Origin of the sequence: Pseudonocardia sp. NPDC046786, assembly GCF_040645415.1 — a bacterium.
Taxonomy (GTDB): domain Bacteria; phylum Actinomycetota; class Actinomycetes; order Mycobacteriales; family Pseudonocardiaceae; genus Pseudonocardia; species Pseudonocardia kongjuensis.
In genome coordinates this window covers 1-110,058 of sequence record NZ_JBEYYF010000008.1, presented here as the reverse complement: position 1 = coordinate 110,058, position 110,058 = coordinate 1, and the positions used below count along the sequence as shown (strand labels likewise).

Annotated in this window: 114 protein-coding genes and 2 pseudogenes (1 of these 116 only partly in view); 50 read left to right on the top strand and 66 right to left on the bottom strand. The window is 74.3% G+C overall.

Features of this window, described 5'->3' with window-relative positions; translation table 11 throughout:
* The 4 genes in view from ABZ881_RS12530 to ABZ881_RS12515 are tightly spaced (at most 13 nt apart) and all read left to right on the top strand, a layout consistent with a single transcriptional unit that may run on beyond the window.
* A protein-coding gene (locus tag ABZ881_RS12530) for a BMC domain-containing protein (RefSeq protein ID WP_358484142.1) crosses the window boundary here: on the top strand, positions 1 to 345 show its 3' portion. It extends 288 nt beyond the left edge of the window; the window shows 345 of its 633 coding nt (coding positions 289-633); its start codon lies beyond the left edge, outside the window; its stop codon occupies positions 343 to 345.
* Positions 342 to 1,694, top strand: coding sequence for a malate dehydrogenase (locus ABZ881_RS12525; protein WP_358484140.1), 1,353 nt, complete (start codon positions 342 to 344; stop codon positions 1,692 to 1,694). The genes ABZ881_RS12530 and ABZ881_RS12525 overlap by 4 nt, the downstream gene beginning before the upstream one ends.
* Positions 1,694 to 2,725, top strand: a complete 1,032-nt coding sequence (locus ABZ881_RS12520) for an alcohol dehydrogenase catalytic domain-containing protein (RefSeq protein WP_358484137.1) — start codon at positions 1,694 to 1,696, stop codon at positions 2,723 to 2,725. The genes ABZ881_RS12525 and ABZ881_RS12520 overlap by 1 nt, the downstream gene beginning before the upstream one ends.
* Positions 2,726 to 2,738: 13 nt before the next feature.
* Positions 2,739 to 4,910 carry a helix-turn-helix domain-containing protein gene (locus ABZ881_RS12515; protein WP_358484135.1) on the top strand — a complete coding sequence of 724 codons (2,172 nt, stop codon included), beginning with the start codon at positions 2,739 to 2,741 and terminating at the stop codon, positions 4,908 to 4,910.
* Positions 4,911 to 4,923: 13 nt separating this feature from the next.
* On the opposite strand, the gene ABZ881_RS12510 is transcribed toward ABZ881_RS12515, so the two are convergent.
* Together ABZ881_RS12510 and ABZ881_RS12505 are read right to left on the bottom strand one after the other, a co-directional pair.
* Positions 4,924 to 5,229, bottom strand: coding sequence for a BMC domain-containing protein (locus ABZ881_RS12510; protein ID WP_344020879.1), 306 nt, complete (start codon positions 5,227 to 5,229; stop codon positions 4,924 to 4,926).
* A 151-nt stretch (positions 5,230 to 5,380) separates the two neighbouring features.
* A complete protein-coding gene (locus tag ABZ881_RS12505; RefSeq protein WP_358484133.1) occupies positions 5,381 to 6,721 on the bottom strand; it encodes an amidohydrolase family protein in 1,341 nt (446 codons plus the stop codon).
* A 203-nt stretch (positions 6,722 to 6,924) separates the two neighbouring features.
* Between ABZ881_RS12505 and ABZ881_RS12500 the strand changes: the two genes are divergently transcribed.
* Positions 6,925 to 7,440 (top strand): MarR family winged helix-turn-helix transcriptional regulator, encoded by a 516-nt coding sequence (locus ABZ881_RS12500; protein ID WP_358484132.1) that lies wholly within the window; start codon positions 6,925 to 6,927, stop codon positions 7,438 to 7,440.
* Positions 7,441 to 7,531: 91 nt separating this feature from the next.
* Here ABZ881_RS12500 and ABZ881_RS12495 read toward each other — a convergent pair whose 3' ends face one another.
* The 3 genes from ABZ881_RS12495 to ABZ881_RS12485 form a co-directional block, all read right to left on the bottom strand.
* Positions 7,532 to 8,254, bottom strand: coding sequence for a helix-turn-helix transcriptional regulator (locus ABZ881_RS12495; protein ID WP_358484388.1), 723 nt, complete (start codon positions 8,252 to 8,254; stop codon positions 7,532 to 7,534).
* On the bottom strand, positions 8,254 to 8,664 hold the full coding sequence (locus tag ABZ881_RS12490; RefSeq protein WP_358484130.1) for a hypothetical protein: 411 nt from the start codon (positions 8,662 to 8,664) through the stop codon (positions 8,254 to 8,256). Before ABZ881_RS12490 ends, ABZ881_RS12495 begins: the two co-directional genes overlap by 1 nt.
* A 119-nt stretch (positions 8,665 to 8,783) precedes the next feature.
* Positions 8,784 to 10,154 carry an FAD-binding oxidoreductase gene (locus ABZ881_RS12485; protein WP_358484128.1) on the bottom strand — a complete coding sequence of 457 codons (1,371 nt, stop codon included), beginning with the start codon at positions 10,152 to 10,154 and terminating at the stop codon, positions 8,784 to 8,786.
* Between the two features lie 144 nt (positions 10,155 to 10,298).
* Here ABZ881_RS12485 and ABZ881_RS12480 point away from each other — a divergent pair, with 144 nt between their 5' ends.
* Positions 10,299 to 10,874 carry a DinB family protein gene (locus ABZ881_RS12480; RefSeq protein ID WP_358484126.1) on the top strand — a complete coding sequence of 192 codons (576 nt, stop codon included), beginning with the start codon at positions 10,299 to 10,301 and terminating at the stop codon, positions 10,872 to 10,874.
* Positions 10,875 to 10,883: 9 nt separating this feature from the next.
* Here the strand turns inward: ABZ881_RS12480 and ABZ881_RS12475 are convergent, their stop codons facing one another.
* Together ABZ881_RS12475 and solA are read right to left on the bottom strand one after the other, a co-directional pair.
* On the bottom strand, positions 10,884 to 12,203 hold the full coding sequence (locus ABZ881_RS12475) for an aromatic ring-hydroxylating dioxygenase subunit alpha (protein ID WP_358484124.1): 1,320 nt from the start codon (positions 12,201 to 12,203) through the stop codon (positions 10,884 to 10,886).
* A 23-nt stretch (positions 12,204 to 12,226) separates the two neighbouring features.
* Complete coding sequence (gene solA, locus ABZ881_RS12470) at positions 12,227 to 13,411, bottom strand: N-methyl-L-tryptophan oxidase (protein WP_358484122.1); 1,185 nt, start codon at positions 13,409 to 13,411, stop codon at positions 12,227 to 12,229.
* Positions 13,412 to 13,484: 73 nt separating this feature from the next.
* Here solA and ABZ881_RS12465 point away from each other — a divergent pair, with 73 nt between their 5' ends.
* Positions 13,485 to 14,417: a LysR substrate-binding domain-containing protein gene (locus tag ABZ881_RS12465; RefSeq protein ID WP_358484120.1), complete on the top strand. Its 933-nt coding sequence runs from the start codon at positions 13,485 to 13,487 to the stop codon at positions 14,415 to 14,417.
* Between the two features lie 39 nt (positions 14,418 to 14,456).
* Here the strand turns inward: ABZ881_RS12465 and ABZ881_RS12460 are convergent, their stop codons facing one another.
* From ABZ881_RS12460 to ABZ881_RS12450, 3 genes are all read right to left on the bottom strand, one after another.
* Positions 14,457 to 14,864 carry a hypothetical protein gene (locus ABZ881_RS12460; RefSeq protein ID WP_344020861.1) on the bottom strand — a complete coding sequence of 136 codons (408 nt, stop codon included), beginning with the start codon at positions 14,862 to 14,864 and terminating at the stop codon, positions 14,457 to 14,459.
* Between the two features lie 69 nt (positions 14,865 to 14,933).
* Entirely contained in the window at positions 14,934 to 16,244 is a 1,311-nt protein-coding gene (locus tag ABZ881_RS12455) for an FAD-dependent oxidoreductase (protein ID WP_358484118.1), read from the bottom strand.
* Positions 16,245 to 16,319: 75 nt separating this feature from the next.
* Positions 16,320 to 16,952 carry a TetR/AcrR family transcriptional regulator gene (locus ABZ881_RS12450; protein WP_358484116.1) on the bottom strand — a complete coding sequence of 211 codons (633 nt, stop codon included), beginning with the start codon at positions 16,950 to 16,952 and terminating at the stop codon, positions 16,320 to 16,322.
* Between the two features lie 174 nt (positions 16,953 to 17,126).
* Here ABZ881_RS12450 and ABZ881_RS12445 point away from each other — a divergent pair, with 174 nt between their 5' ends.
* The 3 genes from ABZ881_RS12445 to ABZ881_RS12435 all read left to right on the top strand — a co-directional run bounded on the left by ABZ881_RS12445 (position 17,127) and on the right by ABZ881_RS12435 (position 20,758).
* Entirely contained in the window at positions 17,127 to 19,388 is a 2,262-nt protein-coding gene (locus tag ABZ881_RS12445; protein WP_358484115.1) for a DPP IV N-terminal domain-containing protein, read from the top strand.
* Positions 19,385 to 19,987: a hypothetical protein gene (locus ABZ881_RS12440; RefSeq protein ID WP_358484113.1), complete on the top strand. Its 603-nt coding sequence runs from the start codon at positions 19,385 to 19,387 to the stop codon at positions 19,985 to 19,987. The genes ABZ881_RS12445 and ABZ881_RS12440 overlap by 4 nt, the downstream gene beginning before the upstream one ends.
* Positions 19,988 to 20,080: 93 nt before the next feature.
* Positions 20,081 to 20,758 (top strand): GPP34 family phosphoprotein, encoded by a 678-nt coding sequence (locus ABZ881_RS12435; RefSeq protein ID WP_358484112.1) that lies wholly within the window; start codon positions 20,081 to 20,083, stop codon positions 20,756 to 20,758.
* Here ABZ881_RS12435 and ABZ881_RS12430 read toward each other — a convergent pair.
* The 6 genes and pseudogenes from ABZ881_RS12430 to ABZ881_RS12405 all read right to left on the bottom strand — a co-directional run bounded on the left by ABZ881_RS12430 (position 20,755) and on the right by ABZ881_RS12405 (position 23,738).
* On the bottom strand, positions 20,755 to 21,756 hold the full coding sequence (locus ABZ881_RS12430; protein WP_358484110.1) for a Dyp-type peroxidase: 1,002 nt from the start codon (positions 21,754 to 21,756) through the stop codon (positions 20,755 to 20,757). The genes ABZ881_RS12435 and ABZ881_RS12430 overlap by 4 nt on opposite strands.
* A gap of 59 nt (positions 21,757 to 21,815) precedes the next feature.
* Positions 21,816 to 22,007 (bottom strand): hypothetical protein, encoded by a 192-nt coding sequence (locus ABZ881_RS12425; RefSeq protein WP_358484109.1) that lies wholly within the window; start codon positions 22,005 to 22,007, stop codon positions 21,816 to 21,818.
* Positions 22,004 to 22,240, bottom strand: coding sequence for a hypothetical protein (locus tag ABZ881_RS12420; RefSeq protein WP_358484108.1), 237 nt, complete (start codon positions 22,238 to 22,240; stop codon positions 22,004 to 22,006). Before ABZ881_RS12420 ends, ABZ881_RS12425 begins: the two co-directional genes overlap by 4 nt.
* Positions 22,189 to 22,413: pseudogene (locus ABZ881_RS12415) on the bottom strand (hypothetical protein); the annotation flags it as partial. The pseudogene ABZ881_RS12415 and the gene ABZ881_RS12420, both read right to left, overlap by 52 nt.
* Positions 22,414 to 22,505: 92 nt before the next feature.
* Entirely contained in the window at positions 22,506 to 22,820 is a 315-nt protein-coding gene (locus tag ABZ881_RS12410) for a Tm-1-like ATP-binding domain-containing protein (RefSeq protein WP_358484107.1), read from the bottom strand.
* 126 nt (positions 22,821 to 22,946) lie between these two features.
* The gene (locus ABZ881_RS12405; protein WP_358484106.1) at positions 22,947 to 23,738 is read right to left on the bottom strand and encodes an IclR family transcriptional regulator; all 792 of its coding nucleotides are present in this window, start codon (positions 23,736 to 23,738) and stop codon (positions 22,947 to 22,949) included.
* Between the two features lie 39 nt (positions 23,739 to 23,777).
* On the opposite strand from ABZ881_RS12405, the gene ABZ881_RS12400 reads away from it, so the two are divergent.
* The 5 genes from ABZ881_RS12400 to ABZ881_RS12380 all read left to right on the top strand — a co-directional run bounded on the left by ABZ881_RS12400 (position 23,778) and on the right by ABZ881_RS12380 (position 28,609).
* Positions 23,778 to 24,587: a fumarylacetoacetate hydrolase family protein gene (locus tag ABZ881_RS12400; protein WP_358484104.1), complete on the top strand. Its 810-nt coding sequence runs from the start codon at positions 23,778 to 23,780 to the stop codon at positions 24,585 to 24,587.
* Complete coding sequence (locus tag ABZ881_RS12395; protein WP_358484102.1) at positions 24,584 to 25,546, top strand: acetaldehyde dehydrogenase (acetylating); 963 nt, start codon at positions 24,584 to 24,586, stop codon at positions 25,544 to 25,546. Before ABZ881_RS12400 ends, ABZ881_RS12395 begins: the two co-directional genes overlap by 4 nt.
* On the top strand, positions 25,543 to 26,553 hold the full coding sequence (gene dmpG, locus ABZ881_RS12390) for a 4-hydroxy-2-oxovalerate aldolase (RefSeq protein ID WP_358484101.1): 1,011 nt from the start codon (positions 25,543 to 25,545) through the stop codon (positions 26,551 to 26,553). The genes ABZ881_RS12395 and dmpG overlap by 4 nt, the downstream gene beginning before the upstream one ends.
* A gap of 878 nt (positions 26,554 to 27,431) precedes the next feature.
* Positions 27,432 to 28,178 carry a GntR family transcriptional regulator gene (locus tag ABZ881_RS12385; protein WP_358484099.1) on the top strand — a complete coding sequence of 249 codons (747 nt, stop codon included), beginning with the start codon at positions 27,432 to 27,434 and terminating at the stop codon, positions 28,176 to 28,178.
* 74 nt (positions 28,179 to 28,252) lie between these two features.
* Positions 28,253 to 28,609 carry a hypothetical protein gene (locus tag ABZ881_RS12380; protein WP_358484096.1) on the top strand — a complete coding sequence of 119 codons (357 nt, stop codon included), beginning with the start codon at positions 28,253 to 28,255 and terminating at the stop codon, positions 28,607 to 28,609.
* A gap of 35 nt (positions 28,610 to 28,644) precedes the next feature.
* Here the strand turns inward: ABZ881_RS12380 and ABZ881_RS12375 are convergent, their stop codons facing one another.
* The gene (locus ABZ881_RS12375) at positions 28,645 to 28,917 is read right to left on the bottom strand and encodes a hypothetical protein (protein WP_358484094.1); all 273 of its coding nucleotides are present in this window, start codon (positions 28,915 to 28,917) and stop codon (positions 28,645 to 28,647) included.
* Positions 28,918 to 28,926: 9 nt separating this feature from the next.
* On the opposite strand from ABZ881_RS12375, the gene ABZ881_RS12370 reads away from it, so the two are divergent.
* Both ABZ881_RS12370 and ABZ881_RS12365 read left to right on the top strand, forming a co-directional pair.
* Positions 28,927 to 29,214, top strand: coding sequence for an acyl-CoA dehydrogenase family protein (locus tag ABZ881_RS12370; protein ID WP_358484092.1), 288 nt, complete (start codon positions 28,927 to 28,929; stop codon positions 29,212 to 29,214).
* On the top strand, positions 29,214 to 29,777 hold the full coding sequence (locus tag ABZ881_RS12365) for an acyl-CoA dehydrogenase family protein (protein WP_358484090.1): 564 nt from the start codon (positions 29,214 to 29,216) through the stop codon (positions 29,775 to 29,777). The genes ABZ881_RS12370 and ABZ881_RS12365 overlap by 1 nt, the downstream gene beginning before the upstream one ends.
* A gap of 11 nt (positions 29,778 to 29,788) precedes the next feature.
* On the opposite strand, the pseudogene ABZ881_RS12360 reads toward ABZ881_RS12365, so the two are convergent.
* Positions 29,789 to 29,929: pseudogene (locus ABZ881_RS12360) on the bottom strand (thiamine pyrophosphate-dependent enzyme); the annotation flags it as partial.
* Positions 29,930 to 30,267: 338 nt separating this feature from the next.
* Here ABZ881_RS12360 and ABZ881_RS12355 point away from each other — a divergent pair.
* Positions 30,268 to 30,414, top strand: coding sequence for a hypothetical protein (locus ABZ881_RS12355; RefSeq protein WP_358484088.1), 147 nt, complete (start codon positions 30,268 to 30,270; stop codon positions 30,412 to 30,414).
* A 112-nt stretch (positions 30,415 to 30,526) separates the two neighbouring features.
* On the opposite strand, the gene ABZ881_RS12350 is transcribed toward ABZ881_RS12355, so the two are convergent.
* The 5 genes from ABZ881_RS12350 to ABZ881_RS12330 form a co-directional block, all read right to left on the bottom strand.
* Positions 30,527 to 31,105: a TetR/AcrR family transcriptional regulator gene (locus ABZ881_RS12350; RefSeq protein ID WP_358484087.1), complete on the bottom strand. Its 579-nt coding sequence runs from the start codon at positions 31,103 to 31,105 to the stop codon at positions 30,527 to 30,529.
* 62 nt (positions 31,106 to 31,167) lie between these two features.
* On the bottom strand, positions 31,168 to 32,334 hold the full coding sequence (locus tag ABZ881_RS12345) for an acyl-CoA dehydrogenase family protein (RefSeq protein WP_358484086.1): 1,167 nt from the start codon (positions 32,332 to 32,334) through the stop codon (positions 31,168 to 31,170).
* A 23-nt stretch (positions 32,335 to 32,357) separates the two neighbouring features.
* Entirely contained in the window at positions 32,358 to 33,077 is a 720-nt protein-coding gene (locus tag ABZ881_RS12340) for an SDR family oxidoreductase (protein ID WP_358484083.1), read from the bottom strand.
* Positions 33,070 to 34,683, bottom strand: a complete 1,614-nt coding sequence (locus tag ABZ881_RS12335; RefSeq protein ID WP_358484082.1) for an AMP-binding protein — start codon at positions 34,681 to 34,683, stop codon at positions 33,070 to 33,072. The genes ABZ881_RS12340 and ABZ881_RS12335 overlap by 8 nt, the downstream gene beginning before the upstream one ends.
* Positions 34,680 to 35,807 (bottom strand): NDMA-dependent alcohol dehydrogenase, encoded by a 1,128-nt coding sequence (locus ABZ881_RS12330; protein ID WP_358484080.1) that lies wholly within the window; start codon positions 35,805 to 35,807, stop codon positions 34,680 to 34,682. Before ABZ881_RS12330 ends, ABZ881_RS12335 begins: the two co-directional genes overlap by 4 nt.
* Before the next feature lie 234 nt (positions 35,808 to 36,041).
* Between ABZ881_RS12330 and ABZ881_RS12325 the strand changes: the two genes are divergently transcribed.
* On the top strand, positions 36,042 to 36,491 hold the full coding sequence (locus tag ABZ881_RS12325) for an SRPBCC family protein (RefSeq protein ID WP_358484078.1): 450 nt from the start codon (positions 36,042 to 36,044) through the stop codon (positions 36,489 to 36,491).
* 13 nt (positions 36,492 to 36,504) lie between these two features.
* Here ABZ881_RS12325 and ABZ881_RS12320 read toward each other — a convergent pair whose 3' ends face one another.
* From ABZ881_RS12320 to ABZ881_RS12295, 6 genes are all read right to left on the bottom strand, one after another.
* Positions 36,505 to 38,868, bottom strand: a complete 2,364-nt coding sequence (locus ABZ881_RS12320; RefSeq protein ID WP_358484077.1) for a heavy metal translocating P-type ATPase — start codon at positions 38,866 to 38,868, stop codon at positions 36,505 to 36,507.
* 20 nt (positions 38,869 to 38,888) lie between these two features.
* Positions 38,889 to 39,794, bottom strand: a complete 906-nt coding sequence (locus ABZ881_RS12315) for a hypothetical protein (protein ID WP_358484074.1) — start codon at positions 39,792 to 39,794, stop codon at positions 38,889 to 38,891.
* An 80-nt stretch (positions 39,795 to 39,874) separates the two neighbouring features.
* Positions 39,875 to 40,087, bottom strand: coding sequence for a heavy-metal-associated domain-containing protein (locus ABZ881_RS12310; RefSeq protein ID WP_344020734.1), 213 nt, complete (start codon positions 40,085 to 40,087; stop codon positions 39,875 to 39,877).
* 41 nt (positions 40,088 to 40,128) lie between these two features.
* Complete coding sequence (locus ABZ881_RS12305; protein WP_344020732.1) at positions 40,129 to 40,410, bottom strand: metal-sensitive transcriptional regulator; 282 nt, start codon at positions 40,408 to 40,410, stop codon at positions 40,129 to 40,131.
* Between the two features lie 180 nt (positions 40,411 to 40,590).
* Complete coding sequence (locus tag ABZ881_RS12300; RefSeq protein WP_358484072.1) at positions 40,591 to 41,742, bottom strand: CaiB/BaiF CoA-transferase family protein; 1,152 nt, start codon at positions 41,740 to 41,742, stop codon at positions 40,591 to 40,593.
* Between the two features lie 76 nt (positions 41,743 to 41,818).
* Entirely contained in the window at positions 41,819 to 42,427 is a 609-nt protein-coding gene (locus ABZ881_RS12295; RefSeq protein ID WP_358484071.1) for a phosphoribosylanthranilate isomerase, read from the bottom strand.
* Between the two features lie 119 nt (positions 42,428 to 42,546).
* Between ABZ881_RS12295 and ABZ881_RS12290 the strand changes: the two genes are divergently transcribed.
* The 3 genes from ABZ881_RS12290 (at position 42,547) to ABZ881_RS12280 (ending at position 46,988) form a co-directional block, all read left to right on the top strand.
* Positions 42,547 to 43,488 carry an alpha/beta hydrolase gene (locus ABZ881_RS12290; RefSeq protein ID WP_358484069.1) on the top strand — a complete coding sequence of 314 codons (942 nt, stop codon included), beginning with the start codon at positions 42,547 to 42,549 and terminating at the stop codon, positions 43,486 to 43,488.
* Positions 43,485 to 45,080: an NAD(P)/FAD-dependent oxidoreductase gene (locus ABZ881_RS12285; protein ID WP_358484067.1), complete on the top strand. Its 1,596-nt coding sequence runs from the start codon at positions 43,485 to 43,487 to the stop codon at positions 45,078 to 45,080. Before ABZ881_RS12290 ends, ABZ881_RS12285 begins: the two co-directional genes overlap by 4 nt.
* 198 nt (positions 45,081 to 45,278) lie before the next feature.
* The gene (locus tag ABZ881_RS12280) at positions 45,279 to 46,988 is read left to right on the top strand and encodes a helix-turn-helix domain-containing protein (RefSeq protein ID WP_358484065.1); all 1,710 of its coding nucleotides are present in this window, start codon (positions 45,279 to 45,281) and stop codon (positions 46,986 to 46,988) included.
* A 16-nt stretch (positions 46,989 to 47,004) separates the two neighbouring features.
* Here the strand turns inward: ABZ881_RS12280 and ABZ881_RS12275 are convergent, their stop codons facing one another.
* The 5 genes from ABZ881_RS12275 to ABZ881_RS12255 form a co-directional block, all read right to left on the bottom strand.
* Positions 47,005 to 47,940, bottom strand: coding sequence for a PDR/VanB family oxidoreductase (locus ABZ881_RS12275; protein WP_358484063.1), 936 nt, complete (start codon positions 47,938 to 47,940; stop codon positions 47,005 to 47,007).
* The gene (locus ABZ881_RS12270) at positions 47,937 to 48,155 is read right to left on the bottom strand and encodes a hypothetical protein (RefSeq protein WP_358484061.1); all 219 of its coding nucleotides are present in this window, start codon (positions 48,153 to 48,155) and stop codon (positions 47,937 to 47,939) included. The genes ABZ881_RS12275 and ABZ881_RS12270 overlap by 4 nt, the downstream gene beginning before the upstream one ends.
* The gene (locus ABZ881_RS12265; RefSeq protein ID WP_358484060.1) at positions 48,152 to 49,213 is read right to left on the bottom strand and encodes an aromatic ring-hydroxylating dioxygenase subunit alpha; all 1,062 of its coding nucleotides are present in this window, start codon (positions 49,211 to 49,213) and stop codon (positions 48,152 to 48,154) included. The genes ABZ881_RS12270 and ABZ881_RS12265 overlap by 4 nt, the downstream gene beginning before the upstream one ends.
* Positions 49,214 to 49,313: 100 nt before the next feature.
* On the bottom strand, positions 49,314 to 50,099 hold the full coding sequence (locus ABZ881_RS12260; protein ID WP_358484059.1) for an IclR family transcriptional regulator: 786 nt from the start codon (positions 50,097 to 50,099) through the stop codon (positions 49,314 to 49,316).
* Positions 50,096 to 50,368, bottom strand: a complete 273-nt coding sequence (locus ABZ881_RS12255; protein WP_358484058.1) for a hypothetical protein — start codon at positions 50,366 to 50,368, stop codon at positions 50,096 to 50,098. Before ABZ881_RS12255 ends, ABZ881_RS12260 begins: the two co-directional genes overlap by 4 nt.
* 615 nt (positions 50,369 to 50,983) lie before the next feature.
* Here ABZ881_RS12255 and ABZ881_RS12250 point away from each other — a divergent pair.
* Positions 50,984 to 51,457: a DUF559 domain-containing protein gene (locus tag ABZ881_RS12250; RefSeq protein WP_358484056.1), complete on the top strand. Its 474-nt coding sequence runs from the start codon at positions 50,984 to 50,986 to the stop codon at positions 51,455 to 51,457.
* On the opposite strand, the gene ABZ881_RS12245 is transcribed toward ABZ881_RS12250, so the two are convergent.
* Positions 51,420 to 52,028 carry a TetR/AcrR family transcriptional regulator gene (locus ABZ881_RS12245; RefSeq protein ID WP_358484055.1) on the bottom strand — a complete coding sequence of 203 codons (609 nt, stop codon included), beginning with the start codon at positions 52,026 to 52,028 and terminating at the stop codon, positions 51,420 to 51,422. The genes ABZ881_RS12250 and ABZ881_RS12245 overlap by 38 nt on opposite strands.
* Entirely contained in the window at positions 52,025 to 52,834 is an 810-nt protein-coding gene (locus ABZ881_RS12240; RefSeq protein WP_358484054.1) for an enoyl-CoA hydratase-related protein, read from the bottom strand. Before ABZ881_RS12240 ends, ABZ881_RS12245 begins: the two co-directional genes overlap by 4 nt.
* Positions 52,835 to 52,975: 141 nt before the next feature.
* On the opposite strand from ABZ881_RS12240, the gene paaZ reads away from it, so the two are divergent.
* From paaZ to ABZ881_RS12220, 4 genes are all read left to right on the top strand, one after another.
* Positions 52,976 to 55,006 (top strand): phenylacetic acid degradation bifunctional protein PaaZ, encoded by a 2,031-nt coding sequence (gene paaZ / locus ABZ881_RS12235; protein WP_358484053.1) that lies wholly within the window; start codon positions 52,976 to 52,978, stop codon positions 55,004 to 55,006.
* Positions 55,003 to 56,343 (top strand): phenylacetate--CoA ligase PaaK, encoded by a 1,341-nt coding sequence (gene paaK / locus ABZ881_RS12230; RefSeq protein WP_358484051.1) that lies wholly within the window; start codon positions 55,003 to 55,005, stop codon positions 56,341 to 56,343. Before paaZ ends, paaK begins: the two co-directional genes overlap by 4 nt.
* Positions 56,344 to 56,395: 52 nt before the next feature.
* Positions 56,396 to 57,091 carry a DsbA family oxidoreductase gene (locus ABZ881_RS12225; RefSeq protein ID WP_358484049.1) on the top strand — a complete coding sequence of 232 codons (696 nt, stop codon included), beginning with the start codon at positions 56,396 to 56,398 and terminating at the stop codon, positions 57,089 to 57,091.
* Positions 57,092 to 57,247: 156 nt separating this feature from the next.
* Entirely contained in the window at positions 57,248 to 57,547 is a 300-nt protein-coding gene (locus ABZ881_RS12220) for a hypothetical protein (protein ID WP_358484047.1), read from the top strand.
* Between the two features lie 23 nt (positions 57,548 to 57,570).
* Here the strand turns inward: ABZ881_RS12220 and ABZ881_RS12215 are convergent, their stop codons facing one another.
* The gene (locus ABZ881_RS12215; protein ID WP_358484045.1) at positions 57,571 to 57,795 is read right to left on the bottom strand and encodes a hypothetical protein; all 225 of its coding nucleotides are present in this window, start codon (positions 57,793 to 57,795) and stop codon (positions 57,571 to 57,573) included.
* Positions 57,796 to 57,949: 154 nt separating this feature from the next.
* Here ABZ881_RS12215 and ABZ881_RS12210 point away from each other — a divergent pair, with 154 nt between their 5' ends.
* Positions 57,950 to 58,423 carry a MarR family transcriptional regulator gene (locus ABZ881_RS12210; RefSeq protein ID WP_358484044.1) on the top strand — a complete coding sequence of 158 codons (474 nt, stop codon included), beginning with the start codon at positions 57,950 to 57,952 and terminating at the stop codon, positions 58,421 to 58,423.
* Here ABZ881_RS12210 and ABZ881_RS12205 read toward each other — a convergent pair.
* From ABZ881_RS12205 to ABZ881_RS12185, 5 genes are read right to left on the bottom strand one after another with little or no spacing between them, the layout of a single operon-like run.
* Positions 58,407 to 59,378: a pirin family protein gene (locus ABZ881_RS12205; protein WP_358484043.1), complete on the bottom strand. Its 972-nt coding sequence runs from the start codon at positions 59,376 to 59,378 to the stop codon at positions 58,407 to 58,409. The genes ABZ881_RS12210 and ABZ881_RS12205 overlap by 17 nt on opposite strands.
* Complete coding sequence (locus ABZ881_RS12200; protein WP_358484041.1) at positions 59,375 to 59,848, bottom strand: carboxymuconolactone decarboxylase family protein; 474 nt, start codon at positions 59,846 to 59,848, stop codon at positions 59,375 to 59,377. The genes ABZ881_RS12205 and ABZ881_RS12200 overlap by 4 nt, the downstream gene beginning before the upstream one ends.
* A complete protein-coding gene (locus ABZ881_RS12195; protein ID WP_358484040.1) occupies positions 59,845 to 60,180 on the bottom strand; it encodes a GNAT family N-acetyltransferase in 336 nt (111 codons plus the stop codon). The genes ABZ881_RS12200 and ABZ881_RS12195 overlap by 4 nt, the downstream gene beginning before the upstream one ends.
* Positions 60,181 to 60,227: 47 nt before the next feature.
* On the bottom strand, positions 60,228 to 60,851 hold the full coding sequence (locus tag ABZ881_RS12190; RefSeq protein ID WP_358484037.1) for a hypothetical protein: 624 nt from the start codon (positions 60,849 to 60,851) through the stop codon (positions 60,228 to 60,230).
* Positions 60,852 to 60,856: 5 nt separating this feature from the next.
* Positions 60,857 to 61,312 (bottom strand): DUF6325 family protein, encoded by a 456-nt coding sequence (locus ABZ881_RS12185; protein WP_358484035.1) that lies wholly within the window; start codon positions 61,310 to 61,312, stop codon positions 60,857 to 60,859.
* A gap of 137 nt (positions 61,313 to 61,449) precedes the next feature.
* On the opposite strand from ABZ881_RS12185, the gene ABZ881_RS12180 reads away from it, so the two are divergent.
* Positions 61,450 to 62,616 carry a low temperature requirement protein A gene (locus ABZ881_RS12180; protein WP_358484033.1) on the top strand — a complete coding sequence of 389 codons (1,167 nt, stop codon included), beginning with the start codon at positions 61,450 to 61,452 and terminating at the stop codon, positions 62,614 to 62,616.
* Here the strand turns inward: ABZ881_RS12180 and ABZ881_RS12175 are convergent.
* Entirely contained in the window at positions 62,610 to 63,968 is a 1,359-nt protein-coding gene (locus ABZ881_RS12175) for a mycothione reductase (protein WP_358484032.1), read from the bottom strand. The genes ABZ881_RS12180 and ABZ881_RS12175 overlap by 7 nt on opposite strands.
* 83 nt (positions 63,969 to 64,051) lie before the next feature.
* On the opposite strand from ABZ881_RS12175, the gene ABZ881_RS12170 reads away from it, so the two are divergent.
* A complete protein-coding gene (locus tag ABZ881_RS12170) occupies positions 64,052 to 64,390 on the top strand; it encodes a DUF6506 family protein (protein WP_358484030.1) in 339 nt (112 codons plus the stop codon).
* Positions 64,391 to 64,639: 249 nt separating this feature from the next.
* A complete protein-coding gene (gene modA / locus ABZ881_RS12165) occupies positions 64,640 to 65,440 on the top strand; it encodes a molybdate ABC transporter substrate-binding protein (RefSeq protein ID WP_358484028.1) in 801 nt (266 codons plus the stop codon).
* A gap of 7 nt (positions 65,441 to 65,447) precedes the next feature.
* On the opposite strand, the gene ABZ881_RS12160 is transcribed toward modA, so the two are convergent.
* The 4 genes from ABZ881_RS12160 to ABZ881_RS12145 all read right to left on the bottom strand — a co-directional run bounded on the left by ABZ881_RS12160 (position 65,448) and on the right by ABZ881_RS12145 (position 69,526).
* Complete coding sequence (locus tag ABZ881_RS12160; protein ID WP_358484025.1) at positions 65,448 to 65,888, bottom strand: CBS domain-containing protein; 441 nt, start codon at positions 65,886 to 65,888, stop codon at positions 65,448 to 65,450.
* Positions 65,885 to 66,901, bottom strand: a complete 1,017-nt coding sequence (gene cydB / locus ABZ881_RS12155; RefSeq protein ID WP_358484023.1) for a cytochrome d ubiquinol oxidase subunit II — start codon at positions 66,899 to 66,901, stop codon at positions 65,885 to 65,887. Before cydB ends, ABZ881_RS12160 begins: the two co-directional genes overlap by 4 nt.
* 10 nt (positions 66,902 to 66,911) lie before the next feature.
* Positions 66,912 to 68,306: a cytochrome ubiquinol oxidase subunit I gene (locus ABZ881_RS12150; RefSeq protein ID WP_358484022.1), complete on the bottom strand. Its 1,395-nt coding sequence runs from the start codon at positions 68,304 to 68,306 to the stop codon at positions 66,912 to 66,914.
* Positions 68,307 to 68,521: 215 nt separating this feature from the next.
* Positions 68,522 to 69,526: a nitroreductase gene (locus tag ABZ881_RS12145; RefSeq protein WP_358484020.1), complete on the bottom strand. Its 1,005-nt coding sequence runs from the start codon at positions 69,524 to 69,526 to the stop codon at positions 68,522 to 68,524.
* A gap of 206 nt (positions 69,527 to 69,732) precedes the next feature.
* Between ABZ881_RS12145 and ABZ881_RS12140 the strand changes: the two genes are divergently transcribed.
* Entirely contained in the window at positions 69,733 to 71,430 is a 1,698-nt protein-coding gene (locus ABZ881_RS12140; protein WP_358484018.1) for a GAF domain-containing protein, read from the top strand.
* A 10-nt stretch (positions 71,431 to 71,440) separates the two neighbouring features.
* Here the strand turns inward: ABZ881_RS12140 and ABZ881_RS12135 are convergent, their stop codons facing one another.
* From ABZ881_RS12135 to ABZ881_RS12125, 3 genes are all read right to left on the bottom strand, one after another.
* Complete coding sequence (locus ABZ881_RS12135) at positions 71,441 to 72,091, bottom strand: response regulator transcription factor (protein WP_358484016.1); 651 nt, start codon at positions 72,089 to 72,091, stop codon at positions 71,441 to 71,443.
* A gap of 120 nt (positions 72,092 to 72,211) precedes the next feature.
* Positions 72,212 to 73,213: an NAD(P)H nitroreductase gene (locus ABZ881_RS12130; protein WP_358484014.1), complete on the bottom strand. Its 1,002-nt coding sequence runs from the start codon at positions 73,211 to 73,213 to the stop codon at positions 72,212 to 72,214.
* Complete coding sequence (locus ABZ881_RS12125) at positions 73,210 to 73,677, bottom strand: hypothetical protein (protein WP_358484012.1); 468 nt, start codon at positions 73,675 to 73,677, stop codon at positions 73,210 to 73,212. Before ABZ881_RS12125 ends, ABZ881_RS12130 begins: the two co-directional genes overlap by 4 nt.
* A gap of 129 nt (positions 73,678 to 73,806) precedes the next feature.
* Between ABZ881_RS12125 and ABZ881_RS12120 the strand changes: the two genes are divergently transcribed.
* Positions 73,807 to 74,961, top strand: a complete 1,155-nt coding sequence (locus tag ABZ881_RS12120) for a PIN domain-containing protein (protein ID WP_358484010.1) — start codon at positions 73,807 to 73,809, stop codon at positions 74,959 to 74,961.
* Between the two features lie 51 nt (positions 74,962 to 75,012).
* Here the strand turns inward: ABZ881_RS12120 and ABZ881_RS12115 are convergent, their stop codons facing one another.
* Entirely contained in the window at positions 75,013 to 75,924 is a 912-nt protein-coding gene (locus tag ABZ881_RS12115; RefSeq protein WP_358484009.1) for a DUF2188 domain-containing protein, read from the bottom strand.
* Between the two features lie 97 nt (positions 75,925 to 76,021).
* Positions 76,022 to 76,420, bottom strand: coding sequence for a DoxX family protein (locus ABZ881_RS12110; protein WP_358484007.1), 399 nt, complete (start codon positions 76,418 to 76,420; stop codon positions 76,022 to 76,024).
* Between the two features lie 408 nt (positions 76,421 to 76,828).
* Between ABZ881_RS12110 and ABZ881_RS12105 the strand changes: the two genes are divergently transcribed.
* Complete coding sequence (locus tag ABZ881_RS12105) at positions 76,829 to 77,083, top strand: hypothetical protein (RefSeq protein WP_344020650.1); 255 nt, start codon at positions 76,829 to 76,831, stop codon at positions 77,081 to 77,083.
* A 50-nt stretch (positions 77,084 to 77,133) separates the two neighbouring features.
* Here the strand turns inward: ABZ881_RS12105 and ABZ881_RS12100 are convergent, their stop codons facing one another.
* Together ABZ881_RS12100 and gltB are read right to left on the bottom strand one after the other, a co-directional pair.
* The gene (locus ABZ881_RS12100; RefSeq protein WP_358484005.1) at positions 77,134 to 78,585 is read right to left on the bottom strand and encodes a glutamate synthase subunit beta; all 1,452 of its coding nucleotides are present in this window, start codon (positions 78,583 to 78,585) and stop codon (positions 77,134 to 77,136) included.
* 59 nt (positions 78,586 to 78,644) lie between these two features.
* Positions 78,645 to 83,216, bottom strand: a complete 4,572-nt coding sequence (gene gltB, locus ABZ881_RS12095) for a glutamate synthase large subunit (protein WP_358484003.1) — start codon at positions 83,214 to 83,216, stop codon at positions 78,645 to 78,647.
* Positions 83,217 to 83,724: 508 nt separating this feature from the next.
* On the opposite strand from gltB, the gene ABZ881_RS12090 reads away from it, so the two are divergent.
* Positions 83,725 to 84,609: a (2Fe-2S)-binding protein gene (locus ABZ881_RS12090; RefSeq protein ID WP_358484001.1), complete on the top strand. Its 885-nt coding sequence runs from the start codon at positions 83,725 to 83,727 to the stop codon at positions 84,607 to 84,609.
* Between the two features lie 25 nt (positions 84,610 to 84,634).
* On the opposite strand, the gene ABZ881_RS12085 is transcribed toward ABZ881_RS12090, so the two are convergent.
* From ABZ881_RS12085 to ABZ881_RS12075, 3 genes are read right to left on the bottom strand one after another with little or no spacing between them, the layout of a single operon-like run.
* Positions 84,635 to 84,991, bottom strand: a complete 357-nt coding sequence (locus ABZ881_RS12085) for an Asp23/Gls24 family envelope stress response protein (protein ID WP_358484000.1) — start codon at positions 84,989 to 84,991, stop codon at positions 84,635 to 84,637.
* On the bottom strand, positions 84,988 to 85,548 hold the full coding sequence (locus ABZ881_RS12080; protein WP_358483998.1) for an Asp23/Gls24 family envelope stress response protein: 561 nt from the start codon (positions 85,546 to 85,548) through the stop codon (positions 84,988 to 84,990). The genes ABZ881_RS12085 and ABZ881_RS12080 overlap by 4 nt, the downstream gene beginning before the upstream one ends.
* Positions 85,539 to 86,156 carry a sigma-70 family RNA polymerase sigma factor gene (locus ABZ881_RS12075; protein WP_344020638.1) on the bottom strand — a complete coding sequence of 206 codons (618 nt, stop codon included), beginning with the start codon at positions 86,154 to 86,156 and terminating at the stop codon, positions 85,539 to 85,541. The genes ABZ881_RS12080 and ABZ881_RS12075 overlap by 10 nt, the downstream gene beginning before the upstream one ends.
* Positions 86,157 to 86,278: 122 nt before the next feature.
* On the opposite strand from ABZ881_RS12075, the gene ABZ881_RS12070 reads away from it, so the two are divergent.
* The 9 genes from ABZ881_RS12070 to ABZ881_RS12030 all read left to right on the top strand — a co-directional run bounded on the left by ABZ881_RS12070 (position 86,279) and on the right by ABZ881_RS12030 (position 95,031).
* Positions 86,279 to 86,455 carry a CsbD family protein gene (locus ABZ881_RS12070; protein WP_344020636.1) on the top strand — a complete coding sequence of 59 codons (177 nt, stop codon included), beginning with the start codon at positions 86,279 to 86,281 and terminating at the stop codon, positions 86,453 to 86,455.
* 96 nt (positions 86,456 to 86,551) lie between these two features.
* Entirely contained in the window at positions 86,552 to 86,845 is a 294-nt protein-coding gene (locus ABZ881_RS12065) for a hypothetical protein (protein ID WP_358483996.1), read from the top strand.
* A 227-nt stretch (positions 86,846 to 87,072) separates the two neighbouring features.
* On the top strand, positions 87,073 to 88,560 hold the full coding sequence (gene tig / locus ABZ881_RS12060; protein ID WP_358483994.1) for a trigger factor: 1,488 nt from the start codon (positions 87,073 to 87,075) through the stop codon (positions 88,558 to 88,560).
* 321 nt (positions 88,561 to 88,881) lie between these two features.
* Positions 88,882 to 89,484, top strand: coding sequence for an ATP-dependent Clp protease proteolytic subunit (locus ABZ881_RS12055; RefSeq protein WP_344020913.1), 603 nt, complete (start codon positions 88,882 to 88,884; stop codon positions 89,482 to 89,484).
* A gap of 32 nt (positions 89,485 to 89,516) precedes the next feature.
* Positions 89,517 to 90,176, top strand: coding sequence for an ATP-dependent Clp protease proteolytic subunit (locus ABZ881_RS12050; RefSeq protein ID WP_085913253.1), 660 nt, complete (start codon positions 89,517 to 89,519; stop codon positions 90,174 to 90,176).
* A 238-nt stretch (positions 90,177 to 90,414) separates the two neighbouring features.
* Positions 90,415 to 91,707 (top strand): ATP-dependent Clp protease ATP-binding subunit ClpX, encoded by a 1,293-nt coding sequence (clpX, locus tag ABZ881_RS12045; protein ID WP_358483992.1) that lies wholly within the window; start codon positions 90,415 to 90,417, stop codon positions 91,705 to 91,707.
* 153 nt (positions 91,708 to 91,860) lie between these two features.
* On the top strand, positions 91,861 to 93,258 hold the full coding sequence (locus ABZ881_RS12040) for an OFA family MFS transporter (protein ID WP_358483990.1): 1,398 nt from the start codon (positions 91,861 to 91,863) through the stop codon (positions 93,256 to 93,258).
* The gene (locus ABZ881_RS12035; RefSeq protein ID WP_358484397.1) at positions 93,255 to 93,392 is read left to right on the top strand and encodes a hypothetical protein; all 138 of its coding nucleotides are present in this window, start codon (positions 93,255 to 93,257) and stop codon (positions 93,390 to 93,392) included. The genes ABZ881_RS12040 and ABZ881_RS12035 overlap by 4 nt, the downstream gene beginning before the upstream one ends.
* Before the next feature lie 79 nt (positions 93,393 to 93,471).
* The gene (locus ABZ881_RS12030; protein WP_358483989.1) at positions 93,472 to 95,031 is read left to right on the top strand and encodes an alkaline phosphatase D family protein; all 1,560 of its coding nucleotides are present in this window, start codon (positions 93,472 to 93,474) and stop codon (positions 95,029 to 95,031) included.
* 115 nt (positions 95,032 to 95,146) lie between these two features.
* Here the strand turns inward: ABZ881_RS12030 and ABZ881_RS12025 are convergent, their stop codons facing one another.
* The 8 genes from ABZ881_RS12025 to ABZ881_RS11990 all read right to left on the bottom strand — a co-directional run bounded on the left by ABZ881_RS12025 (position 95,147) and on the right by ABZ881_RS11990 (position 102,547).
* Positions 95,147 to 95,575 carry a PPOX class F420-dependent oxidoreductase gene (locus ABZ881_RS12025; protein ID WP_344020587.1) on the bottom strand — a complete coding sequence of 143 codons (429 nt, stop codon included), beginning with the start codon at positions 95,573 to 95,575 and terminating at the stop codon, positions 95,147 to 95,149.
* Positions 95,568 to 96,314, bottom strand: a complete 747-nt coding sequence (locus ABZ881_RS12020; protein WP_358483988.1) for a DsbA family protein — start codon at positions 96,312 to 96,314, stop codon at positions 95,568 to 95,570. The genes ABZ881_RS12025 and ABZ881_RS12020 overlap by 8 nt, the downstream gene beginning before the upstream one ends.
* A complete protein-coding gene (locus ABZ881_RS12015; protein WP_358483987.1) occupies positions 96,311 to 97,606 on the bottom strand; it encodes a methyltransferase domain-containing protein in 1,296 nt (431 codons plus the stop codon). Before ABZ881_RS12015 ends, ABZ881_RS12020 begins: the two co-directional genes overlap by 4 nt.
* Positions 97,603 to 98,460, bottom strand: coding sequence for an iron-containing redox enzyme family protein (locus tag ABZ881_RS12010; protein WP_358483986.1), 858 nt, complete (start codon positions 98,458 to 98,460; stop codon positions 97,603 to 97,605). The genes ABZ881_RS12015 and ABZ881_RS12010 overlap by 4 nt, the downstream gene beginning before the upstream one ends.
* On the bottom strand, positions 98,457 to 99,290 hold the full coding sequence (locus ABZ881_RS12005; RefSeq protein WP_358483985.1) for a dihydrodipicolinate synthase family protein: 834 nt from the start codon (positions 99,288 to 99,290) through the stop codon (positions 98,457 to 98,459). The genes ABZ881_RS12010 and ABZ881_RS12005 overlap by 4 nt, the downstream gene beginning before the upstream one ends.
* Complete coding sequence (locus tag ABZ881_RS12000; RefSeq protein WP_358483984.1) at positions 99,287 to 99,790, bottom strand: DUF6190 family protein; 504 nt, start codon at positions 99,788 to 99,790, stop codon at positions 99,287 to 99,289. The genes ABZ881_RS12005 and ABZ881_RS12000 overlap by 4 nt, the downstream gene beginning before the upstream one ends.
* Entirely contained in the window at positions 99,787 to 100,998 is a 1,212-nt protein-coding gene (locus ABZ881_RS11995; protein WP_358483983.1) for an aminotransferase class I/II-fold pyridoxal phosphate-dependent enzyme, read from the bottom strand. Before ABZ881_RS11995 ends, ABZ881_RS12000 begins: the two co-directional genes overlap by 4 nt.
* Before the next feature lie 1,219 nt (positions 100,999 to 102,217).
* A complete protein-coding gene (locus ABZ881_RS11990; RefSeq protein WP_358483982.1) occupies positions 102,218 to 102,547 on the bottom strand; it encodes a rhodanese-like domain-containing protein in 330 nt (109 codons plus the stop codon).
* Positions 102,548 to 102,630: 83 nt separating this feature from the next.
* Between ABZ881_RS11990 and ABZ881_RS11985 the strand changes: the two genes are divergently transcribed.
* The 6 genes from ABZ881_RS11985 (at position 102,631) to ABZ881_RS11960 (ending at position 109,850) form a co-directional block, all read left to right on the top strand.
* Positions 102,631 to 103,095, top strand: coding sequence for a MarR family transcriptional regulator (locus ABZ881_RS11985; RefSeq protein WP_358483981.1), 465 nt, complete (start codon positions 102,631 to 102,633; stop codon positions 103,093 to 103,095).
* A complete protein-coding gene (locus ABZ881_RS11980) occupies positions 103,092 to 103,613 on the top strand; it encodes a hypothetical protein (RefSeq protein ID WP_358483980.1) in 522 nt (173 codons plus the stop codon). The genes ABZ881_RS11985 and ABZ881_RS11980 overlap by 4 nt, the downstream gene beginning before the upstream one ends.
* Before the next feature lie 64 nt (positions 103,614 to 103,677).
* Positions 103,678 to 105,024 (top strand): acetamidase/formamidase family protein, encoded by a 1,347-nt coding sequence (locus tag ABZ881_RS11975; protein WP_358483979.1) that lies wholly within the window; start codon positions 103,678 to 103,680, stop codon positions 105,022 to 105,024.
* Positions 105,025 to 105,076: 52 nt separating this feature from the next.
* Positions 105,077 to 107,719 carry a valine--tRNA ligase gene (locus ABZ881_RS11970; RefSeq protein WP_358483978.1) on the top strand — a complete coding sequence of 881 codons (2,643 nt, stop codon included), beginning with the start codon at positions 105,077 to 105,079 and terminating at the stop codon, positions 107,717 to 107,719.
* Positions 107,720 to 107,724: 5 nt separating this feature from the next.
* Positions 107,725 to 109,443: a folylpolyglutamate synthase/dihydrofolate synthase family protein gene (locus tag ABZ881_RS11965; RefSeq protein WP_358483976.1), complete on the top strand. Its 1,719-nt coding sequence runs from the start codon at positions 107,725 to 107,727 to the stop codon at positions 109,441 to 109,443.
* Entirely contained in the window at positions 109,440 to 109,850 is a 411-nt protein-coding gene (locus ABZ881_RS11960; RefSeq protein ID WP_358483975.1) for a DUF4233 domain-containing protein, read from the top strand. Before ABZ881_RS11965 ends, ABZ881_RS11960 begins: the two co-directional genes overlap by 4 nt.
* Before the next feature lie 108 nt (positions 109,851 to 109,958).
* On the opposite strand, the gene ABZ881_RS11955 is transcribed toward ABZ881_RS11960, so the two are convergent.
* Positions 109,959 to 110,058 (bottom strand): integrase core domain-containing protein (locus ABZ881_RS11955; RefSeq protein WP_358484387.1); only part of this gene is annotated, 100 nt, incomplete at its 5' end.

The following is a 110,058-nucleotide window of genomic DNA, read 5'->3' as shown; positions in this document are numbered from 1 at the left end:
GAGCTCGGGATGACCGAGGCCGACCGGATCCACCCGACGATCGCCTCCACCCAGTTCATCACCAACGTGCACCCCTACCAGGCGCAGCTGCTCAACAAGTGGCGCAAGGGCTCGATGCTGATGCCCGGGCAGAGCCTGTTCGTGATGGAGGTGGCCCCGGCCGCCTACATCGCGGTCGCCGCGAACGAGGCGGAGAAGGCCGCCGACATCACCGTCATCGAGCTGCGCGCGGTGGGCCGGTTCGGCCGGATGTTCCTGTCCGGGACCGAGAGCGCGGTGCAGGCCGCCCGGGACGCCGCGGTCGCCGCGCTGGAGGACATCCACGGGCGGGAGGACCGGCGATGACCGTGCACGGAGCCGCGTCGGTGGACGCCGCCGCGGGCGGGACGCTGTACGTGCGGCCCGGCGACATCGTCACCCCGCTGGCCCGGGAACGGGCCCGGGAGCTGGCCGTGCAGATCGTGACCGGCCCGCCGCCCGCCGCGGCACCGGGTGCCGGGGCGCCCCCGGCCAGCGTGGCCGGTCACGCCCCGGCCACCGGGCCCGGTGCCCCTCGGGCAACGGGGTCCGGCTCCGCCGGAACGGTGCACGCACCAACCGGCCCGGCATCCGGCGGCGCACCGGCCACCCCGCTGTCCGGCGGCCCGCCGCCACCGGTCCGGCCGCCGTCGGGTGCGCTGTTCCGGCGCGGCGCCCCGCTGCCGCGCACGGTGCTGCCCGGCGCGGCCGCCGCCCCCTCGGCCGGCCGGGGGACCGGTGCGACCGGCCGGGTGGTCGTCGTCGGGGCCGGGAACGTCGGCATGATCGCCGCGATGCGGCTCGCCGATGCGGACGTGTTCGCCGAGGTCGTGCTGGTCGACATCGACGCGGGGCGGGCCGCGGGCATCGCGCTGGACCTGACCCACACCGCGGCGCTGTCCGGGTTCGGCACCCGGGTGCGCGGTGCGGCGACCGTGGCCGAGGCGGGCCCGGCCGACTACGTGATCATCACCGCCGGGAAGCCGCGCACACCGGGGATGAGCCGCTCCGACCTGATCAGCACGAACGCGGCGATCGTCGGGGACGTCGCCCGGCAGGTCGCGGCGACCTCCCCGCGGGCGGTGATCGTCGTCGTCACCAACCCGCTGGACGAGATGACCCAGCACGCCTGGGCCGCCTCCGGGCTGCCGTCCGGCCGGGTGCTCGGGATGGCCGGGGTGCTCGACACCGCCCGCTTCCAGGCGCTGGCCGCCCTGACCGGCGTCGCCCGCGCCGACCGGATCGAGGCGTGGGCGCTGGGCAGCCACGGCGAGGAGATGGTCATCCCGCTGTCCACCGCCGGCACCGGCGGCCGTCCGCTGACCGCGGCCGTCCCGGCCGCCGAGCTCGACGCCGTCGTGTCCCGGGCCCGCGGGTCCGGCGGCGAGGTCGTCGGGCTGCTCCGGTCCGGCAGCGCGTTCATGGCGCCCGGGATGTCTGCGGCCCGGATGGTGCTGGCGATGGCCGCCGACACCGGCGAGGTGATGCCCGCCGCGGTGCTCGCCGACGGCAGCTACGGCATCTCCGACGTCTACGTCGGGCTGCCGGCCCGGCTCGGCCGGGACGGGCTGCGCGAGATCGTCACCCTGGACCTGCGGCCCGACGAGCTGACCGCGCTGCGGGCGGCGGCCGACCGCATCCGGGAACGGGTGGCCGAGCTCGCCGCGGCGGCGTGATGCGCGCGGTCACCTTCGCCGGCGACGGCACGGTCCGGGTGTCGGACGTGCCCGACCCGCGGCTGGAGCAGCCCGCGGACGCGATCGTGCGGGTCCGCCGGGCCGCCGTCTGCGGGACCGACCTGCACACCGTCGCGCACGGCGACGGGCTCGACGTCGGCGCCGTGCTCGGCCACGAGTTCGTCGGGGAGGTCGTGGAGACCGGCGCCGCGGTGGCGGCGCACCGGCCCGGCGACACCGTCGTCGGCGCCGACTTCACCGCCTGCGGTTCCTGCTGGTGGTGCCGGCGCGGCGACCACTGGGAGTGCCCGCAGCGCCGCTTCTTCGGCACCGGCACCGCGTTCGGGCCGCCGCTGCCGGGCGCCCAGGCCGAGCTGGTCCGGGTCCCGTTCGCCGACACCGTCCTGCGGGCGGTGCCCGACGGGATCTCCCCGGACGCCGCCGTCTTCCTCGGCGACACCCTGGCCACCGGCTACGCCGCCGTCCGGCGCGCCGATCCGCTGCCCGGCGACACCGTCGCCGTGCTCGGCGGCGGACCGGTCGGGCAGCTCGCCGCGCTGGCCGCGCAGGCCTGCGGCGCGGGCACCGTGCTGCTCGTCGAACCGGTCGCCGCCCGGCGCGACCTCGCCGGCCGGGAGGGCTCGGTCGCGGTGGACCCGGCCGACGCGCAGCCCTCCGCGCGGCTGCTCACCGACGGCCGCGGCGCCGACGTGGTGATCGACGCGGTCGGCGGGCCGCACGGCCTGGACGCGGCGTTCGAGCTGGTGCGCCGGCGCGGGACCGTGGTGTCGGTCGGGGTGCACGCCGGTGACTGGTCGCTGCCCGCCGGCCGGGCCTTCGCCGACGAGCTGTCGCTGCGGTTCGCCATCGGCGACCTGATGCGCGACGGCGACCAGCTGCTCGCGCTGGTCCGGTCCGGTGCCGTCGATCCGGCCGTGGTGGCCGAGGAGACGGTGCCGCTCGACGGCGCCCCGGACGCGTACCGGCGGATGGCGCGGCGACGTACCCTCAAGTCACTGATCGCGCTCTGACGGCGGGGGTGGGATGACGACACTCGACCCGGCCCGCGTCGGATCCCGGCCCGACGGGCTGTCCCGGCTGCTGGCCTCGGTGCCGGCGGACACCGAGCGCGCCGCCGACGACCTCGCGACCCAGGCGGCGATGCTCGCCGGCACCCCGGTGACCGTCGCAGCCTGGTGCGACGAGCGCTGGCAGGTGCTGGCCGGATCCGGTGTCGGGTCGGCCGGGCTGCCGCCGGGCGGACCGGCGTCGGTCCCCGCCCGGTCCGGCCTGATCGTCGGGGCGGACGGCCCGGCCGCGCTCTGCTGGGACCCGGACGCCGCGCTCGGCCCGGACGTCGTCGAACGGTTGCGGCAGGGCCGGGCCTGGCTGTCGCTGCAGCTGATCCGCACCCGGTCCCGCAGCGACGTCGACGCGGCGGCCGCCGAGACCGACGCGGTGCGGGAGGTGTCCCGGCGGCTGCTCACCGTGCGCGACCTCGACGAGGTGCTGCTGACCGTCGCCGAGCAGACCCTGCGGCTGCTCGAGTCCGACATCTGCGGGGTGATGCTCCGCGACGGCGACGTCGTGCAGATGCGCGCCTGCGTCGGCAACCGCTCCACCGAGACGGCGCGGCTGCAGATGCGCCGCGGCCAGGGCGTCGCCGGGCTGGTGTTCCTCACCGGCGAACCGGCCAAGGTCGACTCCTACCTGGAGGACCGCACGATCAGCGACGACTTCATGTCGCTGGCCGAACGCGAGGAGACCCGGTCGGCGCTGGCCGTCCCGCTCCGGCTGCGCGGCGAGTTCCTCGGCGTGCTGGAGGTGTGGCGGCGGCGCCGCTCGGTGTTCACCGACCGGGACATGCGCCGGATGGTCACCCTCGCCGACTTCGCGACGATCGCGATCGACAACGCCCGGCTCTACGACGAGCAGGCCGCCGCCGCCGACCGGCTCGGCCGCGCCCGGGACGCGCTCCAGCAGCAGGTCTCGGTGCTCGACCGGACCTCCCGGCTGCAGCAGGACCTGCTGCAGATCGTGATCGGCGGCGGCGGGCTGCCGGCCATCGCCCGCACCGTCGCCACCGAGCTGAGCTGCGAGATCGGCGTGTACGGGCCGGACGGGGTGCGGATCGCCGGGCACCGCGCCCGCGATCTGGTGTCCCAGCTGCCGGATGCCCTGCCGGTCGGCACCGCCGGGCCGGCGCTCACCGACCGGCGGGCGCTGGCCCGGCCGGTCCACGCCGACGGCGACCAGGTCGGCCAGGTGCTGCTGGTGCGCACCGACCGGACCGGGGACCTGCTCGACGCGGTCGCGGTGCAGGTGGCGATGGCCTGCTCGCTGGCGCTGCTGCGCGAGCGGGCGGCGAGCCGGGCCCGCGCCGAGGCGTCCGAGCAGGTGCTCTGGGACCTGCTGCAGGGACCGGTCGAGCACCGGCTCGCCGCCCGGACGCGGGCGCAGCAGCTCAACGTGCACCTGGCCGGCGGACTGCGGGTGCTGCACGGCCGGATCGAGGACATCGACGGCCTCGCCACCCGGCTCGGCTGGGACACCTCGCAGACCGACCGGGTCCGCAGGCGGGTGCTGCGGACCGTGCGGACCCTGCAGGGCCGCGGGCTGGCGCTGGCCAGCCTGCGCGGCGACCTGCTCGTCGCGATCGCCGCTGATCTCGACCGCAGCGGCGCCAAGGACCTGGTCAACGCGTTCGCGGCGGCCATCCACGAGGAGGTGCCGGAGCTGCAGCTGACCTGGGGGATCAGCCGGGAGCACGCCGAGGTCGTCGATCTCCCGAGCGCGCTGAACGAGGCGCGGACCGCGCTCTCAGCGGCGAAGCGGTTCGGCGGGCGGAACGTGTTCCTCTACGAGGAGCTCGGCATCGTCCGGCTGCTGCTGGGCTCGGGCGACGACCCGGACCTGCAGACCTTCGTCGACGAGGTGACCGGCCCGCTGCTCGACTACGACCGGGACAACGACGGTTCGCTGGTGCGCACGCTGCGCGCGTTCTTCGACGCCGACTGCTCGCAGAAGCTGGCCGCCGACCGGCTGTTCGTGCACCACAAGACGCTGCGCTACCGGCTGGAGCGGATCCGCCAGCTCACCGGGCTGGACCTGGGCCGGCACGAGGACCGGATGCGGGCCGACTTCGCGCTCCGGCTGCTGCAGGTGACCCGGGCCGACGGTGAGGCCGACGGCGCCGGGTCCGAGCCGGAACGCTGACGCCGCGGCCCCGTCAGCGGGTCGGCTGGATCGCGTCGGTGACGATCTGCTCGGTGTCGCCGTGCGGGCGCGGGATGACGTGGCTGCTGTAGAGCTCGCCGACCCGGACCGCGGCGGCCCGCCCGGCGGCGATCGCCGCGTTCACCGCGCCGACGTCGCCGCGCACCAGCACCGAGACCTGCCCGTTGCGCAGGGTCCGGTAGCCCTCGATCTCGACGTTGGCCGCCTTCACCATCGCGTCCGCGGCCTCGACCGCCCCGACCAGGCCCTTGGTCTCGATCATCCCGAGGGCGCCCCCGGTCCGTCGTGCCTCCGCCATGGAGCCGTCTCCTTCCCGACGCCGGCGTCGTCGCCGGACCGACCCCGACCCTAGGTCCGCCGGGCGGGCCGCACGCTGTCCCGGCCGGACAACCGCGGGCCCCCCGGTTGTCCGCCGCGGAGCGGGCCGAGGCGGGTTCGGGCGGTGCCGCTCAGGCGGACGCCCCCACCGGCACGCCGCCGAGCACCGCGTCGCGGCTGTCCTCGGCGAGCGCGCGCAGCCGGGCCAGGTCCACCCCGACCAGCCGGCCGTGCCGCTTGCGGACGGTCCCGCCGACCAGCACCGTGTCGACGTTCGCGGTGCCGGCCGAGGTGACGACGGTGGCGACCGGGTCGAGCAGCGGCACCGTGTTGACGGCGTCGGCGCGCACCAGCACCACGTCGGCCGCCTTGCCGGGGGTCAGCGTGCCGGTCCGGTCGCCGAGCCCGCTCGCGACGGCGCCGTGGCGGGTGGCCATCTCCAGCACCCCGGTGTGGGTCAGGTCCGGCGCGAACGGCACGTCGACGTCGTCGCCCAGCCCGGCGATCCGGCCGGCCGCCAGCGCGGTCCGCATCTGGGTGAACATGTCGCCGGGCACCGAGGTCGCCACGTCGACCGACAGCGACGGCGCGAGACCGCGGTCCCGGGCCCGGCCGATCGGCGGATGCCCGTGGCCCATCAGCATCTCCACGTAGGGGGCGATCGAGAGGGTGCCGCCGGTGGCGGCGATCCGGTCCAGCTCGGCGTCGGTGGTGGTGTTGGCGTGGATGTAGGTGGTGTCCGGGCCGAGCAGCCCGGCGGCGTCCAGCTCGGCGACGGCCGCGGTCCGCATGTCGGTGACCCGCATGCCGACGTGCACCGAGATCCGGGCAGCCAGGTCGCGGGCGAGCCGCCAGTCGGCGGCGACCACCTCGGGGGTGGTGAACCCGGGGCCGCGGACGGCGAGCGCGAAGGTGAGCAGCCCGTCGTCGGAGGCGAAGTAGCGCTCCCGGACGCGGCGGGCGTCCGCCGGATGCGGGTGCACGGAGCCGAGCCACCAGTCGCCGCGGGCCGGGGTGCCGTGCGCGTACACCGCGCGGATGCCCGCCTCGGTCAGCGCCCGCACGCCGGCGTCGGCGTGCTCGGGGGTGTTGTTGGCGTGCGCCCAGTCCAGCAGCGTCGTGATGCCGGCGTCGAGCGCCTCCAGCGCGCCGAGCAGGGTGCCCGCGTACACGTCCTGCGGGCGGACGACCGGGCCGACCACCCCGGCGAGGTGGCCGAGGTAGCCGTCCAGGGTGGTCGCGGGCAGGGCGCCGCGCAGCACGGTCTCCCAGGTGTGCCGGTGGGTGTCGACGAAGCCGGGGATCACGACGGTGCCGGTGGCGTCGATCCGTTCGGCGTCGACGTGGCCGAGATCGCGGCCGACGGCGGCGATCCGGCCGCCGTCGATCAGGACGTCGACGCCGGTGCCGCTCTCGACCTGCGGGTCGACGGGGACGACGACGCCCCCGGTGATCAGGGTTCGGGTACTCATGGGATCTCTCCTCGCTCGGGTCGTTGCCACCGCAAGCGTCCGCCGGACGGCGGCCCGTGCCGATCCCGCGCGGCCGGGTCCGTTCCCGGGGCACCCCCCGCCGATGGGGGAGGGGACCGGCGTGCTTCCCGCCGGGCACGGGATGGGCCGGCCGGGGGACCGGCGCGACCCTGGGAGGACCACCGACCAGGGAGAACCACGCCATGTCACGGCTCGCCCCGGCCGCGCCGTCCCACCCGGCCGCCGCCGCCCCCGACGACCTGCTGAGTGGGCCGGAGCGCGCCGCCTGGACCTCGCTGCGCGGCCTGGGCCGGCTGCTCGTCGAGCACGTCGAGCGGGACCTGCTGGACCACGCCGGGATCCCGCTGACCTACTTCGAGATCCTCGCGGTGCTCGCCGCGCGACCGGGGACCCCGCTGCGGATGGGCGCGCTGGCCGACGAGGCGGGCTGGTCGCGCAGCCGGCTCGCGCACGCCGTGGCCCGGCTCGAGGAGCGCGGCTGGGTCCGCCGCAGCCGCTCCCGCGGCGACCGCCGCGGCGTCGCCGTCGCGGTGACCCGCAGCGGCTGCGCGTTCGTCGAGCAGGTGCGCGGGCGGCACGACCGGGCGGTGCGTGCGGTGCTGGTCGACGCCCTCACCCCGGAGCAGCTGGACGCGCTCGGCGCGCTCGCCGGGGCCGTCGCCGCGTACGCCGGGGCACTGCGGCCGCGCGACCGGTGACGGCCGCCGACCACAGCTGAGCGACCCGCCGCCGCACCGGCTGCGGGCCGCCGCACGAACTCGGACCGGTGCGGCGGGGCCCGGCCGGTCCTCAGCCCGCGGCGAGCACGCCGGCCGTGGTGTGCGCGGCCGGATCGACCAGCGCGGGCAGCGCCCGGTCGGCGAACAGCCGGGCGACGAGCTCGCCGCGCGAGCTCACGCCGAGCTTGCCGAAGATCGCCTTCAGGTGGTCGCGGACGGTGTGCGGCGACATGTGCAGCTCCCGGGCGGCGTCGGCGGTGGACAGTCCGCGGGCCACCGCCGCGGTGACCTCCTGCTCGCGCGGGCTCAGCCCGTAGGCACCGGCGAGCAGCGGCGCGACCTGGGTCGGCGCGGCCGGCCCGACGACGATCACCGCGGGGGCCGCGTCGTCCGGGGTGCGGGGGTCGCTGAGCGGCTGCTGGCGGGAGGCGTGCAGCGCGAGCCACCGCCCGGTCCGGGTGCGGACCCGGATCGTGGCCGGTCCGCCGTCCCGGCCGGCCGCCACCGCGTCGGCGCGCGAGATCAGCGCGGTCGCCGTCGTGCGGAACGTCCGGTCGTGCACCCAGTCGGTCCCGGCCAGCTCGGTGAGCCACCGGCGGGCCTGCGCGTCGACGGTCGGCGGCGCGTCCCAGCCGGTGTAGACGGCGACGCCCGGGCAGTCCGGGCCGCCGGCCGCGTCGTCCGGGTGCTGTGCGGTGTTCAGCGCCGCGAGCGCGGCCGCGACCGCCGGGCCCGCGGCGACCGCACGGTCGACGTCGCGCCGGGAGAACGCCGGCCGGTCGGCCGTCCGCATCAGCACGGCCACCCCCAGGTGCGGTCGCCGACCCGCAGCGCGATCCGCAGCTCGTCGGCGAACCCGTTGGGCTCCAGGTAGTCGCGGTAGCGGGCGCTGCGCCGCGGATTGCCCCCGGTCGCCGACAGCAGGGTGGCCGCGGGTGTCGGATGGCGGGCCAGGTCGCGGAACAGCGTCACGTCCTCGACGGTGCCCTCGCGCAGCCAGTAGTCCTCGCACCGGCCGGGCACGACGTTCTCGATCAGCACCGGGCAGGTCGGCAGCAACGTGCCGGGGTCCACCGCGAACCAGCCCGCGGCGTCGAACGGCACGGCCCGGCGCAGCCGCGACGATGCGGTGACGAGGATCCGGCGGCCGGGATCACCCGCCTCGGTCGGCTGTGGCCGGACGGCGGGAACGGGCTGGGGCACGGTGGCTCTCCCGGGGCGGTGGGGACGGGGACACGCGGATGCGTCCCGCCCAGGGTCACCCGGGCGGGACGCGTGCACATCCCGGTCGTCCGTAGTCCCTTCGCTACCCGACAGCCCGTTCAGGACCCGGCGGGACCGAACGGGGCGACCGGATGGTTCGCCCGGATCCGGTCGGCCGGGTCGTAGGTCGTCTTCACCGACCGCAGCCTGCGCAGGGTCGCCGCCGGGAACGTCCGGGTCCCCGCCCGCTCGACGAAGTTGAGGTACGTCGACTCGGCGGCCCACGGGGCGAGCGCGGACGCGAGCGCGTCCAGTGTGGTGGTCGCCGCGGCGGCCGCGCCGTCGTCGGGCGCGATCGTCACCGCGAACACGACCACCGCCGCGTCCAGCCCGGAGACGGCGCCGACCGGGCGGGCCAGCGCCCCGCCGAGCTGCCGGATCTCCACCGACAGCAGCGGCGGCAGCGTCGAATCCGGGCCGACGGTGGCGAGCAGCGCGTCCAGCGACTCGACCGGGAACGCGGCCAGACCGGTGCCGTCACCGATCCCGGGGACCGGTGTCGGCGGGTCCATGTGCAGGTCGGCCAGGTCGACCGGGGACTGCGAGTGGACGGTGTCCATCTCCGGCCCGAGTGCGCGCAGCCTGCGCAGCAGCAGCTCGGTCGCGACCGGGCCCTCCAGCGAGGCCAGCTCGATCGCGACCAGCGACCGGCCGCGCACCGGCTCGGGGATCTCGGGCAGCGGCGGGAAGCGCAGCAGCCGCCCGACCGAGGTCACCGTGTCCGGGACCTCGTCCGCCCACTCGCGCCAGGCGTGCAGCACCTCGGCGGCGCGCTCGATCGGCCAGAACAGCGCGCCGGCCTGCACCTCGGTGATCGGGAACAGCCGGAACTCCAGCGCGGTGACGACGCCGAACGAGCCGCCGCCGCCGCGGATCGCCCAGAACAGGTCGGGATGGTGCTCGTCGTCGACCCGGAGCAGCTCGCCGTCCGCGGTGACGATCTCCGCGGCGGTGACCTGGCCGGCGGCCGGTCCGTGCGCCCGGCCCAGCCAGGACACGCCGCCGCCGAGGGTGTACCCGACGACGCCGACGTCGCGGGAGCTGCCGGCGAGCGCGGCGAGGCCGTGCTCGGCCGCGGCGACGGTCACGTCGCCCCACAGCGCGCCCGCCCCGACCCGGGCGATCCGCCGCTGCGGGTCGATGGTGACGTCGCGCAGGTCGCCGGTGCGCAGCAGGGCGGTGCCGTCGAGCGGGCCGAGCGGGCCCGCGTTGTGCCCGGTCGCCTGCGGGGCGACCCGCAGGCCGAGCTCCGCGGCCCGGCGGACGGTGGTGATCACGTCGCGGACCGAGCCGGCCCGGACGATCGCGGCGGGGTGCTGGTCGGCGCGCAGCTGCCAGGCGCGGCGGGCGTCGTCCCATCCGGGGTCGCCGGGGTGCAGCAGGGTGCCGTCGAACGACAGCGGTTCGGTGGTGGTGAGCTGGTCGGTCATCGCAGGTGTCCTCTGTGTCGTATCTCGTGGAGTCGCATGTCGCGGATACGACGAGCGTCCGCCGCGGGGCGGGCCGCTCCCATCCCGTGGACGGCGGGAGGTGCGGGGTCGCCATCCCCCATCCGAGGGGGCAGGGTCCCGGGGATGGACGACAAGGAGACGCTGCGCGGATACCTGCAGACCGGACGCGAGGTGATGCTCTGGAAGCTGGACGGGCTCGGCGAGTACGACGTCCGCCGCCCGCTGGTCCCGTCCGGGACCAACCTGCTCGGCCTGGTCAAGCATCTCGCGCTGGTCGAGGCCGGGTACCTGGGCAGCACGTTCGGTCGCCCGTTCCCGGACGCCCCGGCCTGGATGGAGCAGGTGTGGACCGATCCGGTCGTCGACCTGTTCGCGGCGCCCGGCGAGTCCCGCGCCGACGTCGTCGACCTCTACCGGCGGGTGTGGGCGCACTCCGACGCGACCGTCGCCGCGCTCGCGCCGGACGCGGAGGGGACCGTCCCGCACTGGCCCGCCGAGCGCGCCACGGTCACCCTGCACCGGGTGCTGGTGCACCTGGTCGCGGAGACGCACCGGCACGCCGGGCACGCCGACATCCTGCGCGAGACGGTCGACGGCGCGATCGGGCACCGGGCGGAGGTCGGCAATCTCGCCGACGAGGCGACGTCGCCGGCGCTGTACGACCGGATCGACGCGGCCGCCCGGGGGCACCGGGGGTGAGCCCTGCGGTCACGTCGGGTCGGGGAACATCCGGGTCATCGTCTCGTCGTCACCGGCGGGCACCCGGTCGGTCCCGACCATCCGGTCGATGATCATGTTCTGGAAGCGGTGCAGCGGCTCCTCGAAGCGGAAGCACATCCGGCCGCCCCGGTAGGCGGGGTTCGCGATGCCGTCCTGGACCCGCTCGACGATCTCCAGGTCCTGGGTGTTGACCAGGTCCCAGAACCGTTCGAGCTGGTCGAGCCCGTCCTGGGCGTCCGGCGCGGCGGCCGCCTCGGGATGGGTGAGCAGCACCGCGGTCTCCACCGTCCGGTCGGCCGCGACCGGCCGGTTGAGCAGCACGAACGCGTGGTTCGGGAGCACGACGAGCGCGGTGTTCGGGAACAGCCAGACGAAGCGGCCGGCGTCGGCGTCGCGCGCGCCGAGCGTGCTCAGCGCGGGGAGGCCGTCCCAGCCGCCGGCGTCGGTGTTGCGCGACACCGGCGTCGTGCACATGCCGGTGTACATCCCGGGGCCCTGCCAGCGGTAGTGGTCGGAGAACCGGGACACCTTGTTGAGCTCGGGATGCACCCACGGCAGGTGGTAGTACTCCATGAAGTTCTCGGCGACGAGCTTGTAGTTCGCGGCGACGTCGTAGCTGCGGCGCCGCAGCGGTACCCAGCCGTCGAGGTGGTGGTCGGCGAACCGCCACGACAGGTCCCCGAGCTGCGCGGCGAGCGTCCCCGGTGCCGGATCGAGATTGACGAACAGCAGGAAACCCCAGGTGTCGACGGCGACCGGGAGCAGGCCCATGTCGGCCCGGTCGAACGCGGCCGCCGCCGACGTGTCGAACACCGCCTCCTCGCCCCGGGGCACGTCCGAGCCCTCGAACAGCGGGGTGCCCAGGCACGCACCGTCGGTGTCGTAGGTCCAGCTGTGGTACGGGCAGCGGATCCGGCCGCGCCGCCCGACCTCGCGGGCGTCGGCGTCGAGCAGCCGGGTGGCGCGGTGCCGGCAGACGTTGTGGAAGCCGCGCAGCTCGCCGTGCCGGTTGCGGGTGACGATCACCGACCGGCCCGCGACGTCGACGACGACGCAGGCGCCCGGCCGGTCGACGTCGGCGACGAACCCCACGGCGACCCAGCCGGAGGCGAACACCCGCTCCCGCTCCAGGGCGAAGAACGCGGGGGAGGTGTAGGCGTCCGGGAGCAGGGTGGACGCGCGGTCCACCGGCAGCCGGGTGTGCCGGTAGGTGAGCTCGTCGGTGAACAGCTCCGGGTTCATCGGCCGGGCGGGCAGCGCGTCGTGCGGGCTGCCGCCGGACGCGGTGGTGACGGCGTCGGTGGACATCGGGTTCCCCCTCCCGGGGTGGTTCAGGTGTGGAAGCTGCGCGGGAAGGCCGGATCGGTGAGGGCCGGCCGGGTGATCGAGAAGGCGTCGAGCGGGTGCGCGGGTGCGCGACCGGCCGCCAGGTCGGCGAGCAGCCCGCCGATCAGCGCGGCGAACTTGAACGCGTGCCCGGCCCCGACGGCGACCACGATCTGCGGGTGCCCCGGCACGGTGTCGAGCACGAAGTCCTGGTCCGGCGGGACGGTGTAGAGGCAGGTCTTCGAGTACAGCTCCGGCCCGCCGAACCGGGGGATGTGCCGCTCGACGAACCGCGCGTAGCGGTCGCGGCGCACCGGATCGGGCTCGAAGGTGCGGTCGTCGGCGGTGGTCTCGTGCCCGCCCATGTGCTGGCCGAGCTTGGTGGCCATCTCGCCGTGGACGCCGAAGCCGTAGAAGTTGTGCCGGCCGTGCCACATGAACACCGGGAACCGGGACGTCGCGAACTCCGCGAGGTGCGGGGTGGCGTAGTAGGTGACCTGCTCCTGCAGGACGGTCAGCGGCAGGGTCACGCCGGTGCCGGCGAGCACCTGGTTGGTCCAGGCGTCACTGGTGACGACGACGCGATCGGCGAGCAGCGTCCCGTCGTCGGTGACGACGGCGACGCCGTCGCCGTCCGGGCGGATCGCGCGGACCGGAGTGTGGGTGCGGACGGCGGCGCCGTGCGCCCGGGCGAGTGCGACGTGCACCGCGTTCGCCCGGGCGGCGTCGACGATGCCGGACTCGGACTGGTAGAGCGCCTGCTCACCGCCCGCGGGCCGGAACTGCGGCCAGCGGTGGGCGAGCTCGTCGGCGTCGAGCAGCTCGTAGCCGACACCGAAGCGGTCGAACATCGCGGTGTAGCCCTCGATGTTGCGGGTGCCGGTCGCGGTGCCGGCGCGGGCGATCCGGTCCTCGATCACCAGCCCGCCGGTGCGGGTGACGAGCTGCTGCCCGGACTCGGCCTCCACCTCGGCCCACGCCTTGTAGGCCGGCGCGGCGAGCGCCGCGTAGTGCTCCTGGTGCTGGGCGAGCCGGATGATCCGGGAGTGGTCCTGGGAGGCGCCGCGGTGGTGTCCCAGCTCGAACTGCTCGACGCCCAGCACGCCCGGGCCGTGTTCGAGGGAGAGCCGGTGCAGCGCCGCCGACCCCAGTCCGCCGAGCCCGACGACGATCGCGTGGTAGGTGCTCACGGGGGCCAGTGTCGGAACGCGGAGCGTTCACGTCCATCGCAGAGTTGAACTAGGGATCTTGTACGGTTTCGAGATGATCGACCGGCGACTGCGGGTGCTTCAGGCGATCGCCCGGCACGGCACCGTGACCGCCGCCGCCGAGGTCTGCCGGATGACGACGTCGGCGGCGTCGCACCAGATGCAGGCGCTCGCCCGCGAGCTCGGCGTCACCCTGCTGGAGCCGGACGGGCGCGGGGTGCGGCTCACGCCGGCCGCGCGCACCCTGCTGGTGCACGGCGAGACCCTGGCCGCGCAGTGGGAGCGGGCCCGGGCCGAGCTGGACGCGCACCGGCACGGCGAGATGGGCGGCGCGCTGCGGTTCTGCGGGTTCTCCACGGCCGCCGCCGCGGTCGTCCCGCAGACGCTCGACCGGCTGCGCCGCAGCCACCCGGCGCTGCGGCTGCAGCTGCGCGAGACCGAGCCGGCCCGGGCGTTCGAGCTGCTCGCGGCCGACGAGACCGACGTCGTCGTGGTGGTGGCGACGGCGGGCATCCCGCCGGTCACCGATCCGGCGTTCGAGCAGTGGACGCTCTACGACGAGCCGCTGGACCTGCTGGTCGGGCCGGACCATCCGCTGGTCGGCCGGACCGACGTCGGGCTGGACGACGTCGCGGCCGACCGCTGGATCTGCAGCAACCCCGGCCGGGCCTACCACCAGCTCGTCACCCTGGCCTGCGCCGGCGCCGGGTTCGCGCCGGACATCGCGCACTTCGCCGACGAGTGGGACACCGGCGCCGCGCTGGTGTCGTACGGGTTCGGGGTGGCGCTGGTCCCGCGGCTGGCCGACCTGCCGGCCCGGCACGACACCCGGCGGCTGCGGATCGGGGCCCCGCCGGTGCCGATCCGCCGGGTGATCGCCGCGGTCCGCGCCGGCTCACAGCACCGGCCGGTCGTCAGCGCCGGCCTGGACGCGCTGCGCGAGTCCTGCGCGGCGCTGTCGGACCTGCTGCGACCGTCCGACGAGTGAACAGGGTCTGGTGAGGATCTTTCCGGGATGGTCGGAAGATCAGGTGTCGAAGACCTCGCAGGACAGCGGATCGCCGTCCAGGCCGACCGCCTCCAGCGCGCCGACGACGAGATGCACCAGCCCGTCCTGGCCGAGCTCGCCGGCCCGCAGCTCCCGCTCGTGGCCGTGCTCGCCCGGGACGAAGCCGAGCGCCTCCAGGCCGCGGACCTGGCGCTCGTCCAGGCCGGGCGGATCGGCGTCGGCCCGGCCGAGCAGCCGCCCGACCGAGCGCTGCACCCACCCCGGGCGGTGCTTGGCCGGATCGGGCACCTCGAACACGTAGCCCCGCGGCCCGAAGCAGATCCACTGCACGACGGCGCGGGCCCCGCTGTCGGAGCCGAGTACCGCCGTCCCGCCGTTGCGGGTCTCGTACAGCGCCCGGGCCGCGACCGTCCCGACGTCACTCATCCCGTGACGCTACCGCCCCGCGCACGGAAGATCGCCGTCGTGGTGCGCGGGGCCGCGGATTCCGCGGTGTCACGCACCGGGACGGTGATCATGCAGCTCGCCGGCCACCCGCAGGCCGGCCGCGACCGCACCCTCCAGGTAGCCGGGATGCTCGGCGGAGGTCTCGCTGCCCGCCCAGTGCACGTTCCCCACCGGTGCGGACGGGACCGGCGGGAACCCGTCGGTGGTGCCGGGCAGCGGGAGCGCGAGATAGCCGCCGCCCGCGTGCTCGTCGAGGTGCCAGGACTTCTCGTGCCAGCCGACCGGCTCGCGCACCTGCCCGCCGAGGTGCGCGGCGAGCGGCCCGAGCAGCCGCTCGCGGCGCTCGGCCGGGTCCAGGCCGTCGATCTCCCGTGCCGCCGGACCGGCGACGAGCACGCACAGGTGTCCCGGCCCCTCCGGCGGTCCGCTGTCGAACACCGCCCGGCCCGGGGGATCGAGAACCAGCAGCTCCGCGCTGGTGCGGTCCCGCCAGAACGGGCGCTCGTAGACCGCGATCGCCTTGTGCACCGAACCCATGTACAGGTCCGTCCCGAGCGCGGCGCGCTCCGGCGGGAGCGGCGGGTCGAACCGGATCCGGGCGGCCGTCGGCGGGGGTGCGGTGACCACCACCCGCCCGGCCCGCACGGTGCCGGTGCCCGGGCCGGTGGCGGTGTGCACGGTGACGCCCGTCCCGTCGTCGGTGACCGCGACGACCCGCTCCCCGAGCCGCAGCCGCTCCCCGAGCCCGGCGGCCAGACCGTCGACCAGCGCACCCATCCCCTCGACGAGCAGGGTGTCCTGGGCGCCGCCGCGGGTGCCCAGCGCGGCGCGCAGCCCGCCCTGGCTGCGCACCATCCGGGTCATCGCCCGGACCGAGAACCGGTCCGGATCGGCGGTCCACGCTGCGGACAGCGCGACCTCCAGCAGCCGGCGCGCGGTGCGCCCGGGCACCCGGTCCAGCAGCGACCGCAGCGTGTGGTCGCCGGCCCGCCGCGGGACGCCGGTGCGGGAGAGCAGCTCGATCCCGGCGAGCGCGAGCCCGGCGACGAGCACCGGCGGCGCGGCCGCCGGGAGCGCCCGGCCGCCGTCGAGCACCGTGGGCAGTGTCCCGGTGTGCATCCGGAACGGGGTCGCGCCGAGCTCGGCCGCCAGCGCGGTGATCCGGTGGTGGCCGTGGCCGATCCACTGGCCGCCCAGATCGACCCGGGAGCCGAGCGCGGTGGTCTCGGTCAGCGCGCGCCCGCCCGGCCGGTCGGCCGACTCCAGGACCAGCACGTCGACGCCCCGCCGGTGCAGCTCCCGCGCGGCGACCAGGCCGGACAGCCCGGCGCCGATCACCACGACGTCCACCTGCTCCATCGCCACCCCGACGTCGACTCGGTCAACCGACCGAGTCGACGGTAGACCAGCGGATCGCGGCCCGGCAACCGGCGCTCAGGAGGGGATCGGCGCGCCGATCGGGCGCGGATCGGCGTAGCCGACCAGCATGGCCGTCGCACGGTCGAGATCGCGCCGGGCCCGCCCGGCGTCGGGATCGGCGACGTACTGGACCACCAGGCCGTCCAGCACGGCGAGCAGCAGCCGGCCCAGGGTGTCGGCGTCGACCGCGCAGCGCTCACCGGCCGCCCGCGCGGCCTGCTCGCACAGCTCGCCGACCAGGCCGGTGTAGCGCCGGACCTGGGACCGGCCGAGCGACCCGGCGTCCCCGGCGCCGGTCCGGCGGGCCGAGTACATCGCCAGCTCGTACTGCATGATCTGCAGCCCGACCCGGTCCTCGACCAGGGTCTCCCAGAACGTGCTGACGCCGTGCCGCAGGGCGTGCGCCACCCCGCGGCCGGGATCCATGCCGCGGCGCACGGTGTCCAGCACCTCGTCCGCGACCGCGTCGACCACGGCCATGAGCATCCGGTCCTTGGACGGGAACACGTAGTGCAGCGTGCCCAGCGGGATGCCGGCCTCGGCCGCGACCGCCCGGGTGGTGGCCCCGGCGACCCCGGCCCGGCTCAGCACCCGGATCGCGGCCGCGACGATCTCCTTCTCGCGGTCCGCCGCGGGGACGTGTGCCATCCGGATCCCTCCAACCGACTCGGACGAACGACCAGGTCCGAGAGTACGCCCGCCCGGCGAGTGGCCTGCGTCACACCACCTTGAGTGTGCCGCGGCGGCCGGGTGTCTCGTCGAGCGTGACGACATGACGCGTGAACACCGTGACGCGTGACCACAGCGAGGGGGACACCCGACATGACCCGGCTCACCGAGTCCGACTACGCCCGCGCCGAGCAGATGCTGCTGCCCTACCGGTCGCGGAAGGTACCGGCGGTGCGGCCGCAGTGGCAGCGCGGCGGCGCCCGCTTCCGCTACCGGATCGCCGACCGCCACCTGCTGGTCGATCCGGCCGAGGGCGTCCGCCGGCCAGCGTTCGACCACGACCGGCTCGCCGCCGCGCTGTCCACCGCCTCCGGGCACCCGGTGCAGGCCGACGCGCTGCCGCTGCAGCAGGTCGAGTTCGATCTCCCCGGCCGTGCCGACGACGTCGTCCGGTTCACCGCGTTCGAGCAGCGCTGGGAGTGGTCCGACGGCGGCGGCGAGTGCGTCCGGGTCGACGACGACGCCGTCGCACCCGGCGGGATCGTCTCCCCGGACGGCAGGTGGGTCGCGTTCACCCGGGACGGGAACGTGTACGTCCGCAACCGAGACGACGGCGAGGAGATCGCGCTCACCGACGACGCCGAGCCCGGCCACGAGTACGGCAGCCTGCCCGACCCGATGAGCGGGCGGGCGCTGATGCGGGCGTTCGGGCTGGCGCCGTTCGGGTTCCTGACCTGGTCGCCGGACTCCACCCGGATCCTCGTGCACCGCCTCGACCAGCGCGGCCTGCCCGAGCAGGTGCTGGTCGAGTCCTCCCCGCCCGGCGGCGGGCGCCCGGTCGAGCACCGCTACCGCTACCCGATGCCCGGCGACGAGGCCCAGGCGACGATGACCTGGAACGTCATCGACGTCGCGGAGCGCACGATCGTCCGGCAGCAGGACGATCCGGCGACCATCGTGCACCCGACCGCGCTGGTCTACGCCTGGTGGACCGGCGAGAAGGGCGAGGCCGTGCACTTCCTGCGCGCGCCGCGCGACGCCCGCGCGCTGGAGCTGCACCGGTTCGATCCCGGCACCGGCGAGACCACCGTCCTGGTCCGGGAGACCGGCGAGACCCGGGTCGACCCGACCCCGCAGCTCGGCGACCCGCCGATGGCGCGGGTGCTGGACTCGGGAGAGATCCTCTGGTGGTCCCAGCGCGACGGCTGGGGACACCTCTACCTGTACTCCGCCGACGGCTCGGAGGTCACCCAGGTGACCCGCGGCCAGTGGCCGGTCCGGTCGGTGCTGTGGGTCGACGAGGAGCGCAGGCAGCTGTGGTTCGTCGCCGCCGGGCTCGTCGGCGACGACCCCTACCTGCGGCAGATCTGCCGGATCGGATTGGACGGCAGCGGGTTCACCCGGCTCACCGAGGACGACCTCGATCACGACGCGACCAGCCCGCCGGAGGGCGGCTACCTGGTGGACCGGGCGTCGTCGGTGTCTGTGGCCCCGCGCTCGCGGGTGCTCGGCGGCGACGGGCAGGTGCTGGTCGAGCTGGAGGCGCCCGGCACCGAGGCACTGGCCGCGCTCGGCTGGTCGCCGCCGGAGCGGTTCACCGCGACCGCCGCCGACGGGCGCACCCTGGTGTACGGCCTGCTGTGGCGACCGCACGGCTTCGACCCGGAGCGGCGCTACCCGATCGTCGAGCACATCTACGGTGCGCCGCAGGTGTACCGGGCCGGGCCGGGGTTCGACTCGCCGCACTCCGGTGAGCCGGAGGCGTTCGCCGCGCTCGGGTTCGCCGTCGTCGCCATCGACGGGCGCGGCACCGCCGGGCGCAGCAAGGCGTTCGGAGACCACTCCTACGGCAACCTCGCCGACGGCGCGCTGGACGACCACATCGCCGCGATCCGCGAGCTCGGGCACCGGTACCCGTGGCTGGACACCGGCCGGGTCGGGATCACCGGGCACTCCGGCGGCGGCTACGCCACTGCGCGGGCGCTGCTGGCGCACCCGGACTTCTTCTCGGTCGGGGTGTCCGTGGCCGGCAACCACGATCCGGGCTTCTACCTGCCGATGTGGGCCGAGCAGTACCACGGCGACGTCAGCGACGAGGGCAAGCGGGCGATCTCCACGCCGGCCATCGCGGCCGGCCTCACCGGCAAGCTCCTGCTGATCCACGGCGAGCTCGACGACAACGTGCACCCGTACCACACGCTGCGCCTGGTGAACGCGCTGATCGACGCCGATCGCGACGTCGACCTGCTGATCGTCCCCGGCGGGGAGCACTCGCTGCTGCTCAAGATGCACCACGTGCAGCGTCGGACCTGGGACTACCTGGTGCGGCACCTGCACGGCACCGAGCCGCCCGTCTACCGGCTGGCGCCGCTGCCACTGCCGCCCGGCAGCGCGCTGGGGCCGGCGGCGCCGTGAGCGGCGACCGGCTGCGTCCGCTGCGGCGCCACGAGATCCTGCACCGGTTCCTCTACGAGATCGGCCATCCCGGCCCGGACGGCCGCCCGGCGACCTGGACGGTCGAGATCGACATCGGCGCCGGCTGGGACGCCCGGCTGCACCTCGACGGACGCCGGGTGGCGACGGCCGAGATGCCGGCCCGGCTCCCGGTCCCGGGCGGCCGGATCGAGGTAGACGCCGGGCTCTACGGGATCACCCGGATCCACCTGGTCCCCGACGCCGGGCCCGAGCGCCGGCTGAGCCCGGTGCCCGGCACCCTGGAGCACCGGCGCGCCCGGCTGGCCCGGCGCCGGCCCGGGGTGAGCCGGGCGATCGCGCTGACCGCGGTGCTGATCCTGGCCGTCAACCTGGTGCTGGCGGTGCCGCAAGGGCTCGAGCTGATCACCGCGCAGCCCCGGATCGCCGAGCTCGTCGGCACGTTCACCTCACCGGTGTCGCTGCCGGTCTGGCTGAACGCGACCCTGCTCGTCGCAGGGGCGCTGGCCGCGACCGAACGGCTGCTCACCCTGCGCCGTAACCGGGTGCTCGACGCCGAGACGCTGTGGACCGGGCTCTGACCCGATCGGTGCGCGTGGGTTGACCGTGCCGCAGCGGCATGGTGTCGACTGGGTCCAGGGCGCGAGGGACAGGCCCCACAGGAGGCGGAGGACATGCGGGACGACACGCTGATCGTCGAGGACACCCTGCTGCTCATGCTCGACGACAAGTCGGGCACCCCGGCCGGGGCGGGCACGCTGATCTACGTGCTCGGCGGCGGCATGCTGGTCGAGCTGGCGCTGCTGGGCCGGATCGAGGCCGACGAGAGCCGGGCCGGGCTGGGCGGCCCGATGATCGTCGCCGTCGGTGACGGCCCGCTGCCCGATCCGCTGCTTCAGGACGCCTACGACGTCGTCGCCCGGCGGCCGCGCCGCGTGCAGAGCCTGCTCGCCGAGCTCGGTGACCTGTGGACGCCGCTGTCCGAGCGGCTGCTGCAGCGGGGGTTCATCCGCCGCGAGCGCAAGCGCCTGCTCGGGCTGATCCCGACGACCCGGCTGCCCTCGACCGGCTCGGCGCACGAGACCGAGCTGCGGCAGCGCGTCGTCGACGTGCTGGAGGCGGGCGCCGAGCCCGACCCGCACACCGCCGCCGTCATCGCGCTGGTCTCGGCGAGCGGGACGCTGCCGTCGCTGCACCCCCGGCCGACGTGGTCGAGCGCGGTGATCCAGCGCGCCAAGGAACTGGAGGACGGGAACTGGGGCGCTGGTGCGGTGGGTGACGCGGTGACCCGCACCGCGGTCGCGGTCGCCGCCGCGAGCGCCGCCGTGGTGGTCACCACGGTCACCCGCTAGCCGGGACGACCGGTCCGCAGCCCGCCGATGCCGAGCGACCCGGCATCGGCGGGTGCCGCCGCGGCGTGGTCCGGCAGCGGCGGGGGATCGGCGAGCAGCTCGGCCGGCGGGACGAAGAACAGCCCGCCGGTGACGGCCGTCGACACCTCCAGCAGCCGGTCCGTCGTCCCGGCCGGCTCGCCGACGAACATCCGGGTCAGCATCCGTTCGGTGACCGAGGGGTCGGCCGCGTACCCGGCGAAGAAGGTGCCGTACTCGGCGCGCCCGATCGACCCGAACGGCATGTTGTCCCGGACGATGTCGCGCTCGGTGCCGTCCGGGTCGGTGATCGTGGTGAGCATGACGTGCGAGTCGGGGGCCTTCTCGTCGTCCGGGATCTCGATGTTCTCCAGCATCTGCCTGCCGACCGCCGCCTCCCGGTCCTCGACCGGCTTCGCGGTCCAGGCGGCGAGATCGTGCAGGTACTTCTGGACGACCAGGTAGGAGCCCCCGGCGAACTCCGGGTCGTCGTCGCCGACCAGGGCGGAGCGGGCCGCGTCGTCGCCGGTCGGGTTCGCCGTGCCGTCGACGAAGCCGAGCAGGTCGCGCCGGTCGAAGTAGCGGAACCCGTGCACCGCATCGACCACCTCCACCGCCGGCCCCAGCGCGGCGACGACCCGCCTGCCCAGCTCGAAGCAGGGGTAGGGCCGTGTCGAGCGCAGGTGCAGGAACAGGTCGCCGGCGGTCGCCGGGGCGGTGTGCCGGTCCCCGGCGATCTCCCGGAACGGGTGCAGGTGGGCCGGGCGCGGGCCGGACAGCAACCGGTCCCACACGTCGGAGGAGATCCCGAGCACGCAGGTCAGGTCCTCCCGCGGGTGCGGGAACGCGACCGACCGCACCAGCCCGTCGAGATCGGGCAGGAAGTCGTGCACGGTCGCCTCGTGCCCGGGCCGGACGGTGAGGGTGAGGAACAGGGCGCTGTCGGTGAGCGGGGCGAGGACGTCCTGCGGGGTGCGCACGGTGCCTCCGGGCGGGTCGTGGTGGTGGGGCGCGCCAACCTACTCCCGCGCGGTCCCGCTCAGGATGCCTCCGGGAGCAGCTCCATCGTGACCGACCGGTCCTCGTGCTCCTGCACCCGCAACCCGGACACCCACGCCGGCTCCCCCGGATCGGCCGCGGTGACCTCCAGCGCGCAAGCCCGCAGCACCGGCGAGTGGGTGACCGCCACGACCAGGCCCCCTCGCTCGGGCCGGTCGGCGAAGCTGCTCACGAACGCCCGGATCCGGGTGGCGACGGCGGCCGCGGTGTCTCCGGGCGGTTCTCGTGCGCCACCCACAAGCCGACCCGGTCGGGCACGGTCAGCCAGTCGTCGAAGAACCGGACCGTGCGCCCGTCGGCCTCGTCGAACCCGGGGACCTGCACGGCGAACCGCTCCGCACCGCTCACCATGTTCACCCGGACGCCCGCCAGGTAGAGGTCCGGGTTGCGCAGCGCGAAGGCCACCCCGTCCTCGACGTCGGCGGCACCGGAGCCGCGGGCACCCGCGGCTCCGGTGCCGCCGTCTCCCGCGCCCGGCGGGTCTCCCCGCTGACGATCCGGGTCGGCCCGGTCTCCCGGGCACCGAGCCGCGCCCCGGCCTCGGTGGCGATCCGGACGCCGTCGTCGGTGATCGGGACGTCGCCCCCAGTGCGAGGCGACCTCGCTGTGGTGCAACAGGAGCAGACGGGTCATGGGCGGCGGCCTTCCTCGTTGACCGGCGGGAGGGGGATCAGCCCGCGGCGGCGGCGGTGAGCTCGCTGCGGCGGGCCCACTGCTTCATGAACAGCTCGTGGACGGCGTCCGCGAACTCCGGGTCGTCGATGTTGGTGTGCCGATCGACGATCTCGACCGACGGGTCCGGGCCGGCCCGCAGCGCGTCCAGCAGTGGGGTGACGTCGATGCCGTGCCACTGGCTGCCGGACCTGAAGTAGTTGTCCAGGCCGTCGGTCGGGATCCCGACGGCGACCGGTCCCGTGGCCCGGTTGACGTGATCGGCCACGTACTCGCCGAGCCGGCGCATCTCGTCGGCGGTGGCCGGCGGCACCGGGCACCACGACCTGCGGGATCCCGGCCGCTGCCGGGATCCGGGACCGGGCTTACGAGTCCCTGTTCGTCGCGCTGCCGATCAAGATCGAGGGGGTGACCGGGTCGATGCTCGGTCCGGTGGCGATCATCTGACCGCGTCCCGGGGGGCGCCGCCCCAGCCGAGCACCCGGGACAGGCCGAGCGCCGCGGTGCGGACGGCCGGGACGACCCGGGCCGGCGCGAACCGGGTCGACCAGCCGGTGATCGAGAGCGCGGCGACCGCGATCCCGTCCGGTCCGAGCACCGGCGCCGCGACGCAGGCGACGCCGGGTGCCGACTCCTCGTACTCCTCGGCGTGCCCGCGCGCCCGGATCTCGGCGAGCCGCTCGGCCAGCAGGCCGGGGGCGGTGACCGAGCGCGGGGTGCAGCGCACCAGGCCGCGCTCCAGGGCGGCGTCGAGCAGCTGCGGCGGGCCGAACGCCAGCAGCACCTTCCCGACGCCGGTGCAGTGCGCCGGCATCCGCCCGCCGAGCCGCGACGGCAGCCGCGGCCCGCCGGCGACCGACAGTTTCTGCAGGTAGATCACGTCCGCGCCGTCCGGCACGGCCAGGTGGACGGTCTCCCGGGTGGCCTCGTGCAGGTCGGTCAGGATCGGCATCGCCGACTCCTGCAGGTCGCGCTGGCGGGGCACCACCTGGCCCAGCTCGAACGCCCGCAGCCCCAGCCGGTAGCCGCCCGGCGTGCGCTCGACCATCGACCAGGTCTCCAGCTCGCCGAGCAGCCGGTGCGCCGTCGGCTTCGCCACGCCGCTGCGCCGGGCCAGCTCGGCCAGCGACACCTCGGGCTCCCCGGTCCGGAACCCGGCGAGCAGCCGCATCGCGCGGCCGAGCATCGACGGCCGGTCCGCCCCGGCTGCGTTTCGCACAGTGGAACGCACGGTGCCATCCTTGCGCACCGCGTACGGCACCGTCGAGCCATGACCACCTCGACACCCACCGACGCGGTGCGGACGGCGGCGGACCGGCTGCTCGACGCGGCCCGCAGCGGCACGCCGTGCGACCCGGTCCGCGCCCTGCTGCCCGACACCACCGTCGCCACCGGCTACGCCGTGCAGTCCGTGCTCACCGCCGCCCACCTGGAGGCCGGCCGCACCGTCGCCGGCCGCAAGATCGGCCTCACCTCGCCCGCCGTGCAGGCCCAGCTCGGGGTGGACCAGCCGGACTTCGGCGTGCTCTACGCCGATATGGCCTGCACGCAGGACGTCCCGATCGACATCGGCCGGCTGCTGCAGCCGCGGATCGAGGCCGAGATCGCGTTCGTGCTGGGCGCCGACCTCGACCACGACGACATCGACACCGCCACCGCCCGGGCCGCCGTCGCCCAGGTGGTGCCCGCCCTGGAGATCGTCGACAGCCGGGTCGCCGGCTGGGACATCACGATCGTCGACACGGTCGCCGACAACGCCTCCAGCGGCCTCTACGTGCTCGGCGACGACCGGCACGAGCTCGGCGACCGCGACCTGCGCGAGGTCCGGATGACGCTGACCGGCACCGACGGCGAGATGCTGAGCTCCGGCACCGGCGCCGCCTGCCTGGGCGACCCGGTCGCCGCGCTGGTCTGGCTGGCCCGGGTGTCGCGCGAGTACGGTTCCCCGCTGCGCGCCGGCGAGGTCGTGCTCTCCGGCGCGCTCGGCCCGATGACGCCGGTCGCGCCCGGCAGTTCCTTCACCGCCACCCTGTCCGGCCTCGGCGAGGTCCGGGCGAGCTTCGCCGGAGGTGCCTCGTGACCGGCCGCGCGAAGGTGGCGATCGTCGGGTCCGGCAACATCGGCTCCGACCTGATGATGAAGATCGTCCGGCTCTCGGAGACCCTGGAGATGGCCGCGATGGTCGGCATCGACCCGGACTCCGACGGCCTCGCCCGGTCCCGGCGGCTCGGCTTCGCCACCACCGCCGAGGGCGTCGACGGGCTGCTGGAGATGTCGGTGTTCGACGACATCGACGTCGTGTTCGACGCGACGTCGGCCGGCTCGCACATCGCGAACGCCCGCGCGCTGGAACCGCACGACAAGATCCTGGTGGACCTGACCCCGGCCGCGATCGGGCCGTTCGTGGTGCCGCCGGTGAACCTGGCCGAGCACGCCGACGCCCGCAACGTCAACATGGTCACCTGCGGCGGCCAGGCCACCATCCCGATGGTCGCCGCCGTCGGCCGGGTCACCCCGGTCCGCTACGCCGAGATCGTCGCCTCCATCGCGTCGAAGTCGGCGGGCCCCGGCACCCGCGCCAACATCGACGAGTTCACCGAGACGACGTCGGCGGCCATCGAGCGGGTCGGCGGGGCGGAGCGCGGCAAGGCGATCATCGTGCTGAACCCCGCCGAGCCGCCGATGATCATGCGCGACACCGTGCTCTGCCTGGTCGACGACGCCGATCCGGCGGCGATCCGGGACAGCGTGGCCGCGATGGTCGCCGAGGTCGCCCGGTACGTGCCCGGCTACCGGCTCAAGCAGGAGGTGCAGATCGAGCCGGTCGCCGACGACGAGCCGCTCGGCACCCTGCTCGCCCCCGGCAGCCCGCGTCCCGCGCTGCGGGTCTCGGTGTTCCTCGAGGTCGAGGGCGCCGCGCACTACCTGCCCGCCTACGCCGGGAACCTGGACATCATGACCTCGGCCGCGCTGCGCACCGCCGAGCAGCTCGTCGCCGCCCGCTCCGGCGCGGCCCGGCCCACGGAGGCACTGGCATGACCGACCTCTACGTCCAGGACGTCACGCTGCGGGACGGCATGCACGCCATCCGGCACCGGCTCGATCCGGCCGACCTGCGCCGGATCGCCGCCGCGCTGGACGCCGCCGGGGTCGACGCGATCGAGGTCTCGCACGGCGACGGCCTGGCCGGTGCCAGCCTCACCTACGGCCCGGGCAGCAACACCGACCGGGAGTGGATCGCGGCCGCCGCCGAGGTCGTCGAGAACGCGGTGCTCACCACGCTGCTGCTGCCCGGCATCGGCACCCTGGAGGACCTGCAGAAGGCCTACGACCTGGGGGTCCGGTCGGTGCGGGTGGCCACCCACGCCACCGAGGCCGACATCGCGGTGCAGCACATCGGCCGCGCCCGCGAGCTGGGCATGGACGTGTCCGGCTTCCTGATGATGTCGCACATGGCGCCCGCCGAGGACCTGGCGACGCAGGCCAAGATCATGGAGGGCGCCGGGGCGCACTGCGTCTACGTGACCGACTCCGGCGGGCGGCTCACCCCGGCCGGCGTCCGGGACCGGATGCGCGCCTACCGCGACGTGCTCGATCCCGGCACCCAGATCGGCGTGCACGCGCACGAGAACCTGTCGCTGTCGGTCGCGAACTCGGTGGTCGCGGTCGAGGAGGGCGTGACCCGGGTCGACGCCTCGCTGGCCGGGCACGGTGCCGGGGCGGGCAACACCCCGATCGAGGCGTTCGTCGCGGTCGCCGACATCTACGGCTGGAAGCACGGCTGCGACCTGTTCGCGCTGCAGGACGCCGCCGACGATCTCGTCCGGCCGCTGCAGGACCGGCCCGTCCGGGTCGACCGGGAGACCCTCACGCTGGGCTTCGCCGGGGTCTACTCCAGCTTCCTGCGGCACGCCGAGCGCGCCGCCCGGGTGCACGGCCTGGACACCCGGGAGATCCTCGTCGAGGTCGGCCGCCGCGGGCTGGTCGGCGGGCAGGAGGACATGATCGTCGACATCGCGCTGGACCTGGCCGCGGCCCGCGGCTGAACGTCCGCGGGGGCACGGGGGCACGGGGGCACGGGGCCGCTGGGGCGCGGGGCGTCCGCAGCGCCGGTCGCCGTGCCCGCCCCAGGGCCTCGCACCCCTTGGATCGGGACCTCGCACCCCCAGCACGGCGTCGCACCTGCTCCAGTCGGTGCGGGGTCGCGCTGGGGGTGCGGCAACCACTCCGGTGGGGTGCGTCGTTGCGTCGCAGGCGCGGGCGTCGCACTTTCAGCGCAGGCTTCGCAGTCCCGTTCGGCGTCGCGCCGCGGCGGGTTGTCGCACCGTCAGCGCGGCATCGCACCCCTGGCGGCTCGTCGCACCCGCTCCAAGGGGTGCGAGGTCGCGCTGGGGGTGCGAGGTCCGATCCAAGGGGTGCGATGGCGTGCTCCGGGCGCGCCGCCGCCGACCGTGCGGCCGGTCAACCGGGACGGACACCGGTCACGCCGGATCGGCCTCCGTCGAGCCCGTGCCCGAGCCCGTGCCCGAGCCCGTGCCCGTGCCCGTGCCTGAGGCCGCGCCCGTGGCTGAGCCCGTGCCCGAGCCTGAGACACAGGCGGCGCAGACCGGCCCCGGCGGTGTGCACAGCGCGACCGGGATGATCCGCTTGCCGCAGCGGACGCGGAACCGGCCCGATGCCCCGGCGAGGTCCGCGACGTAGGTGTCGGCGTCCACCCGGTGGTCGAGACCGTCGTCCAGGGCGGTGATCCGGATCGAGAACCGCGCGCCCCGCTCCGGTCGCGGCCGGTCGGACCTCCACACCCACAGCGGCCCCAATCTGTTTAAACAGATTGTATGGTCCCGTCCTTCGCTGCCGATGTCCAGCCACCGGCGCCGGTGCGGCCACCGGACCGGCACCCGGATGGGCAGGTACGGTGCGCGACATGGCTGTACGACGGCGGCCGACGCACGAGATCGCGGCGGATCTGCGCGCTGCGATCGAGGCGGGGGAGCTGCCGCCCGGCTCCCGGCTGCCCAGCCGCGCCGCGCTCGCCGAGCGCTACGGCGTCGCCGAGCTGACGGTGACGCACGCGATGACCCAGCTGCGGCACGAAGGGCTGATCACCAGCCGGGCGGGCGCCGGCTCGTACGTCCGCGGCCCGCAGCGGCTGCTGCGGGCCGGCCGGTTGCGGCTCTCCCGCGCCGGACGCGTCGCCGGGCGCGGAACGTTCGCGACCGATGCGCACAGCGGTGGCTGGACCGCGCGCTCCGACGTCGAGGTGCGCACCGAGCGGGCCGACGCGACGGTCGCCGGGTACCTCGGGATCGGCGAGGGCGGCGAGGTGCTCGTCCGGGACCGGATGATGTACGCCGACGACGAGCCGGTGCAGCTCGCCACCAGCTACCTCCCGGCGGAGATCGCGACCGGCGCGATGGCCGAGCCGGACTCCGGCCCCGGCGGGATCTACGCCCGGCTCGAGGAGGCCGGGCACGTCCCGACCCACTACGAGGAGACGGTGCGGGTCGGCCGGGCGACCGCGGGCGAGGCCGCGGCGCTGCGGACGACGCCCGGGACGCCGCTGCTGCGGCTCGTCCGGCGGGCGCACACCGCGACCCGGGTCGTCGAGGTCAACCTGATCACGATGATCGGCGAGCGGTTCGAGCTCCACTACGAGGCGCCCGCGGAGTGACCGGCGCGGCCCGGCCACGGTGGGATGAACCCCCCGGCTTGCCAGCGTCTCCGCCGCGGCGCCATGCTGGTGGGGTGAGCGAGAAGTCTGTCGCACTGGACCTCGACGACGCCGGACTGGCCCGGGCCCTGCCCCGCCCGCCACACGGCCACGACGAGATCCAGGACGTACCGTTCCGCCCGGTGGGATTCCGGGACGACGACCTGCCCACGGCACTGGAGCGTTCCGCGCTCTGGCTGCGGGAGGTCCAGGAGTGGTTGGGGGAGCCGGTCGACGTGATCGGCGTCCACCTCGACTACGACGACAGTCCGGACGGCATCTACTACGAGGTCAAACTGCTCTGCAACGACGAGGACCTGGCCGGGGTCCCGATCGCGCTGCGCAGCCGTAACGGTGCCGCCGGAGAGTCCGCCGGGACCACCACCTCCTGATACCCGACCGTCACTCGCCGCCCGCCGGGTCGCGCTCAGCCGAGCGCGATCCGGCGGGCGGCCGCATTCGCGGCGGCGGCCCAGCGGGCCACCGCCTCCGCGGTCGCCCGGCCGGCCGGTGCGGCGACGGCCAGCCCGGCGAGCGCCCCGGGGACCGCGACGCCGACGGCGGCGATCTCGATGTCGCTCTCGTTGTGCACCACGGCGTAGCCGCGCTCGCGCGCGCCGGCCACCGATCTCTCCGGCCCGTCCCGGCCGGCGATCCGTTCCGCGCGCTGCGCGTCGTCCATCGCGGCGATCACCGCCACCCGGCCGAGGTGCGGTGCACCGGTAGCTCCAGCCCGACCCGCCCGGCGACCCGCTGCGGCCGCCCGCTCTCCGCCGCGTCGACGAAGCGGGCCGTCGCCCCGTCGACGAGCACGGGCTTCGCGGCGCACCGGGAGTGGGAACGCACCCTGTTCGAGGCCGGCTGGACCGGTCTGTCCTGGCCGCGCGAGTACGGCGGCGACGTGCTGCACGAGGCGATCTTCGCCGAGGCCTACGAGCGGGCCGGTGGCCCGGTCCGGATCACCCGTCCCGCGCTGCGCTTCCTCGGGCCGGGCTGATGGACGCCGCCGACCCGGCGCAGCGGGCGCGCTGGCTGCCGCCGATGCCGCGCGCCGACGAGGTCTGGTGCCAGGGCTTCTCCGAGCCCGGCGCGGGCAGCGATCTGGCCGCCGTCGGCACCCGGGCGGTCCGCCGCGGCGACGATTGCGTCGTCGACGGGCAGAAGACCTGGACCACCTACGGCCGGCACACCGACCGGATGTTCGCGCTGGTCGGCACCGGTCCGTCCGGCGGGCGGCACCGCGGGCTCAGCTGCCTCGCGATCGACCTCGCCGCACCCGGGGTCGACGTGCGCCCGATCCGCCAGGTGCACGGACGGGCCGGCTTCGCCGAGGTGTTCCTGACCGGCGTCCGGGTGCCGGTCGCCGACCGGATCGGCGACGTGGACGACGGCTGGGCGGTCGCGATGCGGCTGCTGTCGGTCGAGCGCGGGCCGGACGCGGGCGGCCCGGCCCGCAGCCGCAGGCGGCGCGCGGCGCTGGCCGCGGACGACGCCGGGACAGATCCCGGCGGCGAGCGCGTCCCGCCGAAGCGTTGCAGCGCGGAGCCGCCGGCCGCGTAACCGCCGTTGTCGAGCACGACGTAGGTGACCGGCAGGCCGCTGCGGGCGGCCGACCACAGCGCGGGCAGCCCGAACTGGAACACGCCGTCGCCGAGGACGGCGGCGGCCCGGCGGCCGGGCATCCCCATCGCGATGCCGAGTGCGGAGCCCATGCCCCAGTCGAGCGAGCCGGACGTCGACACGAAGTAGTCGTCGCCGCCCGCCTGGTGGGCGCGCTGCTGCAGGATGCCGCCCGCGGTCGTGGCGTCGCCGACCAGCGCGCTTCCGCGCAGCGCACCGGTGAGCACGTCGACGACCAGGCCCTGGTCGCCGACCACCACGACGCGATCGAGGCCACCCGCCGGATCACCCGGATCCTGTGCGAGGGCGCCGATCCGGAGTCCGAACTGGACACCTACGACCGGATCCGGTGCACCGTCGCCGTCGAGTACGTGCAGGCCGACACCCAGCGCAACACCGACCGGCTGCGCGAGCGCGACGAGTCGGTCCGGTGCGCCACCAGCACGACATGCGGGCCATCGCCGCCGACCCGGAGCGCGCCCGCGCCTACATCCGCCGAGTCTCGCTGCTGGAGAGTGTGCAGCGCTTCGGCATCGGGACCTCGCCCGCCGAGCTGGAGCTGGAGGGACTGCGATGACCGCATCGGCCGACACCGAGCTGGACGAGCTCTACAGCGATCTCGACGCGCGCCGCCTGACGCTCTGCGCGCCCGGCCCGGGACCGTGCCACCCGGGCCGGGCGCGCACGGCTCAGCGGCGGATGCCGTCGATCAGCGCGTCCAGGAACAGATCGGCCAGCTCCTCCGGGCTCAGGTCGCCGTCCGGGGTGAACCACAGGTAGGTGTAGTTCAGCATTCCGAGCAGCCCCTTCACCAGCAGCTGCGGCGTCGGCCGCAGGAGCCCGCTGCGCACGCCCTGGTCGAGGGCCTGGCGCCAGTAGCCCTCGTAGCGTTCCCGGGCGGCGACGACCGCGTCCCGCCGCTCCCCGGTCAGCGCCCGGTACTCGCGAAAGAACACCGCCCACTCGGACCGGTGGTCGGAGATGTTGCGCACCAGCACCCGGGCCATCTCGCGGAGCAGCTCGTCGGCCGGCAGCCCGCGGTCGAGGACCTCCTCGGCGGCCGCGTTCATCGAGTCGACCTGGTCCTTGCTGATCGCGTAGAGGACGGCCTCCTTGCTGCCGATGTAGTGGTAGAGCGCGCCCCGGCCGAGCCCGGCCGCGCGGCCGAGCTCGGCGATCCCGGTGCCGTGGTAGCCGTTGCGGGCGAACAGTTCCGCCGCGACCGCGATCACCCGTCGCCGGTTGACGTCGTACGACATCACCGTCATCGCCCGCCCCCTGCCTCGCTGTACCCGGCCCGGCGACGAGGCTAGTGCCCCGGCCGGTGGCCTCACACCGGCAGCGGATCGAAGGCGTCGTCGAAGGTGTAGCCGTCGAGCAGCGTGCGGGCCGCGACCAGGTACTGCACGGTGGGCGGGCCCTCCTCCAGCCAGTTCAGCCGGGCGTCCCGGTAGAGGCGTTCGATCGGGTGTGCCCGGGTGTAGCCGATGCCGCCGTGCACCAGCAGCGCCCGGTCGGTGACCCGGCCGACGGCCTCCAGCCCGAACTGCTTGAGCAGGCTGGCCTCGGCCGGGATGCGGCGGCCGCGGTCCCACTTGGCGGCGACGTCGGCGAGCATCCCGCGCAGCGCGTAGATGTCGACGGCCATCTCGGCGAGGTAGCGCTGCACCGCCTGGCGCTCGGCGATCGGCCTGCCGAAGGTGACCCGCTGCGCCGCGTAGGACCGGGACAGCTCGAACGCCCGGGTCGCCGTCCCCAGTGACGACGCCGCGATGAACACCCGGCTGATCTCCAGCGCGCGTTCCAGGTGCGCGATCCCGTCGCCCTCGGTGCCGACCAGGCCGGTGGCCGGGACCCGGACGCCGGTGAAAGTCAGCTCGCCGTGCTCGGCGCCCTTGCAGCCCATCGTCTCGGGCAGCGCGGCGATGGTCAGGCCGGGGGTGTCCCGGCCGACGATGATCGCCGACACGTCCCGGGGCCCGGTCCTGGCGAGCACCAGGAAGTGCGACGCGATGTCGGAGTTGGTGATCAGCCACTTGCGGCCGTCGATCACGTAGTCGTCGCCGTCCCGCCGGGCGGTGGTGGACAGGTCCATCCCGGTGCCGTTGCCCGGCTCGGTGAGCGCGAAGGCGAGCGAGCATTCACCGGTGGCGGCGCCGGGCAGGATCTCCGCGCGCTGCTGCTCGTCGCCGATCTCGGACAGCGCGTGCGCGAACGAGTTGTGCACGTGCACCAGGGTCCGGATGCCGCCCTGGATCTTCGCGAACTCGGCGAGGATCGGCAGGTACTGGGCGATCGAGAGGCCGGAGCCGCCGTAGCGGCGGGGGACGATCAGTCCGAGCGCGCCGCACGAGCGCAGCGCGGGCATGACGACGTCGAGCGGGATCCGCTCGGTGTCCTCGATCTCGCGCTCCAGCGGGTCGAGCACGGACCAGATCGTGTCGAACACCCGCTCGCGCAGCGCGGTGTACTCGTCGTCGGGCAGGCCGGTGGCCATGATCGGGATACCTCCTGAAGGGTTCACAAGGACCAGCCGCCGTCGGCCGTGAGCACCGAGCCGGTGCAGAAGGTGGCGTCGTCGGCGAGGAAGACGGCGGCGCGGGCGATCTCGTCGACGGTGCCGAACCGGCCGAGCAGCGTCGCCGAGGCGATCCGCTGCCGCGACCGGTCGGGGACGGCCGAGGTCATGTCGGTCTCGACGAAGCCGGGGGCGAGCACGTTGACCCGCACCCCGTCCGGGGCGAGCTCCTTGGCCAGCGACCGGGCGAACCCGACCAGCGCGGCCTTGCCGGCGGCGTAGGCGGTGTCCCCGGCGAAGCCGACCTCGCCGACCACCGACCCGACCAGCACGATGCTCGGCTCCGTCCCCCGGGTGAGCAGTCCGGTCGCGGCGCGGACCAGCGCCGCGGTCCCGCCGAGGTTGGTCCGCACGACCTCCCACCACAGGTCCGGGTCCATCGTGGACAACCGGCCGCCGTGCCAGATGCCGGCGTTGAGCACCAGCGAGTCGAGCCGGCCCCAGCGCTCCCGGACCCGTTCGACGGCGTGCTCCGGGCCGGCCGGATCGGCCAGGTCCAGCGCGATCGGGAGGGTCCGCCCGCCGGCCTGCTCGCTGACGGCGCTGTGCCCGGATCGTGAGGTGCAGGCGACCCGGCCGCCGCGGTCGAGCAGCAGCCGGGCGATCCCGGCGCCGATCCCGCGGGACGCCCCGGTGACCAGGGTGGTGCGCAGCTCACCCACGGCTGCCGTCCTGCATCCGCAACCGGGCCCGTTGCAGCTTGCCGACCTCGTTGCGCGGCAACGCCTCGGCGTAGCTGAACGATCGCGGCCGGGCGTGCGCCCCGATCCGTTGCCGGACGGCGTCGCGCAGCTCGCCCTCCAGCACCTCGGCGGACGGGTGATCGGCGTCGCGGACCAGGACGGCGCGGACGACGGTGGCCCCACCCGGCCCCGTCCCGGCGACCGCGGCCGCCTCCCGGACCGCCGGGTGATCGGCCAGCACCCGTTCCACCTCGACCGGGCCGATGTTGTAGCCGGAGGCGACGATCATGTCGTCGTCCCGGCCGAGGAAGCGCCACCGCCCGCCGGGTGTCGGCGCGGCCCGGTCGCCGGTGACGAACAGGTCGCCGCGCAGGCGCTCGGCCCACGCCTGCGGCCGGTTCTCGTAGCCGTCGCAGAGCTGGTGGCGGGGCCGCCGCACGGCGATCAGGCCGTCCGCGCCGGGTTCGACCGGGTCCCCCGCCGGATCGACCAGCAGCACGTCGAACCCCGGTACCGGGCCGCCGAGGGTGCCGGGTTCCGGCGGCGTCCCGTTCGCGAGGTCGGCGAGCACCATGCCGACCTCGGTCAGCCCGTAGCCGTCCCGCACGGCGGGCCCGCCGGCGCTCCGCCATCCGGTCGCGGTCCCGGCGTCCAGCGGCTCACCCGCCGCCGCGGCCACCTGCAGCGTCGCCGGGGCGCCGTGCTCACGCAGCGGACCGAGCAGCCTGCGGTACGCGCTGGGCGCGGCGGCCAGGCAGTTCACCGACTCCTCGCGGACCACCCGCCACCACGCCTGCGGATCGAAGTCGCCGCTGTAGAGCACCCGGGGCGAGCCGAGCGCCATCGGCGCCGCGCCGGTCGAGTAGAGCCCGTAGGCCCAGCCCGGGTCGGCGGCGGTGAACACGGTGCTGCCCGGCCCGGCCCCGAGCGAGTACCGGGCGAACGGCAGCACCGACAGCAGCGCCGAGTGCGGCATCGTGCACGCCTTCGGCTCGCCGGTGGTCCCGCTGGTGAACAGCAGGGTCGCCAGGTCGGCGGCCGAGGTGTGCCGGTCCGGGCCGTCGTCGGCGTCGGCCAGCGCGGACCGGAAGTCGGTGTCGCCCGGTGCGACCGGCGATCCGTCCCGGGCCGCGACGGTGAGGACGACGGCGTCGCTGTCGGCGGCGGCGAGTGCCGCCGCCGCGGCCGCCCGCCGAGCGTGGTCGACGACCAGCAACCGGGTGCCGGAGGTGCGCAGCCGGTAGGCCAGGGCGTCGGTGCCGAGCCCGCCGAACAGCGGGACGAGGACCAGCCCGCTGCGCCAGGCGGCCAGCGCCACGATCCAGCTCTCCACCTGGCGGCCGAGCAGCGCGGCGACCCGGTCCCCGCGACGCAGCCCGGCCCCGGCGAACACCCCGGCCGCGCGGGCGGCGGCGCGGTACAGCTCGGCGTGTGTCCACCGCTCCCGCGACCCGTCCGGATGCCGGACGACGAGTGCGAGCCGGCCCGGGGCGCCGGTCCACCGGCCGCACGTCTCCTGGGCGGTGTTCAGCCCGGTCGCCGGGTCCCGGGACAGGCCCCGCTCGACGTCGTCCCAGACGGTCACTGGTCCGCGTACCGGATCAGCCCGCGCACGTTGCGGCCGTCGAGCATGTCCCGGTAGCCCTGGTTGATCTCGTCGAGGGTGTAGGTGGCGGTGACCAGCTCGTCGAGCTTCAGCTCGCCCTCGGCGTAGAGGTCGAGCAGCCGCGGGATGTCGATCCGCGGGTTCGCCGACCCGAACAGCCCGCCCCGGATCTGCTTCTCGTAGCAGGTGAGGGTGAACAGGTCGAGATCCACCTTCAGCTGGTCGCCTGGTGCGATCGCGGTGACCACCAGCACCCCGCGCTTGCCGGCCAGCTGCAGGCAGGGCTCGATCAGCGCGCCGTCTGCGGTGCTGGTGGTGAGCACGACCCGCTGCGCCATCGTGCCCCGGGTCAGATCCCGGACCAGCTCGAACGCCTCGGCCACCGACGCCGCGGTGTGCGTCGCACCGAACACCTTGGCCCGGTCGCGCTTGAACTCCACGGTGTCGACGGCGACGATGTCGCGGGCCCCGGCGTAGCGGGCGCCCTGCACGGCGTTCATCCCGATGCCGCCGGCGCCGACGACGACCACCGTGTCGCCCGGCTCGGTGCCCGCGGTGTGGAACGCTGAGCCCCAGCCGGTGGTGACGCCGCAGCCGACCAGCGCCGCCTTCTCCAGCGGCACGTCCTCGCGGATCTTGACCACGTTGGCCTCGTTCACCACGGCGTACGGCGCGAACGTCCCGAGCAGGCACATCGTGCCGATGCCGCGGCCGCGCGCGGTGACCCGGTGCGTCCGGTCGGACAGCGCGACCCCGCCGAACAGGTGCGCGCCCAGGTCGCAGAGGTGCGTGCGGCCGGAGACGCAGGAGAAGCACCGCCCGCAGGACGGGATGAAGGCGAGCACGACGTGGTCGCCGGGGGCGAGCCCGGTCACCGCGGAACCGACCTCCTCGACGACGCCCGCGCCCTCGTGGCCGCCGAGCATCGGATCGAGGCCGACGTAGACACCGGAGTCGATGTGGTCGTCGGAGTGGCACAGCCCGGAGGCGGCCAGCTTCACCACGACCTCGTCCGGACGGGGGTCGCCGAGCTCGACGTCCTCCACGGGCCAGCCCTTGCCGGCTCCGGGCTCCCAGCAGATCGCGCCTCGTGTCGTCCTCATCGGATCCTCCTCCGGTGGCGGCACCGCTCCGTCGCGGTGGCCTGCCGGCTCAGGAGAACACCTGGGCCGCCCTGATCGCAATGGTCTTGGACCGATCGGTACGCAGATATTTCGACGAGCGTAAGGGTGGTTTTACCAGGCAGTACGGATCTTATATCCATTATCTGTGTGAGTCGTGTACCGGTCGTGCCGGGAAAGTACTCGGCCGGGCGTGGGAGATGGCAGACTGCCCCGGTGAGTGAAGCAACCCCGACCGTCGTCACCAGTCACCGCATCGTCGCCGCACCCGCGGCGCAGCTGTTCGAGCTGATCGCCGACCCGGCCCGCCAGCCGGAGTGGGACGGCAACGACAACCTCGCCGAGGCCGCACCCGGGCAACGGGTCCGCGGCGTGGGGGAGGTGTTCTCGACCCTGCTCACCCAGGGCAGCGTCCGGGAGAACCACGTCGTCGAGTTCACCGAGGGCCGGCTGATCGCCTGGCGGCCCTCGGAGCCGGGCCGCCGGCAGCCCGGCCACCTGTGGCGCTGGGAGCTGGAGCCGCTCGACGACGGCCGCACCCGGGTCGTGCACACCTACGACTGGACCGACCTGACCGACTCGAACCGTCTGGTCCGGGCCCGGGCCACCACGGCGGACATGCTCAGCGCCTCGCTGGACCGGCTGGCCGCCCTCGCCGAGTCCTGACCGGGGGGCGCGCTCAGACCGCGTGCGCGCGGAAGTGGCGCAGGCGCAGGCTGTTCGCGACCACGCAGACCGAGCTGAACGCCATCGCCGCACCGGCGATCATGGGGTTCAGCAGGCCCATCGCGGCCAGCGGGATCGCGGCGGTGTTGTAGGCGAACGCCCAGAACAGGTTGCCCTTGATCGTGCCCAGGGTCCGCCGGGACAACCGTACCGCGTCCGCGGCGGCCCGCAGGTCGCCGCGGACCAGGGTGATGTCGGACGCCTCGATCGCCACGTCGGTGCCGGTGCCCATGGCCAGGCCCAGGTCGGCCCTGGCGAGCGCGGCGGCGTCGTTGACGCCGTCGCCGACCATCGCGACGACCTTGCCGCCGGCCTGCAGCCGCTCGATGACGGCCAGCTTCTCCTCGGGCAGGACGTCGGCGACCACCACCTCCGGGTCGATCCCCACCTCGGCCGCGACGGATGCGGCGACGGCGTGGTTGTCCCCGGTCAGCAGCACCGGGACCAGGCCCAGCTTGCGGAACTCGGCGATCGCCTCGGCGGAGGTCGGCTTGATCGTGTCGGCGACGACGAGCACCGCGCGGGCCTGCCCGTCCCAGGCGACCGCGACCGCGGTCCGGCCCTGCGCGGTCTCGGTCTCGACGGCCTCGGCGAGCGCGCCGGTCAGCGGCATCGACCACTGCTCCAGCAGCCGGGGTCTGCCGACGAGCACCGCGTGCCCATCGACGACGCCCTGCACGCCGAGCCCCTCGTGGTTGGTGAAGTCGGTGACCTCGGGCAGCTCGCCGACGCGGTCCCGGGCGGCCGCGACGATCGCGGCGGCGATCGGGTGCTCGGAGGCCCGCTCCAGCGCCCCGGCGAGCCGCAACGCGGTCGTATCGGCCGCCTCCGCAGCACCGGCAGCCCCGGCAGTGCCATCGGCATCGGCTGCACTGGCTGCGCTGTCGGCCCCGGCTGCGCCGTCGGCGGTGTGCACCCCGACCAGCGACATCGCGCCGGTGGTGACGGTGCCGGTCTTGTCCAGCACCACGGTGTCCACCCGGCGGGTCGACTCCAGCACCTCCGGCCCCTTGATCAGGATGCCCAGCTGGGCGCCGCGACCGGTGCCGACCAGCAGCGCGGTCGGCGTGGCGAGGCCGAGCGCGCAGGGGCAGGCGATGATCAGGACGGCGACGGCGGCGGTGAAGGCCGCCGCGGTGCCCGCCCCGGCGCCGAGCCAGAACCCGAGGGTGACCGCGGCGACCACGATCACCACCGGGACGAACACCCCGGAGATCCGGTCGGCCAGCCGCTGCACCGCAGCCTTGCCGTTCTGCGCGTCCTCCACCAGCCGCGCCATCTGCGCGAGCTGGGTGTCCGACCCGACCCGGGTGGCCTCGACGACGAGCCGGCCGCCCGCGTTCACGGTCGCGCCGATCACGGCGTCGCCGACGGTCGCCTCGACCGGCACCGACTCGCCGGTGAGCATCGAGGCGTCCACCGCGGAGCGACCCTCGACGACCCGGCCGTCGGTGGCGATCTTCTCGCCCGGCTTGACCACGAACCGGTCGCCGACGGCGAGCCGGGAGACCGGGATCTGCACCTCGGCGCCGTCCCGGAGCACCAGCACGTCCTTCGCGCCGAGATGCAGCAGCGCCCGCAGTGCGGCACCGGCCCGGCGCTTGGACCGCATCTCGAACCAGCGTCCGGCCAGCAGGAACGTGGTGACCCCGGCGACGACCTCCAGGTAGATGTTCCCGGCGCCGTCGGAGGGGGAGATCGACAGCTCGAACGGGTGCACCATCCCGGGGATCCCGGCGGTGCCGAGGAACAGCGCGTAGACCGACCAGGCCATCGCGGCCGTCGTGCCCAGCGACACCAGGGTGTCCATGGTGGCCGCGCCGTGCCGCAGGTTCGTCCAGGCGGCCCGGTGGAACGGCGCCCCTGCCCACGCCCACACCGGCGCGGCCAGCACCAGCGACAGCCACTGCCAGTTCACGAACTGCAGCGGCGGCGCCATCGCCAGCACCACGACCGGCAGCGAGAGCAGCGCGGACACCACGAGCCGGTGCCGCAGCTCGCGCAGCGCCGCCGTGTCCCCGTCACCGTCGCCTGGGTCCCCGTCACCGCCGGGGCGGTCGGGATCGTCCTGCGGCGCGCGGACCGGGGTCGCGCTGTACCCGGCGGCCTGCACGGTCGAGACGAGCCGCTCGGTGGCGATCCCGTCCGGTGCGGTGACCTTGGCCTTCTCGGTGGCGTAGTTGACCGTGGCGGTCACGCCGTCGAGCTTGTTGAGCTTGCGCTCGATCCGGTTCGCGCAGGAGGCGCAGGTCATGCCGCCGATGGACAGCTCGATCTCGTGGACCGGAGTGTCGGTCGGCGGCAGTGCCGTGGTCATCGCCGTGCTCATAGCCGCGGTCATCGGTGGCCTCCCTCGTCGTGTGCGTGCCCGTCGCCGGCGGGGGCGGGCGCCCCGCCGGCCGGGACGGTGAACTCGGCGGTGTGCACCGCGTCGTCGTGCCGGAAGTCGAGGAACAGCCGGTAGGTGCCCGCCGACGGGACCTCGGCGTGGAAGGTGATCTCCGGGCCGGTGCCGGGCGTGTCCTCGGGATGGACGTGCAGGTAGCCGAGGTCCCCGCCGCGCAGCACGACCAGGTGCCCGGCGGCGCCCAGGTGCGGCTGCAGGTCGGTGACCGGCCGCCCGCCCCGGGTGACGGTCAGCGTGAGGGGCGCGGTGGCGCCCGGCGCGAGCTCGCCGTCGAGCCGGACCTGGTAGCCGCCGGGCAGCTCGGCGACCCGGCTCGGCTGCGGGGTGACCGGCTCGAACGGGCCCGGCGCGGACAGGTCGACGCCGAGCGTCGTCGGTGCGCCGCCGGCCGGGACGAAGTCGGCGAAGGCCCGGTAGGTTCCGCCGCCGTCGAGCGTTGCGGGCACCCGCCAGGTGCCGTCGCCGGACATCGTGGGGTGCAGGTGCTGGAAGCCCGCGGTGTCGCGGCGCAGCAGCACCAGGTGCATCCGCTTCTCGTGCGTGACGTCGAAGTCGGTGACGGCGGCGCCGTCGGCCCCGGTGATCCGGAACGCGATCTCGGCCCCGGTGCCGGCCGGCAGCACCGGCCTCAGCGGCTCCAGGGTGAAGCCGCCCGCGGTGCTCGCCAGCCCGCCGGGCTGCTGCGGGCCCGCCGCGGTGTCCGGAGCGGGGGCGTGCGCGGCGGGCGCCCGCAGGTGGTCGGTGGACGCACCGGCGGAGGTGCCCGCGGCGTAGGCGCCGACGGCGAGCAGGACGACTGCCGCCCCGTAGACGGTCAGCCGAACGGCTGTGTGCATCGTTCGGTCCCTCGGTAGGACCCGATGCGGGTGGACGGCGCCGTGCCGTGACCCGCACCGGGTGGTGGACGGGGCTCGGCTCAGGCCCCGGCGGTGACCTCGTAGCCCGCCTCGCGGACGGCCTCGCGGACCGCCTCGGCCGGGATCTCGCCCTCGCCGGTGACGGTGACGGCGCCGGTGGGCAGGTCGACGGCGACGCCGGTCACGCCGGAGATCTCCTCGATCTCCTCGGTGACCGAGCTGACGCAGTGCTGGCAGGTCATGCCGGTGACGGTGTAGGTGGCGGTGCTCATGGGCGTTTCCTCCTCGTACGTGCCCGCGGGGAGCGGGGTGTTCAGGAGCGGACCAGGCGCGCGATGGCGGCGCTGGCCTCCTCGATCTTCTCGTCGGCGAGCTCGCCGCCCTCGGCGACGGCGTCGGCGACGCAGTGCTTGAGGTGCTCGTCGAGCAGGCCGAGCGCCACGGCCTCCAGGGCCTTGTTGACGGCCGAGACCTGGGTCAGGACGTCGATGCAGTACTTGTCCGACTCGATCATCTTGCTGATCCCCCGGACCTGGCCCTCGATCCGGCGCATGCGCTTGATGTGCGCGTCCTTGTTGTCGGTGTAACCGTGCATCGCGTACCTCCTCCGTCCGCACCACGAGCATACCCCTGGGGGGTATCAGTGTCGAACCGGGGAGGCGTTGTGTGTGGGAACCGTCGAGGCGGGTAACCACCCGTCATACCGGTCGACGGGCCCGGGCGCGCCGACCGGTGCAGGCCCTACCGGTTCAGACGCCGCAGCCGGTGGGGCCGCCTACATCCGGGTGTCCTCGGCGAGCCAGTCGAGGACGGCCCGGGTGTGCTCACCCACCGCGGGGACGGGGCCCATCCTGGGCGTCCGTCCGGCGATGCCGATCGGAGGGAGCGTGGCACGCAGCGGCCCCACCGGGCTGCCGATCTCGGTCCACCGGTCCCGCGCGGTGAGCTGCGGGTGCTCCAGCACCTCGCGCAGCTCCCGCTGACGGGCGTGCGCGATCCGGGCCGCGGCCAGCCGCCGGAGCAGCTCCTCGCCGGTCAGCCCGCCGAACACGGCGGCGATCTCGGCGTGCAGCTCGTCGCGGTGCGCCACCCGGCGCCCGCCGCCGGCGAACCGCGGATCGGTCGCGACCTCCGGGCGGCCCAGCACGACCTCGCAGAACGTCGTCCACTCCCGCTCGTTCTGGATCGACAGCACGACATCGGTCCCGTCGCCCGCGCTGAACGTGCCGTACGGGGCGATCGCGGCGTGGCTGGTCCCGGTGCGCTGCGGCGGGGTGCCGCCGTAGCCGGCGTAGTAGAACGGATAGCCCATCCACTCGACGAGCGAGTCGAACAGGCTCACCTCCAGGTCGGCTCCCTCGCCGGTCCGTTCCCGCTCGTAGAGCGCGGCCAGGATCCCCGAGAACGCGTACATCCCGGCGCCGATGTCGGCTGCCGGGATCCCGCTCTTGGCCGGCGCGTCCGGTGACCCGGTGATCGACACCAGCCCGGCCTCGGACTGGATGAGCAGGTCGTAGGCCTTCGCGTCGCGGTACGGCCCGGACGAGCCGTAACCGGAGATCGAGCAGGTCACCAGCCGGCCGAACCGCTCGCGCAGCGCGGGCGCGCCGAGCCCGAGCCGCTCCGCGGCGCCCGGCGCGAAGTTCTGCACGAACACGTCCGCCCGCCTCAGCAGGCGCAGCATCGTCGCCTGGTCGGCCGGGTCCTTCAGGTCCAGCGCGACCGACTCCTTGGACCGGTTCAGCCACACGAAGTGGCTGGACATACCCTGCACCGTCTCGTCGTAGCCGCGGGCGAAGTCACCGCTCCCCGGGCGCTCGATCTTGATCACCCGGGCGCCCAGGTCGGCGAGCTGCCGGGTCGCCAGCGGCGCCGCCACGGCCTGCTCGCACGAGACGACGACGATCCCGTCCAACGGAAGACTCACGCGCCCAATCCTCTCGGCCCCCGCCGCACACCCCTTCGCGGCCCTGCGCACCCGCTGCAGCAGGTGTGTCGCGCGGTCATCGGGTGTGCACCGAGCGGGCTGCCGCGACGAACTCGGCGATCCTGGTGTGGTCCTTGACGCCGCGGGTGCGCTCCACGCCGCTGGAGACGTCCACCCCCCAGGGGCGGATGCGGCGGATCGCGCCGGCGACGTTGTCCGGGTCCAGGCCCCCGGCCAGCAGCCAGTGCCCGGCCGGCGGCGGATCGAGGGCCTCGACGTCCCAGGTCTCGCCGGACCCGGCGCGCGGCGAGTCGAGCAGCAGCGCCTCCTCGCCGAACCGGCCCACCCGCGGCGCCGGATCGTCGGCGAGCGAGGTGGCCCGCCACGAGCGGACGCCCCGGTCGGCCACCCGCGCGAAGTCCTCGGCGGTGTAGCCGCCGTGCAGCTGCAGCACGTCGGCGCCGATCTCCCGGGTGATCCGCGCGGCGTCGTCGGCGGCGTGCTCGGCGACGACGACCACCGACAGCACCTGCTCCGGGACGTGCGTCACCAGCTCGCGGGCGAGCTCCGGATCGACGTACCGGGGGCTGGCCGGGTGCAGCACGAACCCGACCGCGTCGGCCCCGGCCGCCCCGGCCGCCCGGACGTCGTCGACGCTGCGCAGGCCGCACACCTTCACGAACACACGGCCGACCCTACGTGCGCCCCGTGTACCGGATCGGAACACCTCGGGCGCTGCGATACCGGTCACAGTCTGGATGTCATGCCGATCAGAGAACGCCGACCCAGACGAAGGAGTGCCGCATGAGCGACGCGCCGTCCCCCGGGGCCGAGGCCCTGCGGAACCTGTACGCCGACTGGTCCGCCGTGATGGCGGGCCGGCCGGATCTCGACATCCGGTTGCTGCGCAGCCTGTTCGACGAGTGGCACCAGGCCACCGCCGAGCCCACCGACGTGACCTACGCCGACGACGTCGTCGGCGGGGTGCCCGGGCTCTGGGCGCTGCCGGTGGGCGCCGACCGCGGCCGGGTCGTGCTGTTCACCCACGGCGGCGGGTTCGCCGTCGGGTCCGCCGCGAGCCACCGCAAGCTCGCCGGGCACCTCGCGAAGGCGCTCGGCGCGACCGCGTTCGTGCTCGACTACCGCCGCGCGCCGGAGCATCCGCACCCCGCGCAGGTCGACGACGGGGTCGCTGCCTTCGACGGGTTGCTGGAGCGGGGGATCGCCGCCGCCGACGTCGTCACCGCGGGCGACTCCGCGGGCGGCAACCTGGCCATCGCGATCCCGCTCGCGCTGCGCGAGCGCGGCCGGCCGCTGCCCGGGGCGGTGGTGGCGTTCTCGCCGTGGCTGGACATGGCGAACACCGGCAAGACGCTGGAGTCGAACGCGGACACCGACGCGCTGGTCACGGTGCCGCTGCTGGCCGGGATGATCGCCGGGGTGCTGGGCGACACCGGCGACGGCCCGGCCGTGCACCCGGCCACCCCGCTGGCGAACCCGCTGCACGCCGACCTGACCGGGTTCCCACCGGTGTTCGTGGACGCCGGCGGCGCCGAGGTGCTCCTGGATGACGCGATCCGCTTCACCGAGCGGGCCCGGCTCGCCGGGGTGGACGCCACGCTGTCGGTCGTCGACGGCCTGCAGCACGTCTTCCCGTTCGCGGCCGGCCGCGGCGGGGAGGCCGACGCCGAGATCGCGGCGATCGCCGAGTGGTACCGGTCGCGGCGCGCCGGGGTGGCGGCATGAGCGCGGAGCTCGACGCGGTGGTGATCGGTGCCGGGTTCGGCGGCCTGTACATGCTCAAGAAGCTCCGCGACGATCTCGGGCTGTCCGTGCTCTGCGTGGACCGGGCCGGCGGCGTCGGCGGGACCTGGTACTGGAACCGCTACCCCGGCGCGATGTCGGACACCGAGAGCTACGTCTACCGCTACTCGTTCGACGAGCAGCTGCTGCAGGAGTGGGACTTCACCAGCCGCTACCTCGACCAGCCCGACATCCTGCGCTACCTGCAGGCCGTCGTCGACCGGCACGACCTGGCCCGGGACATCCGGCTGGAGACCGGGATCGAGTCGATGCGGTTCGACGAGGCGAGCGGGCGGTGGACGCTGCTCACCGACGGTGGCGAGCGGATCGTGGCCCGCTACGTGGTCACCGCGCTCGGCCTGCTGTCCCGGATCAACGTCCCGGACCTGCCCGGGCTCGACTCGTTCGAGGGCGTGGTGGCGCACACCGGGGCCTGGCCGGCGGACCTGCGGATCGACGACCGCCGGGTCGGTGTGCTCGGCACCGGCTCCACCGGGACCCAGTTCATCTGCGCCGCCGCACCGCGCACCCGGCACCTGACCGTGTTCCAGCGCACCCCGCAGTACAGCGTGCCCTCCGGCAACGGCCCGGTCGACGAGCGGTACCTGGCCGACGTCCGGTCCCGCTACGACGAGATCTGGGAGCAGGTCCGCAGCTCCGTCGTCGCGTTCGGGTTCGAGGAGAGCACCGTCCCGGCGATGAGCGTCTCCGGCGCCGAGCGGGAGCGGGTGTTCCAGGAGAACTGGGACATCGGCAACGGATTCCGCTTCATGTTCGGTACCTTCTGCGACATCGCTACCGATGCGCAGGCGAACGAGGAGGCGGCCCGGTTCATCCGGCGCAAGATCGCCGAGATCGTCCGGGACCCGGAGACGGCCCGGCTGCTGACCCCGACCGACCTCTACGCGCGGCGCCCGCTGTGCAACAACGGCTACTACGAGACGTTCAACCGGGACGACGTGACGCTGGTCAGCGTCGCCGAGAACCCGGTCGCGGCGGTCGAGCCGACCGGCGTGCGGCTGGCCGACGGCACCTTCCACGAGCTGGACGTGCTCGTGCTGGCGACCGGGTTCGACGCCGTCGACGGCAACTACGTCCGGATGGACATCCGGGGCCGCGGCGGGCGGACCATCGCCGAGCACTGGGCCGAGGCACCGGGCAGCTACCTCGGCGTGACCACCGCCGGGTTCCCGAACATGTTCATGATCCTCGGCCCGAACGGGCCCTTCACCAACCTGCCGCCGAGCATCGAGTCCCAGGTGGAGTGGATCGCCGCGCTGATCGAGGAGGCCCGCGGGCGCGGCACGCCGATCATCGAGGCGACCGCCGAGGCCGAGCAGCGCTGGAACCGGACCTGCCGGGAGATCGCCGACGCGACGCTGTTCCCGAAGGCCGACTCGTGGATCTTCGGCGCGAACATCCCGGGGAAGCGGCAGGCGGTGATGTTCTACATGGCGGGCATCGGCGCCTACCGCGGCGAGCTGGCGGGGGAGCGGGCCCGGGGCTACCCGGGTCTCGCCCTGACCGCGGGCTGACAGAGGGCCGGCCGGCCGGGGGCTGACAGGGCTGACAGGGCTGACAGTGCAAGGACCGACCGGGCCGGCCGGCCCCTTCCCAGCCACGGTGCCGGTGCGGCACCGTGGAGCACGACCCGACATCACGGCCGGACAGCCCCGACGGGCACGGACGACGGAGCGACGATGCTTCGACAGGACACCTGCGGGGAACCGTCGATGACCACGGCGGACCGCGAACGCACCCGGCGGACCCGGGAGGCGCTCGTCGACGGCGGGCTGCTGGTGCTGCCGCCCGGGGACAGCGGCGTGCCGCAGCTGATCGAGCGGAGCTGGCGGCGCTGCGTCGGCGAGGCGGTGCCGGTCGCCCCGGACGTCACCCGCTACCGGGAGCCGGCCGATCTCGCGCCGATCCTGTGCCGGGCCGCCGAGCCGGTGCTGGCCCGGCTGCGCGACAGCCTGGCCGACGTGCCGGTGGCGATGGTGCTCGCCGACCCGGCCGGCCGGATCGTGGTGCGGCACGCCGACGTCCGCCGCCAGCGGTCGCTGATGGACCGGGCGAACGCCGCCGAGGGCTTCGACTTCTCCGAGCGGTCGATCGGCACCAACGGCCTGGGCACCGTCCTCGTCGAGCGCCGCCCGATGCTGGTCCGTGGGCCCGAGCACTACAACCCGCTGCTGGAGAACCTGACCTGCGCCGGGACCCCGATCGTCGAACCCGGGACCGGCCGGATGCTCGGCTCCTTCGCGCTGGCCTGCTCGGCCCGCGATGTGCACCCGCTGATGGCGGTGCTGGCCGGCGACATCGGGCGGCAGATCGAGACGCGGGTCGCCGAGGAGGGCGGCGAGCGGCGCCGCCTGCTCGTCGACGCCTACCTGCGGGTGGACCGGACCGGGGCCGGCGCGCTGGTCATCGACCAGGACACGGTGCTCGCGAACGGTGCCGGACTCGCCCACACCGGCCCGGAGCTGCACGCCGTGCTCTGGCAGTTCCTGCTCGAACACGGCGGGCCCGGGATCCGGCGGCTGCGGGTGCCGCTGGTGGACGGCCCGCACGACGCCGTCGTCGAACGGATCGGGGACGGCGCGCACACCGCCTACTGCGTGCGGTTGCTTCCCGCGCGGCGGCGCCGGGCCGTCCCGGCCGGGCCCGCGCCGGCGGGCCGTCCGCTGCACGTCGCGCCGGACGTCGATCGCGCGCTGGTCACCGCGCTCGGCCTCGGCGAACGGGTCGCGATCGCCGGCGGCCCCGGCAGCGGGAAGGCGCACACCGCCCGGCGGGTGCTCGACCGGCTCGGCGCCGGCGACCCGGTGGTGCTCGACGCCGATCACGGCCCGCCGAACTGGGACGGCGCGCACGCCGCGCTGCGCAGCGGCCGGGGGGTGCTGCTCCGACGGGTGCAACGGCTGCCGGACCCGGCGCTGTGGCAGGTGCGCCGGCTCGCCGAGACGCCCGGGCCGCTGGTGCTCACCCTCGACCCGGCGGCCGCCCCGGACCGGGTCACCGGGCTGGTCGGGCAGGTCGCGACGACGGTGCCGCTGCCGGTGCTGGCCCGCTGCCGCGAGCACGTCCCGGCACTGGTCCGGGAGGTGCTCGCCGGGCTCGACGGCCCCGCGGCCGCGACCACCTTCACGCCGGCCGCCTGGGAGATGCTCATCGCCCGGCACTGGCCCGGCGACGTCGCCGAGCTCGCCGGCACCGTCGTCGCGCTCGCCCGCCGGGCCCGCGGCGGCTCGATCGGGCCCGCCGACCTGCCCGCCGAGCTGCGCGGGTCCCGGTCGCCCGCCGGGCTGCTCGCCGCCGCCGAGCGGGACGCGATCGCCGACGCGCTGCGCGCCGCCGGCGGCAACCGCAGCCGCGCCGCGCAGGCGCTCGGGATCGGCCGGACCACCCTCTACCGCAAGATCCGCGAGTTCGGCCTGGACTGAGCCCGCGGCGGCCGGTTCAGAGGTCCAGCACCAGGCGCGCCGACCGGGACCGCGACACGCAGATCATCATGGCGTCGTTCGCGGCCCGCTCGTCGTCGTCGAGCAGCGAGTCCCGGTGGTCCGGCACCCCGGCCAGGACGCCGGTCTCGCAGGTCCCGCAGGTCCCCTCCTGGCAGGACGACAGCACCTCGACGCCGGCGTCCTCCAGCACGTCGAGCACCGACCGGCCGGCCGGGACCGCGAACACCTCGCCGGTCCCGGCGAGTTCCACCTCGAACGCCTCCTGCGGGCCGTCCAGCACGCCGTCCTTCGGCGCGAACCGCTCCACGTGCACCACGGCACCGCGCTGCGCGCACTCCTGCTCGACGGCGCCGAGCAGCCCCTCCGGCCCGCAGCAGTACACCGGCCGGTCCGGCGCCGCGTCGAGGATCCCGGCCAGGTCGAGCAGCCCGGTCTCGTCCTGCGGCCGGATCTCCACCCGGTCCGGGTGCCGCTCGGCGAGCTCGGTGAACGCCATCGACGCGCGGGTCCGGCCGCCGTAGACGAGCCGCCAGTCCGCACCGGCCGCCGCCGCGGCGGCGACCATCGGCACGATCGGGGTGATCCCGATGCCGCCGGCGACGAACACGTAGGACGCCGCCGGGACCAGCGGGAACCGGTTGCGCGGCCCGCGCGCGGTGACCGTGTCGCCGACCGCGAGCACGTCGTGCACGTGCGCCGATCCGCCGCGTCCGCTCTGCTCACGCAGCACCGCGACCTGCCAGCCGGTGCGGTCGGCCGGGTCCCCGCACAGCGAGTACTGCCGGACCAGGTCCGCGCCCACCACCAGGTCGACGTGCGCGCCCGGCTCCCAGGCCGGCAGCTCGCCGCCGTCGGCGCGGCGCAGGGTGAGCAGTGCGACGCCGTCGGCGACGACCTGCTTGTCCGCCACCACCAGGTCCAGATCGGTCATGTCGGGCTCCCGGCGAGTGCGGGGGAGCGGTCGGCCGCTCCCGCGGTCGGCCGGTGGTCGTCGGGATGGCCGAGCAGCCACGCCCACAGCTCCACCGGATCGTCGAACAGGCGCTCGGCGCCGCAGTGGCAGACCGCGCGCAGCCGGTCGGTCCCGAGCACCCAGTGGATGCGGTGCACCCGCTCACCGGTCAGCACCGGCGGGAGGCCGCTCATCGGGCCGGGACCGCGCGCTCCGCGGGCACCGCGCCGGCCATCCGGGCGAGCATCCGGCGCGCGGCCAGACCACCGGTGTCGATGTTGACCGACAGCTCCTGGTAGCCCGGCGGCTCGGTGGCGATCACCTGCTCCAGCACGTCGAGCGCGGCCACGTCCTGGAGCACGACGGTGCGGTTCTGCTCGGCCAGGAACGCCGACACCTCCTCGTCGTCGAGCGCGAAGTCCCGGGCGACCAGCCAGAAGTCGTGCGTCGAGTGCTCGGTCTCCGGGGTGATCGCGTAGACGACCTCGACGTGGAAGGCGTCCGGGTCGCTGCCGTCCGGGTCGGGGACCGAGCCGACCGGGGCGATCCGGGAGTGCAGCTTGTACAGGCACGGCGGGGTGTACTCGATGTCCTGCCAGCGCGAGATCCGGCCGGACAGTCCGGTGGACCGCTCGTAGAACGGCGGGCACTCGGCGTCGGCCATGTGCCGGGAGACGTAGACGATCCCGGCGTCGTCGTCGACCTCGGTGCTGGTCGGTGTCGCCGCGACCTCGGGGGTGCCGATGTACCCGCCGTGCAGGTAGGTCTCGTGCGAGAGGTCGAGCAGGTTGTCCACCAGCAGCGAGTAGCGGGCGGCGAGCGGTTCCATCCCGCACACCGTCGTCCAGCCCGGCGAGTCCAGGTAGGACGCGCGCGGGATCCGGCCCGGATCGGCCAGCGCCGGGTCACCGATCCAGACCCACACCAGCGAGTCCTGCTCGACGACCGGGTACTGCGCCAGCCGCGCGGTCCGCGGCACCCGGGTCTGGCCGGGGACGGCGACGCAGCGGCCGTCGGCGCCGTAGGTGAAGCCGTGGTAGCCGCAGACCACGGTGTCACCGACCAGCCGGCTGGGTGCCCGGGACAGCGGGAACCGGCGGTGCACGCACCGGTCGGCGTGCGCGGTGATCTCGCCGGCCTCGGTGCGCCAGAACAGGATCGGATCACCGCCGATGGTGCGGGAGAACAGCTCGCGGCCGATCTCGGCGGTGTAGGCGGCGACATACCACTGGTCGCGGGGAATGGTGCTCACGACGACGCTCCTTCGCGTGTGCCGGGACGGCTCGGCAGGACCGAGGATGCGGTCGGTCCCCGGCCCCGGCGAAGCGCACTTCCGGGAAATGGAAGGTCGGTCAGTCGGTGAGGGCCCGGCCGATCCCGCGGGCGGTGGTCCGCACCAGCGGCGCGAGCGCCCGCGGGGCGGCGCTGCCGCGCCGGACGACCAGCGAGACGGCGGCGACCACCCGGCCCTGTGCGTCCTGCACGGGGGCGCCGACGGACAGCGCGTCGTCGGTGACCTGGCGGTCGCTGACCGAGAAGCCGTCCCGCCGCACGTCGGCGAGCATCCGCCGCAGCCGGGCCGGATCGGTCACGGTGAACGGGGTGTAGCGCTCGACGTGCCCGGCGAGCACCTCCTCCTGCAGCTCGGGCGGCGCGTGCGCGAGCAGCACCAGCCCGACCCCGGTCGCGGTCAGCCCGAACCGGCCGCCGACCCGGGTGTGCACCGGCACCGCACCGGACCCGGCGAGCCGCTCGACGAACACCAGCTCGGTGCCCTCCCGGACGGCCAGCTGCACGTTCTCCCGGGTGACGTGGGACAGGTCCTCCAGGAACGGCAGCGCCGTCTCGCGCAGCGCCTGCCCCCTCGGGGCGAGCGCGCCGAGCTCCCACATCCGCAGGCCGATCCGGTAGCGGCCGGTCTCGTCCCGCTCCAGGGCGCCCCAGCCGCCGAGGTCGCCGACCAGCCGGTGCGCGGTGGACAGCGGGACACCGGCGTGCCGGGCCAGCTCGCTCAGGGTCAGTGCGGGCCGGTCGGGGCCGAACGCGTCGAGAATGCCGAGCGCCCGGGCGACGACCGAGCCGGTCGGTCCGGCCGGGCGGCCGCGGGCCGGTGTGACGGCCCGGCCCGGTGGGGTCACCGGGCCGGGTCCGGGTCCTCCGGGCCGGCCGATCCCGCCGGACCGCCCGGCCCCGGGCCACCCAGGCCCCCCGGTCCAGCCGGGTCCGGGCCTTCCGGTCCACCCGGGTCCGGGTCCGCCGGACCGCCCGGTGCCGGGTCCGCCGGGTCCGGGCCGGCCGGGTCCTCGGCCAGCAACGCAGCGATCTCCTGGTCCAGGGCCCGGGTGGTCCGCCCGCCGGCCTGGTTCGCCCGGGCCTGCCACGCCGCCGCCCGCCGCCGCTCCGCCACACCTCGCACCCTGTCCCACGGGGCTGCCGGTGACAAGCCCGCGGTCGAGCGTTGCAAGATGGCTGCCGGGACCGCCATCGTGCAACGCTCGATATCGGATGGAACCGGTCGGGCCCGGGCGTCGTCCAAGGTCTGTGGATCTGAACAGGCCGTTCCGGGGGGCGGACGCGGTCCGGGCCGGGATCGTGACCCGGGCCCGGTTGCGCGGTCCGGGGTTCCGGCAGGTGGCGTACGGCGTCCATCTCGCGTCGGACGTCGAGGTGACCTACCTGGTGCGCTGCGAGGCGGTCGCGCTGGAGGCCGGTGCGCTGGCCGGGGCCGGGAACGGCCGCTGTCAGGTCGCGCTCGCCGGCTGGTCGGCCGCCGAGATGCTGGGCGCCGGCTGCGCGCCGTACGGAGTCCCGGTCGAGCTGATCGTGCCCGGGGGGAGCCGCCGCAGCACCCCGGGGCGGGTGGTCCACCGGGGCTCGGTGCTGCCCGGCGAGATCCTGGTGGGCTTCCCGGTCCCGGCTCCCGGGGCCGGCCGGCCATACCGGCCCGGCCGGGCGGTCCGGGTGACCTCGGCACCCCGGACCGCGTTTCGACCTGGCCCGTCGGGAGCGGCGGACCGAGGCGGTGATCGCCCTGGACGCGCTGTCCCGGATCGGCGGGTTCGAACCGGCGGCGGTGCTGGAGCTCGCGGCCCGGCATCCGGGTGCCCGCGGATCGGCGCGCCTCCCGGCGCTGGTCGCGCTCGCGAGCCCGCTCGCGGAGTCCCCGATGGAGACCCGGGTCCGGCTCGCCCTGCACGACGGCGGCCTGCCGCGCCCGGTCCTGCAGCACCCGGTCGGCCGGTACCGGATCGATCTCGCCTACCCGGCGGTCCGGCTCGGCATCGAGTACGACGGACGGCACCATCTCGACCCGTCCCGGGCCCGCGCGGACCTGGGCCGCCAGCAGTTCCTCACCGAGCAGGGCTGGTCGATCCACCGGCCCGACGCCCGGGACGTGCTCCGCCGCCCGGAGCTGGTGGCCGGCGGGATCCGCAGGCTGCTCGCCGAGCGGTGCCGGATCACGCCCGCTCGGCCGGCGCCGGGACGATCCCGGTGAAGGCGGCGTTCACGACGTCGTCGGGCAGGGTGGAGCTGCCGGGGCGGCCCGGGCGATACCACTCGACGATCGAGTTGACCAGGCCGGACAGCAGCCGGGCGGCCAGCGCCGGATCGACGTCGGCGCGGACCTCGCCGGCCTCGACCGCCTCGCGGACCAGCCGGGTCACCGCCGCGTCGAAGGCGCGGCGCCGTTCCAGCGCCCACCGCTCGGTCTCGGTGTTGCCCCGCACCCGCAGCAGCAGCGTCACGTAGGGCAGCTCGCGCATCAGCACCCGGACCTGCTCGGCGACGATCGCGCGCAACCGCTGGGCGGGGCCGCCGGTCTGCGCGACGGGCAGCGACAGCACCCCGAACAGGCCGTCCACGGCGCGTTCCAGCGCGGCCCGCAGCAGCGCCTCCTTGCCGGTGAAGTGGTGGTAGAACGACGACTTGGTGATCCCGGCGGCCCGGGACAGGTCCTCCATCGAGGTGGCGTCGTAGCCGCGGGCGATGAACTCGCCGACCGCGGTCTCCAGCAGCTGGTCACGCCCGCCGCTCGGCCGGCGGGCCCGCCGCACCGCCGAGCTCATCGGCCCTCGAAGGTGGGGGCCTTCTTCGTCAGGAAGTCCGCGACCGCGCGCTGGTGGTCGGCGGTGCCGGCGAGCCGGGCCTGCGCGTCCGCCTCGTGTTCGAGCACCGCGGGCAGCTCGTTGACGGCGCCGAACCGGATCGCGCTCTTCACCTCCGCGTAGGCGCGGGTGGGTCCGGCGGCCAGCCGGCGGGCCAGCCCGAGCGCGGCGGGGAGCACGTCCTCGGCGGGCACGACGTCGCGCACCAGGCCCCAGTTGCGGGCGTCCTCGGCGGTGAACTTCTCGCCGAGCAGCAGCAGCTCGGTGGCCCGGGACACGCCGACGGCGTGCGCCAGGCTCGCCGAGAGCCCGGAGTCCGCGGTCAGCCCGATTCCGGTGAAGGCGGTGGCGAAGCTCAGTCCCTCGGCGGCGATCCGCAGGTCGGCGGCCAGCGCCAGGCCGAGCCCGGCGCCGACGCAGGCGCCGTTGATCGCGGCGATCACCGGCTTCGCGGTCCCGGTGACGGCGAGGATCAGCGGGTTGTAGTGCTCCCGCACGGTGTCGAACGACGTCGACGGGTCGCGCTCCAGCGCGGTGGCGTGCTCGCCGAGGTCCTGCCCGACGCAGAACGCCTTCCCGGTCCCGGTGATCACCACGGCGCGCACCGAGTCGTCGCCGGTGACCTCGGCGAGCGCGGTGAGCAGCGCCTCCTTCAGCTCGACGGTGAGCGCGTTGTACTTCGCCGGCCGGTTCAGGGTGACCACCGCGACGGCGGGATCGGTGTCGTCGCGGGTGACGAGGACGGCGGGCTGCACGGGGTCGGCCATGCGAGCACCCTAGCTGCCGACCGAACGGTCGGTCCCGCTCCTGTGTCTCCCCAACCGGCTGCCGGAGTGCTAGCGTCCCGTGCCGAACGAACGGTCGGTCCAGCACCGGCCGCAGGACGGACACCACCGGAGGCGTCGCCGATGACCATGCTCCGCAGCCACCTCTCGGGTTCGTGGCAGACCGGGACCGGCGACGGCCGGCCGCTGCACGACGCGGTGACCGGCGAGGAGATCGCCCGGATCTCCGCCGACGGTCTCGATCTCGCCGGCGCGCTGGAGTACGGCCGCCGGACCGGTGGCCCCGCCCTGCGCCAGCTGACCTTCCACCAGCGGGCGGCGCTGCTCAAGGCGCTCGGCGGGCACCTGCGCGAGCACCGCGACGAGCTGTACGCGGTCTCCGCCCGCACCGGCGCGACGCTCGCGGACTCGAAGTTCGACATCGACGGCGGCATCGGCGTGCTGCTGGCCTACGCGTCGAAGGCGAAGCGGGAGCTGCCCAACGACACCGTGTACGTCGAGGGGCCGGTCGAGCCGCTGGGCCGCGGCGGGACGTTCCTCGGCCAGCACCTGCTCACCCCGCTGCACGGGGTCGCGGTGCAGGTCAACGCGTTCAACTTCCCGGTGTGGGGGCCGCTGGAGAAGCTGGCCCCGGCGTTCCTGGCCGGCGTGCCCACGCTGGTCAAGCCGGCCTCGCCGACCGCCTTCCTGACCGCGCGGCTGATCGAGCTGGTCGTGGACTCCGGCCTGCTGCCCGACGGCGCGCTGCAGTTCGTCGCCGGCTCGCTCGGCGACGGCTTCGACCACCTCACCGGTCAGGACCTGGTGTCGTTCACCGGGTCCGCGTCGACCGCGCAGACCCTGCGCAGCCATCCGGTGATCGTGCGCAACGCCGTCCGCTTCACCGCCGAGGCCGACTCGCTGAACCTGGCCGCGCTCGGCCCGGACGCCGGCCCCGGCACCGAGGAGTTCGACCTGTTCGTGCGGGCGTTGACCACCGAGATGACGGTCAAGGCCGGGCAGAAGTGCACCGCGATCCGGCGCGCGTTCGTACCCCGCGAGCACGTCGACGCCGTCGTCGAGGCCGTCTCGGCACGGCTGGCGTCGGTGGTCGTGGGCGCGCCCGGGACCGACGGCGTCCGGATGGGCGCGCTGGCGAGCCTGGATCAGCGCGAGGAGGTCCGCCGCAGCGTGAAGGCGCTGCGCCACGCCGGCCGGCTGGTGTCCGGCGATCCGGACCACGTCGAGGTGGCCGGCGCCGACGCCGACCGGGGCGCGTTCGTCTCGCCGATGCTGCTGGTCGGCGACCCGGACCGGGCCGAGCCGCACGAGATCGAGGCATTCGGCCCGGTGTCGACGGTGCTGCCCTACGACTCGACGGACCGGCTCGTCGAGTACGCGGCGCGCGGGCAGGGCTCGCTGGCCGGGTCGGTGGTGTCCGCCGATCCGGCGTTCGCCCGCGCGGTGGTGCTCGGTATCGCCCCGTTCCACGGCCGGGTGCACGTGCTCAACGCCCGGGACGCGCAGGAGTCCACCGGGCACGGCTCGCCGCTGCCGCAGCTGGTGCACGGCGGGCCCGGCAGGGCCGGTGGCGGCGAGGAGATGGGTGGCGTCCGCGGGGTGCTGCACCACATGCAGCGCACCGCGGTCCAGGCCGATCCGGACTCGCTCGCGGCGATCACCGGCCGCTGGGTGACCGGCGCGCAGCGGCACGACGACGGCGTGCACCCGTTCCGCAAGCACCTCGAGGAGCTCCGTCCCGGGGACTGCCTGGTCGCCGGGCCGCGCCGGGTCACCCGGGCCGACGTCGAGCACTTCGCCGAGTTCACCGGCGACACCTTCTACGCGCACATGGACGAGGCGGCCGCCGCCGCGAACCCGCTGTTCGGGCAGCGGGTGGCGCACGGCTACCTGGTCGTCTCGCTGGCCGCCGGACTGTTCGTCGATCCCGATCCGGGGCCGGTGCTGGCGAACTTCGGCGTCGACGGGCTGCGGTTCCTCACCCCCGTCCGGTTCGACGACGAGCTGACCGTGACGCTCACCTGCAAGCAGCTCACCCCGCGCGACTCCGCCGGCTACGGCGAGGTCCGCTGGGACGCCGACGTGACCCGTCAGGACGGCGAGTCCGTCGCCCGCTACGACGTGCTCACCCTCGTCGCGAAGAAGGACGCATGACCACCACCGCCCGCCGCCTCGGCGACGCCCCGCCACCGGACCTGCTCGATCCCGAGGAGCGCATCTCGGTCGACGAGCTGCGCGCCCTGCAGCTGCGCCGGCTGCAGTGGACGCTGCGGCACGCCTACGACAACGTGCCGCACTACCGGGCGGCGTTCGAGGCGCACGACGTGCACCCCGACGACTGCCGCGAGCTGTCCGATCTCGCCCGGTTCCCGACCACCAGCAAGGCCGACCTGCGCGAGACCTACCCGTTCGGCATGTTCGCGGTGCCGCGCGAGCGGATCGCCCGGATCCACGCGTCGTCGGGCACCACCGGCCGGCCGACCGTGGTCGGCTACACCGCCACCGACATCGACACCTGGGCGACCCTGATGGCCCGCTCGATCCGGGCCGCCGGCGGGCGCCCGGGGCACCGGGTGCACAACGCCTACGGCTACGGCCTGTTCACCGGCGGGCTCGGCGCGCACTACGGCATCGAGAAGCTCGGCGCGACCGCGATCCCGGTGTCCGGCGGGATGACGCCGCGCCAGGTGCAGCTGATCGGCGACTTCGAGCCCGACGTCATCATGCTGACGCCGTCCTACATGCTCACCCTGCTCGACGAGTTCGCCCGCCAGGGCGTCGATCCCGCGTCCACCTCGCTGCAGGTCGGCATCTTCGGCGCCGAGCCGTGGACCGAGCGGATGCGGGTCGAGATCGAGGACCGCACCGACATGCACGCCGTCGACATCTACGGCCTGTCCGAGGTGATGGGCCCCGGCGTGTCCCAGGAGTGCGTCGAGACCAAGGACGGGCTGCACATCTGGGAGGACCACTTCCTGCCCGAGGTCGTCGATCCGCTCGGCGATCCCGGCCGCCCGCCCGCGCCGCTGCCCGATGGCGAGGAGGGTGAGCTGCTGTTCACCTCGCTGACCAAGGAGGGGCTGCCGATAATCCGGTACCGCACCCGGGACCTGACGACGCTGCTGCCGGGCACCGCGCGGCCCGCGATGCGCCGGATGGCCAAGATCACCGGCCGGTCCGACGACATGATCATCCTGCGCGGGGTGAACGTCTTCCCGACCCAGATCGAGGAGATCGTGCTGCGCACGCCCGGCCTGGCTCCGCACTTCCAGCTGGTGCTCACCACCGAGGGCCGGATGGACGCGCTCACCGTCCGGGTCGAGGCCCGGCACGACGCGCCGGCCGGCCGCCGCGGGAGCGCGGCCGGGGAGCTGGTCCGGACGGTCAAGGAGACCGTCGGCGTGACCGTCGCCTGCGAGGTGGTCGACCCGGACACCCTGGAGCGGTCGGTCGGCAAGCTGCAGCGGCTGCAGGACCGGCGCACCCGCTGAGCCCCGGCCGGGAATGGCCGGTCACACCGGCGGCGTTCACCCGTGCGTGAAGGTGGAGATCTGGTCCGACGTGGTGTGCCCGTGGTGCGCGATCGGCAAGCGGCGGTTCGAGACGGCGCTGGCCGGCTTCGCGCACCGCGACGACGTCGAGATCCGCTGGCGCAGCTTCGAGCTCGACCCGCAGGCGCCCCGCGAGCGCGACGGCGGCCCCGGCCCGCTGGCCGCCAAGCTGGGCGTGAGCGTCGAGCAGGCCCGCGAGATGCAGGACTCGGTGACCGCGACCGCGGCGGCGGACGGACTGGAGTTCCGGTTCGACATCGCCCGGCACGGCAACACCGTCGACGCGCACCGGCTGCTGCACCTGGCGTGGGAGCTGGGCGGGGCGGCGCTGCAGGGTGCGCTGAAGGACCGGCTGCTGCGCGCGTCGTTCACCGAGGGGGAGCCGATCGGCGACCCGGACACCCTGGTCCGGCTGGCCGCCTCGGCCGGCGTGCCCGAGGTCGAGGCCCGTGCGGTGCTCGACTCGGACCGCCATCTCGACGCCGTGCGCGGCGACCAGGACCTGGCCCGCCGCTACGGCATCTCCGGCGTCCCGTTCTTCGTGATCGACGACAAGTACGGCATCTCCGGCGCGCAGCCGGCGGAGGCGTTCCGGCAGGCCCTGGACCAGGCATGGGCCGACGCGCACCCGCTCACCCCGGTCGGCGGCGACGGCGGGGCCTGCACCGACGGCAGCTGCCAGGTCTGAGCGGCTGCTACCCTGACCGGCGTGCGCGGACTGATCATTATCCGGCGCGCCGGCTGAACCCAGGTCGCCGGCGCGCGTGCCTCCGTGCCGCTGTGCCGCCACCGGACCTGGCCGGATCCTCCGTACCCGCCGACCGGGAGATCCGTGATGACCGCGATGCCCAGCCCCAGTTCCGTCGACAGCGCCCCGTCCGTCAGTCCGCCCGTCGCCCCGTCCGTCACCGACGGCCGGGCCGCCCACTCGTTCAGCCTGCTCGTCGCGGGCGGCGGTGACGGGCTGACCAAGGTGCTGGTGACCCTGCGCTCCCGCCGCTACGAGCTGCGCGAGCTGCACGTCGACCTGAGCGGCGACATCGGCCGGGTCGAGGGCAGCGTCGAGCCGGACGGCCGCGATCCGGAGCTGCTGCTCGAGCAGCTGCGCCGGGTGGTCGCGGTCGTGCGGGCAGAGCACGGTTGAGCAGCCCCGGCCCCTGGCCGGTGTCAGCGGCCCAGCGCCGCCGCGACGATCGCCTCGTAGCTGCGGTAGGTGCCCTCCGGCAGCGCGGCGAGCCGCAGCCGCAGGCCGGCCGGGGCGCCCCAGTCGGTCGCGTGGGTGAGGATCTGCCAGCGCGGGGCCGGCAGGGCCAGCCCGGCGAGCACGTGCCGCAGCGCGTACCGGAGGTGTTCGGCGTCGTCGGACCCGGGGTACAGCGGATCAGCCGTCATCGGAACCTCCGGCAGGGTGGGGGGCGGGAGCGAGACACCGGCGTCGTCGACGGTGAGTGACCACTGATGTGATCTGTACCACGATGACAGATGCACCCTTTGGCAGTCAAAGTGTTCGCCGGTCGAAACATCGACAACGGAAGGTTCCGCGACGATGCCGGAGGCGTCCGAACAGGCCCGCGCCGTGCTCGCGGGCGTGCACGCGTTCGCGCACGGCATCGACCGCTACCGGCTGGCCGTCGGGACCCGCCTCGGGCTCGGCGTCCCCGAGGTGGTCACGCTCGCGCACCTCGCGGTGACCGGGGCGGTCCGGGCCGGTGAGGTGGCCGAGCGCACCGGGCTCAGCCAGGGCAGCGTGACGGCGCTGGTCGACCGGCTGGAGCGGCGCGGGTTCGTCGCGCGGGTGCGCCCGCCGGAGAACCGGCGGGTCGTGCTGGTCGAGCTGACCGCCGCCGGGCACGAGGTGACCGACGGGCTGCTGGCCGCGATGCTGCCGACCATGGCGGCGACGGCGGCCGCGCCGGACCTGCCGGATCCGGCGGAGCTCGCGCACGGCCTGCACCGGGTCGCCGACATGCTGGTCGAGCTGGCGGACCGGGAACCGGCCCGGGTCACTCCCGCGGGGTGAGCCGGGCGTTCGGCAGCTCGGGGGCGGGCAGCGTCGAGTCCCAGGCGTCCGGGAACGCGCCGAACCGGCCGGCCGCGGATCCGCCGCTGCTGCGCTCCCGCTGCCACTGCTCGCGGAAGGCGGCGATCTCGTCGTGCGAGGACCCGATGAAGTTCCACCACATGACGATCTGCTCGCCGAGCGGCTCGCCGCCGAGTAGCAGCACCCGGGTGCCCGCTCCGCCGGTGGCCCGGATGTCGATGCCGGACGCCCCCGGCGGCAGGTAGACCAGCTCGCCCGGCGCGGCGGCGGTGCCGCACACGTCCGCCGAGCCGGTGTCGACGAGCACCCCGTGCTCGAACGACGGCGTCACCGGGACCGACAGCCGCCCGTCCGCCGGGAGCACCACCTCGGCGCCGAGCAGCGGGGAGAACGTCTCCACCGGTGAGGTCCGCCCGGCCAGCGAGCCCAGCAGCACCCGCAGCGTGGCGTCGCCGTGGGCGAACTGCGGCGGGACGTGGTGCCGGAACCCCGGGGCGGTCTCCCGGTGCGCGACCGGGAGGGCCAGCCAGAGCTGCACCCCGTGCAGCGTCCGGGTGTCCGGGGTGGAGTACTCGGAGTGCGCGATGCCCGATCCGGCCGTCATCAGGTTCAGCTCGCCGGGCCGCACGAGTGCGTGCGCGCCGGTGGTGTCGCGGTGCTCGATCTCGCCCTCGAACAGCCAGGACACCGTCTGCAGCCCGGTGTGCGGGTGCCCGGGCACGGCCATCCCGCCGGTCGAGGGCACCGGATCGGGCCCGTAGTGGTCGATGAAGCACCAGGCGCCGATCAGCGACCGGGCCCGGCGCGGGAGGGTGCGGCGCACGGTCATCGCCCGCGGCCCGCCGAGCGGCACCTCCCGCGGCGTCACCAGCTCGGCCCGGGCGGAGCCGCCGTCGCAGACGAGCTCCTGCGGTGCGGCCTCGACGTTGCTCATCGCTGTGCTCCCGCGGGGCGCTCGGGTACCGGATGGCGGGACAGTACCGAGACCCGGTTGAACGCGTTGATCGTGATCGCGGCCCAGATCAGCACCGAGGTCTCGTCGTCGTCGAGCCCGGCCCTGGCCTTGGCGTACGCCTCCTCGTCCAGGTGCGAGCCGGCGGTCAGGGTGACCGCCTCGGCGATCTCCAGCGCGGCGCGCTCGCGGTCGTCGAAGAGCCGGCTGTCCCGCCAGGCCGGCAGCAGCGCGATCCGCTGCGGGGTGACCCCGGCCGCCACCGCGGCCCGCCAGTGCACGTCCAGGCAGAACTCGCAGCCGTTGATCTGGGAGACCCGGACGTTGAGCAGCTCCAGCAGCGCCCGGCCGATCCCGGCGGCGTCGGCCGCCTCCCGGACGGTGCGCGAGACCTGCTTCATCGCGCTGAACACCTCGGGGGTCTGCTTGTCGACCAGCACCCGGCCGCTCATCGCAGGGCCTGCTCGACCGTCTGGATCGCGGCGGGGGTGACCGGGTCGAGGACGTCGGCGAACCCGTCGTGCGAGCCCACCCAGCGCCGCACGTAGGGGCACATCGGGACGATCCGCTTCCCGGCCGCGCGGGTGTCGGTGAGCGCCGCGCGGACCAGCGTCCCGGCGAGGCCGCGCCCGCCGAAGGCGTCGTCGATCTCGGTGTGGTGGAAGATCCGCCGGCCGCCGTCCTCGACGTAGGCCGCGAACCCGGCCCGGACGCCGTCCACGGTGATCACGTAGCGGTGCTGCTCCGGTTCGTTCGCGACGACCGGGTCCTGGTTCTCCGACATGCCCCCGACAACCACCGCGGTGGCCGCGATGTTCCGGACGCGGCCGGTCAGGCGGTCGTGCGGCGCCGGTCCAGCGCGACCTGCACCCGGTAGCCGGTCCAGGCGAGCACGGCCAGCACGACGACCGCGGCGATGCTCTCCAGCGGCGTCGCCGGTGCCTGCAGGCCGGCCAGGAACGCCGGCCCGGCCGAGATCGCGCCGCGCACGATCAGCGCGGCGCCGCCGAGCGCGGTAGCGATCCGCAGCACGACGCCCCGGGCCCGGGCCATCGCGAGCCCGGCGACCAGCGCTGCCGCCGCGACCACGACGAGGGTGAGCGTGCGGGACAGCCCGCCGCCGGAGGGCAGCGCGGCCAGCAGCCCGAGCACGGCGGCGCCGCCGGCGAGCCCGCCGACGACGAACACCGCGGCGCCCGCCGCGAACCGGACGAGCGCGATCGCCCCGGCGGCGCCCGCGACGCCGACCAGCACGGTGACCGCGACCGGCCCGCCGAGCGCGGCGGCGAGCCCACCGGCCAGGCCGAACCCGGCGGCGCCCGCGGCCAGCAGGATCGAGCGGGCGCCGCCGAAGCACAGCACCAGCCCGGCGAGGATGAGCAGCAGGCCGCCGCCGGAGCTGCCGGGTGCGAGATCGGCCGGTGGGGAGGCGAGCGCGATGGACGTGAGGTGCACCGGGCTCACCCGCCCAGCAGGCGGGACTTCTGGACCGCGAACTCGTCCTCGGTCAGCAGGCCCGCGGTGCGCAGCTCGCCGAGCTTGAGGAGCTGGGCGTGCAGGTCGTCGACCGACGGCGCTGCTGCCGGCTCGCCCACAGGCACTCCCAGGCCAGGACCAGCGTGGTGCTGCTCGGCGGCGATGCCGTCCAGGTCGTCGTCGGACAGCAGTTCCAGGACGTCGCCGTCGACGGCGTCGAAGTCGACACCCGCCTCGGTCGGCTCCGCGCCGCGGACGGCGCCACCGGCGTCCTTGTGCACGACGGCCGCGTCCAGCAGCCGCACCGTTCCGGCGTCGACGAGCTCCGCCAGCGGCCCGACGACCGCGGGGGCCAGCCGGTCGCCGTCGAACTCGACGGCGACCCACGCGACGGGCCCGAGCGGGCCCACCACCGGATCGCCGGGACCTGCACCCGTCATGGACACGTTCCTCCTCCGGCGTGCGGATGATCGACCGCGATCGCCGGGAGCGACGCTAGTGCGGCGGCGGAGCGCCCGGACAGGGCTGAACGGCCCTGACGCGCAGGGCGCCGGGGGCGCCGCAGTACCCTCCGTCGATGACGGTCCGGGACAGGGCGCCGCGGCTGCTGCGGCGCCGCGGGGACTCCGAGGTCGCGCCGATCGAGCTGTTCTTCGACCTGGTCTACGTGTTCGCGATCATCCAGGTCTCGCACACCCTGCTCTACCACCTCACCCCGCGCGGGGCGGTCGAGACGGCGCTGCTGTTCGCGGCGGTGTGGTGGCTGTGGAACTACTCGGCCTGGGCGATGAACTACCTCGATCCGGCGCGGACGTCGGTCCGGCTGCTGAACGCGCTGCTGATGCTGGCCGCGCTCGGGATGGCGCTGGCGCTGCCGACCGCCTTCGGTGACGGCGGTCTGCTCTTCGCCGCCTGCTACGCCACGGCGCAGATCGGGCGCCCGCTGTTCGTCTGGATCACCATGCGCGGCCACGTGCTCTCCCGCAACTACCGGAACCTGCTGGTGTGGAGTTCGGTCGCGGGGGCGCTGTTCCTGCTCGGCGCGCTGCTGCCGCCGACCGCCCGGCTGGTCGTCTGGGGGCTCGCGGTGGCGGTCGACCTGGTCGGGCCGCTGGTCGAGTTCCGGGTGCCCGGCCTCGGCTCGACGCCGATGCGGAGCTGGCCGGTCGACGTCGAGCACCTCGCCGAGCGCAACCGGCTGGTCTTCATCATCGCCCTCGGCGAGTCCATCCTGATCATGGGTTTCACGCTGTCGGAGCTGGAGCCGATCACCCCGTACACGGTGCTCATCGCGGTGCTCGGGTTCACCGGCCTGGTCGCGCTGTGGTGGTCCTACTTCGCGGTGGCCGGGCACGACGCGCCGGCCGGCCGCGGCGACGGCAGCACCCGCGCCGCCCGGTCGGCGTTCGCCTACGCGCACGGCCTGATGGTCGGCGGCGCGGTGCTCTTCGCGGTCGCGATCGACCTGCACCTCACGCACCCGCAGAGCGGTCCGGCGCTGGTGCTCGTCTCGGTCGGCGGGCCGCTGCTCTACCTGGCGGGCAACGCGATCTACCTGCACAGCCGGACGGGCACGGCCGGCCGCAGCCGCTACGTCGCGGCCGGGATCCTGGTCGTCGCGGCGGTGCCGGCGCTGCTGCTCGGCGAGGCGCTCCCGGCGATCGTGACCGGGCTGGTGGTGCTGGCCGTGCTGATCGGGCTGGCCGTCGTCACCCAGCTGGCGCGACGGACGCCCGCCTACTGAGCGTCCCGCAGCGCGTTCTCCACGACCTCCGACAACGCCGGGTGGATCCAGTACTGCACGTCCGCGGTCCGCTGCGCGGTGAGCCCGAGGGCCATCGCCTGGACCAGCTGCTGGATCAGGGTGGCCGCCTGCGGGCCGAGCACGTGCGCCCCGAGCAGCGACCCGTCCGGCGCGGTGATCACCTTGCAGAAGCCGCGGCGCTCCTCCAGCGCCCAGCCGTAGGCGACGTCGGCGTACTCGTGCAACCCGATCCGGTGCGCCAGGCCCTCGTCGCGGCACTGCTGCCCGGTCCGGCCGACCATCCCCACCTGCGGGTTCGCGAACACCGCCGCCGGCACCGGATCGTGGTCGGCGGCGCGCAGGTCGTCGGGATGCGCGAGATTGTGCGCGACGACCTGCGCCTCGTGGTTGGCGACGTGCTTGAGCGGGTGCGGGGTGCTGATGTCGCCGAGCGCCCAGACACCCTCGGCGGTGGTGCGGCCGTGCCTGTCGACGCGGACCCGGCCGTCGTCGTGGGTGGCGACGCCGCCGGCCGGGAGATCCATCCGGTCGCCGTTCGGGGTGCGGCCGGCCGCCACCAGGAGCCGGTCGGCGTGCACCTGGGTGCCGTCGTCGAGATGCAGGGTGACCTCGCCCGGGCCGCCGGTCACCCGCTCCACCGACCGTCCGGTGCGGACGTCGAACCGCTCCCGGGCGGCCGCGGTGAACCGCTCCGCCACCGTCTCGTCCATCCCGCCGAGCAGGGTGTCGGCGACCTCGACGATCGTCACCTCGCAGCCGAGGCCACCGAAGACGTGCGCGAGCTCGGCCGCGATGTAGCCGCCGCCGAGCACGGCGAGCCGCCGGGGCAGCTCCTCGATACGCATGATCGTGTCCGAGGTGTCGAACGGGACGCCGGACTCCGCGACCGGCGGTGGCACCGACGGCCGGCCACCGGTGGCGAGGACGATCCGGTCGGCGGTGAACGCGGTCCTGCCACCGTCGGCGAGCTCCACCGTCATCGCCCGCGGCCCGGTGAACCGGGCGTGCCCGATGTGCACGGTGCCGTGCTCGCTGCGGTACTCGCGGCCGTCGTCGCCGATCGGGTCGAGACGGCCGTACACCCGGTCCACGATGTCGCGCCACCGCACACTGTCGATCCGGGCATCCACCCCGAAACGGGACGCCGTGCGCACCGACTCGGCGACCTCGGCGGTGTGGGCGAGCATCTTCGTCGGGATGCAGCCGACGTTCAGGCAGGTGCCGCCGAACCGGGTCGCCTCGACGTGCACCACGTCGAGACCGGCGAACCGCTCGTCGACGATCGTGTTCCCGGAGCCGGTGCCGACGACGGCGAGATCGTGATGGGTCACGATCGGAGCCTAGGAAGTGCTGCCGGACCCCGCCCGTCGAACCGGCTTGACCTCGACCCGGGTTCAGCATCCAGGCTCGTGCCATGAGCGCCGATGCGAGCGTCCGCTGGGCCTACCTCTTCGAGCACCCCGGGGCCGCCCCGGAACGGGACCGGATGGTCCTCGACTCCGGCGGGGTGCGGTCGCTCCTCGTCGCCGTCCCGGGCACCGACGCGGCACCCGCGGTGGCCGCCGCGCTGGTCCGCGACGAGGGCGTCGGCCTGATCGAGCTGTGCGGCGGCTTCGGCAGCGCCGACGTCGCCGCGGTCACCGCCGCGGTGGAGGGTGCCGCAAGCGGGGTCGCCGTCGGGCACGTCGTGTTCGGGGTCGACCAGGTCCTCGCCGCGGCCGCCTACGCCGCGGCCGCCTCCGCGACACCCTGAGCACCCCACCCGCACCCGGACAACCGCTGTTCGCCGGCGCGACCGGGTTCGCACCGGACCGCGCATCCTCTCGCGCACGCGGCACGGGGCGAGCGACCCGCACCCGGGCGGAGCCAGAGTCGATCTCCGATCTGCGTCGATCCATGGGTGGCAATGACGCTGATGCGTCCTTATCATCCTCGCGGTACCGCAGTTCCGGTTTCGACGATCGGCGCTGCGGACATGTCGCCGAGCACCGGGAGATCCCACGTGAAGAGCCGATCCGTTCCCCGCACCGTCGGTGCCGCACTGGCCGCGACCTCGCTGGCCGTGCTGGCCGGCTGCGGCGGGGGAGACACCGGCGGGGAGCAGCCCCCGGCGAGCGGGGAGGCCGGGGGCGGCACGCTGACGGTGTTCGCGGCCGCCTCGCTGACCGGCACCTTCGAGGATCTGGAGCAGCAGTTCGAGGCCGCGAACCCGGGCGCCGACGTGGTGTTCAACTTCGCCGGGTCCTCCGCACTGGCCCAGCAGATCAACCAGGGCGCCCCGGCCGACGCGTTCGCCTCGGCGGACCAGAACAACATGACCAAGGTGACCGACGCGGGCAACGCCGAGGGCGAGCCCGTGGTCTTCGCGACGAACACGCTGCAGATCGCCGTCGCCCCGCAGAACCCGAAGGCGGTGGCGTCGCTGGAGGACCTGGTGAACCCGGACCTGCGCACCGTGGTCTGCGCGCCGCAGGTGCCGTGCGGGTCGGCCACCGAGAAGGTGGAGCAGGCCGCCGGCGTCGACATCCCGGCGGTGTCCGAGGAGCAGGACGTGAAGTCGGTGCTCCAGAAGGTCACCACCGGCAACGCCGACGCCGGGCTGGTCTACCGGACCGACGTCGCCGCCTCGGGCGGCCAGGCCCAGGGCGTCGACTTCGAGCAGGCGGCGCAGGCGGTGAACGAGTACCCGATCGTGGTGCTGCGCAACGCGCCGAACCAGGCCCTCGCCCAGCAGTGGGTGGACTTCGTGAACGGCGACGAGGGACGCCAGGTGCTGGAGGCCGCCGGGTTCGGCGCTCCCTGAGCCGGGCTCAGGGCCGCCAGCGGCGCACCAGGTCGGCGGCGGTCACGATCCCGCGGATGCGGCCGCCGGTCTCGACCAGCACCGCGTCCCGCCCGCGGGCCGCCATCACCCGCGCGGCCTCGGAGAGCCGGGACGTGCCGGGCAGCAGCAGCGCGGGGCCGTGCACGTCGGCGACCCGCAACACGGTCCAGCCGAGCGGGCTGCGCTGGGCGGCGATGCCGCGCAGCAGGTCCGCCTCGGTGGCCATGCCGCGGCAGCGGCCGCCGGCGAGCACCGGGAGGTGATGGACGTCCTGGGCGAGCATGGCCTCCAGCGCCGTCCGCACCGGGGTGTCCGGGGTGACCGCGACCAGCCTGGCCGACATGATCTGCCGCAGCGGCGGGTCCGGCCGCTCGTCGAGCGTCTCCGGTGGCGCGGCGAGCCGGACCGGCTCGTCGGCGGCGGTCACGACACACCCCCGGCGACCTCGGCGGGGGCGCCGTAGTCCTGGCGGGTCAACCGCCTGCGGAACACCCAGAACGTCCACGCCTGGTAGCCGATCACGATCGGGGTGAAGATCCCCGCGACCCAGGTCATGATCGTCAGCGTGTACGGGGTGGACGCCGCGTTCACCACGGTCAGCGAGTGGGCGGGATCGATGGTGGACGGCAGGACGTCCGGGTACAGCGACCCGAACAGGGTCACCGCGACGGCGACGATCGCCACCGTCGTCGCCGTGAACGACCAGCCCTCCCGGCCGCGGGCGACCAGCACGGTCGCCATGACCAGGCCGAGCGCGGCGACCGCGACCGGGGCGAGCGCCCACAGCGGCGCGCCGTCGAGCAGGGTCCACACCAGGAACGCCCCGCCGGCCGGGACGGCGAGCAGCCCGGCCGTCACCGCGACGGCGGCGGACCGCTCGCGCACCGGCCCGTCCGTCTTCAGTGCCAGGAACGCCGCGCCGTGCAGCGCGAACACCAGCACCAGGGTCACCCCGCCGAGCAGCGCGTAGGGGTTGAGCAGGGTGAGCAGGGTCCCGGTGAACTCGTGGTCGGCGTCCAGCGGGACACCGTGCACGATGTTCGACAGCGCGACGCCGACCAGCAGCGCCGCGACCAGCGACGACCCGGTCAGGATCCGGTCCAGCACCGGCGCCCAGCGCGGCTCCTTGGACCGGTACTCCAGGGCGATGCCGCGCAGGATCAGCGCCACGAGCAGCAGCAGGAACGCCAGGTAGAACCCGGAGAACAGGCTCGCGTACCACTCGGGGAACGCCGCGAACGTCGCGCCGCCCGCGACCAGCAGCCACACCTCGTTGCCGTCCCAGACCGGGCCGATGGTGCCGAGCGCGACCTGCCGGTCGTGCTCGTCGCGGGCCACCGCGGGCAGCAGCATCCCGACCCCGAAGTCGAAGCCCTCCAGGCACAGGTAGCCGGTCCACAGGACCGCGATCAGGACGAACCACACGTCGACGAGTTCCACGCCGTCCTCCTCAGTAGCTCGGTACGGGATCGGCGACGGACGCCGGTTCGCCGGCGGTGGCCCCGCCCGGTGGCGGCGGGCCCGCCTTCACCGCCCGGATCAGCAGCACCACCTCGACGACCGCGAGCACCCCGTAGAGCAGGGTGAACACGATCAGCGAGATCAGCACCGACGCCCACCCGACCGACGGGGACACCCCGTCCGCGGTCTGCAGCACGCCGAACACCACCCACGGCTGGCGGCCCATCTCGGTGAAGATCCAGCCCGCCGAGTTCGCCGCGAACGGGGTGACCAGTCCGAGCAGCGCGACGGTGCCGAACCAGGCGGGGAGGCGGCCCGCCCGGCGCCGGGTCAGCCAGAGCCCGATCACCGACACCAGCGCGGCGAGCAGCCCGAACCCGATCATCAGCCGGAACATCCAGTACGTCATCGCGATGTCGGGGGTGTAGACGCCGGGCCCGAAGGTGGCCACCGCCTGCGCCTGCAGCTGGTTGACGCCCTCGACCCGGCCGTCCCAGGTGCCGGTCGCCAGGAACGACAGCAGCCGCGGGACGCGCAGGCTCCACAGCTCCTGGGTGCCGTCCGGGGTGCCGATCGTGAAGATCGAGAACGACGCGGGCGCGACGGTGTCCCAGAGCGCCTCGGCGGCGGCCATCTTCATCGGCTGCTGCTGGGTCATCAGGCGGGCCTGGATGTCACCGGTGAGGACGACGCCGAGGCTCGCGACCAGCACCGTCCACAGGCCCAGCCGGATCGAGGGCCGGAAGACCTCCGGGTACCGGCTCCGGGCCAGGTTCCAGGCGCTGATCGCGACCAGGAACATGCCGGCCGTGACGAAGCAGGCGGTGATCGTGTGGCCGAACGCGGCGACCGCCGTCGAGTTGGTGAGCAGTGCACCGAAGTCGTTCAGCTCGGCCCGCCCGGTGGCCCGGTTGACCGCGTACCCGACGGGGTGCTGCATCCACGAGTTCGCGGCCAGGATGAAGTACGCCGACAGGATCGTGCCGATCGCGGCCAGCCAGATGCAGGCCAGGTGCACCCGCTTCGACAGCCGGTCCCACCCGAAGATCCACAGTCCGAGGAAGGTGGACTCCAGGAAGAAGGCCAGCAGCCCCTCGACCGCAAGCGGCGCCCCGAAGACGTCGCCGACGAACCGACTGTAGTCGCTCCAGTTCATCCCGAACTGGAACTCCTGGACGATCCCGGTGACGACGCCCATCGCGAAGTTGATCAGGAACAGCTTGCCCCAGAACTTCGTCATCCGCAGCCAGCGGTCGTCACCGGTCGCGACCCACACCGTCTGCATGCTCGCGACGAGCACGGACAGGCCGATCGTGAGCGGCACGAACAGGAAGTGGTAGACGGTGGTGACGGCGAACTGCCACCGCGCCAGGTCGAGATTCATCCGATCTCAGCGCCCCTCCGAGCCGATGAGTGGCCCGGTCGTCCGGGCCGTCGGCTGCGAGCCTCGCCGCCGCGGGGGCGGGGCGGACCGGGCGGAGGACCGGCCGTGCGGCGCCGGTGGTCCGCCGGGACCGGGACGTTCGGCCCACCCCGGCCGGTCCCCGGCACCGCGCGGGACCGGTCCGGGCCCACCCCCACGTGGGCCCGGACCGGCGTTCAGAGGGCGTCGACGACCTTCTCGGGCGCCCGCCGCGGCGTCGCGGGCACCGGGACGCCGTACCCCAGCCGCAACACGACCTGCGGGGGACGGGTTCCGCCGAACAGCCGCCGGGCCTGTTCGCGGATGTCGGGGACCTCGACGAGCTGGGACAGGAACGACGCGGACAGGCCCGCGACGGTGGCCGTCAGCAGCACCCGCTGCAGCGCCTCCCCGGCGCGCAGCTCCTCGCGCGGCCCGTCGGTGTGCACGCTCAGCACCGCGATCAGCGGATCGGACTCGAAGGCGGCGGGGGCCGGGCGCGGATGCGCGTCGCCGCCGAAGTTGCGCACCACCCACGGCTGGTTCGGCGGCGGGCAGGGCCCGCCTGCGGAGGCGGGGACGCCGTCGTCGCGGGCCGGGGACCGCCCGGTCCAGGCGGCCAGCTCGGCGGCGAAGGCGGCGTCCGCCTGCTGCAGCAGGTGCGCCTCGCGGGCCAGCTTGCCCAGCTCGGCCAACTGCATCGGGTCGGTGACCAGCTGCAGCCACGCGCCCTCCTCGAAGGCGGCGCGGCTCAGCGCGGACCGGGCCGGATCGGGCACCGCGGTGTCCCGGAACGGCCGCCGGTTGGTGCGCCGCCGCGACACCGCGTCCAGCAGGTTGCGCTGCTCGGGGGTGGCGCGCACGATGCCGCCGTGCCGGACGACCGCGACAAGGTCCGGGTCGCCGGGCTGCGGGTAGCGGCTGACCAGCGGCCGGATCCCGGAGCCGATCAGCGCGAGCCGCAGCGTGAACAGCGCCGCGCCGCAGCCGATCCGCAGCTCCCGGCCGGTCGGGTCGGCGACCGGCAGCAGCCGCTGCGGGTCGGCGCGCAGCTCGATCCGGTCGGGCAGCAGCCGGAACCGCCACGGCTGGCTGTTGTGCAGCGACGGCGCGCGGGTGGCGAGCCGGACCACCGCTGCGGTGGTCTCCTCGTCCAGCCCGAGCGCGCCGGTGACCGCCCCGGAGTGACAGGTCGCGTCCATGCGGTCCCCCTCTGCGGGCGGTGCCTGGGTCCCGCCCGGTCGACGGACCGATGGTGGCCCGGCCCGGGCCGGCCGGTCAGGTGCGAAGGTCCCGCCGTGCCCGGGACCGCGGGCCCACCCGCCGGTCGGGTAACCGCCGGGAACGCTTGTGCGAGTACACCTGGGGTGCCAGGTTCGGCGGCGGGAGCGGAAACGAGGTGGGCGGTATGGGGGATCCGGAGGCGGATCCGGCGTCGGGCGAGCTCGCCCGGATGCTGTCCGGTCTGCGGCTCGACCAGCTCATCGGCGAGGTGCAGGACCGGCTCGGCCAGATCGCGACCGCGCGGTGGCGGATGCAGAAGCTGCTCGATGCCGTGCTGGGCGTCGCGGCCGGACTGGAGCTCGACGCCACCCTGGAGCGGATCGTGCAGTCCGCCGTCGACCTGGTCGACGCCCGCTACGGCGCGCTCGGCGTGCTCGCCCCGGACGGCTCGATCGCCCGCTTCATCGATGTCGGGCTGGACGCCGGTACCCGCGCCGCGCTGGGCCGCCCGCCGGAGGGCAAGGGCCTGCTCGGGCAGCTGATCGAGGACCCCCGGCCGCTGCGTCTGGCCGATCTGTCGGCGCACCCGTCGTCGGTCGGCTTCCCGCCGAACCACCCGCCGATGCGCAGCTTCCTCGGCGTCCCGATCCGGGTCCGGGAGGCCGTGTACGGCAACATCTACCTCACCGAGAAGGTCGGTGCGGCCGAGTTCACCGCCGACGACGAGCTGATCCTGCAGGCGCTCGCCGCCGCCGCCGGGATCGCCGTGCAGAACGCCGACCTGTTCGAGCAGGGGCTGCTCCGCCAGCAGTGGCTGGAGGCGTCCGCCGAGATCCGGGGCGAGGTGCTGGCCGGGACCGGCGAGGCCGACTCGCTGGCCCTGGTGGCCCGCCGCTGCCTGGAGCTGTCCCGGGCCAGCGGCACGCTGATCGCGCTCGGACCGGACCAGGACGGCGAGTTCCGCGAGGGCGCCACCGCGGGCCGGCCGTGGCCGTCCGGCGGGCTCGGCGGGACCCTGCTGCGCGACGTCGTCGAGGGCCTGCAGCCGGTACTGGCGCAGAGCCCGCGGGCGTTCCTGAATGCCCCCGCGCACGACGACCGGGCCGGCGGCGGCCCCACCGTCGCGGTCCCGATGCGGGCGGTCGAGCGGGTGATCGGCGTCCTGATCGCACAGCGCGAGCCGGGCGACCCGCCGTTCCGGCCGTCCGAGGTGCCGCTGCTGGTGTCGTTCGCCGACCAGGCGGCGCTGGCCCTGGAGCTGGGGGAGAAGAACCGGGCACAGCAGCAGCTGGCGGTGCTCGCCGATCGTGACCGGATCGCCCGCGACCTGCACGACCACGTGATCCAGCGGCTGTTCGCGGTCGGCCTGAAGCTGCAGGGGACGCTGCGCCGCACCACCGACGCCGACGTGCGCGAGCGGGTCGAGCAGACCGTCGACGAGCTGGACCGGACCGTCCGCGAGATCCGGACGACGATCTTCGACCTGCACACCGCCGATCACGGCACCGGCGGGCTGCGCCGGGCGCTGCTCGACACCGTCGCCGAGGTCACCTCGGAGTCCGGGATCGCGACCTCGGTGCACACCACCGGTCCGGTCGACACGCTCGTCCCGCCGACCGTCGCGGCCCACCTGCTGGCGGTCGTCCGGGAGGCCGCGACGAACGCCGTGCGACACTCCGGGGCGAACACGCTGTCGGTCACCGTCGCGGCCGGCCGGGACCTGAGCGCCGAGATCTCCGACGACGGCTGCGGCCTCGGCGACACCGAGCGGCGCAGCGGGCTGCGCAATCTCGCCGACCGCGCCGTCCAGCTGGGCGGGGAGTGCACGCTCGACTCCCCGGCCACCGGGACCCGGGTGCTCTGGACCGTCCCGCTGCCATGACGCCCGCGGCTCAGCGCCGGGCGCGGCGCCGCTCGACGGCGTACACGGCGGCCTCGGTGCGTCGCGAGTAGCCGAGCTTGTGCAGCACCGAGGAGACGTAGTTCTTGACGGTCTTCTCGGCCAGGTGCAGCTCGTCGCCGATCCGGCGGTTGGTCAGGCCGTCCGCGATGAGCTCCAGGATCCGCTGCTCCTGCGGGCTCAGCGCGTCGTAGCGGGGATCGGCGTCGGCGTCGATGCCGCGGCGCAGCCGGTCCAGCACCGCGGCGGTCGCCTTCGGGTCGAGCAGCGAGCCGCCCGCGGCGACCGTGCGGACCGCACCGACCAGATCCACCCCGGCGACCTGCTTGAGCAGGTAGCCCGAGGCGCCGGCCATGATCGCGCCGAACAGCGCCTCGTCGTCGGCGTAGGAGGTCAGCATCAGGCAGGCCGGCGGCGGGGCGACCGTGGACCGGATGTCCCGGCAGACGCTCACGCCGTCGCCGTCGGGCAGCCGGACGTCGAGGATCGCGACGTCCGGCCGCAGCGCCGGCAGCCGGGCCGCGGCCTGCGCCGCCGTCGCGGCCTCGCCGACGACCTCGATGTCGTCCTCCAGTTCGAGCAGCTGGGCCAGCCCACGCCGGACGATCTCGTGGTCGTCGAGCAGGAACACCGAGATCGTCACAGTCGCCTCCGGGTCGCGGGCTGTCGAGAGCGACGGTAGTGGCAGGCGGCCGACTCCCGCAGCGACCGATCGGCCCCGGACGGGTGGGTCGATGGTCCGTGTCGGCCGTCACCCGCCGGGCTACTCGCCGCGCAGCAGCACGTCCCGCAGCCGGCGCCGCGGGGTGGCGGGCAGCTCCCGGCCGTCCGGGGCGCGACCGACCCGGATGATCAGCTGCGGGTGCTCGGTGGTGCGTAGCACCCGGATGGCCAGCCCGGACCGGGTGCGGACGGTCTCCAGGATCCGGGACAGCGGGCAGGTCGCCAGCCCGGCCCTGGTCGCGGCGAGCAGCACGATCCCGAGCGCCTCACCGGCGGCCAGCCGCGCCGGATCGTCGTCGGCCGGGGTGCTCAGCGCGAGGATCGTCGCCCGGTCGGTGGCCAGCGGCGGCACCGGCAGCGATCCCGCGGGGAACCGGACACCGATCTCAGGCTCGCGCGGCCACGGCACCCCCGCCGGCACCGAGCCGGTGCGCACGCCGTCCCGGGAGTCCGCGTAGCGGTGCGTCCACACCAGCAGCTCGGCGGCGTGCCCGGGCCGCGCCCGCAGCTCCAGGGCGGCCGCCTGCTCCAGCTCGACGAGATGGTTGCGGGCCACCGGATCGGTGACCGTGTGCAGGGTGACGCCGTAGCGGGCGGCGCGGGCGCCGAGCGCGGCCCGGGTGTGGTCGGCGAGCCCGCCGTCGCGGAACGGCCTGCGGTCGGTACGGCGGCGCCGGATCGCCGGGGCGAGCTGCGCGTCGTTGCGGTCCGCCGCGGTCGGCGGCCGGCCGGTGAACCGGACGGTCGCCAGATGGTCGCGGTCCCCGTCCGGGAACCGCTCGGTCCGGTGCCCGATCCCGGACGCGGCCAGCGCGACGTGCAGGGTGGCCAGCGCCGCCCCGCAGCTGACGAGATGGTCGCGCCGGTCCGGGTCGGTGAACGGCAGCCGCCGGTCCGGATCGGCGTACAGCTCGATCCGGTCGGCCGCGATCCGCCACCGCCACGGCTGCGCGTTGTGCACCGACGGCGCGGTCAGCGCGGTCGCGACGGCGTGCCGGACGGTGTCCGGGCGGGGCAGCGCCGGGGTCTCGGCGGCGCTCACCGGGCCACCGCAGTCCCGGCCGCAGCGCCCCGCCCGCCGTCCGGCGCGGGACCGGCCGCCGCCAGCTCGGCGGCGACGGTGGCGGCCCAGGCGCCCCAGCCGTCCGCGCCGGGCGCCTGCACCGGCGCGGACAGCTCCAGCTCCGGGGCCGGCGCGGGATGCGGGTGCGCTCCGCCCGCAGGCGCGGCGTCGAACATCCACAGCGGCCGGACCCGCAGCACGACGCGGTGCCTGCGCAGGAACCGCCGGGCCGCCGACCGGGCCCACGGCCGGTCCCAGGCACCACCCAGCACGACGGCCCGGACCCCGGCCAGCGACGGCACGTCGGCGGCGGTGGTGATCAGCGGGCGCAACCCGCGCAGGGACAGCTCGTGCCCGATCTCCGCGGCCGCCCGCAGCGTGCGGTGGTCGGCGGAGGTGAGCGCGATCAGGACGGTGCCGTCCTCCGGAATCCGGTCGGTCATGGGGTCCTCCCCTCGGTGGCCCCCCGAGCGTGCCCCCGGCCGGACCGGCCGGGCAGGGCCGTCGGTCACCCGGCCCCCGGACGGAGGACCCGACCCGCCCACCCGGCGCACCGGCCGTAGGCTTCCGCGGTGGCCCACGAGGACGAACGCATCGCACTGCTGCTCGACTACGAGAACCTGGCGATCGGCGCGCGCGACGGTCTCGGTGTCGTCCCGTTCGACTTCGGGCCGGTCGCCGACGCACTCGCCGAGCGCGGCCGGGTCGTGGTGCGGCGCGCCTACGCCGACTGGTCGTCGTTCGACGAGGACCGGCGCCTGATGGCGCGCGCCCAGGTCGAGCTGATCGAGATCCCGCAGCGGATCGGCGGTTCCCGCAAGAACGCCGCCGACATCAAGCTCGCGGTCGACGCGATCGAGCTCGCCTACGAGCGCGAGTTCGTGACGACCTTCGCGATCGCCACCGGCGACTCCGACTTCACGCCGCTGATGCACAAGCTGCGCGAGCTGGACAAGCGGGTGATCGGGATCGGCGTGCAGTCGTCCACCTCGGCGCTGCTGCCCCCGGCCTGCGACGAGTTCCTGTTCTACGACCGGCTGCCGGGCCTGGAGCCGAGCCGGGAGCCGGCCCCGCCGCGCCGCCGCCGCGGCACCCGGCCACCCGCCGCGAGCACGACGGCACCGCCGCCCGGCCCGGTCGCGCCCGCCGAGCCGCAGCCCGAGCCCGCCCCGTTCGACCTGACCTTCCGGGCCGCGCCCGGTTCACCCGACGCGGAGGAGACCGCGACCACCGGCGCCGAGGAACGCGACGTCGCCGGGCTCGTCGTGAGCACCCTGGCCGGGCTGTCCCGGCAGGCCGACGGCCCGGTGCTGGCGTCCCGGCTGAAGCGGGCGGTGCTGCGCAAGGACCCCACGTTCGACGAGTCCGACCACGGCTTCCGCGGCTTCGGCGAGCTGCTGCGGCACCTGGAGGGGCAGGGCGCGGTCGCGCTCACCCCCGGTTCCGCGCAGGGCGACCCGGAGGTCGCCGTCCCGGACGACCCGGACGCCGACCAGGACGCGTTCACCCTGCTCGTCGACGTGGTGCGGGACCTGACCGCGGCCGGCGGCCCGCCGCAGCTGTCCGGGCTGAAGGACCAGCTGCGCAAGCGGGTGCCGGACTTCTCCGAGAAGCGCTACGGATTCGGCAGCTTCCTGTCATTCGCGAAGGCGGCCCGGGCCCGGGAGCTGATCGGGATGGCCTGGCAGGACGAGACCGGCGACTACGTGCTCAGCCCGCGCTCCTGACACGCGACGAGGGCCCCGCCGTGGCGGGGCCCTCGTCGGGAGCGGGACCGGTCAGCGGCCGGTGGCCCGGCGGGTGCCGCGCTGAAACAGCGTGCCGGCACGGGAGACCACGGCGCCGGAGACACCGAACGCGGTCGCGACCGCGCCGGCGGCGACCCGGCTGCCGAACCGGATCGGGTTGAGCGGCCGGTAGACCCGGGCGGCGAACTCGTCGAGCTGGGTCGCGGCCCGCTCGCCGCCCTCGTAGAGCCTGCGGGCGAGCTTCGCGCCGGTGTCGTCGATGTCGTCGGAGACCGTCTCGCCGACCCGGGCGGCCCGGTCCGCTGTGCGCACCGCCGTGTCCGCGCCGCGATCGGCGGCGGCCTGCACGGTCGCCGCGGAGCGCTCGGCGGAGGCGCTGACCTCGCCGGCGACCTGACGGCCGGTGCGCGAGGCGTTGCCGGCCAGCTGCCGGCCGGTGGTCCCGGCGGCGTCGGCGGCCGCCTTGCCCGCGTTGCCGGGCGCCTTGCCGTTGCGGGAGACCTTGCGGGCCTCCTTCCCGACGTCCTCGGCGCCCGACCGCGCGGTGTTCGCCGCCTTCGACGCGGCGCTGCGGGTCTCGCCGGCGATCTTCTTCCCGGTCGTCCGGGTGTCGGAGGCGACCTCGTCGGCGGTCCGCGCGGTCGCCGACGCGGCCTTCGACGCGGTGTCGCGCGCGGCGGTGGCCGTCGCGCCCGCAACGGCGCCCGCCGCGGTCCCCGCGGTGCTGCCGGTGCCGTCGGACCCGGACTCCACGGACCGGCGCTCGCGGACCGCGCCGTCGGTGCCGTACACGACGAGGGTGCCGCCGCCGTCGTTGGCGATGATCTCCACCGCCCGGGTGATCGCCTCGGCCTGGGTAGCGGCCTTGGCGCTGGGGCGCTGCGCGCCCTGCTTCTCGACGGTCCAGCCGTCGTCGGCCGGCTTCACATGGCGGTCGGCCATGGCGGTGTCCTCCTGTACGTGGAAATCACGGGTGGCGCCGGGTCCCGGCGCTCGTGCTCCCGGTGGATTCCCGGGCCGCCGCCGAGGTAAACGCTGGTCAGCGCCCTGTGCGCAAGGTCTCCCGGCGCCCGTACGCGATCGCGGCGGCGAGCAGGCCCAGCACGACCGGGGTCAGCACCAGCAGCCCGCCGTGCAGCACGAACGCCTGGGTGAGGCCGGCGCCGACCATCAGCAGCACCAGCCCGACCGCGGCGGGACCGGCGAACCGCTTGGTCATCAGCCCGATCCCGCCGGCCAGCTCGAACGCCCCGACGACGTAGCGCAGCCACTGGCCGGCGCCGATCTCCTCGAAGATCAGCACCGCGTACGGGTCGCCGTAGAACTTCGGTACCGCCGAGGCGAACACGAAGAACAGCCCGAGCAGGATCTGCAGCACCCACAGGGCGCGGTGCGCGACGGGGGAGAGGACGGGACGGGCGCTCGGCTGGGTGGACACGGTGGACCTCCGGGATGCGGTCGCCGCGGACCTCCCGCAGCGCTCACCGGAGTGGACTGCCCGGGGCGCCGAGACTCATCGGCCTCGCGGATCACGGCGGCCGGGGCGTCCGGAGGGGATACACCACCGGGAACCGGGATCGCGACCGGAGTCGCGATGCCCGGTGTCCCGATGGTGCCCGGCACCGACAGGGGCTCCCGGTTCTGCAGGTGCCGGTCGCCCGGTTCAACGCACGAGAGCGCCGCGAGTTGTGGGGGGAGTGGCGTCAGTCTCGGATCCGACCGCGAGCGGCGCCGTGCCCGCGGCGGGCGGTGAATCGGTTCCGTTCACGACGGTGCGCGGTGCAACGCCGCGATCGTCGGTAGCGGACGGGCGACGGACGGGGTGACCTGCGCCATAATCGAACGCATGCGAGATGAACGTTGGCGGGTCGAGGTCGGTCCGGAGAACGCTGCCTGGCTGGCGACCGAGTGCCGCACCGCGCGGCTGGCCCGCGAGTACCGCCCGGTCGACGCGGGCGAGGGGATCGTCGAGTTCAACCGGCTCGCGATGGGCGCGATCCGGGAGCTCGGCGAGGAGGAGGACGGCTACGTCACCGACGACGGCGACGGCCTGCGCATCTGGATCGGCGACGACGCGTTCGAGCTGGAGCGGGTGGACTGAACGTGACGGGGCCCGGCCGTGCGGCCGGGCCCCGTCGAACGTCCGTCCGGTCAGCCGATCTGCCGGTCGGTCGGGTTGATCGGCCGGGGGAGCACGCTCCGCCCGGTGAGGTAGGCGTCCACCCCGGCGGCCGCCGCGCGGCCCTCGGCGATCGCCCACACGATCAGCGACTGCCCGCGGCCGATGTCGCCGGCCACGAACACGCCGTCCGCCGACGACATATAGCTGTCGTCGCGCGCGACGTTGCCGCGCTCGTCGAGCTCGACCGCCAGGTCGTCGAGCAGCTTGCCCTTCTCCGGGCCGACGAAGCCCATCGCCAGCAGGACCAGCTGGGCCGGCAGCTCGCGCTCGGTGCCCTCGACCGGCTCGAAGCCGTTGTCGCCGCGCTTGACCTCGCAGATCCGGACGCCGGCGAGCTTGCCGTCGCCGTCCTTCACGAACTCGGTCGTGTTGCACGAGAACAGCCGCTCGCCGCCCTCCTCGTGCGCCGAGGACACCCGGTAGACCGCCGGGTAGGTCGGCCACGGCATGTTCTCGGTGCGGTGCTCCGGCGGGGTCGGCATGATCTCCAGCTGGGTCACCGAGCGCGCGCCCTGGCGGTGCGAGGTGCCCAGGCAGTCGGCGCCGGTGTCGCCGCCGCCGATGATCACGACGTCCTTGCCCTCGGCCGAGATCGGCGGCGCGTCGATGTCGCCCTGCTGCACGTGGTTGGCCCACGGCAGGAACTCCATCGCCTGGTAGACGCCCTCGGCGTCGCGGCCGTCGGCGGGCAGGTCGCGCCACGCGGTGGCCCCGCCGGCGAGCACGACCGCGTCGTACTCGGAGCGCAGCTGCTCGACGGTGATGTCGGTGCCGACGTCGACCGAGGCCCGGAAGTGGGTGCCCTCGGCGACCATCTGCTCCAGCCGCCGGTCCAGGCGGGCCTTCTCCATCTTGAACTCGGGGATGCCGTAGCGCAGCAGCCCGCCGATCCGGTCGGCCCGCTCGAACACGACGACGTCGTGCCCGACCCGGGTGAGCTGCTGGGCGGCGGCCAGCCCGGCCGGCCCGGACCCGACGACGGCGACCTTCTTCCCGGTCTTCGCCGACGGCGCCTGCGGGCTGACCCAGCCCTCGTCCCAGGCCCGGTCGATGATCTCGATCTCGACCTGCTTGATGGTGACGGCGTCGTCGTTGATGGCCAGCACGCAGGCCGCCTCGCAGGGCGCGGGGCACAGCGTCCCGGTGAACTCCGGGAAGTTGTTGGTTGCGTGCAGCCGCTCGATCGCCTCCCGCCAGTCCTTGCGGTACACCAGGTCGTTCCACTCGGGGATGAGGTTCCCGAGCGGACAGCCCTGGTGACAGAACGGGATGCCGCAGTTCATGCAGCGGCCCGCCTGCGACTCCAGGCTCTTGCGCGGGAAGTCCTCGTAGACCTCGCGCCAGTCCATCAGCCGCAGGTCCACCGGCCGCCGCGCGGGCGTCCGGCGGGGGGTGGTCATGAAGCCCTTCGGGTCACCCATGAGCGGCCTCCCTCGTGAATGATGCTGCCGCCTCGTTGCTGGTGTGCCGTGCCGTCACCTCAGCCATGAGCAGCCTCCATGATCGCCTCGTTCACGTCGCGCCCCTCGCGCTCGGCGTTCTCCGTCGCGAGCAGCACGCGCTTGTAGTCCTTGGGCATGACCTTGCCGAACCGCTCGACCGCGACGTCCCAGTCGGCGAGCAGCGCCCGCGCGACCTCGGAGCCGGTTTCGGCGTGGTGGCGCTCCACCCGGTCCCGCAGGATCGCCCGGTCGTCGTCACCGAGCGGGTCCAGGTCCACCATCTCCGGGTTGACCCGGTTGCGGTCGATGTCGAGCAGATAGGCGACGCCGCCGGACATGCCGGCGGCGAAGTTCCGCCCGGTCCGCCCGAGGACGACGACCTGCCCGCCGGTCATGTACTCGCAGCCGTGGTCGCCGACGCCCTCGACGACAGCCACCGCGCCCGAGTTGCGGACGCAGAACCGCTCGCCGACGACGCCGCGGACGTACATCTCGCCCGAGGTGGCGCCGTAGCCGATCACGTTGCCGGCGATCACGTTCTCCTCGGCGGCGAACGGCGCCGACGGGTCCGGCCGCAGGGTCAGCCGGCCGCCGGACAGGCCCTTGCCGAAGTAGTCGTTGGTGTCGCCGACCAGCCGCAGCGTGATCCCCTTCGGCACGAACGCGCCGAAGCTCTGCCCGGCCGACCCGGTGAACGTGATGTCGATCGTGTCGTCGGGCAGACCCTTGCCGCCGTGGATCCGGGTCAGCTCGGAGCCGAGCATGGTGCCGACGGTGCGGTTCACGTTGCGGACCGGCAGATCGAGCCGGACCTGGTCGCCGTTGCGCAGCGCACCCTCGGCGAGCTGGATCAGGGTGTTGTCCAGCGCCTTGTCCAGGCCGTGGTCCTGCTCGCGGGTCCGCTTGCGGGGCACGTCCTCGCCGTACTCGCCGACCTCGAAGATCGGCGACAGGTCCAGGTGGCGCGACTTCCAGTGCTGCGCGGCGGTGTCGACGTCGAGCACGTCGGCCCGGCCGATCGCTTCGTCGATCGAGCGGAAGCCCAGCCGGGCCAGGTACTCCCGCACCTCCTCGGCCACGAACTTCATGAAGTTGACGACGTACTCGGCCTTGCCGTCGAACTTCTTGCGCAGCTCCGGGTTCTGGGTCGCGACGCCGACCGGACAGGTGTCGAGGTGACAGACGCGCATCATGATGCAGCCCGAGACGACCAGCGGAGCGGTCGCGAAACCGAACTCCTCGGCGCCGAGCAGCGCGGCGATCACCACGTCCCGGCCGGTCTTGAGCTGGCCGTCGGCCTGGACGACGATCCGGTCGCGCAGGTTGTTCGCGACCAGCGTCTGCTGGGTCTCGGCCAGGCCGAGCTCCCAGGGGCCGCCGGCGTGCTTGATCGAGGACAGCGGTGACGCGCCGGTACCGCCGTCGTGCCCGGAGATCAGCACGACGTCGGAGTGGGCCTTGGACACCCCGGCCGCCACGGTCCCGACGCCGACCTGGGAGACCAGCTTCACGTGGATGCGGGCCCGCGGGTTGGCGTTCTTCAGGTCGTGGATGAGCTGCTTGATGTCCTCGATCGAGTAGATGTCGTGGTGCGGCGGCGGCGAGATGAGGCCGACCCCGGGCGTCGAGTACCGGGTGGTCGCGATCCACGGGTAGACCTTGCCGCCGGGCAGCTGGCCGCCCTCGCCGGGCTTGGCGCCCTGCGCGATCTTGATCTGGATGTCGTCCGCGTTGACCAGGTACTCGGAGGTGACGCCGAACCGGCCGGACGCGGCCTGCTTGACCGCGCTGCGCCGGGAGTCGCCGTTCGGGTCCGGGGTGAAGCGGTCCGGGTCCTCGCCGCCCTCGCCGGTGTTCGAGCGCCCGCCGATCCGGTTCATCGCGATGGCCAGGGTCTCGTGCATCTCCTGCGAGATGGAGCCGTAGGAGATCGCGCCGGTGGCGAAGCGGGTGAGGATGGACTCCACCGGCTCCACCTCCTCGATCGGCACCGGCGGGCGCAGGCCCTCCTTGAAGGTGAACAGGCCGCGCAGCGTCATCAGCCGCTTCGCCTGGTCGTCGACGGCCTTCGTGTACTCCTTGAAGACGTCGTAGCGCCCGGACCGGGTGGAGTGCTGCAGCTTGAACACCGTCTGCGGGTTGAACAGGTGCAGCTCGCCCTCGCGGCGCCACTGGTACTCGCCGCCGACCGGCAGCGCCCGGTGCGAGGCGCGGACGTCGTCGGCCGGGAAGGCGCGGCGGTGGTGGGCCAGCACCTCCTCGGCGAGCACGTCGAAGCCGACGCCACCGAGCCGGGAGGTGGTCCCGGTGAAGGCCGAGTCCACGACATCCTGGCCGAGGCCGACGGCCTCGAAGATCTGCGCGCCGGTGTAGGACGCGACGGTCGAGACGCCCATCTTCGACATGGTCTTGCGGACGCCCTTGCCGAGCGCCTTGACCAGGTTCTTGGCCGCGGTGCGCCCGTCGACGCCGGGGATGTCGCCGCGCTCGGCGAGGTCCTCGACGGTGGCCATCGCCAGGTACGGGTTCACCGCGGAGGCGCCGTAGCCGAGCAGCAGCGCGATGTGGTGCACCTCGCGGGCGTCCGCCGACTCGACGATCAGTCCGACCCGGGTCCGGGAGCGCTCCCGGACCAGGTGGTGGTGCACCGCGCCGGTGAGCAGCAGCGACGGGATCGCGGCGTGCTCGGCGTCGACGCCGCGCTGGGAGAGCACGATCAGCCGGGCGCCGCCGTCGATCGCGCGGGAGACCTCCTGCTTGATCTCGGCGAGCCGGGACAGCATGCCCTTGCCGCCGTCGCGGGCCAGGAAGATCCCGGGGACGACGTGCGAGGCGAACCCGGGGAACTCCTTGTCGTCGTTGATGTGCACGACCTTGGCGAGGTCGTCGTTGGTGAGCACCGGGAACGGCACGACGATCGTCCGGCAGTGCGCCGGCGTGGCGTCGAGCAGGTTCTGCTCCGGGCCCAGCTGGCTGAACAGCGAGGTGACGAGCTCCTCGCGGATCGCGTCCAGCGGCGGGTTGGTGACCTGCGCGAACAGCTGGATGAAGTAGTCGTAGAGCTGGCGCGGGCGCTCGGAGATGGCGGCCAGCGGCGCGTCGTTGCCCATCGAGCCGATCGGCTCGGCGCCGGACACGGCCATCGGGCGGAGCAGCAGGTTCAGCTCCTCCTCGGTGTACCCGGCGGCCTGCTGGCGCAGCGTCAGCGCCTCGTGCGACGGGATCTCCCGCTTGCGGACGGGGAGCTCGTCGAGCCGGATCAGGCCGGCGTGCAGCCACTCCGCGTACGGGTGCTCGGCGGCGAGCTCGCCCTTGATCTCGTCGTCGTCGACGATCGTGCCGCGCTCGGTGTCGATGAGGAACATCCGGCCCGGCTCCAGGCGGCCCTTGCGGACCACCTTGTCCGGCTCGACGTCCAGCACGCCGACCTCGGAGGCGAGCACGACCAGCCCGTCCTCGGTGACCCAGTAGCGGGCCGGGCGCAGGCCGTTGCGGTCGAGCACGGCGCCGATCTGGGTGCCGTCGGTGAAGGCGACCAGCGCCGGGCCGTCCCACGGCTCCATCAGGGTGGAGTGGTACTCGTAGAACGCCCGCCGCTCGGGCGACATCTCGGTGTTGTGCTCCCAGGCCTCCGGGATCATCATCAGCACCGCGTGCGGCAGGCTCCGCCCGCCCAGGTGGAGCAGCTCCAGGACCTCGTCGAAGGTGGCCGAGTCCGACGCGTCAGGGGTGACGATCGGGGTCAGCCGGGCGAGGTCCCCGGGCAGCTTCGCGGACTCCAGCAGCGCCTCGCGGGCGGCCATCCAGTTCCGGTTGCCGCGCAGCGTGTTGATCTCACCGTTGTGCGCGACGTAGCGGAACGGGTGCGCCAGCGGCCAGGCCGGGAACGTGTTCGTGGAGAACCGCGAGTGCACGATCGCCAGCGCCGAGGTCACCCGCTCGTCGGTCAGGTCCGGGTAGAACGCGGCGACCTGCGGCTCGGCGAGCATGCCCTTGTAGATGATGGTGCGCGGGGACAGCGACGCGAAGTAGGTGTCGTGCGCGTGCTCCACCCGCTTGCGCAGGCAGAACGCGCGCCGCTCCAGGTCGATCCCGGTCGGCGCGCTCTCCGGGGAGTCGCCGGTCAGCTCGGCGCCGCCGACGAACAGCTGCTTGAACGTGGGCATCGCGGCGAGCGCGGTCGGGCCCAGGTCGGCGGCGTCGGGGTCGGTCGGCAGCTCGCGCCAGCCCAGGACCGTGAGGTTCTCCTCGGCGGCCAGCGCGTCCACCGCAGCGACCGCGGCGTCGGCCCGCTCCGGATCCTGCGGGAGCATCGCGATGCCGACCGCGTAGGCGCCCTCCGGGGGCAGCTCGAAGTCGGTGACCTCGCGGTAGAACCCGTCGGGGACCTGGATCAGGATCCCTGCGCCGTCACCGGTGTTGTGCTCGGAACCGCGCGCACCACGATGCTCCAGGCGCAGAAGTGCCTCGATGGCCTTCTGCACGATGGCGTGGTCGCGCTTGCCGGTGACGTCGGCCAACATGGCCACACCGCAGGCGTCGTGCTCGTGATCGGCGGCATACAGACCACCGGGCGAGGGGCGACGCGTCTGGTCACTGATCGCGGCCAACTGCTCCTCCTGTCGTCTCGGTGCACCTCTGCCACCCGCATCGGACGACCCGGGAACCGGCAGCTCGCTGCGGTCCGAAAAGGGTTTCCAGAATACAGCGAGCACCCGGGATGGGGCGTATGATGCGGACCGTTCGGGTGCACCGTGCCATCGGGCGGGGTGACCGGCGGAGATTCCTCCTCCGGGCACGCCTAGCGGCCGGGCGCTGACTTCCAGTACCCGGCCAACTCCCTGCGGCACGGTTCGACCGCACACCCCGGCGAGTGCGGTCTGGCGAGTGCACAGAGTCGCACGCCGCTACCCGAGCGCGCTACTGATGATCGGCCGTCGGGCCCGTGATGTGGATCGCTGGCCATTCGAGCAGGCAGACGTTGCCGTCCCGTGTCCGGACGGTGAGCGAGACGTGACCAGCGGCCGGGAGCGGCCTCTCGCCCGTTGAGATCGCCGACCGTGGTCGAACCGTTACACGGCCGCCGCTGCGCGGCGCGGGCGGGGACACTGGAGCCCGATGCGCCCGCCCGAGATTCCCGCCGATGTGCCCGCCCCGCCGGTCCCCCCGGAGGAGGCCGCCGCCGTGCTGGCCGACGTCGCCCGGATCGGCCCCTGGTTCGCCGTGACCGTCCCGGCCGGGCCGGCCTGGCAGCGGTGGGACGAGGTCTACCGCCCAGCGGGGGCCGGCGGTGATCCGCTGTCGGCCCGGATCGACCAGGTGGCCGCGGCGCTCGGGACCGGCCGGCGGATCGCCGCGTCGATCGCGGTGCAGGGGATGGCGGCCCGGCTGGTGTCGGCGCCGTTCGCGGCCGTCGCGCTGCACGCGACGCTGCCCCGGCTCGCCGGGCTGCGCCGGGACCCCGGCGGCGAGGACCCCTGGGCCCCGGCACTGCCCGGCGGCGATCCCGGCCCGGCCGCCGGCGTGGTCCGGACCCCCGGGCCGGCCGCGGGCGCGGTGCGGGACCCCGGTGCGGAGCGGGCCGTGGGCCCGGCCGCCGTCCGGACGCCGGACCCGCTCCGGGACCCCGCCGGCGCCGCCGACCTGCTGGCCCGCGAGCTCGCGCGGACCCACCTGGAGCCGCTGTACGCCGCGGTCACCGCCCGGGTGGGGGTGTCCGGGCGGGTGCTGCGCGGCAACGTGGTGTCCGCCGTCGCCGGGGCGGCCCGGGTGCTGGACCCGGCCCGCCCGGCCGCCCGGCCCGCGTTCCTCGCCCTGCTCGGCGCACTCGCCGACCATCCGGTGCTGCGCGGGCCGCTGCCGTCCGGGGCCACCGGTGCGGTGCTGCGGCACCCGGCGGGCGACCGGGGGCCGTCCGGCGGCTGGGCCTTCCGGCGCCGCTCCTGCTGCCTCTACGTGCACGCCCCCGGCGGCGGGGCGTGCGGGGACTGCGTGCTCCGCTGACCCGGGGGACGGCGGCGCGGGCGCGCTAATCGGGCAGGGCGATCTCGGCGATCGTGACCCGGACCCGGGGGACCAGCCCGGTCGTCGCGGCGATCTCCTCGGACACCTCGGCCCGCACCCGGGCGGCGAGGGCGGCGCACTCGGTGCCGAACCGGACCGCCACGGTCACCCGGACCTCGGCCTCCGAGCCGTGCACCGTCGCGATGACGCCCTGGCTGCGCAGCTCCGCGGGTACCGGCTCGCGGGGGAGCCACTCCGCGGCCAGCCCGAGCAGCGTCTGCGCCACGTCGCCGACCAGCATCTCCACCCCGGGCACCGAGCGGGCCCGGTACGCGGCGACCCGGGCCAGCGATAGATCGGAGACCCGCAGCCTGGTCGTCATCGTCGGGTCTCCGCCGTGTCGTCCCACAGGTCCTCCACATGGATGTCGACGCCGGCGATCGGGACGCCGAGGGTGCGCTCCCCGGCCGAGATGACCATCTGCCGGACCCGGGCGGTGACCGACGCCAGGTCGACCCCGAACCGGGCGGTCACCGTCATCCGGACCCACACCGGTGCGGCGCCGGGCTCAGCGGGCCTGCGCTGCTCGATCCGGCAGTGCCGGGCGCGCAGCCCGCCCATCGAGTCGACGACGTGCCGCAGCGCGGCCTCCGCGGTCGGCCTGCCCAGCCAGGTGTCCGGGCCGAGGGCCAGCAGCTCGTGCGGGCGCAGGTCGGCGACGACCGCGCCGAGCACCTGTTCCAGCACCGACGGCGGCGGCCGCAGCGGCTCCGCCGCCATCCGGGTCACCAGCCCGCCGAGCCGGTCGTGGTCGGCCCGCGCCGACCGGCAGTGCGGGCAGCCCAGCTCGTGCTCGTCGAGCGTGCCCGCCTCCGCGTGGTCCCAGACGTCGGCGGCGTCGCGGCCGCAGGCCAACGGCTCCACCTGCTCTACCGCCATGCCCGCATCCTCTCCGCCAGCGCCGTCCGTGCCCGGTGCAGACGACCGCGCACGGCCGTCTCGGAGGCCCCGGTGATGTGCGAGATCTCCGCGTAGCCCAGTCCCTCCAGCTCGCGGAGGACCCAGCAGGTGCGCTGGTCGCCGGGCAGGTCGGCGAGCGCGCGGGACAGCGCGGCCAGCTCGGCGTCCACCTCGGCGGCCCGCTCCGGCGAGCCGGACCCGGCGACGAGCATGGCACCGGCGGCGTCGTCGTCCGGGAGCGGCACGGTGGGCCGCTTCCGCCGCATCAGCGCGGTGCACCGGTTGGTCACGATCCGGTACATCCAGGTGGAGAAGGCGGCGTCGCCGCGGAAGGTCCCGATCTTGCGCCAGGCATCGATGAGCGCCTCCTGCAGCGCGTCCTCGGCGTCCGCGCGGTGCCCGAGCACCCGGACCGCGACCCGGAACAGCGCGTCCTGGTGCCGGCGGGCGAGCTCGGCGAAGGAGTGGACGTCGCCGTCCTGGGCCCTCGCGACCAGCGTCAGGTCGTCGAGCGCCGGGCGGGCCGCGGCCGGCGCGGCGGCCTCCGGGACCGCGGACGCCCCGGATGCCGGGTCGGTGGCCTGCACGGCGGCGTCTCGCTCCTCGATGTGTGGGAACGGGTCTGTCGGGTACCCGATCCGGGACAGCGACGGTAGCGAGGGCGTCGTCCTCGCGCCCGTCGGACACGCACTCCGGAGGGGGAACGCGGATGGGACTCGGCGACAAGGTCAGCAACAAGACCGAGGAGCTCGGCGGCAAGGCCAAGGAGGCCGCCGGCGAGGCCACCGACGACAAGGACCTTCAGGCCGAGGGGAAGGCCGATCAGGCCACCGGCAACCTGAAGCAGGCCGGCGAGAAGATCAAGGACGCCTTCACCAAGGACTGATCCCGCCGTCGCACGCCACCGCGCCCCCGGACCCGGTCCGGGGGCGCGGTCGTGTTCCGGTGCCGCGGGACCGGTTCCGGTGGCTAGGCTGCCCGGGTGACCGAGCGGACGGGCCCGGGGCCCGAGGACGTGGCGGCGGCCGTGCTGGCGCATCCCGCCGTGCTGCGGCTCGACGGTGGCCCGTTCGGCACCGTCGCCTCCTACCTGCCGGGCCTGCGGGTGTACGGGGTCCGGCTGGGCGACCCCGTGGAGATCGCCGTGGTCGTCGCGCTGGGCAGACCGTTCGGCGAGATCGCCGGCGAGGTCGCCGCGCGGGTCCGCGCGGTGCTCGGCGACGAGACCCTCGAGGTGGAGGTCACCGTCGCCGACGTCGGAGCCGTGGCGAGCTGAGGCCGGGGGCGTTGCGACGCGACGCACGCCCGGCCCGACGCACCGTGACCGGCCTCGCCTAGACTCGCGCGGGCGCCCCGCCGCCAGCCGAGCACGTCCGACGTGCCCGCGCCCGGCCAGGAGAGACCCCCGGGTCGTCCGCCGTACCGGCAGGTGGGTCACAGCACAGACCGGGGGCCGCTGCACGCGGCCCGTTCGCACAGCCGTACCGCCCAAGGAGTTCCACCGTGAAGAGCACCGTCGAGCACCTCAGCCCGACGCGCGTCCGGATCAACGTCGAGGTGCCGTTCGACGAGCTCAAGCCCGACTTCGACCGCGCGTACAAGAAGATCGCCGAGCAGGTCCGCATCCCCGGGTTCCGCCCGGGCAAGGCGCCGGCCCGCATCCTGGAGGCCCGCATCGGCCGCGGCCCGGTCCTCGACGAGGTCGTGAACAACGCGATCCCGACGAAGTACCAGGAGGCCGTGGTGTCGTCCGAGGACGTCACCCCGATCGGCCGCCCGGAGATCGAGGTCACCGAGATCGCCGACGGCGAGCGCCTCGCGTTCACCGCCGAGGTCGACGTGCGCCCGGAGATCGAGCTCCCCGACCTCGCCGGCCTGACCGTCGAGGTCGACGAGACCGAGGTCTCCGAGGACGACGTGACCGAGCAGCTCGACCAGCTGCGCGCCCGGTTCGGCACCCTCGCCGGCGTCGAGCGTCCCGCCCAGGACGGCGACTACGTCCAGATCGACCTCTCCGCGGCCGTCGACGGCACGGAGATCGAGGAGGCCACCACCACCGGCTTCTCCTACGAGGTCGGCCAGGGCGGCCTGATCGAGGGCATCGACGAGGCCCTGCAGGGCATGTCGGCCGGCGACGAGAAGACCTTCACCTCCACGCTGGTCGCCGGCGAGTACGCCGACCGCGAGGCCGAGATCACCGTGAAGGTGACGACGGTGAAGGAGCGGCACCTGCCCGACGCCGACGACGAGTTCGCCCAGCTCGCGTCGGAGTTCGACACGCTCGACGAGCTGACCGAGAACCTGCGCGAGCGGCTCGGCCAGTCGAAGCGGATGGAGCAGGCCGCGCAGGCCCGCGACCGGCTGCTCGACAAGCTGGTCGAGGGCGCCCGGGTCGGCGAGGACCCGGTCCCGCTGCCGGAGAGCGTCGTGCAGGCCGAGGTCGACACCCGCGCGCACGACGCGGTGCACGCCTTCGACCACGACGAGGACAAGTTCGCCGAGTTCCTGTCCTCGCAGGACAAGACCCGCGAGCAGTTCGACGCCGAGACCCGCGAGGAGGCCGAGAAGGCCGTCCGGTACCGCCTGGTGCTCGACGCCCTGGCCGACGCCGAGCAGATCTCGGTCGGCGACCAGGAGCTCACCGAGCGGATCGTCTACCAGGCCCAGCAGTACGGGATGCCGCCCGAGCAGTTCGTCCAGCAGATCCAGCAGGCCGGCCAGCTCGGCGTGATCTACCAGGACGTCCGCCGCTCGAAGGCGCTCATCACGGCCGTCCGGTCGGCGTCGGTGACGCTGCCCGACGGCGAGGCGGTCGACCTGTCCGACCTGCTCGGGTCGGACGACGACACCGAGGACGGCGCCGTCGAGGAGGTCCCCGGCGAGGTCGTCGCGACCGACGACGCGACCGACGGCGGGACCGACACGGGGACCGCCGGGTCCACCGACGGCACGGCCGAGCAGGCCGACGAGAAGGCCGACGCCAAGGCCTGATCCGGTCCACCGACGGCGCCGGAGCGCCGACCGGCCGGGTCCGGCCGGCGCTCCGGCGGACCGGTCGGTGCGCTCTCGGCGAACATCGGGCGTCGCTCCCCACGTGGGCCTCCCGGTCCGCGTAGGGTCGGCCCCGAACCGGTCCCCACGAGGGCCGGAGCGGGTTCGCAAGACCCGACACCGGAGAACGAGAGCGATCCAGAGGAAGACTTTCTCCGATCCGGCGGGCGCCTCGCGCCGGCCGGGCGAGACTTCGGAAAGCAGGGTGAAGTGAGCCAGCAGGACACCGGCCCGCTCCAGGGCCGCGGAACCGGGGCGCAGATGCGATCCGGACTCAGCGCCATGTCGCTGTCCGACTCGGTCTACGAGCGGCTGCTGCAGCAGCGGATCATCGTGCTCGGCCAGCAGGTCGACGCCGAGATCTCGAACCGGATCGCGGCGCAGATGCTGCTGCTCGCGGCCGAGGACCCCGAGAAGGACATCGAGCTCTACATCAACTCGCCGGGCGGCTCGGTCACCGACGGCATGGCCGTCTTCGACACCATGAACCTGGTGCCGTGCGACGTGTCGACCACGGTGATGGGGATGGCCGCGTCGATGGGGCAGTTCCTGCTCTCCGCCGGGGCCCGGGGCAAGCGCTTCGCGCTGCCGCACGCGCGGATCATGATGCACCAGCCGTCCGCGGGCGTCGGTGGCACCGAGGCCGACATCACGATCCAGGCCGAGCAGTTCCGCCGCACCAAGCGGGAGATGGCGGAGCTGATCGCCGAGCACACCGGCCAGACCGTCGAGACCATCGAGCGGGACTCCGACCGGGACCGCTGGTTCTCGGCGCAGGAGGCCCTCGAGTACGGCTTCGTCGATCATGTCGTGACCCACGCCGGCCGGGCGCCGGGCGCGGGATCGCAGAACGGGAGCGCCTGATGAGCACCTTCGATCCGCGCCACCCGGAGTCGATGGCCGACCTGCGCGGCCCCGGCGGCTACGCCCCGGACCCGGCCCGCGCCCGGTACGTGCTCCCGTCCTACGTGGAGCGCACCAGCTACGGGGTCAAGGAGTCGAACCCGTACAACAAGCTCTTCGAGGAGCGCATCATCTTCCTCGGTGAGCAGATCAACGACACCTCGGCGAACGACACCATGGCCCAGCTGCTGGTGCTCGAGTCGCTGGACCCGGACCGCGAGATCTCGCTGTACATCAACTCGCCCGGCGGGTCCTTCACGTCGCTGATGGCCATCTACGACACGATGCAGTTCATCCGGCCCGACATCCAGACCGTCTGCCTGGGGCAGGCGGCGTCGGCCGCGGCGGTGCTGCTCTGCGCCGGCACCCCTGGCCGCCGGATGGCGGTCGAGAACGCCCGCATCCTGATCCACCAGCCGGCCACCCAGGGCGTCTACGGCCAGGTGTCGGACCTGGAGATCCAGGCGACGGAGATCTCCCGCATCCGCAAGCGGATGGAGGAGGTCATCGCGCGGCACTCGAACCGCACCGCCGAGCAGGTGCGCGAGGACATCGACCGGGACAAGATCCTGACGGCCGAGGAGGCCAAGGACTACGGCCTTGTCGACGAGATCGTGCAGAGCAGGAAGCTGTCCGCCACCAGCGGCAGGTAAGCGACATCCGGTCACCGGTGGCCGCCGTGCCACCGGTGACCGCCCGCCGACCCGCCGCCGAATCGGACTCCCCGAGAGTCCCCGGCGGCGGGTCCGGGCAGGTACCGTCTCCTCCGGAGACCTCGACGTGGCTTCGGGGGCCTGCGGTGAGAGTCGGAGCCACGCCGCGTCGGTCGAGCTCGGGCTCGTCGGACGGGTAGACGCGAGAACGCCGGACCAGGACTGGGGATCGACACCTATGGCACGCATCGGCGACGGCGGGGACCTGCTGAAGTGCTCGTTCTGCGGGAAGAGCCAGAAGCAGGTCAAGAAGCTCATCGCCGGCCCCGGCGTCTACATCTGCGACGAGTGCATCGATCTCTGCAACGAGATCATCGAGGAGGAGCTGGCCGAGGCCGGTGAGGTGAAGCTCGACGAGCTGCCCAAGCCCGCCGAGATCCACGAGTTCCTCGACCAGTACGTCGTCGGGCAGTCCGGCACCAAGCGCACGCTGTCGGTGGCGGTCTACAACCACTACAAGCGCATCCAGGCCGGCGAGCGGAACCGCGCCGCCGGTGGCGACGGCGGCGACCACATCGAGATCGCCAAGTCGAACATCCTGATGCTCGGCCCGACCGGCTGCGGCAAGACCTACCTCGCGCAGACCCTCGCCAAGCTGCTCAACGTGCCGTTCGCGATCGCCGACGCGACCGCACTGACCGAGGCGGGCTACGTCGGCGAGGACGTCGAGAACATCCTGCTGAAGCTGATCCAGGCCGCTGACTACGACGTGAAGCGCGCCGAGACCGGGATCATCTACATCGACGAGGTCGACAAGATCGCCCGCAAGTCGGAGAACCCGTCGATCACCCGGGACGTCTCCGGCGAGGGCGTCCAGCAGGCGCTGCTGAAGATCCTGGAGGGCACCACGGCGAGCGTCCCGCCGCAGGGCGGCCGCAAGCACCCGCACCAGGAGTTCATCCAGATCGACACGACGAACGTGCTGTTCATCGTGGCGGGTGCGTTCGCCGGGCTGGAGCGGATCATCGGCGAGCGGGTCGGGAAGTCCGGCATCGGCTTCGGCGCCGACATCCGCTCGAAGAAGGACATGGACCCGGCGGAGAGCTTCGCCGAGACGCTGCCCGAGGACCTGATCAAGTTCGGCCTGATCCCGGAGTTCATCGGCCGGCTGCCGATCGTCGCGTCGGTGACCTCGCTGGACAAGGACGCGCTGGTCAAGATCCTCACCGAGCCGCGCAACGCGCTGGTGAAGCAGTACCGCAAGCTCTTCGAGATGGACGGCGTGGAGCTGGACTTCGCCGAAGAGGCCCTGGACGCCGTCGCCGACCAGGCGATCCTGCGCGGCACCGGGGCCCGCGGCCTGCGCGCCATCATGGAGGAGGTCCTGCTGCCGGTGATGTACGACATCCCGAGCCGCGACGACGTCGCCAAGGTCGTGGTCACCGCGGAGACCGTCAAGGAGAACGTGAACCCGACGATCGTCCCGCGGGCGCAGTCCCCGCGCCGGGAGCGTCGCGACCGTTCCGCCTGAGTATCCTCGTACCCGGCCGACGCCGGTCCTGCCATCTGGCGGGACCGGCGTCGTCGTGTGTGCGGCGGGGTGAGGCGATCGATCGGCTACTCCGGTTGCTGTACTCCGAACGGTTACTTAGCGTTGCGCTATCAACGAGCTTGAAGGAGGGCCATGACGGCCGGGTTTCTGACGAGGGAGCGCATCGTCGCACCGCCGGGATGGAGCCGCTGGCTCGTTCCGCCGGCCGCGCTGTCCATCCATCTGGCGATCGGCCAGGCGTACGCGTGGAGTGCGTTCAAGGCGCCGCTGGAGAGCGGACTGGACATCTCCGGCGTCGCGAGCGCGCTGCCGTTCACCCTCGCGATCATCATGCTGGGGCTGTCGTCCGCGCTGTTCGGCACGAAGGTCGACGCCAACGGGCCGCGCTGGGCGATGGTGGTCGCGACGGCCTGCTTCGTGTCCGGCTTCATGATCTCCGGGATCGGGTTGCACCTGGGCTGGTTCTGGCTGGTGGTGCTGGGCTACGGCTTCGTCGGCGGGATCGGTCTCGGGGTCGGCTACATCTCCCCGGTGTCGACGCTCATCAAGTGGTTCCCGGACCGGCCGGGACTGGCGACGGGGCTGGCCATCATGGGTTTCGGTGGCGGTGCCCTGATCGCATCGCCGCTGACCGCGTCGCTGCTGTCGACGTTCGGCGCGAGCGGTGACTCGCCGTCAGTGCCGGGGATCGGGAACACGTTCCTCGCGATGGGCGCCATCTACCTGGTGTTCATGTCGGTGGGCTGGCTGCTCATCCGGGTGCCCGCCGAGGGCTGGGCGCCCGCCGGGTGGACGCCGGGCCAGGCGAAGAAGTCCGGGATGATCTCGACCGGCCAGGTGTCAGCCCGCAACGCGCTGCGGACGCCGCAGTTCTGGCTGCTCTGGGTGGTGCTCTGCTTCAACGTCACGGCCGGTATCGGCATCCTGGAGCGGGCGAACCCGATCTTCCAGGACTTCTTCGCCGAGACCGGCACGGCGGAGACGCTGGCCGCCGCCGCGGTCGGGTTCGTCTCGATCCTGTCGCTGGCGAACTCGCTGGGCCGGATCGCCTGGTCGTCGTTGTCCGACGTGCTGGGCCGGAAGAACATGTACCGCATCTACCTCGGCGTCGGTGCGCTGCTGTACCTGCTGATCACGCTGATCCCGAACCAGAGCCGGGCGTTGTTCCTGGTCGCGTCGGTGCTGATCCTGTCGTTCTACGGCGCCGGGTTCGCCACCGTGCCCGCCTACCTGCGCGACCTGTTCGGGACCTACCAGGTCGGCGCGATCCACGGCAGGCTGCTGACCGCCTGGTCCACCGCCGGCGTGCTCGGGCCGCTGATCGTCAACGCGATCGCCGACGCCCGGATCGACGCCGGGGTCGAGGGCCCCGGCCGCTACACCGCGGCGTTCGCGATCATGATCGTGCTGCTCGTGATCGCCTTCGTCTGCAACGAGCTGATCAAGCCGGTGGACCCGAAGCACCACGAGCCGGAGCTGGACGCACCGGCCGACCGCGAGGCCGTCGAGTCGAAGGGAGCGCAGGCGTGAGTACACCGGAGGCCACCGCCACGTGGGGGCCGTTGCAGTGGGTCGGCGCCGTGCTGGCCTGGATCTGGGTCGGGGTGCCGTTCGCCTACGGCCTGTACCAGCTGGTGCTGAAGATCCCGGCGCTGTTCGGCTGACCGGCCGGCACCTGACGTTCATCCGGACGTCGGTCGGACGGGGGTACCGGGTCACCCCGACGGGTGAGCATCGGTCGTCGTGGTCTCCGAACGACACGTCCTGAACCGACGCGCCCTGCTGCGCACCGCGGTCGCCGGCGGCATCGCCGGCGCCGCTGCGCTCGGGCTGCCCGCCGCCGCCTCCGCCGGACCGGCCCTGCTCCGGAGCGGCCGTCCCGTCCTCACCCACGGGGTGCAGGCCGGCGACGTCCGGCCCGGCTCGGGACTGGTGTGGACCCGGGCCGACCGGCCGTCCCGGATGGTGGTCGAGGTCGCCGACGATCCGGGGTTCCGGCGCGCCCGCCGGATCCCCGGCCCGGTGCTGACCCCGGACACCGACCTGGCCGGGAAGCTGCGGGTGCCCGCGGGCACCGGCCGGGTGCACTACCGGGTCCGCGCCGAACCGCTCGACGGAGGGCCGGCGAGCGAGCCGCTGACCGGCTCGTTCCGCGCGCCGCCCGGGCCGGGCGAGCCGGTCCGGATCCAGTGGTCCGGCGACGTTGCCGGGCAGGGCTGGGGGATCGATCGCGGCCACGGCGGCATGCGGATCTTCTCCGCGATGGCCGGCCGCCGACCCGACCTGTTCCTGCACTGCGGCGACACGGTGTACGCCGACGGGCCGCTGACCGAGTCCGTCACGCTGCCGGACGGCCGGATCTGGCGCAACGAGCTGACCCCGGAGAAGGCGAAGGTCGCCGAGTCGCTGGCCGAGTTCCGCGGCCAGTACGCCTACAACCTGCTCGACGAGCACCTGCGCCGGTACGCGGCGTCGGTCGCCCAGATCGTGCAGTGGGACGACCACGAGGTCACCAACAACTGGTACCCGGGGGAGGTCCTCACCGGCGAGCCCGCCGAGGACTACACCGAGCGGCGGGTCGACGTGCTCGCCGCCCGCGGGTTCCGCGCGTTCCACGAGTGGCAGCCGCTCGATCCGCGCGCCGCCGTCGACGGGCGGGTGTACCGGCGGCTGTCGTTCGGCCCGCACGTCGAGGTGTTCGTGCTCGACATGCGCTCCTACCGTGGCCCGAACACCGCCAACACCGGGCCGGCCGAGCGGATCCTGGGGGAGCGGCAGGCGCGCTGGCTGGTCGACGCGCTGGCGTCGTCCCGGGCGACCTGGAAGATCGTCCAGTCGGACATGCCGCTGGGCGTGCTGGTGCCCGACGGCGACACCGCCTGGGAGGCCGTCGCGAACGGCCGCTCCGGGCCGCCGTCCGGGCGCGAGTCGGAGATCGCCGGGGTGCTCGCGGCGCTGCACCGCAGGCGCGTCCGCGACGTCGTCTGGGTGACGGCGGACGTGCACTACACCGCCGCCCACCACTACTCGCCGGACCGGGCCGCGTTCGACGACTTCGACCCGTTCTGGGAGTTCGTGTCCGGGCCGCTGCACGCCGGGGCGTTCGGGCCGAACGAGCTGGACCCGACGTTCGGCCCGCGCGCCGAGTTCGTCCGCGGCCCGGACCGCCCGGGCGCGTCCCCGCTGGAGGGCTTCCAGCACTTCGGCGAGCTGGACGTGGCCGGCGACGGCTCCACCCTGACCGTGCACCTGCGCGACCAGACCGGCGCCTCCCTCTGGAGCCGGACGCTCACCGCGTCCTGACCGCACACCCCTGCGCGCCGCCGCACACCCGCCACAGCAGGTGTGCGGCGGGCTCAGGGGGTGTGCGGCCGCGCCTCGGCGGCGGTCCTCCCACCGAAGGGACGTACGGTTCCGGTCAGGCGGTCGCGTCGAGCGAGGCGATGACCTTCGTCGGCCGGATCCGGACGACCAGCTCGCCGGGCACCCCGTTGCGCCTGCCGAACTCCTCGGCGCGGTCCGCGCCCATGTACCGGCCGCCGAGCGCGGTCGCGGTGCGCAGCAGCTCGGCGGGATCGTCGCTGGTCTCGGCGACGCCCTGGACCTGCACGAACGCGTACGGCGGGGCGGAGAGGTCCGCGCTGAGCACCACCCGGGGATCTCGGGCGATCGCCCGGCCCTTCGCGGTGCCGGCGCCGGTGTTGAACACGATCCGGCCGTCCTCGACGAGGAACCAGACCGGGGCGACGAGCGGCCTGCCGTCCCGTGCGGTCCAGCCGAGCATGCCGGTCCGGGTGCCCGCGTTGAGGAACTCGACGATCTCGGGGGTCAGCGTGCTGTCACTCATAGCGTGAGGTTAACCCCGCCGGTCCGGCCGCCCGGCTGACCAGCTGCTCGTAGACGGCCGGGCGGTCGGCGTCGATCACCGGGTGGCCGCGGCCGAAGCCGCCGTTGCACCAGTGCACGTCGATGCCGGGATTGGCGCTGTTGGTCCCGTCGTGCAGGAACAGGTGCGGGCTGCACAGCACCCGGCCGTCGCGGGCGGTGTCGAACTGGTCCGTCACCGCGGCCCGCGCCGTGCCGGTGTCGAGCGCCAGCGCCAGCGCGGGCACGTCGACCGCGCCGGTCTCCGCGGCGACGTCGAGCACCACGTGCCGCATCGAGATGCACCGGCCGTAGCGCCAGAACGCCCGGCGCAGCGCCCGGTCGAGCTGCTCGCTGGCCGCCCAGCCCTGGGCCTTGGCCGCGTGCACCGCCTCCAGCGGCAGCAGGGTGGTCACCGGGTAGGTCCAGTCCGGGCCCTGCCAGAGCTGCCAGCCGGCGCCGGGTTCGACGGCGCCGAGCACCGAGATCTCCGAGTCCACCCCGGGGCGCGGGTTGACCTCCCGGTTGAACAGCTCCAGCGGGAACGCCCGGATGTCGAACCGGACCACGCCGTCCAGCCGGAGCCGGGTCCGGGTGGTGTGCAGCCGGTGCACCGCGACGTGCGCGAACGAGCAGTTCAGGTCGGCGTAGACCACGATCGTGCCGGGCCGGGCGGGCAGCCGGGGATCGCCGGGCGGGGGAGCGGGTACCGATCCGGTCACCGGCGCCCCGCTGCCCGGTGGACGGGACGGGTGCCGTGCGCGAACGTCGCGACGGTCCGGCCGCGCGAGGCGACCGTGCCCTGCCAGCTGTAGCTCTGCCCGGTGCCGTCGCGGCCGGTCAGCGCGGTGCGACCGAACCGGAGCGAGATCCGGTCGCCGGCCCGCACCGGCACCGGATCGGCGATCGGCAGGAAGCAGTGTTTCCAGCTGTCCGAGGTGGTGCGCCGGGCGATGTCGTCACCGGAGATGTCCAGCCCGACGGCGGGGGACAGCTGGGCGGCGAACCAGCCCTTGAACCCGGTCAGCGTGCCGTCCCGGGTCGCCCGGAAGCAGAGCGCCACCGAGTACTCGGCCGCCGTGGCCGCGTTCTCCAGGTCGTGCTCGCGGGCCGTCTGCGGGACGGCGAGATGGCAGCTCCACGGCACGATCGCGTCGTAGTAGAGGTCGAACGGGCCGAGCGCGCCGGTGCCGGCGAGGATCTCGGCGAACCGGCTCCGGGAGATCGCGTCGGCCGGCGCCCCGCGGCCGACCTGGTGGTGCGCGTACCCGGCGTCCACCGGCACCAGGTGGGTGCCCGAGCGGATCGGCATCATCCGGCCGCCGGGCGTGAGGAACCGGCGCCGGGCGTCGGCGAGGATCGCGACGCAGTTCTCGTTGTCGGTGAGGTTCCCGAGGATCTCCGAGACGACGACATCGACCCGCCGGGGCAGCTCGACGTCGAACGAGGTCCCGGGCACCGGCACGAAGCGGTCGGCGCCGAACCCGGCGGCGGCGAGCCGCCGGGTCGCCTCGGCCAGCACGCGCTCGTCGCGTTCCAGGCCGTGCACGCTGGCGGCGCCCGCCTCCAGCGCCCAGCGGGCCAGGACCCCGGTCCCGGTGCCCAGGTCGAGCACGGTGTCACCGGGCCGGACGGTGTCCAGGACGGCGGCCCGGAACGCGGTCATCCGCAGGACGTCGCCGAGCAGCAGCTCGTGGAAGCCGGCGTCCCACTCCAGCAGGCGTTCCGACGCGGGCAGCCACACCTGTTCGGGCCGGTACTCCCGGCCGGGCACCCCGCCCCGGTGGATGGTCAGCGGCCTGGTCGCCGGCCCGGTCACCGGGCGGCCGGTGGTGAGGTCGAACGTCGTGCGGTGCAGCGGGCAGGTCAGTTGCATGTTCCGGGCGTCGAGATGGCCGTGCGAGAGCCGGCCGAGCCGGTGCGGGCACAGCGCGTCGACGATGATCTCCCGGCCGTCCACCCGGATCCGCAGCCGGTCGCCGGGCAGCTCCTCGATCGAGGGTTCCGGGATCACGACAGCGTCCGGGCCCGGTCGACGGCGGCCTCGAACGCGTCGTCGAGCAGCCCGGAGAGCAGCCGGGCGCCCACCCACAGCCGGGTGGCGTCGAGCCCACCGGCCTTCTCGACCTCGCGGATCGCGACCTGCAGCTCCTCGGTGTGGAAGGTGTCGATGTGCAGGTGCTCGGTGTAGTAGCGGCCGCCGGCGATGCGCAGCCGCGCGCACGCCCTGGCCTGGACCCGGAAGGCGTTCGGGATGCTCGACTCCAGGTAGGCCAGCGCGCCGAGGAAGTACTCGATCCGGGGGGCCCGCTGGCTGAGCCAGTAGAAGGCGTTCAGGAACCGGTAGGTCTCGTCGGCGGTGCCCGCCAGGTAGTGCTCCGGCTCGGTGGGGAGCCCGAGCTCGGCGAGCAGGTCGGCGTAGAGCATCGAGTGGGCCTGCGTGATGTTGCCGCAGCCGAACTCGTCGATCAGCACCCGCATGAGGGCCATCTGGGCCCGGATCGGCAGCCGCGGGACGGCCGGGAAGAAGTTCTGCGCCTCGGTCAGCCCGTCCAGCGCGAACTCGCGCACGACGTGCGTGAACTGCGCCCGGGTCGCCTGCTCGGCGAGGTACCGGCCGGCGTCGCTGCCCGAGCGCTCCTCGTCGAGCAGGCCGTGCAGCAGGTCGATCCAATCGCGCCGGGACCGGACCGGGCTGGTGGCCCTGGTCAGCCGCTCGACGTGCGCGACGATCCACCGCTGTTCGAGACGTTCGACGGCCGCGCAGTTCGCCGCCGTCGGGAGCGAGCGGTTCAGCCGGAACAGCTGCTCCTGCGGGCGTTGCGGCGGGGCGGCGGTGGCGGCCGCCGGTTCGGACAGTGCACTCATGGACGTTTCTCCTCCGCCCGGGTCGGGATGGGGGCCCCGCCGGGGGAGGAGAGCACTCCCCGCCGGTGGAGCTCGATCTTGAGATGACGGACGAAGTCGGGGCCGTCGAGCCCGTACCGCTCGCGTGCCGCCCGCAGCCGCTCGGTGAGCGGCGGCGAGGCCGGGTCCCTGGCCAGTGCCGCGGACAGCTCGGGTTCGACGCCGGCCAGCGAGAGCACGTAGCCGTCCACGCCGGTGTCCTCGCCGACCAGGTGTTCCATGCCCTGGAGCACCGGCACCCCGGGGCGGGAGCCGACCAGCCGACGGGTGAACTCGGGATCGCCGGTGGAGTCCTTGATCCCGACGACGGTCGGGATCCGGGCGATCCGCCGCAGGCACTCCAGGTCAGGCGTGGCGGGGGTGGCCCCCTGATCGAGGTAGACCACGACCGGCATCTGCGCACTGGCGAGCTGCGCGAAGTGCAGGTACGTGGCCTGCGGGGTGAGCCGGGCCCCGATCGGCGCGGCGACCGCGACCGCCCTGGCCCCGGCCCGGCGGGCGGCGCGGACCCGGCTCAGCGCCTCGTCGGTGCTGGTCGCGAGCACGCCCGCGACCACCGGGAGGTCCCCGGCGTAGCGGACCGTGGCGGCCACCATGTCCCGCCACTGCCGCCGCTCCAGCAGCGCACCCTCGCCGGTGCTGAGGGTGGGCAGGACGGCGTTGACGTGCGGCCGGACGGTCGCCAGCAGCCGGGCGACGGAGTCGCCGCAGACGGCACCGCGCTCGGTGAACGGGGTGACGAGCGCGGCGACGGTGCCGGTCAGCCAGCATTCCGGACGGAGGCAGCTCACAGGACCTCCCGGGGCAGGCGGACGGCGAGGGACTTCTGGTAGAGCTGCTCGATCGGTTCCGGGAAGCACGGTTCCGGGCCGGTCACCGGCTCCGGCGGGTGCACCGGCAGGCAGGCCGGGCGGCGCCGCACCAGCCGGGGGCTCGCCGAGGTCAACCGGCCCTCCCGGCGCATGACCATCCCGAGCAGCAGCCGCTCGTGGGTCGGGAACCGCCGGCACAGCGGATTGGACAGGCCGCGCTGCACGTCGGCCTCGTCGTAGGCGGGCCGGTGGATGTCGACCACGGTGTGCAGGGTGTCCATGAACGGGTAGTAGGCGTCCTGCAGGTCACGGTCGAGCCGCCAGATCGTGTCGTCGCAGCGGCCGATCTGCTCCATGCTCATGATCAGCCGGTCGTCCACCCTCGCGGTGAAGAACGACTTGCAGGCGACGCGGAGCCGTTCGTCGGTGCTGTGCATCCCGAGGAACAGGGCGGCGTCGACGTAGTCGGGAGTCGTCACGGCCGCAGGTCGTCCCCGTCGATGAGGTCGCGCAGCCGGGTCATCGCGGCGGCGAACGTCCGGGGGTCCCTGGCGAGTGCGATCCGGATGTGCGACTCGCCGTGGCCCGGATCGCTCCAGTGGAAGTGCCGCCCGGGCAGGACGTGCACGCCCCCGCGGGCGAGACGCCGTTGCAGCTCGCTCGCGGTCAGCGCCGGATGCCGGACGCTGGTCCAGGCGACGCTGATGTCGGCGACCGGTTCGGACGGTTCGAGGAACGAGCCGTCGAGCGCCTTGCGGGCCTCGTCCCGGTTCGTGCCCACGACGTGGCGCACCGAATGCAGCCGTTCCGCCGTGGCGTCCTCGATGTAACGGGTGAGTATCCGCAGGGCAAATGGAGAGACATTCAGCAGGACGCTCGTGTTCATGGCGTGCAGCTCGGCCTGGATGTCGCGGCTCGCGGTGATCAGCGCCGCTTTCACGTCCTGCGCGGGCCAGATCTTCCCGGTGTCCTCGATGGCGATGTAGCGGATACCGGAGCGTTCCAGCATCTCGTAGACGTCGAACCGGTGCAGAATGGGATCGAACAGCGTGAACGCGGCGAAGCAGAAGTCCAGCACGAGCAGCGTGTCGTGGTCCCGGCAGAACCGGATGACCTCCTCGAACCCGCGCGTGCCGTGGGCGAGCAGGCTGGAGCCGGTGGGATTGTTCGGGTCGACCAGGAAGAGCGCGTCGGTGTGCACCTGGCAGCGCAGCGAGTCGTAGATGTGGTCGGCGTCGTGCAGCGCGGACTCCGCGAGCGGCCGCAGCGGCACGCCCTGGCCGGCCAGCACGTCGTGCAGGTTGTCGAAGCACGGTTCGATCAAGGTCGCGGTGAGCCGGTGCCTGCGCAGGTAGGAACCGACGACCATGGTGCCGACCGACGCCGCGTAGGACAGCATCGACCTGTGCATCTCCCGCGCGGTGTGCTGGCCGTGCAGCCGGAAGAAGGCGTCGGTGAAGTCGCTCTCGCAGGTGGCCTGGAAGGCCGACTCGGCCTCGTACCAGATCTGCGGGAGATCGGAGACGATGAGCTCCTGGGACGTGGACTGGTACTGGTGGGTGTGCGCATCGGCCAGGTTGAACCGGGTGCGCAGGGCGGCGATCTCGTGCTGGGTCAGGTCGACCGGAGGTGCGTCCGGTGCGGTGATCCGCAGCGGATCGGGAGGCGACGTCATGTTCGCGTGCATGGCTGCTCCGTCGATGTCGGTGACCGGGCGCACCGGTTCGCGGCCTGGGTCCGGACACGGGCCGTTCGGTGTGCGGTGGAGAAGGGGGTGAGGGCGTCGACGGGACGCGTCGTGCCGGACAGGTGGCCGGCCGGTCGGTGAGTCCGGCGTGCCGTCGGTCGGGAGTCGTCGCGTGCTGCCCCGTCGAGATCGGTGTCCCGTCGGGCAGTGAACCGTCGAGGCACTGAGTCGCCGAGCACTTCGAGTCGTCAAGCGCTGAATCATCGTGCGCTGAATCATCGTGCGCCGAGTTGTCGTGCGCCGAGTCGTCGAACGCCGTGCGTCATCGAGCGCCGTGCGTCATCGAGCGCTGTGTGGCTCGTCGCGAATCCGACCGGTGAATGGGCGCCGGCTGAATGGTTGCCGACCGCCCGTGGTGCATTCCCTCCCCCCGAACGGACCGGAGTCCGCACGGTTGAGCGTGCCATAGGGTGCGTGAGCAGGCAAGTGATCAATTCAGTGGTCATGTCATCGGCAACGGAACGGAGGTATACCGGACGCCCGAATGCCGGAACGGATATCCGGGAACTTGTGAAACCGTGCTGTGAAATTCGTGGATCGGATCGTGTGGCCCGCGATTCCGGTGCGCCGGGCGGGGGTCGGGTGTGTCGGGGTGGCCGGTCCGGGGCCGGTACGGCGGTCCGGATGGGGCGGATGCGGCGGATGGGACTGATAAGCCTGATAGGGCTGATGCGGCAGATGAGATGATGGGGATGGATGGGATTGGGTGGGCCCGCTCCGCCGGAGCGGGCCCGGGTCGCGGCGGGCCCGTTGCGGCGGAGCGGTCGTCCGGTGGGCGGGTGCGCCCGGGGGGCCCGGCTGCGGCACCGCCGCGTGGGCTGCTCGGAGGTGCTGGCGCGATCGCGCCGGCCGGGTCCGTGGCGTCGTCCGCACGGGCCGGGCCGGGGTGGCGCCGTAGCCCGGTGCCGGGCCTGTGCAGGTGGCGTCGCGCGGTGCGGAGCCGCCGGGATGGCGTAGCGCGCTGCCGGACGTGTGCAGGTGGCGTTCCACGGTGCGGACCCGTGGGGGTCGCGTGGCGCGGCGCCGGGCCTGTCGGGTGGCGCCGCGCGGTGCCGGACGTGTGCAGTGCGCGGTACCGGGCCCGCGACGCGCAGCCGGGCCGGGCTGTGGTGTGGGCGGTGGCGGCATCGCGTGGCCGCACTCCCTGCACCTCGGCCGGCTAGTCCCCGGACTCGGTCGGCAGTCCCGCGTCCATCCAGTCGTCCTTGCCCTCGTCGTAGTCGAGGATGTTGGTGTAGCCCATGCCGCTGAGCCGGCGCGCGACCGTCGCGGAGTTGCGGCAGCCGGAGTTCGCGCAGTAGACGACGATCTCGGCGGCCCTGTTCGGCAGGAGCCGCGGTGCGAGGGTCTCGACCTCGTCCATCGGCAGGTTCAGCGCCCCCGGCAGGTGCGCTTTCCGGAAGTACTCCGGGGGGAGTGCCTCCACCAGGATCGCCCGTCCCGCGTCGATCCTGCTCCTGACCTCGTCCCGACGGACCAGACGGATCATCTCTTCCCCTCCCCGGTTGTATGTGCGGCCGCACGCACTCTATGGACGCGTGCGCACGCACGCAAGGGGCTAGTCTCGCGGGCATGGCCGAGGAGGTGGGAATCGCGGCGTGGCGGGCGGTGCTGCTGGCGCACAGCGCCGCGGTGCGGGCGATCGAGCGCGACGTGCAGCGGCACGGGCAGGTGTCGCTCAGCTGGTACGACGTGCTGCTGGAGCTGCGCCACTCCGACGGCGGACTGCGGATGCAGGACCTGTCCGAGCGGGTGGTGCTCAGCCGGACCCGGGTGAGCCGGCTGGTCGAGGAGATGGTCCGGGCGGGCCTGGTCCGGCGCAGGCCGGATCCCGACGACGGGCGGGTGAGCTGGGCGGTGATCACCGAGGCGGGCCGCTCGGCCCTGCGCGCGACGGCGCCGGTGTACCTGGACAGCATCCGCACCCACTTCGTCGCGCGGCTCGAGGGCGGTGAGGCCGAGGTGCTCCGCCGGGCCCTGATGCGGGTGGCCGGGCGCCCGGCCGACGAGCCGCTGCCGGGCGCGGCGCGGCGATGAGCACCCGGGACGGCGCGCCGGCCCTGCGGGCGGGGATGGTGCTGGGGCGGCAGGTGGACGGCGTGTCCTGCGGTCCGTCGGTGCTGGTGGTGACGGCCGCGCTGACCGGCGCCGGCTGGCCCGGTGCGGTCGCCGCCCGGTTCGGGGCTGCCCAGCGGCTGGCGCACCGGCAGGCCAACCGGCTGTGGCCGCGGGCGCTGGGCACCACGCCCTGGGGCATGCGGGCGTGGCTGCACCGGCACGCCCCGGCCGCGGGTCGGTTCCGGGTCCGCCCGGCCACCCGGGCGGTGCTGGGCCGGGTCGCCGCCGCCGGTCCCCCGGTGCCGGTGCTGGTCGGCTCCCGGTGGCTGCCGCGGCACTGGGTGCTGGTGGTCGGTGCCGGTGCGGACGGCCGGTGGCGGACCTACGAGCCGTCCTCCGGGCAGGTGCGGACGGTCGATCCGGAGTCGTTCCGGGACGGCTCCGCGGCGCGCTCGACCGGGTGGCCGCGGGCCTGGGCGGTCCTCCTGCCGGCCTAGCGTCGTAACGCGGCGTGCTCCGGCGGTGATCCGGACGTAACGGGAACGGGTGAGGGTTCGGGGCATGTCGGACCCCCGCTCCCTGTTCTCCGCCCTCGGCCGTCGTGACCTGTTCCGGGCGGCCGCCGCCGTCACCGCCACCGGGGGGCTGCTCGGCTGCTCGGGCGCCGGGGCGGTGCTTCCCGCGGCGGCGCACGGGGTGCTGCCGGACGGTCCGCTGCAGCCGGGCCACGGCGACATCCCCGGCGACCACTACCTGGGTTCCGAGCCGGACGCCGTCCGCTGGGGCTACGTGCCCGCGATCGGCGCCGAGCCGGTGCTGACCGTCCGCTCGGGCCAGACGGTCACCGTCGACACGGTCTCGCACGAGGGGATCCTGGAGGACCAGGGGCGCGACCCGGTCGCCTGGTTCGCCCGGCACGGCGTCGCGGCCGACGGGGTGCTGACCGACGCGGTCGCGATCGCCCGGGACTACCGCCGCACCCCGCGCGACTTCGACGCCGACGGGCCGCACGTCATCACCGGGCCGATCTTCGTCGAGGGTGCCCGGCCGGGCGATGTGCTGAAGATCGAAACGCTGTCCGCGGTACCGCGGGTGCCCTACGGCGTGATCTCCAGCCGGCACGGCAAGGGGGCGCTGGCCCGCACCCGCGACGGCGGCGCCCCGGACGGCATCACGGTCGACGAGATCATGCCGCCGGTCGGCACCGACGGCAGGCCCACCGGCGACCCGCAGCAGCAGGGGAACGTCTCGCTGTTCACCGCCGTCCGGCCGGGCGCCGACGGCCTGCCGCAGGGCGTCCTGCCCTACGGCGACGGGCAGGAGGTGGCGTTCGGGCTGCGCCCGTTCATGGGCACGATGGGCGTCGCGCACGCGGCCGCGGGCAGCGAGAACGCTCCGGAGCTCAACTCGATCCCGCCGACGCTGGGCGGTGGCAACATCGACATCCGGCTGCTCGGCCCGGACTCGGCGTTCTACCTGCCGGTCCGGTCCGAGGGTGCGCTGTTCTACGTGGGCGACCCGCACCTGGCGATGGGCGACGGCGAGGTGGCGCTGACCGCGCTGGAGGGCTCGTTGCGCGCCACCTTCCGGCTGACCGTGTGCCGGCCGGGGGAGGGGACCGCGCCGTCGCCCGCGTTCGGCTACCCGTTCGGCGAGACGCCCGACGCCTGGGTGCCGATCGGGCTGTCCGACCCGGACGGGGTGATCGGCGGCCAGGAGACCGACCTGGGCGTGGCGATGCGCCGGGCCGTGGTGAACGCACTGGACTTTCTGGAGGCCGACCGGGGGGTGGACCGAGCGACCGCCTACGCCTACCTGTCGGCGGCCGCGGACTTCTCCGTGTCCCAGGTGGTCGACCGCACCGTCGGCATCCACGGCGTCATCCCGAAGGCGCACTTCCCGACCTGAACCGCCGAACCCGGGCCGGAATCCTGTCGGTGCCGACTCGTAGACTTGACATGTGACCGAGACCCTGCCAGCGCGTACTGCCGAACTGCCCGCCAAGTGGACCCCCGGCGAGGTAGAGGGCGACATGTACCGCCGCTGGGTCGACCGCGGGTACTTCCGGGCCGACCCGGCGTCGGGCAAGCCGGCGTTCAGCATCGTCATCCCGCCGCCGAACGTCACCGGCAGCCTGCACCTGGGCCACGCGATGGACCACACGCTGATCGACGTGCTCACCCGGCGCCGCCGGATGCAGGGCTACGACGCGCTCTGGCTGCCCGGCATGGACCACGCGGGCATCGCGACCCAGTCGGTCGTCGAGCGGCGGATGGCCGCCGCGGGCGAGCCGGACCGGCACGCGATCGGCCGGGAGGCGTTCGTCGAGAAGGTCTGGGAGTGGAAGGCCGAGTCCGGCGGCTCGATCCTGGGCCAGATGGAGCGCCTGGGCGACGGCGTCGACTGGTCCCGCGAGCGCTTCACGCTCGACGAGGGTCTGTCCCGCGCGGTCGCCACCGTGTTCAAGCAGATGTTCGACGACGGCCTGATCTACCGGGCGGAGCGACTGGTCAACTGGTCCCCGGCGCTGCGCTCGGCGATCTCCGACATCGAGGTCGACCACGCCGAGGTCGAGGGCGAGCTGGTCTCGATGCGCTACGGCGACGGCGACACCTCGGTCGTCGTCGCGACCACCCGGATCGAGACGATGCTGGGCGACACCGCGGTCGCCGTGCACCCCGGCGACGAGCGCTACCGGCACCTGGTCGGCACCGAGATCGAGATGCCGATCACCGGCCGGCGGATCCCGGTGGTCGCCGACGACTACGTCGATCCCGAGTTCGGCTCCGGCGCCGTCAAGATCACCCCGGCGCACGACCCGAACGACTTCGAGGTCGGCCGCCGGCACGACCTGCCGATGCCGACGATCATGGACGAGACCGGCACGATCGCCGGGACCGGCACCCGGTTCGACGGGATGGACCGGTTCGAGGCGCGCGCCGCGATCCGCGAGGAGCTGCGCGCGCAGGGGCGCATCGTCGCCGAGAAGCGCCCCTACCTGCACTCGGTCGGGCACTGCTCGCGCACCGGCGTGCCGATCGAGCCGCGGCTGAGCCTGCAGTGGTTCGTGAAGGTCGAGCCACTGGCCCGCGCCGCGGGCGACGCCGTCCGCTCCGGGGCGACCACGCTGCACCCGAAGGAGCAGGAGCGCCGCTTCTTCGACTGGGTCGACAACATGCACGACTGGACGATCAGCCGTCAGCTGTGGTGGGGGCACCGGATCCCGGTCTGGTACGGCCCGGCCGGCGAGGTCGTGTGCGTCGGGCCGGACGATCAGCCGCCGTCCGGCGAGGGCTGGCGGCAGGACTCCGACGTCCTGGACACCTGGTTCTCGTCCGGGCTGTGGCCGTTCTCGACGCTCGGCTGGCCGGACGAGACGCCCGACCTGGCCGCGTACTACCCGAACTCGGTGCTGGTCACCGGCTACGACATCCTGTTCTTCTGGGTCGTCCGGATGATGATGTTCGGGACGTACGCGATGGGGGAGACCCCGTTCCGGGACGTCTACCTGCACGGGCTGATCCGCGACGAGCACGGCAAGAAGATGTCGAAGTCCAAGGGCAACGTCATCGACCCGCTCGCGCTGATCGACGGCTACGGCGCCGACGCGCTGCGCTTCACCATCGCCCGCGGCTCCAACCCGGGTACCGACATGTCGCTGTCGGAGGAGTGGGTCGCCGGGTCCCGGAACTTCACCACGAAGCTGTGGAACATCACCCGGTTCGCGCTCGCGAAGGGGGTCACGGCCGCCGACGCCGCGGACCTGCCCGCGGAGGCCGACCGGACCGACGCCGACCGCTGGATCCTCGGCCGGCTCGCCGAGGTGCGGGAGCAGACCGACGAGCTACTCGACGCCTACCAGTTCGCGAAGGCGACCGAGGGGCTCTACCACTTCGCGTGGGACGAGCTGGCCGACTGGTACGTCGAGCTGTGCAAGACCCAGCTCGACGACCCGGCGACCGAGCGCGGCACCCGGGCCGTCCTGCGGCACGTGCTCGACGCGCTGCTGCGGATGCTGCACCCGATCGCGCCGTTCGTCACCGAGGCGTTGTGGACCGCGCTGACCGGCCGGGAGACCGTCGTGACGGCGGCCTGGCCGACCGCCGCGGACACCGGCGCGCCGGTGGACAGGGCCGCCCACGCCCGGATCGCCGACGTGCAGAAGGTGATCACCGAGATCCGCCGCTTCCGGACCGAGCAGGGCCTGCCGGACCGTCGTTCGGTCGCGGCGCGGCTGGTCGGGCTGTCCGGCGCGGGGCTGGCCGCGCACGAGCGGGCGGTCCGGTTCCTGAACCGGCTCGACGCCGCCGGCCCGGAGTTCTCCGCGACCGCGACGTTCGAGGTCGCCACCTCCGGGGGCCCGGTCACCGTGGAGCTGGACACCTCGGGCGCGATCGACGTCGCCGCAGAGCGGTCCCGGCTCGGGAAGGACCTGGCCGTCGCCGAGAAGGAGCGCGACCAGGCGGAGAAGAAGCTGAACAACCCGAAGTTCACCGAGAAGGCCCCGGCCGAGGTGGTCGACGGGATCCGCGAGCGGCACGCGACGGCGCTGGCGGACATCGAGCGGATCGCGGCGCGGCTGGCCGCGCTGCCGGAGGTCTGAGCGGCGTGGCACCCCGGGACGACCGGTACACCTACGACCAGTTCGACGAGGAGGACTCGCCGACCTACGGCGGGGACCGCTGGGCCGAGGGCGGCTTCGGCCGCGACGACGAGGACCCCGACGGCGGATCGGCCGACGGCGCCGAGGGGGCTGACGGCCCCGGCAGTGACGGCGGCGCCGGCGGCGCGGCTTCCGCCGAATCCGAGTCCGATGACGAGGCAGATGACGGGGGCGGGGACCGGGCCGATGCCGCCACCCGCGCCGACGCCGCGGAGGCACCGGAGAAGGACGCCCAGGAGGCCGTGATCGCGGCCGTCCTGGAGCGGATCCGCGGCGGCGAGGACCCGGACGTGGTGCCCGCCCAGTCCACCGTCACCGGGTTCGCCGAGTTCCTCGCGGTCGACGCCGCGCTGGACCGGCGCTGGCCGGAGTCGGTCATGGAGCCGTCGCTGGACCGGATGCAGGCGCTGTGCGACGCGCTCGGCGAGCCGCAGCGCGGCTACCCGGTGGTGCACCTGACCGGCACGAACGGCAAGACCTCGACGTCGCGCATGATCGACGCGCTGCTCACCGAGGTCGGCCTGCGGACCGGCCGCTACACCAGCCCGCACCTGCAACGGGCCACCGAGCGGATCAACCTGGACAACCGGCCGATCAGCCCGGAGCGCTACGTCGCGGCGTACCGCGAGGTGGAGCCGGTGGTCGAGCTGCTCGACGCGAAGCGCGGCGACGGGCCGCAGCTGAGCAAGTTCGAGGTGCTCACCGCGATGGCGTTCGCGACGTTCTCCGACGCCCCGGTCGAGGCCGCCGTGATCGAGGTCGGGCTCGGCGGCCGCTGGGACGCCACCAACGTCGCCGACTCGCACGTCGCCGTCGTCCTGCCGGTCGGTGTCGACCACGCCGAGTACCTCGGCGACGACGTCGTCGCGATCGCCCGGGAGAAGTCCGGGATCATCAAGCCGGGCTCGGTCGCGGTGCTCGCGGCGCAGGACAAGCAGGTCGCCGAGGTGCTGATCGAGCGCTGCGCCGAGGTCGGCGCGCAGGTCGCCCGGGAGGGTGCCGAGTTCGGCGTCCGCGAGCGCGAGATCGCCGTCGGCGGGCAGCGCCTCGAGCTGCAGGGCCTGTCCGGCCGCTACGACGACGTGTTCCTCCCGCTGCACGGCGAGCACCAGGCGTCGAACGCGGCGATCGCGCTCGCCGCCGCCGAGGCGCTCGTCGGGGCGGGCACTGCACAGCCGCTGGACCCGGACGCGGTCCGCGCCGCGTTCGCGTCGGTGCGCTCCCCGGGCCGGCTGGAGCCGGTGCAGGGCGGGCCGGACGTGCCGACCGTGCTGCTCGACGCGGCGCACAACCCAGCCGGCGCCGCCGCCCTGGCCACCGCGCTGACCTCGGAGTTCCGGTTCACCCGGCTGGTAGGGGTGATCGGCGTGCTGGAGGGCAAGGACGCGCGGGGCATCCTCGCCGGCCTCGAACCGGTGCTGCACGAGGTCGTGGTCACCGCGAACTCCTCGCCGCGCGCGATGGACCCGGACGAGCTGGGTGCGCTCGCCGCGGAGGTGTTCGGCGCCGACCGGGTCAGCGTGGAGCCCTCCCTGCAGCTGGCGATCGAGCAGGCCGGCGAGCTCGCCGAGGAGGCGGGCGGCTCGGGCGTCGGCGTCGTCGTCACCGGGTCGGTGGTGACGGCCGGCGAGGCACGCGCCCTGTTCGGGAGGGAGCCGGAATGAGCGACATCCCGGGGGTCCCCGAGGGCGTGCGGCCGCCGCCCACCGACCCGATGAAGGGCGCCCGCGGCGTGTTCGCGGCGACCCTGATCCTCGAGGCGATCGTGGTCCTGCTGGCGCTGCTGGTGCTGCCGCAGTTCGGCAGCGGCTCCACCGGGCTCGGCGTCGGCGTGATCATCGGCCTGGCCGCGGCGATGATCGTCACCAGCGGGCTCCAACGCCGCCCGTGGGGGCTGAACGCGGCCCTGGCGCTGCAGGTCCTGCTGGTGGTCGCGGCGTTCGTGTTCCTGCCGTCCCTGGCGATCGTCGCGTTCGCGTTCGTGATCGTCTGGGCGATCCTGGTGTGGATGCGCCGGGAGGTGGCCCGGCGGATGGCGGCCGGGATGCTCCCGTCGCAGCAGGAGGAGTAGCCCGCGATACCACTGACCACACCGACGAGGTCGACCGCGCCGCCGCCTGGGTGACGACGAACTTCCGGGAGGCGCTCGACCGGCTCGGCAGGGCGTGACCCGCTACCTCTAGCTGTGATGCCCAGCCAGGTTGGTCAACCTGGTGATGGGCGCGGCCTTCCCGATTGCTGAGTGGGGCCGGTGGTGGTTGTACTCGTGGAGCCATGCT

Bases quoted from the DNA above. Each gene is read 5' to 3' on its own strand.
- dmpG (WP_358484101.1), top strand. From the start codon at position 25,543: ATGACCGACCTCTACGTCCAGGACGTCACGCTGCGGGACGGCATGCAC.
- ABZ881_RS12115 (WP_358484009.1), bottom strand. From the start codon at position 75,924: ATGGCCGACCGCCATGTGAAGCCGGCCGACGACGGCTGGACCGTCGAG.
- ABZ881_RS12240 (WP_358484054.1), bottom strand. From the start codon at position 52,834: ATGGCCGACCCCGTGCAGCCCGCCGTCCTCGTCACCCGCGACGACACC.
- ABZ881_RS12070 (WP_344020636.1), top strand. From the start codon at position 86,279: ATGGGACTCGGCGACAAGGTCAGCAACAAGACCGAGGAGCTCGGCGGC.
- ABZ881_RS12080 (WP_358483998.1), bottom strand. From the start codon at position 85,548: ATGGCGGTAGAGCAGGTGGAGCCGTTGGCCTGCGGCCGCGACGCCGCC.
- ABZ881_RS12515 (WP_358484135.1), top strand. From the start codon at position 2,739: ATGACGACACTCGACCCGGCCCGCGTCGGATCCCGGCCCGACGGGCTG.
- ABZ881_RS12400 (WP_358484104.1), top strand. From the start codon at position 23,778: ATGACCACCTCGACACCCACCGACGCGGTGCGGACGGCGGCGGACCGG.
- ABZ881_RS12210 (WP_358484044.1), top strand. From the start codon at position 57,950: ATGCCGGAGGCGTCCGAACAGGCCCGCGCCGTGCTCGCGGGCGTGCAC.
- ABZ881_RS12460 (WP_344020861.1), bottom strand. From the start codon at position 14,864: ATGAGTGACGTCGGGACGGTCGCGGCCCGGGCGCTGTACGAGACCCGC.
- ABZ881_RS12010 (WP_358483986.1), bottom strand. From the start codon at position 98,460: ATGAGTGCACTGTCCGAACCGGCGGCCGCCACCGCCGCCCCGCCGCAA.
- ABZ881_RS12125 (WP_358484012.1), bottom strand. From the start codon at position 73,677: ATGACCGACCGGATTCCGGAGGACGGCACCGTCCTGATCGCGCTCACC.
- ABZ881_RS12145 (WP_358484020.1), bottom strand. From the start codon at position 69,526: ATGGACGCGACCTGTCACTCCGGGGCGGTCACCGGCGCGCTCGGGCTG.
- ABZ881_RS11975 (WP_358483979.1), top strand. From the start codon at position 103,678: ATGTCGGACCCCCGCTCCCTGTTCTCCGCCCTCGGCCGTCGTGACCTG.
- ABZ881_RS12085 (WP_358484000.1), bottom strand. From the start codon at position 84,991: ATGACGACCAGGCTGCGGGTCTCCGATCTATCGCTGGCCCGGGTCGCC.
- ABZ881_RS12310 (WP_344020734.1), bottom strand. From the start codon at position 40,087: ATGAGCACCGCCACCTACACCGTCACCGGCATGACCTGCCAGCACTGC.
- ABZ881_RS12105 (WP_344020650.1), top strand. From the start codon at position 76,829: ATGCGAGATGAACGTTGGCGGGTCGAGGTCGGTCCGGAGAACGCTGCC.
- ABZ881_RS12270 (WP_358484061.1), bottom strand. From the start codon at position 48,155: ATGAGCGGCCTCCCGCCGGTGCTGACCGGTGAGCGGGTGCACCGCATC.
- ABZ881_RS12365 (WP_358484090.1), top strand. From the start codon at position 29,214: ATGGACGCCGCCGACCCGGCGCAGCGGGCGCGCTGGCTGCCGCCGATG.
- ABZ881_RS11960 (WP_358483975.1), top strand. From the start codon at position 109,440: ATGAGCGACATCCCGGGGGTCCCCGAGGGCGTGCGGCCGCCGCCCACC.
- ABZ881_RS12500 (WP_358484132.1), top strand. From the start codon at position 6,925: ATGTCACGGCTCGCCCCGGCCGCGCCGTCCCACCCGGCCGCCGCCGCC.
- ABZ881_RS12150 (WP_358484022.1), bottom strand. From the start codon at position 68,306: ATGAATCTCGACCTGGCGCGGTGGCAGTTCGCCGTCACCACCGTCTAC.
- ABZ881_RS12445 (WP_358484115.1), top strand. From the start codon at position 17,127: ATGACCCGGCTCACCGAGTCCGACTACGCCCGCGCCGAGCAGATGCTG.
- ABZ881_RS12525 (WP_358484140.1), top strand. From the start codon at position 342: ATGACCGTGCACGGAGCCGCGTCGGTGGACGCCGCCGCGGGCGGGACG.
- ABZ881_RS12280 (WP_358484065.1), top strand. From the start codon at position 45,279: ATGACCACGGCGGACCGCGAACGCACCCGGCGGACCCGGGAGGCGCTC.
- ABZ881_RS12435 (WP_358484112.1), top strand. From the start codon at position 20,081: ATGCGGGACGACACGCTGATCGTCGAGGACACCCTGCTGCTCATGCTC.
- paaZ (WP_358484053.1), top strand. From the start codon at position 52,976: ATGACCATGCTCCGCAGCCACCTCTCGGGTTCGTGGCAGACCGGGACC.
- ABZ881_RS12050 (WP_085913253.1), top strand. From the start codon at position 89,517: ATGGCCGACCTGCGCGGCCCCGGCGGCTACGCCCCGGACCCGGCCCGC.
- ABZ881_RS12275 (WP_358484063.1), bottom strand. From the start codon at position 47,940: ATGACCGATCTGGACCTGGTGGTGGCGGACAAGCAGGTCGTCGCCGAC.
- ABZ881_RS12205 (WP_358484043.1), bottom strand. From the start codon at position 59,378: ATGAGCAACGTCGAGGCCGCACCGCAGGAGCTCGTCTGCGACGGCGGC.
- ABZ881_RS12055 (WP_344020913.1), top strand. From the start codon at position 88,882: ATGCGATCCGGACTCAGCGCCATGTCGCTGTCCGACTCGGTCTACGAG.
- ABZ881_RS11985 (WP_358483981.1), top strand. From the start codon at position 102,631: ATGGCCGAGGAGGTGGGAATCGCGGCGTGGCGGGCGGTGCTGCTGGCG.
- ABZ881_RS11990 (WP_358483982.1), bottom strand. From the start codon at position 102,547: ATGATCCGTCTGGTCCGTCGGGACGAGGTCAGGAGCAGGATCGACGCG.
- ABZ881_RS12385 (WP_358484099.1), top strand. From the start codon at position 27,432: ATGGCTGTACGACGGCGGCCGACGCACGAGATCGCGGCGGATCTGCGC.
- ABZ881_RS12170 (WP_358484030.1), top strand. From the start codon at position 64,052: ATGAGCGCCGATGCGAGCGTCCGCTGGGCCTACCTCTTCGAGCACCCC.
- ABZ881_RS12180 (WP_358484033.1), top strand. From the start codon at position 61,450: ATGACGGTCCGGGACAGGGCGCCGCGGCTGCTGCGGCGCCGCGGGGAC.
- ABZ881_RS12465 (WP_358484120.1), top strand. From the start codon at position 13,485: ATGATCGACCGGCGACTGCGGGTGCTTCAGGCGATCGCCCGGCACGGC.
- ABZ881_RS12090 (WP_358484001.1), top strand. From the start codon at position 83,725: ATGCGCCCGCCCGAGATTCCCGCCGATGTGCCCGCCCCGCCGGTCCCC.
- ABZ881_RS12320 (WP_358484077.1), bottom strand. From the start codon at position 38,868: ATGACCACGGCACTGCCGCCGACCGACACTCCGGTCCACGAGATCGAG.
- ABZ881_RS12480 (WP_358484126.1), top strand. From the start codon at position 10,299: ATGGACGACAAGGAGACGCTGCGCGGATACCTGCAGACCGGACGCGAG.
- ABZ881_RS12475 (WP_358484124.1), bottom strand. From the start codon at position 12,203: ATGTCCACCGACGCCGTCACCACCGCGTCCGGCGGCAGCCCGCACGAC.
- ABZ881_RS12100 (WP_358484005.1), bottom strand. From the start codon at position 78,585: ATGGGTGACCCGAAGGGCTTCATGACCACCCCCCGCCGGACGCCCGCG.
- ABZ881_RS12195 (WP_358484040.1), bottom strand. From the start codon at position 60,180: ATGTCGGAGAACCAGGACCCGGTCGTCGCGAACGAACCGGAGCAGCAC.
- ABZ881_RS12305 (WP_344020732.1), bottom strand. From the start codon at position 40,410: ATGCACGGTTACACCGACAACAAGGACGCGCACATCAAGCGCATGCGC.
- ABZ881_RS11980 (WP_358483980.1), top strand. From the start codon at position 103,092: ATGAGCACCCGGGACGGCGCGCCGGCCCTGCGGGCGGGGATGGTGCTG.
- ABZ881_RS12290 (WP_358484069.1), top strand. From the start codon at position 42,547: ATGAGCGACGCGCCGTCCCCCGGGGCCGAGGCCCTGCGGAACCTGTAC.
- ABZ881_RS12345 (WP_358484086.1), bottom strand. From the start codon at position 32,334: ATGGCCACCGGCCTGCCCGACGACGAGTACACCGCGCTGCGCGAGCGG.
- ABZ881_RS12485 (WP_358484128.1), bottom strand. From the start codon at position 10,154: ATGACCGACCAGCTCACCACCACCGAACCGCTGTCGTTCGACGGCACC.
- ABZ881_RS12495 (WP_358484388.1), bottom strand. From the start codon at position 8,254: ATGCGGACGGCCGACCGGCCGGCGTTCTCCCGGCGCGACGTCGACCGT.
- ABZ881_RS12510 (WP_344020879.1), bottom strand. From the start codon at position 5,229: ATGGCGGAGGCACGACGGACCGGGGGCGCCCTCGGGATGATCGAGACC.
- ABZ881_RS12220 (WP_358484047.1), top strand. From the start codon at position 57,248: ATGCCCAGCCCCAGTTCCGTCGACAGCGCCCCGTCCGTCAGTCCGCCC.
- ABZ881_RS12215 (WP_358484045.1), bottom strand. From the start codon at position 57,795: ATGACGGCTGATCCGCTGTACCCCGGGTCCGACGACGCCGAACACCTC.
- ABZ881_RS12315 (WP_358484074.1), bottom strand. From the start codon at position 39,794: ATGCACACAGCCGTTCGGCTGACCGTCTACGGGGCGGCAGTCGTCCTG.
- ABZ881_RS12200 (WP_358484041.1), bottom strand. From the start codon at position 59,848: ATGAGCGGCCGGGTGCTGGTCGACAAGCAGACCCCCGAGGTGTTCAGC.
- ABZ881_RS11995 (WP_358483983.1), bottom strand. From the start codon at position 100,998: ATGCACGCGAACATGACGTCGCCTCCCGATCCGCTGCGGATCACCGCA.
- ABZ881_RS12455 (WP_358484118.1), bottom strand. From the start codon at position 16,244: ATGGAGCAGGTGGACGTCGTGGTGATCGGCGCCGGGCTGTCCGGCCTG.
- ABZ881_RS12350 (WP_358484087.1), bottom strand. From the start codon at position 31,105: ATGACGGTGATGTCGTACGACGTCAACCGGCGACGGGTGATCGCGGTC.
- ABZ881_RS12520 (WP_358484137.1), top strand. From the start codon at position 1,694: ATGCGCGCGGTCACCTTCGCCGGCGACGGCACGGTCCGGGTGTCGGAC.
- paaK (WP_358484051.1), top strand. From the start codon at position 55,003: ATGACCACCACCGCCCGCCGCCTCGGCGACGCCCCGCCACCGGACCTG.
- ABZ881_RS12025 (WP_344020587.1), bottom strand. From the start codon at position 95,575: ATGAGTGACAGCACGCTGACCCCCGAGATCGTCGAGTTCCTCAACGCG.
- clpX (WP_358483992.1), top strand. From the start codon at position 90,415: ATGGCACGCATCGGCGACGGCGGGGACCTGCTGAAGTGCTCGTTCTGC.
- ABZ881_RS12140 (WP_358484018.1), top strand. From the start codon at position 69,733: ATGGGGGATCCGGAGGCGGATCCGGCGTCGGGCGAGCTCGCCCGGATG.
- ABZ881_RS12245 (WP_358484055.1), bottom strand. From the start codon at position 52,028: ATGAGCTCGGCGGTGCGGCGGGCCCGCCGGCCGAGCGGCGGGCGTGAC.
- ABZ881_RS12450 (WP_358484116.1), bottom strand. From the start codon at position 16,952: ATGGCACACGTCCCCGCGGCGGACCGCGAGAAGGAGATCGTCGCGGCC.
- ABZ881_RS12505 (WP_358484133.1), bottom strand. From the start codon at position 6,721: ATGAGTACCCGAACCCTGATCACCGGGGGCGTCGTCGTCCCCGTCGAC.
- ABZ881_RS12330 (WP_358484080.1), bottom strand. From the start codon at position 35,807: ATGAGGACGACACGAGGCGCGATCTGCTGGGAGCCCGGAGCCGGCAAG.
- ABZ881_RS12040 (WP_358483990.1), top strand. From the start codon at position 91,861: ATGACGGCCGGGTTTCTGACGAGGGAGCGCATCGTCGCACCGCCGGGA.
- ABZ881_RS12185 (WP_358484035.1), bottom strand. From the start codon at position 61,312: ATGACGGGTGCAGGTCCCGGCGATCCGGTGGTGGGCCCGCTCGGGCCC.
- ABZ881_RS12285 (WP_358484067.1), top strand. From the start codon at position 43,485: ATGAGCGCGGAGCTCGACGCGGTGGTGATCGGTGCCGGGTTCGGCGGC.